This window comes from Pseudomonas sp. AE27, assembly GCF_037113495.1.
Taxonomy (GTDB): Bacteria; Pseudomonadota; Gammaproteobacteria; order Pseudomonadales; family Pseudomonadaceae; genus Aquipseudomonas; species Aquipseudomonas palmensis.
This window is the reverse complement of record NZ_CP146966.1, coordinates 4,988,841-5,100,904: the sequence shown is the minus strand read 5'-3', so window position 1 is coordinate 5,100,904 and position 112,064 is coordinate 4,988,841. Positions and strand designations below refer to the sequence as shown.

107 protein-coding genes, 1 other RNA gene and 1 pseudogene (2 of these 109 cut by a window edge) are annotated in these 112,064 nt (G+C 65.3%); 48 read left to right on the top strand and 61 right to left on the bottom strand.

Annotated elements, in window-relative coordinates:
* The 6 genes in view from V9K84_RS23440 to V9K84_RS23415 are tightly spaced (at most 26 nt apart) and all read left to right on the top strand, a layout consistent with a single transcriptional unit that may run on beyond the window.
* Positions 1–673, top strand: partial view of a homoserine O-acetyltransferase gene (locus V9K84_RS23440; protein WP_043860134.1) — the 3' portion only. 467 nt of this gene lie to the left of the window's left edge; the window shows 673 of its 1,140 coding nt (coding positions 468–1,140); its start codon lies beyond the left edge, outside the window; it ends in the stop codon at positions 671–673.
* Between the two features lie 7 nt (positions 674–680).
* Positions 681–1,301 (top strand): methionine biosynthesis protein MetW, encoded by a 621-nt coding sequence (metW, locus tag V9K84_RS23435; protein WP_043860133.1) that lies wholly within the window; start codon positions 681–683, stop codon positions 1,299–1,301.
* A 26-nt stretch (positions 1,302–1,327) separates the two neighbouring features.
* Entirely contained in the window at positions 1,328–1,762 is a 435-nt protein-coding gene (locus V9K84_RS23430; protein ID WP_043860132.1) for a DUF4426 domain-containing protein, read from the top strand.
* On the top strand, positions 1,759–2,355 hold the full coding sequence (gene rdgB / locus V9K84_RS23425; RefSeq protein WP_043860131.1) for an RdgB/HAM1 family non-canonical purine NTP pyrophosphatase: 597 nt from the start codon (positions 1,759–1,761) through the stop codon (positions 2,353–2,355). Before V9K84_RS23430 ends, rdgB begins: the two co-directional genes overlap by 4 nt.
* Positions 2,352–3,566: a radical SAM family heme chaperone HemW gene (gene hemW, locus V9K84_RS23420; protein ID WP_088514646.1), complete on the top strand. Its 1,215-nt coding sequence runs from the start codon at positions 2,352–2,354 to the stop codon at positions 3,564–3,566. The genes rdgB and hemW overlap by 4 nt, the downstream gene beginning before the upstream one ends.
* Before the next feature lie 9 nt (positions 3,567–3,575).
* Positions 3,576–3,899, top strand: coding sequence for a DUF3392 family protein (locus V9K84_RS23415; protein WP_043860129.1), 324 nt, complete (start codon positions 3,576–3,578; stop codon positions 3,897–3,899).
* A gap of 85 nt (positions 3,900–3,984) precedes the next feature.
* Here the strand turns inward: V9K84_RS23415 and trmB are convergent, their stop codons facing one another.
* From trmB to V9K84_RS23395, 4 genes are all read right to left on the bottom strand, one after another.
* Positions 3,985–4,707, bottom strand: coding sequence for a tRNA (guanosine(46)-N7)-methyltransferase TrmB (trmB, locus tag V9K84_RS23410; RefSeq protein WP_043860128.1), 723 nt, complete (start codon positions 4,705–4,707; stop codon positions 3,985–3,987).
* A gap of 9 nt (positions 4,708–4,716) precedes the next feature.
* Positions 4,717–5,511 (bottom strand): thiazole synthase, encoded by a 795-nt coding sequence (locus tag V9K84_RS23405; RefSeq protein WP_043860127.1) that lies wholly within the window; start codon positions 5,509–5,511, stop codon positions 4,717–4,719.
* A gap of 48 nt (positions 5,512–5,559) precedes the next feature.
* Complete coding sequence (gene thiS / locus V9K84_RS23400) at positions 5,560–5,760, bottom strand: sulfur carrier protein ThiS (RefSeq protein WP_043860147.1); 201 nt, start codon at positions 5,758–5,760, stop codon at positions 5,560–5,562.
* Between the two features lie 101 nt (positions 5,761–5,861).
* Positions 5,862–6,233, bottom strand: coding sequence for a DUF423 domain-containing protein (locus tag V9K84_RS23395; RefSeq protein WP_043860126.1), 372 nt, complete (start codon positions 6,231–6,233; stop codon positions 5,862–5,864).
* A 34-nt stretch (positions 6,234–6,267) separates the two neighbouring features.
* Between V9K84_RS23395 and mtgA the strand changes: the two are divergent.
* Positions 6,268–7,025, top strand: a pseudogene (gene mtgA / locus V9K84_RS23390) (monofunctional biosynthetic peptidoglycan transglycosylase).
* 95 nt (positions 7,026–7,120) lie between these two features.
* Here mtgA and rpoH read toward each other — a convergent pair.
* The 4 genes from rpoH to ftsY all read right to left on the bottom strand — a co-directional run bounded on the left by rpoH (position 7,121) and on the right by ftsY (position 11,243).
* Positions 7,121–7,975 (bottom strand): RNA polymerase sigma factor RpoH, encoded by an 855-nt coding sequence (gene rpoH / locus V9K84_RS23385; RefSeq protein WP_043860124.1) that lies wholly within the window; start codon positions 7,973–7,975, stop codon positions 7,121–7,123.
* A gap of 111 nt (positions 7,976–8,086) precedes the next feature.
* Positions 8,087–9,118, bottom strand: coding sequence for a permease-like cell division protein FtsX (ftsX, locus tag V9K84_RS23380; protein WP_043860123.1), 1,032 nt, complete (start codon positions 9,116–9,118; stop codon positions 8,087–8,089).
* Entirely contained in the window at positions 9,115–9,786 is a 672-nt protein-coding gene (ftsE, locus tag V9K84_RS23375) for a cell division ATP-binding protein FtsE (RefSeq protein ID WP_043860122.1), read from the bottom strand. Before ftsE ends, ftsX begins: the two co-directional genes overlap by 4 nt.
* The gene (gene ftsY / locus V9K84_RS23370; RefSeq protein ID WP_088514645.1) at positions 9,783–11,243 is read right to left on the bottom strand and encodes a signal recognition particle-docking protein FtsY; all 1,461 of its coding nucleotides are present in this window, start codon (positions 11,241–11,243) and stop codon (positions 9,783–9,785) included. The genes ftsE and ftsY overlap by 4 nt, the downstream gene beginning before the upstream one ends.
* Before the next feature lie 229 nt (positions 11,244–11,472).
* On the opposite strand from ftsY, the gene V9K84_RS23365 reads away from it, so the two are divergent.
* The 4 genes from V9K84_RS23365 to V9K84_RS23350 all read left to right on the top strand — a co-directional run bounded on the left by V9K84_RS23365 (position 11,473) and on the right by V9K84_RS23350 (position 16,184).
* Positions 11,473–12,828, top strand: coding sequence for a pitrilysin family protein (locus tag V9K84_RS23365; protein ID WP_054915538.1), 1,356 nt, complete (start codon positions 11,473–11,475; stop codon positions 12,826–12,828).
* A gap of 64 nt (positions 12,829–12,892) precedes the next feature.
* Positions 12,893–14,299, top strand: coding sequence for a pitrilysin family protein (locus V9K84_RS23360; protein WP_338794414.1), 1,407 nt, complete (start codon positions 12,893–12,895; stop codon positions 14,297–14,299).
* Positions 14,299–14,895, top strand: coding sequence for a 16S rRNA (guanine(966)-N(2))-methyltransferase RsmD (gene rsmD / locus V9K84_RS23355; RefSeq protein WP_043859992.1), 597 nt, complete (start codon positions 14,299–14,301; stop codon positions 14,893–14,895). Before V9K84_RS23360 ends, rsmD begins: the two co-directional genes overlap by 1 nt.
* A 293-nt stretch (positions 14,896–15,188) precedes the next feature.
* A complete protein-coding gene (locus tag V9K84_RS23350) occupies positions 15,189–16,184 on the top strand; it encodes a hydrolase (RefSeq protein WP_043859993.1) in 996 nt (331 codons plus the stop codon).
* Here the strand turns inward: V9K84_RS23350 and V9K84_RS23345 are convergent, their stop codons facing one another.
* Both V9K84_RS23345 and V9K84_RS23340 read right to left on the bottom strand, forming a co-directional pair.
* Positions 16,185–17,039 (bottom strand): sulfurtransferase, encoded by an 855-nt coding sequence (locus tag V9K84_RS23345; RefSeq protein WP_058541851.1) that lies wholly within the window; start codon positions 17,037–17,039, stop codon positions 16,185–16,187. It abuts the gene before it with no gap.
* A gap of 36 nt (positions 17,040–17,075) precedes the next feature.
* Positions 17,076–17,741, bottom strand: coding sequence for a TetR/AcrR family transcriptional regulator (locus V9K84_RS23340; RefSeq protein WP_043859994.1), 666 nt, complete (start codon positions 17,739–17,741; stop codon positions 17,076–17,078).
* 124 nt (positions 17,742–17,865) lie between these two features.
* Between V9K84_RS23340 and V9K84_RS23335 the strand changes: the two genes are divergently transcribed.
* From V9K84_RS23335 to V9K84_RS23325, 3 genes are all read left to right on the top strand, one after another.
* Positions 17,866–19,257 (top strand): coniferyl aldehyde dehydrogenase, encoded by a 1,392-nt coding sequence (locus V9K84_RS23335; RefSeq protein ID WP_256582814.1) that lies wholly within the window; start codon positions 17,866–17,868, stop codon positions 19,255–19,257.
* Between the two features lie 178 nt (positions 19,258–19,435).
* Positions 19,436–19,915: a pantetheine-phosphate adenylyltransferase gene (gene coaD, locus V9K84_RS23330; protein WP_043859996.1), complete on the top strand. Its 480-nt coding sequence runs from the start codon at positions 19,436–19,438 to the stop codon at positions 19,913–19,915.
* A gap of 109 nt (positions 19,916–20,024) precedes the next feature.
* A complete protein-coding gene (locus V9K84_RS23325; RefSeq protein ID WP_011531711.1) occupies positions 20,025–20,276 on the top strand; it encodes a YfhL family 4Fe-4S dicluster ferredoxin in 252 nt (83 codons plus the stop codon).
* Between the two features lie 9 nt (positions 20,277–20,285).
* On the opposite strand, the gene mutM is transcribed toward V9K84_RS23325, so the two are convergent.
* A complete protein-coding gene (gene mutM / locus V9K84_RS23320) occupies positions 20,286–21,098 on the bottom strand; it encodes a bifunctional DNA-formamidopyrimidine glycosylase/DNA-(apurinic or apyrimidinic site) lyase (protein WP_088514642.1) in 813 nt (270 codons plus the stop codon).
* A 3-nt stretch (positions 21,099–21,101) separates the two neighbouring features.
* Positions 21,102–21,968, bottom strand: a complete 867-nt coding sequence (locus tag V9K84_RS23315; protein ID WP_043859998.1) for an HDOD domain-containing protein — start codon at positions 21,966–21,968, stop codon at positions 21,102–21,104.
* Positions 21,969–22,105: 137 nt separating this feature from the next.
* Here V9K84_RS23315 and V9K84_RS23310 point away from each other — a divergent pair, with 137 nt between their 5' ends.
* Together V9K84_RS23310 and V9K84_RS23305 are read left to right on the top strand one after the other, a co-directional pair.
* Positions 22,106–22,645, top strand: coding sequence for a type 1 glutamine amidotransferase domain-containing protein (locus tag V9K84_RS23310; protein ID WP_058541779.1), 540 nt, complete (start codon positions 22,106–22,108; stop codon positions 22,643–22,645).
* 76 nt (positions 22,646–22,721) lie between these two features.
* On the top strand, positions 22,722–23,918 hold the full coding sequence (locus V9K84_RS23305; RefSeq protein WP_043860000.1) for a class I SAM-dependent rRNA methyltransferase: 1,197 nt from the start codon (positions 22,722–22,724) through the stop codon (positions 23,916–23,918).
* Positions 23,919–24,011: 93 nt separating this feature from the next.
* Here V9K84_RS23305 and V9K84_RS23300 read toward each other — a convergent pair whose 3' ends face one another.
* Positions 24,012–25,685: a DUF4153 domain-containing protein gene (locus V9K84_RS23300; protein ID WP_088514641.1), complete on the bottom strand. Its 1,674-nt coding sequence runs from the start codon at positions 25,683–25,685 to the stop codon at positions 24,012–24,014.
* A 235-nt stretch (positions 25,686–25,920) separates the two neighbouring features.
* Here V9K84_RS23300 and V9K84_RS23295 point away from each other — a divergent pair, with 235 nt between their 5' ends.
* From V9K84_RS23295 to V9K84_RS23285, 3 genes are all read left to right on the top strand, one after another.
* Positions 25,921–27,285: an APC family permease gene (locus tag V9K84_RS23295; RefSeq protein ID WP_043860002.1), complete on the top strand. Its 1,365-nt coding sequence runs from the start codon at positions 25,921–25,923 to the stop codon at positions 27,283–27,285.
* A 259-nt stretch (positions 27,286–27,544) separates the two neighbouring features.
* A complete protein-coding gene (gene ilvD, locus V9K84_RS23290; RefSeq protein WP_043860003.1) occupies positions 27,545–29,386 on the top strand; it encodes a dihydroxy-acid dehydratase in 1,842 nt (613 codons plus the stop codon).
* 332 nt (positions 29,387–29,718) lie between these two features.
* Entirely contained in the window at positions 29,719–31,110 is a 1,392-nt protein-coding gene (locus tag V9K84_RS23285; protein ID WP_058541775.1) for an L-cystine transporter, read from the top strand.
* Positions 31,111–31,178: 68 nt separating this feature from the next.
* On the opposite strand, the gene V9K84_RS23280 is transcribed toward V9K84_RS23285, so the two are convergent.
* Positions 31,179–31,697: a dihydrofolate reductase gene (locus V9K84_RS23280; RefSeq protein ID WP_043860005.1), complete on the bottom strand. Its 519-nt coding sequence runs from the start codon at positions 31,695–31,697 to the stop codon at positions 31,179–31,181.
* A gap of 76 nt (positions 31,698–31,773) precedes the next feature.
* Between V9K84_RS23280 and V9K84_RS23275 the strand changes: the two genes are divergently transcribed.
* Together V9K84_RS23275 and V9K84_RS23270 are read left to right on the top strand one after the other, a co-directional pair.
* Positions 31,774–33,153, top strand: coding sequence for a DUF2868 domain-containing protein (locus tag V9K84_RS23275; protein WP_088514640.1), 1,380 nt, complete (start codon positions 31,774–31,776; stop codon positions 33,151–33,153).
* Complete coding sequence (locus tag V9K84_RS23270; protein WP_058541772.1) at positions 33,146–34,510, top strand: DUF3482 domain-containing protein; 1,365 nt, start codon at positions 33,146–33,148, stop codon at positions 34,508–34,510. The genes V9K84_RS23275 and V9K84_RS23270 overlap by 8 nt, the downstream gene beginning before the upstream one ends.
* Positions 34,511–34,588: 78 nt before the next feature.
* On the opposite strand, the gene V9K84_RS23265 is transcribed toward V9K84_RS23270, so the two are convergent.
* The 6 genes from V9K84_RS23265 to V9K84_RS23240 all read right to left on the bottom strand — a co-directional run bounded on the left by V9K84_RS23265 (position 34,589) and on the right by V9K84_RS23240 (position 43,011).
* The gene (locus tag V9K84_RS23265) at positions 34,589–35,704 is read right to left on the bottom strand and encodes a TIGR03364 family FAD-dependent oxidoreductase (RefSeq protein ID WP_088514639.1); all 1,116 of its coding nucleotides are present in this window, start codon (positions 35,702–35,704) and stop codon (positions 34,589–34,591) included.
* Positions 35,705–35,811: 107 nt separating this feature from the next.
* Complete coding sequence (locus V9K84_RS23260) at positions 35,812–36,837, bottom strand: putative 2-aminoethylphosphonate ABC transporter substrate-binding protein (RefSeq protein ID WP_054915526.1); 1,026 nt, start codon at positions 36,835–36,837, stop codon at positions 35,812–35,814.
* Positions 36,838–36,876: 39 nt separating this feature from the next.
* On the bottom strand, positions 36,877–38,595 hold the full coding sequence (locus V9K84_RS23255; RefSeq protein WP_088514638.1) for a putative 2-aminoethylphosphonate ABC transporter permease subunit: 1,719 nt from the start codon (positions 38,593–38,595) through the stop codon (positions 36,877–36,879).
* Position 38,596: 1 nt separating this feature from the next.
* Positions 38,597–39,661: a putative 2-aminoethylphosphonate ABC transporter ATP-binding protein gene (locus V9K84_RS23250; RefSeq protein WP_058541770.1), complete on the bottom strand. Its 1,065-nt coding sequence runs from the start codon at positions 39,659–39,661 to the stop codon at positions 38,597–38,599.
* A gap of 180 nt (positions 39,662–39,841) precedes the next feature.
* Entirely contained in the window at positions 39,842–40,711 is an 870-nt protein-coding gene (locus tag V9K84_RS23245) for a LysR family transcriptional regulator (protein WP_043863456.1), read from the bottom strand.
* Between the two features lie 8 nt (positions 40,712–40,719).
* Positions 40,720–43,011: a heavy metal translocating P-type ATPase gene (locus V9K84_RS23240; RefSeq protein ID WP_088514661.1), complete on the bottom strand. Its 2,292-nt coding sequence runs from the start codon at positions 43,009–43,011 to the stop codon at positions 40,720–40,722.
* Positions 43,012–43,095: 84 nt separating this feature from the next.
* Here V9K84_RS23240 and cadR point away from each other — a divergent pair, with 84 nt between their 5' ends.
* The 3 genes from cadR to V9K84_RS23225 all read left to right on the top strand — a co-directional run bounded on the left by cadR (position 43,096) and on the right by V9K84_RS23225 (position 44,506).
* The gene (gene cadR, locus V9K84_RS23235; RefSeq protein WP_043863455.1) at positions 43,096–43,539 is read left to right on the top strand and encodes a Cd(II)/Pb(II)-responsive transcriptional regulator; all 444 of its coding nucleotides are present in this window, start codon (positions 43,096–43,098) and stop codon (positions 43,537–43,539) included.
* A 420-nt stretch (positions 43,540–43,959) separates the two neighbouring features.
* Positions 43,960–44,238 (top strand): hypothetical protein, encoded by a 279-nt coding sequence (locus V9K84_RS23230; protein ID WP_088514637.1) that lies wholly within the window; start codon positions 43,960–43,962, stop codon positions 44,236–44,238.
* Positions 44,231–44,506 carry a DUF3077 domain-containing protein gene (locus V9K84_RS23225; RefSeq protein ID WP_088514636.1) on the top strand — a complete coding sequence of 92 codons (276 nt, stop codon included), beginning with the start codon at positions 44,231–44,233 and terminating at the stop codon, positions 44,504–44,506. Before V9K84_RS23230 ends, V9K84_RS23225 begins: the two co-directional genes overlap by 8 nt.
* Before the next feature lie 131 nt (positions 44,507–44,637).
* Here V9K84_RS23225 and V9K84_RS23220 read toward each other — a convergent pair whose 3' ends face one another.
* From V9K84_RS23220 to V9K84_RS23210, 3 genes are read right to left on the bottom strand one after another with little or no spacing between them, the layout of a single operon-like run.
* A complete protein-coding gene (locus V9K84_RS23220) occupies positions 44,638–45,609 on the bottom strand; it encodes a thymidylate synthase (RefSeq protein ID WP_088514635.1) in 972 nt (323 codons plus the stop codon).
* 48 nt (positions 45,610–45,657) lie between these two features.
* The gene (lgt, locus tag V9K84_RS23215) at positions 45,658–46,470 is read right to left on the bottom strand and encodes a prolipoprotein diacylglyceryl transferase (protein WP_088514634.1); all 813 of its coding nucleotides are present in this window, start codon (positions 46,468–46,470) and stop codon (positions 45,658–45,660) included.
* Between the two features lie 14 nt (positions 46,471–46,484).
* Positions 46,485–47,267, bottom strand: a complete 783-nt coding sequence (locus tag V9K84_RS23210) for a sulfite exporter TauE/SafE family protein (protein ID WP_088514633.1) — start codon at positions 47,265–47,267, stop codon at positions 46,485–46,487.
* A gap of 129 nt (positions 47,268–47,396) precedes the next feature.
* Here V9K84_RS23210 and V9K84_RS23205 point away from each other — a divergent pair, with 129 nt between their 5' ends.
* A complete protein-coding gene (locus V9K84_RS23205) occupies positions 47,397–48,143 on the top strand; it encodes an NRDE family protein (protein ID WP_054915521.1) in 747 nt (248 codons plus the stop codon).
* A gap of 85 nt (positions 48,144–48,228) precedes the next feature.
* Here the strand turns inward: V9K84_RS23205 and ptsP are convergent, their stop codons facing one another.
* Both ptsP and V9K84_RS23195 read right to left on the bottom strand, forming a co-directional pair.
* Positions 48,229–50,508, bottom strand: a complete 2,280-nt coding sequence (ptsP, locus tag V9K84_RS23200; RefSeq protein ID WP_043863450.1) for a phosphoenolpyruvate--protein phosphotransferase — start codon at positions 50,506–50,508, stop codon at positions 48,229–48,231.
* A gap of 22 nt (positions 50,509–50,530) precedes the next feature.
* Positions 50,531–51,010, bottom strand: coding sequence for an RNA pyrophosphohydrolase (locus V9K84_RS23195; protein WP_043863449.1), 480 nt, complete (start codon positions 51,008–51,010; stop codon positions 50,531–50,533).
* A 140-nt stretch (positions 51,011–51,150) separates the two neighbouring features.
* Between V9K84_RS23195 and V9K84_RS23190 the strand changes: the two genes are divergently transcribed.
* Complete coding sequence (locus V9K84_RS23190; protein ID WP_043863448.1) at positions 51,151–51,807, top strand: HAD family hydrolase; 657 nt, start codon at positions 51,151–51,153, stop codon at positions 51,805–51,807.
* Positions 51,808–51,881: 74 nt separating this feature from the next.
* On the opposite strand, the gene V9K84_RS23185 is transcribed toward V9K84_RS23190, so the two are convergent.
* On the bottom strand, positions 51,882–52,310 hold the full coding sequence (locus V9K84_RS23185; protein ID WP_088514632.1) for a DUF2269 family protein: 429 nt from the start codon (positions 52,308–52,310) through the stop codon (positions 51,882–51,884).
* Positions 52,311–52,350: 40 nt separating this feature from the next.
* On the bottom strand, positions 52,351–53,865 hold the full coding sequence (ilvA, locus tag V9K84_RS23180; RefSeq protein ID WP_054915520.1) for a threonine ammonia-lyase, biosynthetic: 1,515 nt from the start codon (positions 53,863–53,865) through the stop codon (positions 52,351–52,353).
* Between the two features lie 136 nt (positions 53,866–54,001).
* Between ilvA and rpiA the strand changes: the two genes are divergently transcribed.
* Positions 54,002–54,673, top strand: coding sequence for a ribose-5-phosphate isomerase RpiA (gene rpiA, locus V9K84_RS23175; protein ID WP_043863445.1), 672 nt, complete (start codon positions 54,002–54,004; stop codon positions 54,671–54,673).
* Between the two features lie 87 nt (positions 54,674–54,760).
* Here the strand turns inward: rpiA and V9K84_RS23170 are convergent, their stop codons facing one another.
* The 4 genes from V9K84_RS23170 to V9K84_RS23155 all read right to left on the bottom strand — a co-directional run bounded on the left by V9K84_RS23170 (position 54,761) and on the right by V9K84_RS23155 (position 58,936).
* A complete protein-coding gene (locus tag V9K84_RS23170; protein WP_088514631.1) occupies positions 54,761–55,663 on the bottom strand; it encodes an SdiA-regulated domain-containing protein in 903 nt (300 codons plus the stop codon).
* A gap of 77 nt (positions 55,664–55,740) precedes the next feature.
* Positions 55,741–56,673: an SdiA-regulated domain-containing protein gene (locus tag V9K84_RS23165; protein WP_088514630.1), complete on the bottom strand. Its 933-nt coding sequence runs from the start codon at positions 56,671–56,673 to the stop codon at positions 55,741–55,743.
* Between the two features lie 161 nt (positions 56,674–56,834).
* Positions 56,835–57,500 carry a fumarylacetoacetate hydrolase family protein gene (locus tag V9K84_RS23160; protein WP_043863442.1) on the bottom strand — a complete coding sequence of 222 codons (666 nt, stop codon included), beginning with the start codon at positions 57,498–57,500 and terminating at the stop codon, positions 56,835–56,837.
* Positions 57,501–57,538: 38 nt separating this feature from the next.
* On the bottom strand, positions 57,539–58,936 hold the full coding sequence (locus tag V9K84_RS23155) for an FAD-binding oxidoreductase (RefSeq protein WP_088514629.1): 1,398 nt from the start codon (positions 58,934–58,936) through the stop codon (positions 57,539–57,541).
* A 172-nt stretch (positions 58,937–59,108) separates the two neighbouring features.
* Between V9K84_RS23155 and serA the strand changes: the two genes are divergently transcribed.
* On the top strand, positions 59,109–60,338 hold the full coding sequence (gene serA, locus V9K84_RS23150) for a phosphoglycerate dehydrogenase (RefSeq protein WP_043863440.1): 1,230 nt from the start codon (positions 59,109–59,111) through the stop codon (positions 60,336–60,338).
* Positions 60,339–60,408: 70 nt separating this feature from the next.
* On the opposite strand, the gene V9K84_RS23145 is transcribed toward serA, so the two are convergent.
* Positions 60,409–60,882: a DUF4399 domain-containing protein gene (locus V9K84_RS23145; RefSeq protein WP_058541763.1), complete on the bottom strand. Its 474-nt coding sequence runs from the start codon at positions 60,880–60,882 to the stop codon at positions 60,409–60,411.
* Positions 60,883–61,111: 229 nt separating this feature from the next.
* Here V9K84_RS23145 and V9K84_RS23140 point away from each other — a divergent pair, with 229 nt between their 5' ends.
* Entirely contained in the window at positions 61,112–61,651 is a 540-nt protein-coding gene (locus tag V9K84_RS23140) for a transporter substrate-binding domain-containing protein (protein ID WP_043863438.1), read from the top strand.
* Here the strand turns inward: V9K84_RS23140 and V9K84_RS23135 are convergent.
* Positions 61,648–62,136 (bottom strand): DUF523 domain-containing protein, encoded by a 489-nt coding sequence (locus V9K84_RS23135; RefSeq protein WP_058541762.1) that lies wholly within the window; start codon positions 62,134–62,136, stop codon positions 61,648–61,650. The genes V9K84_RS23140 and V9K84_RS23135 overlap by 4 nt on opposite strands.
* A gap of 1 nt (position 62,137) precedes the next feature.
* Positions 62,138–62,770, bottom strand: coding sequence for a 2OG-Fe(II) oxygenase (locus V9K84_RS23130; protein ID WP_043863436.1), 633 nt, complete (start codon positions 62,768–62,770; stop codon positions 62,138–62,140).
* A gap of 114 nt (positions 62,771–62,884) precedes the next feature.
* Between V9K84_RS23130 and V9K84_RS23125 the strand changes: the two genes are divergently transcribed.
* Positions 62,885–63,634 carry a DUF2059 domain-containing protein gene (locus V9K84_RS23125; RefSeq protein WP_043863435.1) on the top strand — a complete coding sequence of 250 codons (750 nt, stop codon included), beginning with the start codon at positions 62,885–62,887 and terminating at the stop codon, positions 63,632–63,634.
* Here the strand turns inward: V9K84_RS23125 and V9K84_RS23120 are convergent, their stop codons facing one another.
* On the bottom strand, positions 63,635–64,564 hold the full coding sequence (locus V9K84_RS23120) for an alpha/beta hydrolase (protein ID WP_058541761.1): 930 nt from the start codon (positions 64,562–64,564) through the stop codon (positions 63,635–63,637). It abuts the gene before it with no gap.
* A 163-nt stretch (positions 64,565–64,727) separates the two neighbouring features.
* Between V9K84_RS23120 and V9K84_RS23115 the strand changes: the two genes are divergently transcribed.
* On the top strand, positions 64,728–65,285 hold the full coding sequence (locus V9K84_RS23115) for a DUF6436 domain-containing protein (RefSeq protein WP_088514628.1): 558 nt from the start codon (positions 64,728–64,730) through the stop codon (positions 65,283–65,285).
* Here the strand turns inward: V9K84_RS23115 and V9K84_RS23110 are convergent.
* Complete coding sequence (locus tag V9K84_RS23110) at positions 65,282–65,830, bottom strand: sugar O-acetyltransferase (RefSeq protein ID WP_043863432.1); 549 nt, start codon at positions 65,828–65,830, stop codon at positions 65,282–65,284. The two genes, V9K84_RS23115 and V9K84_RS23110, sit on opposite strands and share 4 nt — an antisense overlap.
* A 100-nt stretch (positions 65,831–65,930) precedes the next feature.
* On the opposite strand from V9K84_RS23110, the gene V9K84_RS23105 reads away from it, so the two are divergent.
* Positions 65,931–68,303, top strand: coding sequence for a penicillin acylase family protein (locus V9K84_RS23105; protein ID WP_088514627.1), 2,373 nt, complete (start codon positions 65,931–65,933; stop codon positions 68,301–68,303).
* 102 nt (positions 68,304–68,405) lie between these two features.
* Here V9K84_RS23105 and V9K84_RS23100 read toward each other — a convergent pair whose 3' ends face one another.
* The 7 genes from V9K84_RS23100 to V9K84_RS23070 form a co-directional block, all read right to left on the bottom strand.
* Entirely contained in the window at positions 68,406–69,299 is an 894-nt protein-coding gene (locus V9K84_RS23100) for an ABC transporter permease subunit (protein ID WP_043863430.1), read from the bottom strand.
* Positions 69,296–70,177, bottom strand: coding sequence for an ABC transporter permease subunit (locus V9K84_RS23095; RefSeq protein WP_173925095.1), 882 nt, complete (start codon positions 70,175–70,177; stop codon positions 69,296–69,298). Before V9K84_RS23095 ends, V9K84_RS23100 begins: the two co-directional genes overlap by 4 nt.
* Before the next feature lie 35 nt (positions 70,178–70,212).
* Positions 70,213–71,355, bottom strand: coding sequence for a polyamine ABC transporter ATP-binding protein (gene potA, locus V9K84_RS23090; RefSeq protein ID WP_043863428.1), 1,143 nt, complete (start codon positions 71,353–71,355; stop codon positions 70,213–70,215).
* Positions 71,356–71,413: 58 nt separating this feature from the next.
* Complete coding sequence (locus V9K84_RS23085) at positions 71,414–72,508, bottom strand: polyamine ABC transporter substrate-binding protein (protein ID WP_043863427.1); 1,095 nt, start codon at positions 72,506–72,508, stop codon at positions 71,414–71,416.
* Positions 72,509–72,672: 164 nt separating this feature from the next.
* The gene (locus V9K84_RS23080) at positions 72,673–73,770 is read right to left on the bottom strand and encodes a polyamine ABC transporter substrate-binding protein (RefSeq protein WP_043863426.1); all 1,098 of its coding nucleotides are present in this window, start codon (positions 73,768–73,770) and stop codon (positions 72,673–72,675) included.
* Positions 73,771–73,939: 169 nt separating this feature from the next.
* On the bottom strand, positions 73,940–75,298 hold the full coding sequence (locus V9K84_RS23075) for an aspartate aminotransferase family protein (protein ID WP_088514626.1): 1,359 nt from the start codon (positions 75,296–75,298) through the stop codon (positions 73,940–73,942).
* A 48-nt stretch (positions 75,299–75,346) separates the two neighbouring features.
* Complete coding sequence (locus tag V9K84_RS23070; RefSeq protein ID WP_043863424.1) at positions 75,347–76,705, bottom strand: glutamine synthetase family protein; 1,359 nt, start codon at positions 76,703–76,705, stop codon at positions 75,347–75,349.
* A gap of 603 nt (positions 76,706–77,308) precedes the next feature.
* Between V9K84_RS23070 and V9K84_RS23065 the strand changes: the two genes are divergently transcribed.
* Complete coding sequence (locus V9K84_RS23065) at positions 77,309–78,685, top strand: glutamine synthetase family protein (RefSeq protein WP_043863423.1); 1,377 nt, start codon at positions 77,309–77,311, stop codon at positions 78,683–78,685.
* A 75-nt stretch (positions 78,686–78,760) separates the two neighbouring features.
* On the opposite strand, the gene argA is transcribed toward V9K84_RS23065, so the two are convergent.
* A complete protein-coding gene (gene argA, locus V9K84_RS23060; protein WP_043863422.1) occupies positions 78,761–80,059 on the bottom strand; it encodes an amino-acid N-acetyltransferase in 1,299 nt (432 codons plus the stop codon).
* 123 nt (positions 80,060–80,182) lie between these two features.
* The gene (gene argE / locus V9K84_RS23055; protein ID WP_043863421.1) at positions 80,183–81,340 is read right to left on the bottom strand and encodes an acetylornithine deacetylase; all 1,158 of its coding nucleotides are present in this window, start codon (positions 81,338–81,340) and stop codon (positions 80,183–80,185) included.
* Positions 81,341–81,460: 120 nt separating this feature from the next.
* On the opposite strand from argE, the gene V9K84_RS23050 reads away from it, so the two are divergent.
* Positions 81,461–82,828 carry a CYTH domain-containing protein gene (locus tag V9K84_RS23050; protein WP_088514624.1) on the top strand — a complete coding sequence of 456 codons (1,368 nt, stop codon included), beginning with the start codon at positions 81,461–81,463 and terminating at the stop codon, positions 82,826–82,828.
* Between the two features lie 3 nt (positions 82,829–82,831).
* Here V9K84_RS23050 and V9K84_RS23045 read toward each other — a convergent pair whose 3' ends face one another.
* On the bottom strand, positions 82,832–83,296 hold the full coding sequence (locus V9K84_RS23045; RefSeq protein WP_043863419.1) for an Lrp/AsnC family transcriptional regulator: 465 nt from the start codon (positions 83,294–83,296) through the stop codon (positions 82,832–82,834).
* Positions 83,297–83,422: 126 nt separating this feature from the next.
* Between V9K84_RS23045 and V9K84_RS23040 the strand changes: the two genes are divergently transcribed.
* From V9K84_RS23040 to V9K84_RS23020, 5 genes are all read left to right on the top strand, one after another.
* Positions 83,423–83,764 (top strand): hypothetical protein, encoded by a 342-nt coding sequence (locus V9K84_RS23040; RefSeq protein WP_043863418.1) that lies wholly within the window; start codon positions 83,423–83,425, stop codon positions 83,762–83,764.
* Positions 83,765–83,853: 89 nt separating this feature from the next.
* Complete coding sequence (locus tag V9K84_RS23035) at positions 83,854–85,596, top strand: GspE/PulE family protein (RefSeq protein WP_054915508.1); 1,743 nt, start codon at positions 83,854–83,856, stop codon at positions 85,594–85,596.
* A gap of 83 nt (positions 85,597–85,679) precedes the next feature.
* Entirely contained in the window at positions 85,680–86,600 is a 921-nt protein-coding gene (locus tag V9K84_RS23030) for an SPFH domain-containing protein (RefSeq protein WP_043863416.1), read from the top strand.
* 2 nt (positions 86,601–86,602) lie between these two features.
* Positions 86,603–87,052 carry an NfeD family protein gene (locus V9K84_RS23025; protein ID WP_054915507.1) on the top strand — a complete coding sequence of 150 codons (450 nt, stop codon included), beginning with the start codon at positions 86,603–86,605 and terminating at the stop codon, positions 87,050–87,052.
* Positions 87,053–87,123: 71 nt separating this feature from the next.
* Complete coding sequence (locus V9K84_RS23020; protein ID WP_043863414.1) at positions 87,124–87,438, top strand: DUF2388 domain-containing protein; 315 nt, start codon at positions 87,124–87,126, stop codon at positions 87,436–87,438.
* A 64-nt stretch (positions 87,439–87,502) separates the two neighbouring features.
* Here V9K84_RS23020 and gcvP read toward each other — a convergent pair whose 3' ends face one another.
* The 9 genes from gcvP to V9K84_RS22975 all read right to left on the bottom strand — a co-directional run bounded on the left by gcvP (position 87,503) and on the right by V9K84_RS22975 (position 99,312).
* Positions 87,503–90,376 carry an aminomethyl-transferring glycine dehydrogenase gene (gene gcvP / locus V9K84_RS23015; RefSeq protein WP_088514623.1) on the bottom strand — a complete coding sequence of 958 codons (2,874 nt, stop codon included), beginning with the start codon at positions 90,374–90,376 and terminating at the stop codon, positions 87,503–87,505.
* Between the two features lie 83 nt (positions 90,377–90,459).
* On the bottom strand, positions 90,460–90,843 hold the full coding sequence (gene gcvH, locus V9K84_RS23010; protein WP_043863412.1) for a glycine cleavage system protein GcvH: 384 nt from the start codon (positions 90,841–90,843) through the stop codon (positions 90,460–90,462).
* Between the two features lie 45 nt (positions 90,844–90,888).
* Positions 90,889–91,971 (bottom strand): glycine cleavage system aminomethyltransferase GcvT, encoded by a 1,083-nt coding sequence (gene gcvT, locus V9K84_RS23005; RefSeq protein WP_043863411.1) that lies wholly within the window; start codon positions 91,969–91,971, stop codon positions 90,889–90,891.
* A 118-nt stretch (positions 91,972–92,089) separates the two neighbouring features.
* Positions 92,090–93,712 (bottom strand): iron ABC transporter permease, encoded by a 1,623-nt coding sequence (locus tag V9K84_RS23000; protein ID WP_058541753.1) that lies wholly within the window; start codon positions 93,710–93,712, stop codon positions 92,090–92,092.
* Positions 93,713–93,842: 130 nt separating this feature from the next.
* Positions 93,843–94,844 carry an extracellular solute-binding protein gene (locus tag V9K84_RS22995; RefSeq protein ID WP_043863409.1) on the bottom strand — a complete coding sequence of 334 codons (1,002 nt, stop codon included), beginning with the start codon at positions 94,842–94,844 and terminating at the stop codon, positions 93,843–93,845.
* Between the two features lie 105 nt (positions 94,845–94,949).
* Positions 94,950–96,167, bottom strand: a complete 1,218-nt coding sequence (locus tag V9K84_RS22990) for a 2-octaprenyl-3-methyl-6-methoxy-1,4-benzoquinol hydroxylase (RefSeq protein ID WP_168186836.1) — start codon at positions 96,165–96,167, stop codon at positions 94,950–94,952.
* Between the two features lie 36 nt (positions 96,168–96,203).
* Entirely contained in the window at positions 96,204–97,400 is a 1,197-nt protein-coding gene (gene ubiH, locus V9K84_RS22985) for a 2-octaprenyl-6-methoxyphenyl hydroxylase (RefSeq protein WP_043863407.1), read from the bottom strand.
* The gene (pepP, locus tag V9K84_RS22980; RefSeq protein WP_088514660.1) at positions 97,397–98,731 is read right to left on the bottom strand and encodes a Xaa-Pro aminopeptidase; all 1,335 of its coding nucleotides are present in this window, start codon (positions 98,729–98,731) and stop codon (positions 97,397–97,399) included. The genes ubiH and pepP overlap by 4 nt, the downstream gene beginning before the upstream one ends.
* Before the next feature lie 26 nt (positions 98,732–98,757).
* The gene (locus V9K84_RS22975; RefSeq protein ID WP_043863406.1) at positions 98,758–99,312 is read right to left on the bottom strand and encodes a YecA family protein; all 555 of its coding nucleotides are present in this window, start codon (positions 99,310–99,312) and stop codon (positions 98,758–98,760) included.
* A 153-nt stretch (positions 99,313–99,465) separates the two neighbouring features.
* Between V9K84_RS22975 and V9K84_RS22970 the strand changes: the two genes are divergently transcribed.
* From V9K84_RS22970 to V9K84_RS22955, 4 genes are all read left to right on the top strand, one after another.
* Complete coding sequence (locus V9K84_RS22970; RefSeq protein ID WP_043863405.1) at positions 99,466–99,675, top strand: TIGR02449 family protein; 210 nt, start codon at positions 99,466–99,468, stop codon at positions 99,673–99,675.
* A complete protein-coding gene (locus V9K84_RS22965; protein WP_043863404.1) occupies positions 99,672–99,989 on the top strand; it encodes a cell division protein ZapA in 318 nt (105 codons plus the stop codon). Before V9K84_RS22970 ends, V9K84_RS22965 begins: the two co-directional genes overlap by 4 nt.
* 19 nt (positions 99,990–100,008) lie before the next feature.
* Positions 100,009–100,186: non-coding RNA, 6S RNA (gene ssrS / locus V9K84_RS22960), on the top strand.
* An 86-nt stretch (positions 100,187–100,272) separates the two neighbouring features.
* The gene (locus V9K84_RS22955; protein ID WP_088514622.1) at positions 100,273–100,878 is read left to right on the top strand and encodes a 5-formyltetrahydrofolate cyclo-ligase; all 606 of its coding nucleotides are present in this window, start codon (positions 100,273–100,275) and stop codon (positions 100,876–100,878) included.
* Between the two features lie 17 nt (positions 100,879–100,895).
* Here the strand turns inward: V9K84_RS22955 and V9K84_RS22950 are convergent, their stop codons facing one another.
* Positions 100,896–101,045, bottom strand: coding sequence for a hypothetical protein (locus V9K84_RS22950; protein ID WP_167400226.1), 150 nt, complete (start codon positions 101,043–101,045; stop codon positions 100,896–100,898).
* A 183-nt stretch (positions 101,046–101,228) separates the two neighbouring features.
* Here V9K84_RS22950 and V9K84_RS22945 point away from each other — a divergent pair, with 183 nt between their 5' ends.
* From V9K84_RS22945 to V9K84_RS22930, 4 genes are all read left to right on the top strand, one after another.
* Positions 101,229–101,678, top strand: coding sequence for an EVE domain-containing protein (locus V9K84_RS22945; RefSeq protein ID WP_088514621.1), 450 nt, complete (start codon positions 101,229–101,231; stop codon positions 101,676–101,678).
* A 101-nt stretch (positions 101,679–101,779) separates the two neighbouring features.
* A complete protein-coding gene (locus tag V9K84_RS22940; RefSeq protein WP_080922916.1) occupies positions 101,780–102,739 on the top strand; it encodes an HlyD family efflux transporter periplasmic adaptor subunit in 960 nt (319 codons plus the stop codon).
* Positions 102,736–105,471, top strand: a complete 2,736-nt coding sequence (gene rbbA / locus V9K84_RS22935; protein ID WP_088514620.1) for a ribosome-associated ATPase/putative transporter RbbA — start codon at positions 102,736–102,738, stop codon at positions 105,469–105,471. The genes V9K84_RS22940 and rbbA overlap by 4 nt, the downstream gene beginning before the upstream one ends.
* A complete protein-coding gene (locus tag V9K84_RS22930) occupies positions 105,471–106,580 on the top strand; it encodes an ABC transporter permease (RefSeq protein ID WP_043863399.1) in 1,110 nt (369 codons plus the stop codon). Before rbbA ends, V9K84_RS22930 begins: the two co-directional genes overlap by 1 nt.
* On the opposite strand, the gene V9K84_RS22925 is transcribed toward V9K84_RS22930, so the two are convergent.
* A complete protein-coding gene (locus V9K84_RS22925) occupies positions 106,581–106,991 on the bottom strand; it encodes a flagellar basal body-associated protein FliL (protein ID WP_054915500.1) in 411 nt (136 codons plus the stop codon).
* Between the two features lie 156 nt (positions 106,992–107,147).
* On the opposite strand from V9K84_RS22925, the gene V9K84_RS22920 reads away from it, so the two are divergent.
* A complete protein-coding gene (locus V9K84_RS22920) occupies positions 107,148–108,125 on the top strand; it encodes an NADPH:quinone oxidoreductase family protein (RefSeq protein ID WP_058541749.1) in 978 nt (325 codons plus the stop codon).
* A 61-nt stretch (positions 108,126–108,186) separates the two neighbouring features.
* Here V9K84_RS22920 and V9K84_RS22915 read toward each other — a convergent pair whose 3' ends face one another.
* The 4 genes from V9K84_RS22915 to ubiD all read right to left on the bottom strand — a co-directional run.
* The gene (locus V9K84_RS22915; protein WP_043863396.1) at positions 108,187–108,717 is read right to left on the bottom strand and encodes a CbrC family protein; all 531 of its coding nucleotides are present in this window, start codon (positions 108,715–108,717) and stop codon (positions 108,187–108,189) included.
* 197 nt (positions 108,718–108,914) lie between these two features.
* On the bottom strand, positions 108,915–109,565 hold the full coding sequence (locus V9K84_RS22910) for a gamma-glutamylcyclotransferase (RefSeq protein WP_043863394.1): 651 nt from the start codon (positions 109,563–109,565) through the stop codon (positions 108,915–108,917).
* Between the two features lie 276 nt (positions 109,566–109,841).
* A complete protein-coding gene (locus tag V9K84_RS22905) occupies positions 109,842–110,810 on the bottom strand; it encodes a CDP-6-deoxy-delta-3,4-glucoseen reductase (protein ID WP_088514619.1) in 969 nt (322 codons plus the stop codon).
* Positions 110,810–112,064, bottom strand: the 3' portion of a protein-coding gene (ubiD, locus tag V9K84_RS22900) for a 4-hydroxy-3-polyprenylbenzoate decarboxylase (RefSeq protein WP_054915496.1). 212 nt of this gene lie beyond the right edge of the window; only the last 1,255 of its 1,467 coding nucleotides appear in the window; the start codon falls outside the window, past its right edge — the gene reads right to left on this strand; it ends in the stop codon at positions 110,810–110,812. The genes V9K84_RS22905 and ubiD overlap by 1 nt, the downstream gene beginning before the upstream one ends.

Here is a 112,064-nt window from a genome sequence, read left to right as displayed (position 1 = left end):
CAGCCTGGGCGGCATGCAGGCGCTGCAATGGACCATCACCTACCCCGACCGCGTGCGCCACTGCCTGGACATCGCCTCGGCACCCAAGCTGTCGGCGCAGAACATCGCCTTCAACGAAGTGGCGCGCCAGGCCATCCTCACCGACCCCGAGTTCCACGGCGGCTCGTTCCAGGCCGAAGGCGTGATCCCCAAGCGCGGGCTGATGCTGGCGCGCATGGTCGGGCACATCACCTACCTGTCGGATGACTCGATGGGCGAGAAATTCGGCCGCGAGCTCAAGAGCGACAAGCTCAACTACGACTTTCACAGCGTCGAGTTCCAGGTCGAGAGCTACCTGCGCTACCAGGGCGAGGAGTTCTCCGGGCGTTTCGATGCCAACACCTACCTGCTGATGACCAAGGCGCTGGACTACTTCGACCCCGCCGCCAGCCACGGCGGCGACCTGGCCGCGACCCTGGCCCACGTCACCGCCGACTACTGCGTGATGTCGTTCACCACCGACTGGCGTTTCTCGCCGGCGCGCTCGCGGGAGATCGTCGATGCGCTGATCGCCGCGCGCAAGAACGTGTGCTACCTGGATATCGACTCGCCGTATGGCCACGATGCCTTCCTGATCCCGACCCCGCGCTACATCACGGGATTCACGAACTACATGAACCGCATCGTCTGCTGAGGACCCCATGAGAGCCGACCTGGAAATCATCCAAGACTGGATCCCCGCCGGCAGCCGGGTACTCGACCTCGGTTGCGGTACTGGCGAGCTGCTCGCCTCGCTGCGTGACACCAAGCAGGTGGCCGGCTACGGCCTGGAAATCGACCCCGACAACATCGCCCAGTGCGTGGCCAAGGGCGTCAACGTCATCGAGCAGGACCTGGACAAGGGCCTGGGCAACTTCGCCAGCAACAGCTTCGACGTGGTGGTCATGACCCAGGCCCTGCAGGCCGTGGAGTACCCCGACCGGATCCTCGACGAAATGCTGCGCGTGGGCCGCCAGTGCATCATCACCTTCCCCAACTTCGGCCACTGGCGCTGCCGCTGGTACCTGGCGACCAAGGGTCGCATGCCAGTGTCGGACTTCATGCCGTATACCTGGTACAACACGCCGAACATCCACTTCTGCACCTTCGAGGATTTCGAGGCGCTGTGCAGCGAACGTCGCGCCCAGGTGCTCGACCGCCTGGCGGTCGACCATATGCACCGGCATGGGTGGGCGAGCAAGCTATGGCCTAATCTTCTAGGGGAGATCGGCATTTACCGTGTCAGCAGCCCGGGCCTGCAGGAACACAAGGTCGCGGTTTGAACAACCCACACTGGAGGAGACAGATCATGGGTCGCTTGTTGAGCTTTTTACTGGTTGCCTGCCTGAGCACGACGGCGCTTGCTGCCGATGCGATCAAGGGCGAGCGCAAGGAAGTCTTCGGTGACACCACGGTGCACTACAGCACCTTCATCTCCACCTTCCTGCAGCCGGACATCGCCAAGGCGGCGCAACTGGTGCGCAGCAAGAACCAGGGCGTGATCAACGTGTCGGTGATCAAGGCCGGCAAGCCGCAGGTGACCCAGGTCAGCGGCAGCGTCAAGGACCTGAGCAGCCGCACGGTGCCGCTCAGCTTCAAGCAGATCACCGAACAGGGCGCGATCTACTACATCGCCCAGTTCCCGGTGGAGCAGCAGGAAACCCGCACCTTCACGATCAATGTTGCAATTGGTGGCAAGACCGAGACCATCAGTTTCAACCAAGAGCTCTTCCCAGGCGAATGATGAACATCCAGCAACTCGTATTGGCCAGCCACAACGCCGGCAAACTCAAGGAACTGCAGGCCATGCTCGGTGACACCGTGCAACTGCGTTCGATTGGCGAATTCAGCAGCGTCGAGCCGGAGGAAACCGGCCTGTCGTTCGTCGAGAACGCCATCCTCAAGGCGCGCAATGCCGCACGTATCTCCGGGCTGCCGGCCCTGGCCGACGACTCGGGCCTGGCAGTGGACTTTCTCGGTGGTGCGCCGGGCATCTACTCGGCGCGCTACGCCGATGGCCAGGGCGACGCGGCGAACAACGCCAAGTTGCTCGAGGTACTCAAGGACGTGCCGGACGCCGAGCGCGGCGCGCAGTTCGTGTGCGTGCTGGCGCTGGTACGCCATGCCGACGACCCGCTGCCGATCCTGTGCGAGGGCCTGTGGCATGGGCGCATCCTGCACCAGGCCAGCGGTGCCCACGGCTTTGGCTACGACCCGCTGTTCTGGGTACCGGAGCGCGACTGCTCCAGCGCCGAGCTGAGCCCCGCCGACAAGAACCAGATCAGCCACCGCGCCCGCGCCATGAGCCTGCTGCGTCAGCGCCTGGGCCTGCAATGACCGACCGCACGCCGGCACAGCCACTGCACCTGGGCGAGGCTGGCTTCAGCTCCAACGCACCACGGGCGGCACTCGCGCAGCTGCCGCCGCTGTCGCTGTACATCCATATCCCGTGGTGCGTGCGCAAATGCCCGTACTGCGACTTCAACTCCCATGCCGCCACCCCGCAGCTGCCGGAAGAAGCCTACGTCGACGCCCTGCTCGCCGACCTCGACCAGGAGCTGGGCGCGGTGTACGGGCGACCGATCAGCTCGATCTTCTTTGGCGGCGGTACCCCGAGCCTGTTCAGCGCCCGTGCGCTGGGCCGCCTGCTGGCGGGCGTGGAGCAACGCATCCCGTTCGCCGCCGACATCGAGATCACCCTGGAGGCCAACCCCGGGACCTTCGAGCAGGAGAAGTTCAAGGCCTACCGGCAACTGGGCATCAATCGCCTGTCGATCGGCGTGCAGAGCTTCCAGCAGGCCAAGCTCCAGGCGCTGGGGCGCATCCACAACGGTGACGAGGCGGTGCGTGCGGCCGGCATGGCGCGTGCGGCGGGGTTCGACAACTTCAACCTGGACCTGATGCACGGCCTGCCCGACCAGTCGCTGGACGATGCGCTGGGCGACCTGCGCCAGGCCATCGCGCTCAACCCTACCCACCTGTCGTGGTACCAGTTGACCCTGGAGCCGAACACGGTGTTCTGGAACCAGCCGCCGCTGCTGCCCGAGGACGACATCCTGTGGGATATCCAGGAGGCCGGGCAGGCGCTGATGGCCGAGCACGGCTACCGCCAGTACGAAGTGTCGGCCTACGCCCAGCCCGGGCGCCCGGCGCGGCACAACCTCAACTACTGGAGCTTTGGCGACTTCATCGGCATCGGCGCCGGTGCCCACGGCAAGCTCAGCCACCCGGACGGGCGCATCGTGCGCACCTGGAAAACCCGGCTGCCCAAGGACTACCTGAACCCGGCCAAGGCGTTCAAGGCGGGCGACAAGCTGCTGGCGGTGGACGAACTGCCGTTCGAGTTCCTGATGAACGCCCTGCGCCTGACCGAGGGCGTGGAGGCCGCGCTGTTCGCGCAGCGTACCGGCCTGCCGCTGGAACGACTGGCGGCGGCGCGCCGTGAGGCCGAACAAAAGGGCCTTTTGCAGGTCGAACCGACGCGGCTGGTGGCGACACCGCGGGGCCAGCTGTTTCTCAACGACCTGCTGCAGTATTTCTTGACCTAAGGATAGCGAATGGACCTGGTACTCGACCTGCTCTCGACCGTCTCCCGCTGGAGCCGCAGTAACCTGTCGGAGATCTCTCTGGCGCTTGTAGGCTGTTTGCTGGTGTTGTTCGGCACCGACATCAAGGGCTGGGTCGAACAGCGCCTGGGTGGGCTGGCAGGTGCGTTGCGCGTGCCGTTCATGGCCCTGCTGGTGCTGATCGGCAGTGGTGCGGCGTTGATCTATGCCACGCCGTGGGTGGTACGCGGGCTGAGCCAGTTCAACAACTATGCACTGGCGCCGGTGCTGCTGGTGGTGCTGGTGTTGCTTGGCGTGGTCGCAGACCGCCGCTAGAAGCATCGCCAGCAAGGCTGGCTCCTACAGGATCTCGCTGAATCTGTAGGAGCCGGCCTTGCCGGCGAATGGCCGTGATGCGGTCTTAAGCCAGCTTCTCGAACTTCAGATCCCACACCCCATGCCCCAGGCGCTCGCCACGGCGTTCGAACTTGGTGATCGGACGCTCGGCAGGGCGAGGTACGCACTTGCCGTCTTCGGCCAGGTTCCTGTACCCCGGCGCGACATTCATCACTTCCAGCATGTACTCGGCGTACGGTTCCCAGTCGGTCGCCATGTGGAACACGCCGCCCACCTTCAGCTTGCTGCGCACCAGCTCGGCAAATTCCGGCTGCACGATGCGACGCTTGTGGTGACGGCTCTTGTGCCACGGGTCCGGGAAGAACAGCATCAGGCGGTCCAGGCTGTTGTCGGCCACGCACTTGTTCAGCACTTCGATGGCATCGCAGTCATACACCCGCAGGTTCTGCAGGCCCTGGGTCAGCACGCCATTGAGCAGCGCGCCCACGCCCGGGCGGTGCACTTCGACACCGATGAAGTCCTGCTCGGGCGCGGCGGCAGCCATCTCCAGCAGGGAATGGCCCATGCCGAAGCCGATCTCCAGGGTGCGCGGCGCCGAACGGCCGAACACCTGGTCGTAATCCACCGGGCTGTCGGCCAGTGGCAGCACGAACAGCGGCGCGCCCTGGTCCAGGCCGCGCTGCTGGCCTTCGGTCATGCGCCCGGCACGCATCACGAAACTCTTGATGCGGCGGTGTTGGCGTTCTTCGCCTTCGGCGGTGATCGGCGATTCTTGCGATTCAGTCATCAGGGGCTCTTACTTGATCAGACCATCCAGCGGCGACGAGGCGCTGGCATAGAGTTTTTTCGGCATGCGGCCGGCCAGGTAGGCCAGGCGGCCTGCCACGATGGCGTGCTTCATGGCTTCGGCCATCATCACCGGTTGTTCGGCATGGGCGATGGCGGAATTCATCAGCACTGCCTCGCAGCCCATTTCCATGGCAATGGTGGCGTCCGACGCGGTACCCACACCGGCATCGACCAGCACCGGCACTTTCGATTCCTCGAGAATGATGCGCAGGTTGTACGGGTTGCAGATGCCCAGGCCCGTACCGATCAGGCCTGCCAGCGGCATGACCGCGATGCAGCCGATTTCGGCCAGCTGACGCGCGATGATCGGGTCGTCGCTGGTGTAGACCATCACGTCGAAACCGTCCTTGACCAGCACTTCGGCGGCCTTGATGGTTTCGATCACGTTGGGGAACAGCGTCTTCTGGTCGGCCAGCACTTCGAGCTTGACCAGGTTGTGCCCGTCGAGCAGTTCGCGGGCCAGGCGGCAGGTGCGCACGGCCTCGACCGCGTCGTAGCAGCCGGCGGTGTTCGGCAGGATGGTGTAGCGGTCCGGTGGCAGCACGTCGAGCAGGTTCGGCTCGCCCGGGTTCTGGCCCAGGTTGGTGCGGCGCACGGCGACGGTGACGATCTCGGCACCCGAGGCCTCGATGGCCAGGCGGGTTTCTTCCATGTCGCGGTACTTGCCGGTACCGACCAGCAGGCGCGACTGGAAGGTACGACCGGCCAGCGTGAAGGGCTTGTCGCTACGAACATTGCTCATCGGTAATCCTCTTGAAGGTTGAGGGACTTGCAGGTGAAGCGCGTGGGCCTAGCCGCCGCCGATGGCGTGAACCACCTCGACCTGGTCGCCTTCGCGCAGGGCGGTGGCGTCGTGCTGGCTGCGCGGCACGATGTCCAGGTTCAGCTCCACCGCTACCCGGCGACCTGCGAGGTCGAGCCGGGTCAGCAGGGCCGCGACGCTTTCGCCGTCGGGCAATTCGAAAGGTTCACCGTTCAGTTGAATGCGCATGCGCACGGCCGCCATTGTTTTTAGGGGCCCGCATTCTAGCCCCTATCCGGGGCTGAACCCAAGGCCAAGCGGCGCCATTCGTCTCGATCCGGACCCGCGGGTCAACCCAGGCGCCAGGCCGCCAGGCCCAGGCACAGCCAGCCGCCAAGGAAGGCCAGGCCGCCAAAAGGGGTGATGATGCCGAGCTTGCCGATGCCACTAAGGGTCAACAGGTACAGGCTACCGGAAAACAGCACGATGCCCAGGCAGAACAGACCACCGGCCCAGGCCGTGAGTCGCCCGGGCAAGTGCGCCCAGAGCACTGCCACGCCCAGCAGGGCCAGGGCGTGCACCAGTTGGTAGGTGACGCCGGTATGGAAGATCGCCAGGTACTCCTGGCTCAGGCGGCCCTTGAGGCCATGGGCGGCGAAGGCACCGAGGGCCACGCCGGTAAAGCCGAAAAAGGCGGCGAGCAACAGAAAGCTGCGAAGCATGCGCAAGACTCCTTGGGGGCACAGGGTCTGTATAATGGCCCGCTCATTCGGTTCGGCCAAGCCATCTCTATGCTTTCATCCCTGATCCGCCGCCTCACCCGCGCCCTGCTCTGGTTCGCCGTTGCCAGCGTGTTGCTGGTGCTGCTGTTTCGCTGGGTACCGCCGCCGGGCACCATGCTGATGGTCGAGCGCAAGGTGGAATCGTGGGTCGACGGCCAGCCCATCGACCTGCAACGGGACTGGCGCCCATGGGGCGAGATTTCCGATGAACTGAAGGTGGCGGTGATTGCCGGCGAGGACCAGAAGTTCGCCGGGCACTGGGGTTTCGACTTCAATGCCATCCAGGCCGCACTGGCACACAACGAGCGTGGCGGCACGCTTCGCGGCGCCAGCACACTGAGTCAGCAGGTGGCCAAGAACCAGTTCCTGTGGGCCGGCCGCAGTTGGCTGCGCAAAGGGCTGGAGGCATGGTTTACCGCACTGATCGAGCTGCTGTGGTCCAAGGAGCGCATTCTGGAGGTGTACCTCAACAGCGCCGAGTGGGATGACGGCGTGTTCGGCGCCCAGGCAGCGGCGCGCCATCACTTCGGTACCGATGCGAGCAAGCTGACGCGCCAGCAGGCCAGCCTTCTGGCGGCGGTGCTGCCCAGCCCGCGCAACTGGAGCGCAAGCCGGCCCAGCAGCTATGTGGCGCGACGGGCGGCGTGGATCCGTCAGCAGATGAGCCAGCTGGGCGGCAGCGGCTACCTGGTGCAACTGGATGAGCCGCGCAAGGCGCCCTGGGCCAACTGAAACAAAGAGGGCCCCTTCGCCGGCAAGGCCGGCTCCTACAGGGATTGTTGTAGGAGCCGGCCTTGCCGGTGAAGGGGCCCTCAGGGTCCCGCAGATCAGGCAGCGATCAGGGCTTTCACCTTGTTCATCGCATTCTTCTCCAGCTGCCGGATACGCTCGGCCGACACGCTGTACTTGGCCGCCAGGTCATGCAGGGTGGCCTTCTCTTCGGCCAGCCAGCGCTGGTACAGGATGTCGCGGCTACGGTCGTCCAGGCCTTGCAGCGCCTCGTGCAGGTTGTTCGAGGAGCTGTCGCTCCAGTCCGCATCCTCCAGCTGACGCGCCGGGTCGTAACGGTGGTCTTCGAGGTAGTTGGCCGGCGACTGGAACGCGCTGTCGTCGTCCGCCTCGCTGGCCGGGTCGAAGGCCATGTCCTGACCGGTCAGGCGGCTTTCCATCTCGCGCACTTCACGCGGCTCCACCCCCAGGCTTTCGGCCACACGATGCACTTCATCGTTGTTCAGCCAGGCCAGACGCTTCTTCTGGCTGCGCAGGTTGAAGAACAGCTTGCGCTGCGCCTTGGTGGTCGCGACCTTGACGATGCGCCAGTTGCGCAGGATGAATTCGTGAATTTCGGCCTTGATCCAGTGCACGGCAAAGGACACCAGACGCACACCCATTTCGGGGTTGAAACGCTTGACCGCTTTCATCAGGCCAACGTTGCCTTCCTGAATCAGGTCGGCCTGGGCCAGCCCGTAGCCCGAATAGCTACGCGCGATATGTACGACAAAACGCAGGTGGGCGAGCACCATCTGCCGAGCCGCCCCCAGATCCTGCTCATAATAGAGACTCTCGGCCAGTTCACGCTCCTGCTCGGGCGTCAGCAATGGAATGCTGTTGACCGTGTGCACATAGGCCTCCAGGTTCGCACCCGGGACCAAGGCATAGGCAGGTTGCAACGAAGTGGTCATACGAAAAAACCTCCGACTCACTGAATTGTGCCATCAGGCACTGCCACCATTGACCGGGAACCGCGAAACAAGTTCCCGAAATACACGATAGTCAATGACGGCTGGAAGACACTATCGCGGTGCAAGCTCACGCAGATGCCGAGCGACCGCAATCCAAGCACCGATATACCCTAACAGCACCGCCCCAAGCAAGAGCGACAGACCATCGGCAGGCGGCACCCCGGCCAGCGAGAAATCGCTGCCGTAAAGACCCGACAGGCCGACGACCGCGTCATCCAGCCAGTTGAGGCCGAACGCCAGTACCCCCCAGGACAGTACGCCTGCCCCCAGGCCATACAGCGCGCCCATGTACAGGAACGGCCGGCGCACGTAGGCATCGGTACCGCCCACCAGCTTGATGACCTCGATTTCGGTACGGCGGTTCTCGATATGCAGGCGAATGGTGTTGCCGATGACCAGCAGCAGCGCCGACACCAGCAGCACGGTCAGGCCGAAGACAAAGCGATCACCCAGCTTGAGGATCGCCGCCAGCCGCTCCACCCACACCAGGTCGAGCTGGGCCAGTTCCACCTTGGGCAGTTCGGCCAGGCGTTGGCGCAGGGCCTCCAGCGCTGGCTTGTCGACTTCGGCCGGGGTCACCACGACCACGCCAGGCAAGGGGTTCTCCGGCAGCTCGCGCAAGGCCTCGCCCAGCCCGGACTGCTGCTGGAACTCGTCGAGGGCCTGTTCACGGCTGACATACTCGGCATCGGCCACCCCCGGCATGCCCTTGATCTGGGTACGCAGGGCTTCGCCTTCGCTCACGCTGGCGTCAAGTTTGAGGTACAGCGAAATCTGCGCTGCACGCTGCCACGAGCCGCCCAGGCGCTCGACATTGCTCAGCAGCAGCGACAACCCCATCGGCAGGCTCAGGGCCACGGCCATCACCAGGCAGGTGAAGAAGCTGCCGATCGGCTGCTTGCCCAGGCGACGCAGGCTGTCGAGCAGGCTGGAGCGATGGCTTTCCAGCCAGGCGTGCAGCAGTGTGCTGAAATCCGGGCCGTCATCGTCATCATCACGGCGCTTTTTCTGTTTCTGAGGGCTTGGCTCGGCTGCCGCAGGGGCCACCCGCTCGGACACCTTGGGACTACGTGTTGCACTCATTGCCCGGCCTCCCCATCGCCGATCAAGCGGCCGCGCTGCAGGGTCAGCATGCGATGGCGCATGCGCGCGATCAGCGCCAGGTCGTGGCTGGCGATCAGCACGCTGGTGCCCAGGCGGTTGATATCTTCGAAAACACCCATGATCTCGGCCGCCAGGCGCGGGTCGAGGTTGCCGGTGGGTTCATCCGCCAGCAACAGGGCCGGGCGGTGCACGATGGCACGCGCAATGCCCACCCGTTGCTGCTGGCCGGTGGACAGGTCGCCGGGGAACAGCTGGGCCTTGTCCGACAGGGCCACACGCTCCAGCGCCGCGTCCACACGCTTGGCCACCTCGACCTTGGACAGGCCCAGGATCTGCAGCGGCAGGGCGACGTTGTTGAACACGGTACGGTCGAACAGCAGTTGGTGGTTCTGGAACACCACGCCGATCTGGCGACGCAGGAACGGGATCTGCGCGTTGCTGATCTGACCAAGGTCCTGGCCGGCCAGCAGCAGCTTGCCGCTGGTCGGACGCTCCATGGCCAGCAGCAGGCGCAGCAAGGTGCTCTTGCCCGCGCCGGAATGGCCGGTGACGAACAGGAACTCGCCCCGACGCACCCGAAAACTCAATTCATGCAGGCCAACGTGACCGTTAGGGTAACGCTTGGCGACCTGTTCGAATCGGATCATGAAGGCTCCCGCTCGGCAAACAAGGCTTGTACGAAGGGCTCGGCTTCGAAGGTGCGCAGGTCATCGATGCCTTCGCCCACACCAATGTAGCGGATAGGCAGGCCGAACTGCTTGGCCAGGGCGAAGATCACCCCGCCCTTGGCGGTGCCGTCGAGCTTGGTCAGCGCCAGGCCGGTGAGCTCCACGCTCTGGTTGAAGTGCTTGGCCTGGTTGATGGCGTTCTGCCCGGTGCCGGCGTCCAGCACCAGCAGCACCTCGTGCGGCGCGTCGGCGTCCAGCTTGCCGATCACGCGGCGAACCTTCTTCAGCTCTTCCATCAGGTTGTCTTTGGTGTGCAGGCGACCGGCGGTGTCGGCGATCAGCACGTCGATGTTGCGCGCCTTGGCCGCCTGCACCGCGTCGAAGATCACCGAAGCGGAGTCGGCGCCGGTGTGCTGGGCGATCACCGGGATCTGGTTGCGCTCGCCCCATACCTGCAGCTGCTCCACCGCGGCAGCACGGAAGGTGTCGCCGGCGGCCAGCATGACCTTCTTGCCTTCGAGCTGGAGCTTTTTCGCCAGCTTGCCGATGGTGGTGGTCTTGCCGGCGCCGTTGACGCCGACCACCAGGATCACGAACGGCTTGTTCGCGGCATGCACCTTCAGCGGCTGTTCGACCGGCTTGAGCAGGTCGGTCAGCTCGCCCTGCAGCGACTTGTACAGGGCATCGGCATCGGCCAGCTGCTTGCGTGCGACCTTCTGGGTCAGGCTCTGCACGATCACCGAGGTGGCCTCGACGCCGACGTCGGCGGTCAGCAGGCGGGTCTCGATCTCTTCGAGCAGGTCGTCGTCGATGACCTTCTTGCCCAGGAACAGGCTGGCCATGCCCTCGCCGATACTGGCGCTGGTCTTGGACAGGCCCTGCTTGAGACGGGCGAAGAAGCCGGCCTTGGTGGTGGTTTCAGGCGCCGACGGGGCGGCCTCGGGAACAGGCAGGGCGACCTCGGTGGCCGCAACAGGTGCGGGCGGCACCACTGCAGGCGGCTCGACCACCGGCTCGGGTGCGCTGTACTGCGGGGCAGGCTCGATCACCGGCTCGGGCGCGCTGTACTGCGGTACAGGCTCGATCACCGGCTCGGGCGCAGCGTACTGCGGGGCAGGCTCGAGGGCTGGGCGCTCGGGAATCGGCGGGGGGACGTGGGGCTCGAGGTCGGCCACCAGCGCCACCGGCTCTTCGGGCACCGGCAGCACCAGGCTGCTGGGGTGATCCTCGACGGCGACGGGCGCGCTCGCGACCGGGGCGGGCTCGACGGCTACCGGCTCAGGCATAGTCGGGGCGATAGGCTCCAGCGCCTCTGGCACTGGGGTTTCGGGCTGTTCGACAACAGGTTGCTGGGGCTTTTTGCGCAGCCAGCCGAACAGGCCTTTCTTTTCACCGGCCGCGGCCGGGGTCTTTTTGTCGTCGTTGGAACCAAACATGGAAGACGGCTATCTCAGGGTAGCGATGCGCCAGTGTGGCGCCTCAAAATTCTTCTAACGCAGAACAGACTATGGTCAAGCCGACTGGTTCATGCGCAACATTTTGTCGGGACGCCTGCAACGCTTGATCTCGACAGGCATGGTCGTCAGGCAACCGGATCAGTATCCTAGCACCTCCTAGCCCGCCGACGCTAAGGCCATGCGGGCAGCCCTACAGGTTGAATCATCAATGAATGCTCTAGCCCGCCGCGCCGCCGGCCTGCTGCTCAGCACAATTGTCATGCCCCTGGTGGCGGTTGCCGCCGACGTCCAGCCCACCCATGAATTCACCCTCGACAACGGCCTCAAGGTCATCGTGCGTGAAGACCATCGCGCCCCGGTGGTGGTATCGCAGGTCTGGTACAAGGTCGGCTCCAGCTACGAGACCCCGGGTCAGACCGGCTTGTCCCATGCCCTGGAACACATGATGTTCAAGGGCAGCAACAAGCTGGGGCCTGGCGAAGCCTCACGCATCCTGCGTGACCTGGGCGCCGAAGAGAACGCCTTCACCAGCGACGACTACACCGCCTACTACCAGGTGCTGGCCCGCGACCGCCTGGGCGTGGCCCTGGAACTGGAAGCCGATCGCATGGGCAGCCTGCGCCTGCCGCCCGAAGAGTTCAGCCGCGAAATCGAGGTCATCAAGGAAGAGCGCCGCCTGCGCGTCGACGATCAGCCCAACTCCAAGGCCATGGAGCTGTTCAGCGCCATGGCCCACCCGGCCAGCGGCTACCACACCCCGACCATCGGCTGGATGGCCGACCTCGAACGCATGAAGGTCGAAGAGCTGCGCCACTGGTACGAAGCCTGGTACGTGCCCAACAACGCCACCCTGGTGGTGGTCGGCGACGTCACCGCCGACGAGGTCAAGGGCCTGGCCCAGCGTTACTTCGGTGCCATCCCCAAGCGCGCCACACCCCCTGCCAAACTGCCGCTGGAACTGGCCGAGCCGGGCCTGCGCCAGCTCACCGTGCATGTGCGCACCCAACTGCCGAGCCTGATCTACGGCTTCAACGTGCCGGGCCTGGCCACCGCCAAGGACCCGCGCAGCGTCCACGCCCTGCGCCTGATCGCGGCCCTGCTCGACGGCGGCTACAGCGCGCGCATGGCCACCCGCCTGGAACGCGGTCAGGAGCTGGTGGCCGGCGCGTCGGCCAGCTACAACCCGTTCACCCGTGGCGACAGCCTGTTCGTGCTCTCCGCGGTGCCCAACACGCAGAAGAAAAAGACCCTGGCCGAGGTCGAAAGCGGCGTCTGGAAGCTGCTCGACGAGCTGAAAACCACCCCGCCAACCGCTGAAGAGCTGGAGCGCGTGCGCGCCCAGGTGATCGCCGGGCTGGTCTACGACCGCGACTCGATCAGCAGCCAGGCCACCACCATCGGCCAACTGGAGACCGTCGGGCTGTCGTGGAAGCTCATCGACAAGGAGCTCGACGAGCTCAAGAGCGTGACCCCGGCCGACATCCAGAATGCCGCCCGCACCTATTTCACCCGCGAACGCCTGAGCGTTGCGCATGTATTGCCCGAGGAGCAGGCGCATGACTGAGCACACCACCCCACGCCACACCCCGAAGGGCCGCGGCGTATTCGGCGCGTTGCTGCTGAGCGCCGTGTGCCTGGCCGGCCCCGCCCATGCCGACACCGCGGCCGCCAAGCCCGGCGCCAACCTGCAATCGCTGGCCGAGCTGGACGGCAAGGCACCGAGCCGACGCAACCTCGACATCAAGACCTGGAACACCGCCGAAGGCGCCAAGGTGCTGTTCGTCGAAGCCCACGAACTGCCGATGTTCGACCTGCGCCTGACCTTCGCCGCCGGCAGCAGCCAGGACGGTAACCTGCCGGGCCTGGCCACCCTGACCAACGCCATGCTCAACGAAGGCGTGGCGGGCAAGGACGTCGGCGCCATCGCCGCCGGCTTCGAAGGCCTGGGCGCGGATTTCGGCAACGGTGCCTACCGCGACATGGCGGTGGCCTCGCTGCGCAGCCTGAGCGCCAAGGACAAGCGCGAGCCGGCCCTGAAGCTGTTCGCCGAAGTGGTGGGCAAGCCGACCTTCCCTGAAGACGCGCTCAAGCGCATCAAGAACCAGATGCTCGCCGGCTTCGAGTACCAGAAGCAGAACCCCGGCAAGCTGGCCAGCATCGAGCTGTTCGAGAAGCTCTACGGCAAGCATCCCTACGGGCACCCCAGCGATGGCGACGCCAGGAGCATCCCGCCGATCACCCTGGACCAGCTGCGCGCTTTCCATGCCAAGGCCTATGCCGCCGGCAACGTGGTGATAGCACTGGTCGGCGACCTCAGCCGCACGGAAGCCGAGGCGATTGCCGCGCAGGTCTCCGCCGCGCTGCCCAAGGGCCCGGCGTTGCCCAAGCTGGCACAACCGAGCGAACCCAAGCCGGGCGTCAACCACATCGACTTCCCGTCCAAGCAGACCCACCTGATGCTGGCCCAGCTGGGCATCGACCGCGCCGACCCGGACTACGCGGCCCTGTCGCTGGGCAACTCGATCCTCGGCGGCGGCGCCTTCGGCACCCGCCTGATGAGCGAAGTGCGCGAAAAGCGCGGCCTGACCTACGGCGTGTACTCGGTGTTCAGCCCGATGCAGGTGCGTGGCCCGTTCATGATCAACCTGCAGACCCGTGCCGAACTCAGCGAAGGCACGCTCAAGCTGGTACAGGACATCCTGCGTGACTACCTCAAGACCGGCCCCACCCAGCAGGAGCTGGACGATGCCAAGCGCGAACTGGCCGGCAGCTTCCCGCTGTCCACCGCCAGCAATGCGAGCATCGTCGGCCAACTGGGGGCCATCGGCTTCTATGACCTGCCGCTGAATTTCCTCGAGGACTTCATGCAGAAGTCCCAGAGTCTCACCGTCGAGCAGGTGCGTGCTGCCCTCAACAAGCACCTGGCCGCCGACAAGATGGTCATCGTGACCGCCGGGCCGAAGGTGGCGCAACAGCCGCTGCCACCGCCCACTGACAAACCCGTCGAGCAGCCGCTTGGCGTACCGGAGCATTAATGGCCAGTCCATCCGCCAAATCCAAGGCCGCCGCCCACGGCGGCCAGGGCCAGTTGCGCATCATCGCCGGCGAGTGGCGCAGCCGCCGCCTGAGCTTTCCTGACGCACCGGGTCTGCGCCCTACCCCCGACCGGGTGCGCGAAACCCTGTTCAACTGGCTGACCGCGCACATCGAGGGCGCCCGCGTGCTGGATGCCTTTGCCGGCAGCGGCGCGCTGTTTCTCGAAGCACTGTCGCGCGGCGCGGCCTCGGCCGTGGCGCTGGACAGCAACCGCGCCGCCATCGAGAACCTCAAGGACAACCTGGAGCTGCTGCGCTGCCCCACCGGGCAGGTGATCCAGACCGACGTGGTGCGCTACCTGCAAGGCGAGCCCAAGGCCCCGTTCGACGTGGTGTTCCTCGACCCGCCCTTCCACCAGGACCTGCTGCCGGCCACCTGTGCACTGCTCGAAGAGCGCCACTGGCTGGCCGAGCACGCGTGGATCTACACCGAAAGCGAAACCGCGCCGTCGACCCTGCAACTGCCGGGCAACTGGCGCCTGCACCGGGAAAAGAAGGCCGGTCAGGTGCACTATGCCTTGTGGGAGCGCGGCTGAACGTCGCCCCGCCTCCAGCAAACTGCAGCCGCCGCCTGAGGTGCTTTGCCTGATCGTGCTCCGGCGCTCCCCAGGCACGGCGCCGATCACCAACCGGCTTGTGCGTGCCGCCTGCACCACCACAGGGCTGCTGACCCTCAGCAGCCCAGCACACCCTTCCACGACCTCAGCCTCGCCAACCGACAGCCCTTGCCCGAAGTGACGCTTGCTGAATATGCTTTGGCGGCAGCAGACCTGCGCTTGCGCACATACACTGATCACAGGGTCTGCCGCCCGCTCAAGAGACCTCGACGATGTCCAGCGCCACCCCACCCCCGTTCAAGCCAGCCACCGGCCTGCGCAACCCCCATGTGCAGACGCTCTGGGGCCCGCTCTGGCGCAAATCGCCACCGCTGGCACATCGGCGCGAGCGCCTGTGGCTGGCCGACGGCGATTTCCTCGACCTGGACTGGCACGGCCCGCTTGCCACCACCACGCCACTGGTGGTGGTACTGCACGGCCTGACCGGCTCGTCGACCTCCCATTACGTCATCGGCCTGCAGCGCGCCCTGGCGGCGCAGGGCTGGGCCAGCGTGGCGGTCAACTGGCGCGGATGCTCGGGCGAGCCGAACCTGTTGCCGCGCAGCTACCACTCCGGCGCCAGCGAAGACCTGGCCGAAGTCATCGCCCACCTGCGCACCCAGCGCCCGCAGGCACCGCTGTACGCGGTGGGTTATTCGCTGGGTGGCAACGTGCTGCTCAAGCACCTGGGGGAAGCGGGTACGGCCAGCCAGCTGCAGGCGGCCGTGGCGGTGTCGGTGCCGTTTCGCCTGGACCAGTGCGCCGATCGCATCGGCCTGGGGTTTTCACGGGTGTACCAGGCGCACTTCATGCGCGCCATGCTGGGCTACGTGAAGGACAAGCAGCGCCACTTCCAGCACCACGGTCACCATGAGGGCCTGGCAACCCTGGACCGCCTCGGCCCGCTGGAAAACCTGCGCACCTTCTGGGATTTCGACGGCCGCGTCACCGCGCCGCTGAACGGCTTCAGCGACGCCCACGACTACTACCAGCGCTCGTCGAGCCGCTACTACCTGGGTGAAAACCGTACGCCCACGCTGATCATCCATGCCCAGGACGATCCGTTCGTGTTCAGCCACAGCCTGCCAGGGGCCGCCGAACTGGCCAGCCAGACCACCCTGGAGCTGCACCGTCATGGCGGTCACGTGGGCTTTGTCGACGGCAGCCTGCGCCAACCCGGCTACTACCTGGAGCGGCGCATTCCACAGTGGCTGGCCAGCGGGGCCTGATCAGTCGCCCTTGGCCACCGGACGCTGCGGGTCGGTGATCCACTCGCTCCACGAACCGGCGTACAGCCGTGCCAGCGGATAACCGGCCAAGGCCAGGGCGAACAGGTTATGGCAGGCCGTCACCCCCGAGCCGCAATAGGCCACCAGCGCCTGCGGCTGGCGCGTACCGAGCAAGGCGGCAAAGCGCTGCTTGAGCTGCTGGGGCGACAGAAAACGACCATCGGGCCCCAGGTTGTCGGTGAAGGCCGCGCAATGCGCACCGGGGATATGCCCGGCCACCGGGTCGATGGGCTCCACCTCGCCGCGAAAACGCGGCAGCGCACGGGCGTCGAGCAGGGTCAGATCGGGCGTGCCCAGGCCATTGGCCAACTCGGCGGCGTCCAGCACCAGGCTCGCATCGGGCTGCCCGCTGAAGCTGCCTTCACGCTTGTCACAGGCATCCAGGCTCAGCGGCAACCCGGCCGCGTGCCAGGCCTTGAGCCCGCCATCGAGGATCGCCACCCCGTCGCGCTTGCCCAGCCATGCCAGCAACCACCAGGCCCGCGCGGCAAAGGCCCCGGGGCCATCGTCGTAGAGCACCACGTCGCTGTCGTTGTCGATGCCCCAGCTGCGCAGCCGTTGGATCAGTTGCTGCGGGTCGGGCAAGGGGTGGCGACCGGTCACGCCCTTGACCACCGGCCCGCTCAGGTCACGCTCCAGGTCGGCGAAGTGCGCGCCGGCGATATGCCCTTCGGCATAGCTGCGCTGGCCATAGTCGACGTCTTCCAGGGCAAAGCGACAATCGAGAATCACCAGCTTCGGAGCGCCCAGGCGCTCTGCCAGTTGCTGGGGTGCGATCAGTTGCGCGAGTGGCATGTCGGTCTCCATATCGATTCAAAGGGGGTGGGCGGCCTACTGTTCCAGTGCCTGGTCCAGCGGCACGTAGAATTCCTTGCACAGCGCATCCACTGCAGGGCGCGCGCTGGCGGTGACGAAACCGAGCTCCAGCACCAGCACCTGGTACACGCCGCGCTTGATCGCCTCTTCGCTCAGGTGCGCGGAGTGCTCGCGGGTGGTGCACAGAAAGCGCACCCAGGAGGTCAGCACGATCCAGGCATTGAGGGTCAGCGATTCGATCTGCACGGTGTCCATGGCCACGATGTCGGCCTCGACGAAACCTCGGTAGATGGCCTGGCCCTGCAGCAGGCAGCGCTGCGAAAAACGTCGGTAGCGCGCAGCCAGGGTCGGGTCGTGGCCGAGCAGGTGTTCGAGGTCGCGGTGCAGGAAGCGGTAGTTCCACATCGCCGACAGCAGCGCCTCGAGGTAGAAGCGCTTGTCCTCGACGGTGGCGGCGCGCCCCTGGGGCGGGCGCAGAAAGCCTTCCACCAGCGCCTCGTACTGGGTGAACAGCACGGCGATGATCGCCTGCTTGTTGGCGAAGTGGTAATAGAGGTTGCCAGGCGAGATTTCCATGTGCGCAGCAATGTGGTTGGTGCTGACACTGCGTTCACCCTGCTGGTTGAACAGCTCGAGGCTGTTCTGCACGATGAGCTCGCGGGTCTTGATGCGCGGTGCCATGGTCAGCTCCAAAGGCATGAGCTTGAAGGAATAGGCTTATCTTACGGCGTATCCGCCACGGGATGTACCACCTGCACAACCGGCGTATATGCTCCAGGCACACTTGCCCTGCCACGGAGCCCGCATGCCCCTCCAGACCCTGTTCGAACAGCAGCGCCGGGCCTTTGCCGGGCTGCCCATGGCGCCGGCGGCGCAGCGCCTGCAGTGGCTTGCCAGCCTGCGCCGGCTGCTGCTGGCGAACCAGTTGGCCCTGGTCGCGGCGATCGACCGCGACTTTGCCGGGCGCAGCGCCGACGAGACCCTGCTGGCCGAACTGATGCCCAGCGTGCAGGGCATTCGCCACGCCGAGCGCCACCTCAAGGGCTGGATGAAGCCGGTGCGGCGCACGGTGGGCCTGGCGTTCCAGCCGGCCAGCGCGCGAGTGCTGTACCAGCCGCTGGGCGTGGTGGGCATCATCGTGCCGTGGAACTACCCGCTGTTTCTGGCCATCGGCCCGCTCACCGCGGCGCTGGCAGCGGGGAACCGGGTGATGCTCAAGCTCAGCGAAGCCACCCCGGCCACCGCGGCACTGCTTCAGCGCCTGCTGGGCGAAGTGTTTTCCGACGACCTGGTCAGCGTGGTGCTGGGCGATGCTGGCGTGGGCGAGGCCTTCTCGCGCCTGCCGTTCGATCACCTGCTGTTCACCGGCGCCACCAGCATCGGCCGCCAGGTGATGGCGGCGGCAGCCACCAACCTGACCCCGGTGACCCTGGAGCTGGGCGGCAAGTCGCCGGCCATCGTGTCGGCCAGTGTACCGCTGGCCCAGGCGGCCGAGCGCATCGCCTTCGGCAAGACCCTCAACGCCGGGCAGACCTGCGTTGCCCCGGACTACGCGCTGGTCCCGCGCGAGCGCCTGGAGGGCTTCGTGCAGGCCTATCGCGAGGCAGTGCTGCGGTTTTATCCACAGGTGCGAAACAACCCGGACTACAGCGCGATCATCAATGTGCGCCACCTGGCGCGCTTGGAAGGCTATTTGCGCGATGCCCGCGACAAGGGCGCCAGCGTGCTCGACCTGTACCTCGGCGAAGCCCGCGAAGGTCGGCGCCTGCCGCCGCAGGTGCTGCTGCAGGTCGATGACAGCATGCAGGTGATGCAGGACGAGATCTTCGGCCCGCTGCTGCCGGTGGTGCCCTATGACAGCCTGGCCGAGGCGCTGGCCTATGTGAACCAGCGCCCGCGCCCGCTGGCGCTGTACTACTTCGGCCACGACCGTGCCGAGCAGCGGCGGGTGCTGGAGCAGACCCATTCCGGCGGCGTGTGCCTGAACGACACCCTGCTGCACGTGGCCCAGGACGACCTGCCGTTTGGCGGGGTCGGGCCGTCGGGGATGGGCAACTACCACGGGCACGAGGGCTTCAAGACCTTCAGTCATGCCCGGGCGGTGTTCGCCAAGTCGCGGGTGAATGCGGCGCGGCTGATCTATCCGCCGTATGGGAAGGCGCTGCAGCGGTGGGTCTATCGTCTGTTCATTCGCTGACGTTGCAGCGACCCCATCGCGGGTCGATACTTTCAAGGCACCAGACACTCGGCCTGCAGCGGGTGACAAGCATTATCACGCCTGTCTATAGTGCCTTGAGCCGGCGATGGCGACTTGGCCGACCGCAGCTGCTGCGATACCATCCGACTCCCAAACGCACTCCTGCCAGGACGACGCGATGAACCGAGTGTTGTACCCAGGTACATTCGACCCTATTACCAAAGGCCATGGCGATCTGGTCGAGCGGGCCTCCCGGCTGTTCGACGAGGTGATCATCGCGGTCGCCGCCAGCCCCAAGAAGAACCCGCTGTTCCCCCTGGAACAACGGGTAGAGCTGGCGCGTGAGGTCACCAAGCACCTGCCCAACGTGCAGGTCATCGGCTTCTCCACGCTGCTGGCGCATTTCGCCAAGGAGCAGCAGGCCAATGTGTTCCTGCGCGGCCTGCGCGCGGTTTCGGACTTCGAGTACGAGTTCCAGCTGGCGAACATGAACCGGCAACTGGCGCCCGACGTCGAAAGCCTGTTCCTGACGCCGTCCGAGCGCTATTCGTTCATATCCTCGACCCTGGTGCGCGAAATCGCGGCGCTGGGCGGCGATATCACCAAGTTCGTGCACCCGGTAGTGGCTGACGCCCTCACCGAGCGCTTCAAGAAGTAGCCGCGCCCGCATCGAAAACCGCGCCCGCGTGCACTGCGGGCGTTAATGCGGCACAATTGTGCCCATTGGTTTTCATATGCCCGGGCCTGACGCCCCGGCCGGAGTCCCCATGTCCCTGATCATCACCGACGATTGCATCAATTGCGACGTCTGCGAACCCGAGTGCCCGAACGCCGCCATCTCCCAGGGCGAAGAGATCTACGTGATCGACCCCAACCTGTGCACCCAGTGCGTTGGCCATTACGACGAACCGCAGTGCCAGCAGGTCTGCCCGGTCGACTGCATCCCGCTGGATGAAGCGCACCCGGAAACCGAAGACGAGCTGATGGCCAAGTACCGCAGGATCACCGGCAAGGCCTGATACAGGCCGCTAGGTCTGGCAGCGCGGGCAGAACACGCTGGCGCGCTGGCCCAGGGTCACGTTGCGCAGCACCGTGCCACACACCTTGCACGGTTCTTCCCCGCGCCCGTACACGAACAGTTCCTGCTGGAAGTAGCCCGGCTGGCCGTCGCCGCCGATGAAGTCGCGCAGGGTGGTGCCGCCACGCTCGATGGCGGCGGCCAGGATGCGCTTGATCTCGATGGCCAGGCGCAGGTAGCGCGCCCGCGAAATGCCCCCGGCCGGGCGCCGCGGGTCGATGCCCGCCGCGAACAGCGCCTCGGTCGCATAGATGTTGCCCACCCCCACCACCACCGCGTTGTCCATGATGAACGGCTTGACCGCCATCGAGCGCCCGCGCGACAGCTGTAACAGCCGCTCGCCATCGAACAGGTCGGTCAGCGGCTCCGGGCCCAGGCGCAGCAGCAGCTCGTGCTGCAACGGGTCGGGGGCCCAGAGCATCGCGCCAAACCGGCGCGGGTCGGTGTAGCGCAGCGCCAGCCCCGACTCCAGCTCGATGTCCACATGCTCGTGCTTGGCCGCCGGCAGGCCGATCTCCACCAGCCGCAGGTTGCCCGACATGCCCAGGTGGCTGATCAGCGTGCCCACCTCGGCGTTGAGCAGCAGGTACTTGGCACGCCGTTCCACCGACACGAAGCGCTGCCCCGACAGGCGTACGTCGAGGTCTTCGGGTATCGGCCAGCGCAGGCGCCGCTCACGCACCACCACACGGCTGACACGCTGCCCTTCAAGGTACGGCGCAATGCCGCGGCGGGTGGTCTCGACTTCAGGTAGCTCGGGCATGGGTCAGTGCGCACCCATTTCGCGGATGGTCTGCTTGAGGTTCTCGAAGTCGTACTCCGACAGGCCCACGTAGTCGAGCACCAGGTGCCCGACGGTGTTCCATTCGTGGTCCACGCTCTGGTTGCCCAGCACCCGGTACGAGCTGCAGATGTGCTCGGCCATCTTCAGAATGGCCAGCAGGTTCTTGAGCTGGGTGTTGCGCGCCGAGTCGTCGCTGAACACCGCCAGGGCATTGTGGTGGTTGGCGATGGCGGCACTCACGTGCTCGGGCAGGCGCCACGACTTGGCCGTGTAGTAGCCGACCACGGCGTGGTTGGTGTTGAACGTGCGGTTCTCGGTGTCGACCACGCGCTTGTCGGGGCCGGCCTCGGCGTAGGCCTGCTCCAGGGTATGCATGTAGTCGGGGAAGCGCTTGTGCATCAGCGGCACGCCGCAATCGTGGAACAGCCCCAAGGCATAGGCTTCGTCCACCGCCTGCGAGCCGATGCGCTTGGCCAGGGTCAGGCAGGTCATGGCCACGTCCTGGGCGGTATCCCAGAAGCGGTTGAGGGTGACGATGGTGTCGTCGCTCATCTCGCCCTTGATCGACTGCGCGTTGATCAGGTTGATGATCGAGCGGCTGCCCAGCAGGTTCACCGCGCGCTGGATCGAGGCGATCTTGTTGGTCAGCCCGTAATACGGCGAATTGACCAGCTTGAGCAGTGCGCCGGAAAGGCCCGGGTCCTGGGAGATCAGCTTGGCGATGGTCTCCAGGTCCGGGTCGGGCATGTACTGCTCGAACTGCAGGTCGACCATGATCTGCGGCTGGGGCGGTACGCTGATGCCCTGCAGGGCTTGCTGGATCTGTTCGGCGGTAAGTTCCTGGGACATAGATACACACTCGGGGCTGAAGGGCGATTCTAACCCTGCAGGCGGGCCGGGAAACACCCGTTGATGGATTCAGAAGGAACTTTGCCTGCCCCGGGGCTGCCTGCTTACTACAGGTTCAACTCAACAGGAGCACGCAGATGACGACCCAACTGAACGGCAAGCGCGTGGCCATGCTGGTCACCGACGGCTTCGAGCAGGTAGAACTCACCGGGCCCAAGCAGGCCCTCGAGCAAAGCGGCGTGCGCGTCGACATCCTCTCGGCCAAACCGGGCACGGTCAAGGGCTGGAACCATGACAAGCCCGCCGACGACTTCAATGTGGACAACACCTTCGACAAGGCCGACGTCGCGGTCTACGACGCCATCGTGCTGCCCGGCGGCGTGCAGAACTCCGACACCATACGCATCGACCCCGGCGCCCAGAAGCTGGTCAAGGCCCACGACGCCAGCGGCAAGCCCCTGGCGGTGATCTGCCATGGCGCCTGGCTGCTGGTGTCGAGCCAGTTGGTCAAGGGCCGCAAGATGACCAGCTACAAGACCGTGCGCGACGACATCACCAATGCCGGCGGGCAGTGGCAGGATCAGGCCGTGGTCATCGACCGCAACCTGATCAGCAGCCGCCAGCCCGACGATATTCCCGCCTTCAACACCCAGCTGCTGCGCGCTTTGGGCGCCTGATCGGCTATTTGTCGCCGGCCGAGCCGCGTGCCCGGCCGACGCGCTATACTCCCGCTCTTTTTTCCGGAGCGACGTCATGTCCCTGCCCAGCCTTCGCCTCAAAGCCAACGCCGACCGCCGCCTGCGCGCCGGCCATCTGTGGGTGTACAGCAACGAAATCGACGTCGCCGCGACCCCGCTGCATGGCTTCAAGGCCGGCGACCAGGCGGTGCTCGAAGGTGCCGGCGGCAAGCCGCTGGGCATCGTCGCCATGAGCCCCAACAACCTGATCTGCGCGCGCCTGCTGTCGCGCGACGCCAAGCTGGCCCTGGACAAGTCGCTGCTGGTGCACCGCATCAACGTGGCCCTGTCGCTGCGCGAGCGCCTGTTCGACAAGCCGTTCTACCGCCTGGTGTACGGCGATTCGGACCTGCTGCCGGGCCTGGTGGTCGACCGTTTCGGCGACATCCTGGTGGTACAGCTGGCCTCGGCCACCATGGAACAGCACAAGGACGACGTGATCGCCGCCCTGGTGCAGGTGCTCAAACCCACCGGCATCCTGTTCAAGAACGACTCGGCGGCGCGTGATGCCGAAGGCCTGAACCGCTACGTCGAAACCGTGTTCGGCCTGGTGCCGGAGTGGGTGGCGCTGGAAGAGAACGGCGTGAAATTCGAAGCGCCGGTGATGGAAGGCCAGAAGACCGGCTGGTTCTACGACCACCGCATGAACCGCGCACGCCTGGCACCCTACGTCAAAGGCAAGCGCGTGCTCGACCTGTTCAGCTACATCGGTGGCTGGGGCGTGCAGGCCGGTGCGTTCGGCGCCAGCGAAGTGTTCTGTGTGGATGCCTCGGGCTTTGCCCTGGATGGCGTGGAGCGCAATGCGGCGCTCAACGGCATTGCCGAGAAGGTCACCTGCGTGGAAGGCGATGTGTTCGAGGCGCTGCGCGAGCTCAAGGCCGCTGAAGAGCGTTTCGACGTGATCGTGGCCGACCCGCCCGCGTTCATCAAGCGCAAGAAGGACCTGAAGAACGGCGAAGGCGCCTACCGCCGCCTGAACGAGCAGGCCATGCGCCTGCTGAGCAAGGACGGCATTCTGGTCAGCGCCTCGTGCTCGATGCACCTGCCCGAAGACGACCTGCAGAACATCCTGCTGACCAGCGCCCGCCACCTGGACCGCAACATGCAGCTGCTCGAACGCGGCGGCCAGGGCCCGGACCACCCGGTGCACCCGGCGATCCCGGAAACGCGCTACATCAAGAGCATCACCTGCCGGCTGCTGCCCAACAGCTGATTGCGCGGAATGAAAATCCCGGCCAGGTGCCGGGATTTTTTTTGCCTGTAACGGCCTTTCGCCGGCAAGGCCGGCTCCTGCAGGCAGGTGCACTCAATCGCGCTGCGGGTAAGGCATCATTCCCAGTTCTCGCCCGTCGATCACCAGGGTCTTGTAGCGCGGTTTCGCCAGCTTGAGCGTGCCCGCCCGAATCTGCTCGATCAGTGCGCGCCCCGTGCCGATCCCGTCCACCCGCGCATAATCACGCCAGAAGCCCTCGTGACGCGCATACACGAACGCCGACGTCGAGTACTCGTGCTTGGGCACCACCAGCACTTCGTTGACCCCATCGTCATCCAGGTCCACCTGCCAGGCAGCACACCCCGAGCTGCCGCATTGGCTCTCGATCAGGGTCAGGTTGAGCATCTGCGCACTGTCCTCCGGCGCAGGCCCGATCCATTCCAGCTTGGGTCCGTACTCACGCGGCGACATGCTCACCGGTTCGGCCTCCAGCAGTCGATCGGCCAGCAGCTCGCGGCTTGGCGCATCCAGGATCTGCCCCTCCTTGACCAGGCGCGACAACCGCTCGAACTGCTCGATCCCCGGCTTGCCGAGCCGGTAGCGCAATGCGCGCGCATCGAACGCATCCGCCGAGGTGCGCCCGCTCAACAGCCGCTCCATCTGGTTGGCGGCACTGTAGGTCAACGGGTTGAGCACCGGCGTGAACACCAGCATCAGCACCACGAAACTCAGCAGCGCGATCAACGGGTTGCTGCGCCGCAAGCTGCCCAGCCACACCGCCTGGCGCGGGCGAATGGCCCACAGCGCGGCCAGGCTGTGCACCAGCGCGATGCCGATCAGCAGCATCGCCAGAAAGCGCTGCGGGGTCAGGCCGTACTGGTCGATGCGCAGCCAGCTCGAATAGCACGCCAGCGCCGTCAGCAGCGGCAGGCACACAAGGCTGGCGTTCACCAGCAGCTTCAGGGGCCTGGCATAACCGGCATCGTGCTCGCCGTCCTGGAACACGCCGTTGAGCAGAAACAGCGTACTGCCCACCAGGCACAGCAGGATGCTGGTGGAGTAACCGGTGTTGAAGATCGGCGCGACCCCGGTCACCGCCAGCGCCAGAGTGAACACCACCGCAATCAGCGAACACAGCGGCAGCAGGTAGCGGCACACGGTGAGCAGCACATTGCGCAGCAGGCCGATGGCCTTGTCGTTCTGGCGCCCCATGCGGATGCCCAGCGAGAAGAAGATCGGCAGGCACACGCAGATGAATTCGAGCGAGGCGAAGATATCGCTGAGCACCGGCGCGCCCAGAATCGTGAACAGCCGCCCGCACAGCCACAGCAGCATCCAGAACGCCAGGGCCACCAGCAGCGCCAGCAGCACGATGAAGGCATTGTTCCAGGCGTGCTGGTACAGGTCCTGATAGCGCAGGCGATTGCCGTCGCGGGTCGGCCAACTGAGGATGAACGCCGCGCCGATATAGGCCAGCACCAGCGAGGCCGGTATCCAGCGCATCCATAGCCAGCCGTCGGCCGATTGCGCATACAGCCAGGCGGACACGCTGGCCATCAGCAACGCCAGGCCGGCCACCAGCAGCCAGGTGCCGCGCTGACGCACCGCGCCGCCCAGCAGTTGCAGATTGATGCCGCCCACCAGGGCCAGCGTGGCGCAGAACACCGCGAGCACAGGGTTGCGGTAATGGATGAAGGTGAGCAGCAGCGCCCCCTGTACCAGGGCGATGGCGAGGTAATACAGCACGGAGCGGTTGAGCACGGGCATTCCAAGTCCTTTTGCGAGGGGTGATGCACAAGGCGCGCAGTCTAGGGCCAGGCGACCCCGCACGGCTAGAGCATGTCGACTTCATTGCAGCGCCGCACAGACCTCATGCAGCCATGCACATATATCGATAAAAATCCAGGCCAATAATCCATAAGGGCAAATTTTTCATTGATCCAGGCGACATAAGCAGATAAAAATCGACTCAATCAAAATAAAAACAATGCAGGTTCGACCCATGTCCTCTATCGACCGCTCTCATCCTGGCACTTCAGATACCGCTCGACTGCGCCGCGTGCTGGGGCTGCCCGCCCTGGTGTTCTTCGGCCTGGTGTACATGGTGCCGCTGACCATCTTCACCACCTACGGCATCGTCACCGAACTCACCGGTGGCCGCACCGCAGGCGCCTACCTGGTGACCCTGCTGGCCATGCTGTTCACCGCGACGTCCTACAGCTTCATGGTCAAACGCTTCCCGGTGGCGGGCTCGGCCTACTCCTATACCCACCTGGCGTTCGGCCCCAACATCGGATTTCTGGCCGGCTGGTCGCTGCTGCTCGACTACCTGTTCATCCCGATGATCAACTACCTGCTGATCGGGCTGTTCCTCAACATCGCCTTCCCGGCACTGCCGGTGTGGGGCATCATCGTCGCCGCCATCGCCCTGGTGACCGTGCTCAACGTGATCGGCATCCATTCGGTGGCCAAGGCCAGCAACCTGATCGTGGGCGCGCAGATCATCTTCATCGGCGTGTTCGCCGCGCTGTCGATCAAGAGCCTGCACGGCGCGCCTATCGACCTGCTGTCGCCCCTGCTCGGTGACGGCACCCGGCCCGGGTTCAGCCACCTGATGACCGGGGCAGCGGTACTGTGCCTGTCCTTCCTGGGCTTCGACGCGGTATCGACCCTTGCCGAGGAAACCCGCGACCCGCAACGCGATGTGCCGCGCGCCATCCTGCTCACCACCCTGGGCGCCGGGCTGCTGTTCACCGTGCTGGCCTACATCAGCCAGCTGGTACTGCCGGGCAGCCACTTCGCCAACGTCGATGCGGCAGCCAATGAAGTGATGTTCAAGGCCGGCGGGCAGTTCCTCGCCAACTTCTTCACCGCGGCCTTCGTGGCCGGCAGCCTGGGTTCGGCACTGGCCTCGCAGGCTGCGGTGTCGCGCATCCTGTACACCATGGGCCGCGACCAGGTGCTGCCACGGCGCTGGTTCGGGCGCCTTTCGCCACGCTTCGGCACCCCGGTGTTCGCCACCCTGGTGGTATCGGTGTTCTCCCTGCTGGCACTGGTGATCGACCTGACCACCCTGGCCTCGCTGATCAGCTTTGGCGCGCTGGTGGCGTTCTCGGCGGTGAACCTGGCGGTGGTGCGCACGCACCTGGTCGATCAAGCCTGCCACCGCAACCTCTCGGGGCTGCTGCGTTACGGCGTGGTGCCGCTGGTGGGCATGAGCCTCACACTGTGGCTGTGGACCAGCCTGTCGGCACTGACCCTGACCATCGGCATGACCTGGTTCACCCTCGGCCTGGTGTATCTGGGCGTGCTGACCGGCGGCTTTCGCAAGCGCGTGAAGCTGGTGCACTTCTCCGAGGCCGGCTGAACGCCATGGCGGTTGGGCGGCCCGCGCGCAGCGAAAACGCCCAACCGCCCAATGCGCCATTCCTTCCCGCCGCCAGCGGTGTAGAATCGGCCTATTCATCGCCAGTCATCCCCGGCGGGTTTATGAGCTCTGGTCGAGCCCTCGGCGATCCCGTGGTGTTTTCGGCCTCATCCGTACCAGCGGCCACCTGCCTTCGGTGCAAAGGACAAGAGAAGCTCACTCCCCTTTTTGTTACCTGATTAGCCGCCAGGAGTGCTTCATGCCTGATTACCGCTCGAAAACGTCCACCCACGGTCGCAACATGGCCGGCGCACGCGCCCTGTGGCGCGCTACCGGCATGAAAGATGCCGACTTCAAGAAGCCGATCATCGCCATCGCCAACTCCTTCACCCAGTTCGTCCCGGGCCACGTGCACCTGAAGGACCTGGGCCAGCTGGTGGCCCGCGAGATCGAGCGCGCCGGTGGCGTGGCCAAGGAATTCAACACCATCGCCGTGGATGACGGCATCGCCATGGGCCACGACGGCATGCTGTACTCGCTGCCCAGTCGCGAGATCATCGCCGACTCGGTCGAGTACATGGTCAACGCCCACTGCGCCGACGCCATCGTGTGCATCTCCAACTGCGACAAGATCACCCCCGGCATGCTGATGGCCGCCCTGCGCCTGAACATCCCGGTGATCTTCGTGTCCGGCGGCCCGATGGAAGCCGGCAAGACCAAGCTGGCCAGCCACGGCCTGGACCTGGTCGACGCCATGGTGATCGCCGCCGACAGCTCGGCCAGTGACGAAAAGGTCGCCGAATACGAGCGCAGCGCCTGCCCTACCTGCGGTTCGTGCTCCGGCATGTTCACCGCCAACTCCATGAACTGCCTGACCGAAGCCCTGGGCCTGGCCCTGCCGGGCAACGGTTCGACCCTGGCCACCCACAGCGACCGCGAAGAGCTGTTCCTCAAGGCCGGCCGCACCATCGTCGAACTGTGCCAGCGCTACTACGGCGAGAACGACGAGTCGGTACTGCCGCGCAACATCGCCAACTTCAAGGCGTTCGAGAACGCCATGATGCTCGACATCGCCATGGGCGGCTCGACCAACACCATCCTGCACCTGCTGGCCGCCGCCCAGGAAGCCGAGATCGACTTCGACCTGCGCGACATCGACCGGTTGTCGCGCAGCGTGCCGCAGCTGTGCAAGGTGGCGCCGAACATCCAGAAGTACCACATGGAAGACGTGCACCGCGCCGGCGGCATCTTCAGCATCCTCGGTTCGCTGGCCCGTGGCGGCCTGCTGCACACCGACCTGCCGACCGTGCACAGCCGCAGCATGGAAGAAGCCATCGCCAAGTGGGACATCACCCAGACCGACGACGAAGCGGTGCACCACTTCTTCAAGGCCGGCCCGGCCGGCATCCCGACCCAGACCGCGTTCAGCCAGTCGACCCGTTGGGAAACCCTGGATGACGACCGCGAGAACGGCTGCATCCGCAGCTTTGAGCACGCCTACTCCAAGGAAGGCGGCCTGGCCGTGCTGTACGGCAACATCGCGCTGGATGGCTGCGTGGTGAAGACCGCAGGCGTCGACGAGTCGATCCATGTGTTCGAAGGCAACGCCAAGATCTTCGAAAGCCAGGACAGCGCGGTACGCGGCATTCTGGCCGACGAAGTGCAGGCCGGCGACATCGTGATCATCCGCTACGAGGGGCCAAAAGGCGGCCCGGGCATGCAGGAGATGCTGTACCCGACCTCTTACCTGAAGTCCAAGGGCCTGGGCAAAGCCTGTGCGCTGCTGACCGACGGGCGCTTCTCGGGCGGCACCTCGGGCCTGTCCATCGGCCATGCTTCGCCGGAAGCGGCAGCAGGCGGCGCGATTGGCCTGGTGCGCGACGGCGACAAGGTGCTGATCGACATTCCCAACCGTTCGATCAACCTGCTGGTCAGCGATGAAGAGCTGGCGGCGCGGCGTGTCGAGCAGGACAAGAAGGGCTGGAAGCCGGTCGAGCAGCGTCCGCGCAAGGTGACCACCGCACTCAAGGCCTACGCCCTGCTCGCCACCAGTGCCGACAAGGGCGCGGTGCGCAACAAGGCCATGCTGGACGGTCTGTAAGGTCTGGCAAAATAAAGAACCGGCGCCCAGGCGCCGGTTTTTTTTGCCTGCGGTGCGGTGTTCGCCGGCAACGCCGGCTCCTACAGACGCCGTGGCCCCGTAGGAGCCGGCGTTGCCGGCGAAGAGGCCGGTACAGAGAGCGGCAACATCTGCCCCTTACACCCTAGCCCCGCATCTGTTTTCGTCCGTCTTTGCTTGCCGAGGAATATGGTTATTCCAAAACCATCTATCTAAATTCCATTTAGATCTAATTTCGTTGTTTTTCAGGCTGTTAGCATTTCTGTTCGCAATCGCGCACAGACGCGACGCCCCGCCCTTTGTCTGGAGCTTCAATGAACCTGCCGCTGTTTCTCAACCTGCTGGTGTTCGCAGCCTTGCTGCTGGGCCTGGCGCAAACCAGCAAGACCTCCTGGAGCCTGGCCAAGAAAGTGCTGGTCGGCCTGATCGTCGGCGTGCTGTTCGGCAGTGCCCTGCATGCCATCTACGGTGCCGGCAGCCCGGTCCTGAAAAGCACCATCAGTTGGCTCGACCTGGTCGGCAACGGCTATGTGGGCCTGCTGCAGATGATCGTCATGCCGCTGATCTTCGTCTCGATCCTCAGCGCCGTGGCACGCCTGCACAACGCCTCGTCGCTGGGCAAGATCAGTTTCCTGACCATCGGCACCCTGCTGTTCACCACGGCCATCGCCGCGTTGATCGGCATCGGCCTGACCAACCTGTTCGGCCTCAGCGCCGAAGGCCTGGTGGCCGGCGTGCAGGAAACCGCGCGCATGCAGACCATCCAGAGTGACTACGCGGGCAAGGTCGCCGACCTCAACATCCCGCAACTGCTGCTGTCGTTCATCCCCACCAACCCGGTGGGCGACCTGGCCCGGGCCAAGCCGACCTCGATCATCAGCGTGGTGATCTTCGCCGCGTTCCTCGGTGTGGCCGCCTTGCAACTGCTCAAGGACGACGCCGACAAGGGCAACCGTGCGCTGGTGGCCATCGACACCCTGCAGGCCTGGGTGATGCGCCTGGTACGCCTGGTGATGAAGCTCACCCCGTATGGCGTGCTGGCGCTGATGACCAAGGTGGTGGCCAGCTCGAACCTGGACGACATTCTCAAGCTGGGCAGTTTCGTGGTGGTGTCGTACATCGGCCTGGGCCTGATGTTCGTGGTGCACGGTGTGCTGCTGGGCCTGGGCGGGGTCAACCCGCTGCGGTTTTTCCGCAAGGTATGGCCGGTGCTGACCTTTGCCTTCACCAGCCGCTCCAGTGCGGCGAGCATTCCGCTGAGCATCGAGGCGCAAACCCGTCGCCTGGGCATCCCTCAGGCGATTGCCAGCTTTGCCGCCTCGTTCGGCGCGACCATCGGCCAGAACGGTTGCGCAGGCCTGTACCCGGCGATGCTGGCGGTGATGGTGGCCCCGGCGGTGGGCATCGACCCGCTCGACCCGCTGTGGATCGCCACGCTGGTGGCCATCGTGACCCTGAGTTCGGCCGGGGTGGCCGGGGTGGGTGGCGGTGCGACCTTCGCCGCGCTGATCGTGCTGCCGGCGATGGGCCTGCCGGTGGAGCTGGTGGCGCTGCTGATCTCGGTCGAGCCGCTGATCGACATGGGCCGCACGGCACTGAACGTGAGTGGTGCAATGGTGGCCGGTACCCTGACCAGCCAGGCCATGGGGCAGACCGACAAGGTGCTGCTGGAGGCCGATGAGCATGCGCAGTTGACGCATAGCTGAAGGCCCCTTCGCCAGCAAGGCCGGCTCCTACAGCAATCGTGTAGGAGCCGGCCTTGCCGGCGAATGCATCAACGCCGCTCCCACACCTCGAAGTGATAAGCCGGCTTGTCCCCTTCAGCCGCATTGGCCTGGGTCGATTTCATCGCCCACTGCTGCGCATCCACTTCAGGGAACCACGCATCCCCCACCGGGCTGAGCTCGACCCGCGTCAGGTACAGGCGATCCGCCAGCCCGCGTTCCAACGCCTGACCGTACAGCTGCGCACCGCCGATCAGCATCAGCTCGTTCACACCGTGCTCCAGCGCCCACTGCTCGGCCCGCACGATGGCCTCATCCAGCGAACCGAACACCTCGGCGCCCTCCAGCACCAGGCCCGGCTGACGGCTGACCACCAGGTTCAGACGCCCCGGTAACGGGCGCCCCAGCGAATCCCAGGTCTTGCGACCCATGATGATCGGCTTGCCCAACGTGGTGGCCTTGAAATACTTGAAATCCCCCGGCAAATGCCAGGGCATGCTGTTGTCGATGCCGATGACGCGGTTCTCGGCGAGGGCCGCGATCAGGCTGAGAGGCAGTGATGTTTTCATGCCCGCGAGGATAGCAAAGCCCGCTGGCCGATGCGTGGGTTATGCTTTGGGCAGTTTTGATCAATGGAAGCTGGGTGTGACTGGACTGACTGACCTGGACAAACGCTGGCTCACCGAAGCCGTGCGCCTGCGTGAAGAACATGCCGGCGCGCTGGAAGACCAGGAAGCCAACCGCCGTGCGCGCCAGCAAGGCGGCGACCTGGCTGCACGCATCGAACACCGCGCCCTGTGGCTGGCCGAACGCGACGGCCTGCGCGCCGCGCTGGGGCGCTGGAAAGCCGGGGCGCGCCTGGCGCTGCTGGCCCTGCTGCTGCTCGCCGTGCTCAGCGGCGCCGGCCTGGCCTTCGCCGGGCTGGGCGACGGCCAGCGCCCGGTCAACGTGTTCTGGGCGCTGGGCAGCCTGCTGGGGCTTAACCTGCTGATGCTGCTGAGCTGGGCTCTGGGCTTTGCCCTGGCCGGCGACCATGGCGCCAGCCTGGGGCGGCTGTGGCTATGGCTGAGCGAAAAGTTCGCCCGCGATGCCAAGGCCGCGCACCTGGCCCCGGCCCTGCTGGTGCTGCTGCAACGCCAGCGCCTCAACCGCTGGCTGCTCGGCCTGCTGGTGCACGGCCTGTGGCTGCTGGCGCTGGCCAGCGCCCTGGTGGTGATGTTGATGCTGCTGGCCACCCGGCGTTATGGCTTTGTGTGGGAAACCACCATCCTCGACCCCGACACCTTTGTCGGCCTGACCCAGGCCCTCGGCACCCTGCCCGCGCTGCTGGGTTTCAGCGTGCCGGACGCGGCCATGATCCGCGCCAGCGGCGCCAGCCAACCGGCGCTGGAGCTGGCACGCCAGTCGTGGGCCGGCTGGATGCTCGGCGTGCTGGTGGTGTACGGCCTGCTGCCGCGGCTGGTGCTCGCGGCCCTGTGCCTGTGGCGCTGGCACAGCGGGCGCCGGCGCCTGGGCCTGGACCTCAACCTGCCCGGCTACAGCGCCCTGCGCGACGTGCTGATGCCCAGCAGCGAACGCCTGGGGGTCAACGACCCTGCCCCGCAGGCCTTGCCCGAAATCACCCGCAGCGAAGGCGACGCACCGGCCGAGGGCGCCTTGCTGGTGGGCCTGGAGCTCGACGACCAGCGCCCCTGGCCGCCCGCCCTGCCAGCCTCGGTGACCAACGCCGGTATCCTCGACAGCCGCGAATCACGCAACAGGCTGCTCGAACAGCTGAGCCGCTTCCCGCCCGCGCGCCTGGCCATCGCCTGCGACCCGCGCCGCTCGCCCGACCGGGGCAGCCTGGCGCTGCTGGCCGAGCTTGCGCGCAGCGCCGGGGCCACGCGCATCTGGCTGTTGCAGGCGCCACCCGGCCAGGCACTGGACGCCGACCGCCTGGGCGACTGGCACCAGGCGCTGGAGCAACTGGGCCTGGCGTACGCCGACAGTGCCCCCCTCAACTGGCTGGAGCATGGCCATGACTAAGCCGTTGAAACTGGCCGTGGTCGGCCACACCAACGTCGGCAAGACCTCGCTGCTGCGCACGCTCACCCGCGACGTGGGTTTCGGCGAAGTCTCGCACCGCCCCAGCACCACCCGTCATGTGGAAGGCGCACGGCTGTCGGTGGAGGGCGAGCCGCTGCTGGAGCTGTACGACACCCCGGGCCTGGAGGATGCCATCGCGCTGCTCGATTACCTGGAGCGTCTCGATCGGCCCGGTGAGCGGCTGGACGGCCCGGCGCGGGTCGAGCGTTTTCTGCAAGGCAACGAGGCGCGCCAGCGCTTCGAGCAGGAGGCCAAGGTGTTGCGCCAGCTGCTGGCCAGTGATGCCGGGCTGTACGTGATCGACGCCCGCGAGCCGGTGCTGGCCAAGTACCGCGATGAACTGGAAGTGCTGGCCGGTTGCGGCAAACCGCTGCTGCCGGTGCTCAACTTCGTGGCCAGCAACGAGCATCGCGAGCCGGACTGGCGCGAGGCCCTGGCACGCCTGGGGCTGCACGCACTGGTGCGCTTCGACAGCGTGGCCCCGCCGCAGGATGGCGAGCAGCGCCTGTACGAAAGCCTGGCCTTGCTGCTGGAGAATGCGCGCCCGGCCTTGCAGCGCCTTATCGATGACCAGCAGGCCCAGCGTGTGGCACGCCAGCACAGCGCCAAGCGCCTGATTGCCGAACTGCTGCTCGATTGCGCGGCGTGCCGGCGTAGCGTGATCGCCAGGCCGGAGGCCGAGGCAGCGGCGATCAGCGAGCTGCATCAGGTGATTCGCCAGCGTGAACAACGCTGCGTCGAGGCGCTGCTCAAGCTGTATGCGTTTCGCAAGGACGACGCCAACACCGGCGAGCTACCGCTGCTGGACGGGCGCTGGGGCGATGACCTGTTCAACCCCGAGACCCTGAAATTGCTGGGCGTGCGCCTGGGCAGCGGGGTTGCCGCGGGCGCCGCGGCCGGTGCCGGGGTCGACCTGCTGGTCGGCGGCATTACCCTGGGGGCGGCCGCACTGGCCGGGGCGATTGCCGGGGGTGCGCTGCAGACGGCACGCAGTTACGGTTCGCGGCTGATGGGCAAGCTGAAGGGCCAGCATGAACTGACGGTGGACGACGGGGTGCTGCGTTTGCTGGCGTTGCGTCAGCGTCAGTTGCTGGCGGCGCTGGAGGGGCGCGGGCATGCGGCGACAGCTCGCATCAAGCTGACGTTGCCCAGCGACAAGGGCTGGCGCGAGGGCAAGTTGCCGGAGGCGCTGAGCAAGGCGCGGGCGCACCCGCAGTGGTCGTCGATGAACCCAGGGGCCAAGCTCGGGCAGGCGGAGCGGCAGGAGCAGATCGACAGTCTTGTGCAGGAGCTTTAGGGCCTCTTCGCCGGCAAGGCCGGCTCCTACAGGTGCCGTGTGGTTCTGTAGGAGCCGGCCTTGCCGGCGAAAGCGGTCTCAGATCAGACGTGCAACATGCCCCTCCGCCAACGCCGGCCCAACGCTCATCCCCACCCCGCTGTGCATCAGCGCCGCACTCACCCCCGGCGCTACCGCCAGCAGCGAAAACGGCCCCGGCCCACCCGAGCCGTACACCCCCTGCCAGCGCTCCAGCACCTCGATGCGCCCACCCAGCGTCTGCTCGGCCAGCTCGATCATCCAGTTGTCCACCTGCTCGGCATTGAACGGCGACGCATCACTGCCGTAGGCATGCGAATCGCCGATGATCAGCTCGCCATGGGGCGTCGGGCTGATCAACAGGTGAATGCCGTTTTCCAGCAGGTGCGGGCTGCCGGCCTGTACCTCGGCGCGCAGGGCCTGCGCCTGCGGCAGGTCGGCATACGCCCCGTAATGCAGGCAGCTCAACCCGGTCAGCAGCGAATGCTTCAGGTCCAGGCCGAAGCATGGCCGGGCGCGCAGCATCTGCAGGCGACATACCTGCGGCTGTAACTGCGCCATCGGCTCGGCGAGCAGCGTCTGGTAGTCGTGCCCGCTGCACACCACGATGTGCTCGCCGCTGAAGCGACCGGCGGTGGTGGTCAGAAACCCCGGCTCCACCTCGCGCACCAGCGTGGAAAAGTGGAACTCGACGCCCAGTTGCTCGCGCAGGTAGTTGACCAGCGCAGGGATGGCCTCGCGCGAGTACACCTGCTGATCGTCCAGCCCACGCAGGGCGGCGCGATGATGGCGGAACTGGCCGTCGTACAGCGCATCGAGCGCGGCGCCCTGCAGCAGTTCGACCGGGTAGCCGTGCTCGAGTGCACGCCCGTTGCAGAAGGCTTCGAGCAGGTCTTGCTCCAGCGCGGTGCGGGCCAGCAACAGCGAGCCGTTGCGCTTGAGCGCAAAGCCGGCGTGCTCGGCCCAGTGGGCCCAGATGCCGCGGCTGGCCTTGGCCAGTTCGAGCATCTGGCCGGGTGGCTGGCCGCTGACCAGGGCCTGGCCGAAGTTGCGAATGGAGGCGCCCAGCGGGGTGGCGCTGCGTTCGAACACCTTGACCCGCAGGCCGCGCCGGGCTGCGGCGTAGGCGTGGGACAGGCCGAGGATGCCGGCGCCGACGATGAGAAAGTCTGACATGGGGGTTCCCTTGAGATGGTGGTGCGACTTTCGCCGGCAAGGCCGGCTCCTACAGACGGCGCAGACCTGTAGGAGCCGGCCTTGCCGGCGAAGGGAGCGAAGCGGATTTACTGCTGCGCCACCTTCTCCGACTTGCCGTCATAGCGCTTGCGCCACTCGGCCAGAATGCTGTCGCGGTTCTTCGATGCCCAGCCGAAGTCGTTCTTGATCAGACGCTGCTCGTAATCGGCCGGCAACTCGGTCTGCGGCTTGGCAATGCCCGGCTGCGCCAGCACCGCGAAGTTCTCCTTGTACAGCTCCATCGCCGCCGGGCTCGCCGAGAAGTCGGCCAGGCGCTTGGCCGCGGCTTCATGCTGACTGCCCTTGATCAGCGCAGTGGCCTCGATCTCCCAGCCCAGGCCTTCCTTGGGCAGCACGATATCCAGCGGCGCGCCCTGGCGCTTGAGCTGCACAGCCGGGTACTCGAACGAGATGCCGATCGGGAACTCTCCCGCCGCCGCCAGCTTGCACGGCTTGGAACCGGAGTGCACGTACTGGCCGATGTTCTGGTGCAGCTCGTCCATGTACTGCCAGCCCTGCTTCTCGCCGAAGGTCTGCAGCCATGCGCTCACATCCAGAAAACCGGTGCCGGACGAGGCCGGGTTGGGCATCACGATCTTGCCCTTGTACTCGGGCTTGGTCAGGTCCTGCCAGCTCACCGGCTTGCTCAGCCCCTGCTTCTCGGCCTCGATGGTGTTGAAGCAGATGGTCGCCGCCCACACGTCCATGCCCACCCACGCCGGCGGGTTGGCCGCATCGCGGTAGTTGGCGCCGATCTTGTCCAGGTCCTTGGGGGCATAGGTCTGCAGCATGCCCTGCTGGTCGAGGATCGCCAGGCTCGACGCCGCCAGGCCCCACACCGCGTCGGCCTGCGGGCGATCCTTCTCGGCCAGCAGCTTGGCGGTGATGATGCCGGTGGAGTCACGCACCCACTTGATCTCGATATCCGGGTTGGCCTTTTCGAAGGCCTGCTTGTAGGTCTTGAGCTGTTCGGCCTCCAGCGCGGTGTACACGGTGAGCTGGGTGTCGGCGGCCTGGGCCTGCACGGTCACGGCAGCGAGCACGGCAGCGGCAAGAGCAAGTGGCTTGAACATGGTGCGGTTCCTTTGAGCAGTACAGGGTTGGAAGAGCAATCAGTGGCCCGGCGCGCGCTGGCGCCAGGCCTGGGAGCGTTTGAGCAGGCCACGCGAGGCCCACGCCAGCAGCAGTGACACGCCGGCGCTGGTCAGCAGGATCAGGGTGGACATGGCGGCGGCGCCGCCGACGTTGCCGGCATCGTCCATGTTCAGTACCGCTACCGCGGCCAGGATGGTGTCGGGGCTGTAGAGGAAGATGGCCGCCGACACGGTGGTCATCGCCGAGACGAACAGGTAGCGGATGATGTCCAGCAGCGCTGGCAGGCAGATCGGCACGGTAACCCGCGCAAAGTGGCGGTACAGCGGGGCCTTGAGCGACAGCGCGGCGGCCTCGAACTCGCTGTCGAGCTGGCGCAGTGCAGTGGTGGCGGTCATCTGCGCGGTGGTCAGGTAGTGCGCGATGGTGCACACCACCAGCAGCGTCATGCTGCCGTAGAACACATGCAGCGGGTTGCCCGGCAGGTTGAAGAAGAACACGTAGCCCAACCCCAGCACCAACCCGGGTACGGCCATCGGCACGAAGCTGAGCAGGCGCAGCAGCAGGTTGAGACGGCCTCTGGTCTTCTCCATCAGGTAGGCGCCGCTGAAGATCACCGCGCTGCCGATCAGGGCGGTGCCCAGCGCCATGGTGATGCTGTTGCGGTAGGCCAGCCAGCCGCCGCCGGCGGTGTCGTCGAACTGGTAGTGCTTGAGCGACAGCGACAGGTTGTAGGGCCAGAACTTGACCAGCGAGGAGTACACCGCCATGCCCACCACCAGCAGCAGAATGACGCACACCAGCAGCACGATGGCCAGGAAGCACGCATCACGCCGGCGGCTGGGGGCCGGCTCGAACACCTGGGCGCGACCGCTCATGGCATCGCCCTGGCGCCGGCGCAGCCAGGCATCCACCGCAAAGCTGAGCAGCGCCGGCACCAGCAGCACCATGCCGATCAGTGCACCACGGCCGAACTGCTGCTGGCCCACCACCGCCTTGTAGGCTTCCAGCGCCAGCACCTGGTAGTCGCCACCCACTACTACCGGCACGCCGAAGTCGGTGATGGTGAGGGTGAACACCAGGCAGAACGCGGCGAACACGGCCTGGCGCGTGGCCGGCCAGGTGATGCTGGTGAACGCGCGGCGTGGCCCGGCGCCCATGCTGGAGGCCGCATCGAACAACCGTGCATCGGCCAGCGACAGTGCCGAGAGCAGGATCATCAGCGCATGCGGGAAGGTGTAGATGGCCTCGCCCAGCACGATGCCCCAGAAGCCATAGATATTGTCGCTGAGCAGCCCGCGCAGCAGGCCCTGGTTACCGAACAGGTACACCAGCGCGATGGCCGGCAGCATCGAAGGCGCCAGCAGCGGCAGCAGCGAGATCCCGCGCCATATGCGCTTGCCCGGAATCAGCGTGCGTTGCAGCGCATAGGCGAACAGGTAGGCGGTGGGCACCACGATGGCCGCCACGCTCAGCGCGACGGTGAGGCTGTTGCCCAGCAGCCAGTGGAAGTTGGCGCTGGCGAACAGTTCGCGGGCCGCGACCAGCCCGCCGCCCTGCCCGGCATCGCTGCTGAAGCCGCGCCAGAAGATCGCCAGCAACGGCAGCAGCACCGCGACGGTCAGCAGCACCAGCAACAGCCATTTGCCGCCGGTCACGAACAGGCGATCACCCAGCGCGACGCCGCCGGTGGTCTTGGCCTTCGCAGGTGCGATCGGCAGGCTCATCGGCGCGCCCATGTCAGGCAAACACCTGCAGGCTGCGCGGCGGCAAGGCCACCCAGATATCCTGCGAGCCCAGGCGCGGCATCGACTCGGGCGCCACCTCGGCGGTGAGTGCGTGGCCGGGCAGTTGGTTGAACTCGAAACTCATGCGGCAGCGATTGCCAAGGAAGGTGATTTCCCGCACGCGGGCCGGGAACAGGTTTTCTTCATGCACCGGCGGGTTGACGCTGATCGCCTCGGGGCGGCAGAACAACCGGCCACTGTTGGCCGCGCCCGCACCAGGGGCCAGGCGCAGGTTCATGTCACCCACCTGGGCATGGCTGTCGCTGCGCTGCTGGAATGGCAGCCAGTTGCCCTGGCCGACGAACTCGGCCACGAACGGCGTTGCCGGCTTGTCGTAGATGGCCTGCGGGGTGTCGTACTGTTCGACCTGGCCGTTGTTCATCACCGCGATGCGGTCGGCCATGAGCATGGCCTCGTCCTGGTTGTGGGTGACCATCAGGGTGGTGATGCCAAGTTGGCGTTGCAACTGACGCAGCTCGCTGCACAGGTGGTCGCGCACGCGGGCATCGAGGGCCGACATGGGTTCGTCGAGCAGCAGCAAGGAGGGTGCCGGAGCGAGTGCGCGGGCCAGGGCCACACGTTGTTGCTGGCCGCCGGAGAGCTGGCCGGGGTACTTCTTCTCGCTGCCGCGCAGGCCGACCAGGTCGAGCATGTCGGCCACGCGCTGACGGGATTCGTCGCGGCTGCTGGCGGTCAGGCCGTAGGCGATGTTGGCTTCGACGGTGAGGTTGGGGAACAGCGCGTAGGACTGGAACAGAATGCCGTAGTCGCGGGCCTGGGGCGGCAGCTCGGAAATGTCGCGGTCACCGATGTAGAGGGTGCCGCGGTCCTGGCGTTCGAGCCCGGCGATGCAGCGCAGCAGGGTGGTCTTGCCGCAGCCGGAGGGGCCGAGCAGGCACACCAGTTCGCCGGCGGCGATGTCCAGGGACACGTCGTGCAGCGCGGTGAAGGCGCCGAAGCGTTTGTGGATGCCGCGCACTTTCATCTGTGCGCCGGGGGTTGCGAGTGCGTTGTTCATGCCGGGACCTCACTGAACGAGTGAGGGCCATGCTAGGCGGGCAATGCGAAGGTTCTGTGGCGGTGGGGCAAAAGCGGGTGATAGTGGTATAGGCAGATTTTGTAGGGCTGCTGCGCAGCCCATCGCGGGTCAAGCCCGCTCCCACAACGATCTTGTGGGAGCGGGCTTGACCCGCGATGGCTATGGACCAGACGCCGATACTTCCTGGGCCAGGCCGAGAAAGGCAGCAGGCAACCGCGCCTGGCGGCGTTCCTTGAGGCAGTACAGGTACTCATGCATCACCGGCGCACCCTCCAGCGCCAGCACCTTAAGCTCCGGGTTATGCGGCACCTCGTGGCGGGCGATGATGCTGATGCCGATGTTGCGCAGCACCGCCTCGCGGATCGATTCGCGGCTGCCGATCTCCAGCAGCGAGCCCACCTTAACCCCCGCCTCGTCGAGCATCTGCTCGGTGAGCCGGCGCGTGGTCGAGCCCTGTTCGCGCATCAGCAGGCAATGCCCGCCCAGCGCACTCAGCGGCACCGCCTCACGCGAGGCCAGGGGGTGGTTGCGGTGCACTGCCACCACCAGCGGGTCGACGCCCAGCACCCGCCGCACCAGGCGCGCATCCTCCACCAGCTGTGACGAGGCGGCCATGTCCACGCGGTAATCCTCCAGCCACTCCAGCACCTGCTGCGAGTTGCCGATCTCCACCGACAGCTCCACCTGCGGCAGGCGCTCGCGGAAGATCTTCACCAGGTCGAGAATGTAGTACGGCGCCGTGGCCGCAATGCGCAGGCCACCCTGCCCCTGGCCGCTGTTGCGCAGGAAGAACTCGATATCCGACTCCTGCTGCATCAGCGCCTTGACCATCGGCATCAGCCGCGTGCCGTCGTCGCTCAGGGTCAGGCGGCGACCGCCGCGAAAGAACAGCTCGACCCCGTACTGGGCCTCCAGGTTGCGGATCTGCGTGGTCACCGTCGGCTGGCTGAGCCCGAGTTTCTTCGCCGCCAGGGTAATGCTGCCCAGGCGGGCCACCATGTAGAACGCCTTCAACTCGGAACTCAACATACCGCCTCTTACTTTCTGAGCAGGCGCAAGCCGTTGAATACCACCAGCAAGCTCACGCCCATGTCGGCGAACACCGCCATCCACAAGGTCGCCATGCCGGTGAAGGTGATCGCCAGGAAGATCGCCTTGATGCCCAGGGCCAGAACGATGTTCTGCACCAGGATCGCCGCGCTTTGCCGCGAGAGCCTGACGAACGCCGGGATTTTGCGCAAGTCGTCATCCATCAGTGCCACGTCTGCGGTTTCGATGGCGGTGTCGGTACCGGCCGCCGCCATGGCAAACCCGATCTCGGCCCGCGCCAGCGCCGGGGCATCGTTGATGCCGTCGCCGACCATGCCGACCCGATGGCCCTGGGCGTACAGGTCTTCGATGGCCTTGAGCTTGTCGGCCGGCAGCAGGTTGCCGCGAGCCTCATCGATGCCCACCTGCGCGGCGATGGCCTCGGCGGTGTGCGGATTGTCGCCGGTGAGCATGACGGTCTTGATACCCAGTGCATGCAACTGCGCAATCGCCTCGCGGCTGCTTTCCTTGACCGTATCGGCCACGGCGAACAGCGCCAGCGGGCCGGAGGCGTCGAGCAGCAGCACCACGGTCTTGCCCTGGCGCTCCAGCTCATCGAGCTGGGCTTCCAGTTCGGGCGAGCACAGGCCCAGTTCCTCGACCAGGCGATGGTTGCCCAGGTGGTACAGCACGCCGTCGATCCTGCCGCCCACGCCACGGCCCATCAGGGCCTGGAACTCGCTGACCTCGGCCAGCGGCTGATCGCCGTACTGCTGTGCGATGGCCATCGACACCGGGTGATCGGAACGAGCGCCCAGGCTCGCGGCGATGTGCTGGGCGCGGCCTTCGAAGCGCGCATCGAGCACGTGGTAGTCGGTTTGCACCGGTTTGCCGTGGGTGATGGTGCCGGTCTTGTCCAGCGCCAGGAAGCTGAGCTTGCGCCCGCCCTCCAGGTACACGCCGCCCTTGATCAGGATGCCCTTGCGCGCTGCGGCGGCCAGGCCGCTGACGATGGTCACCGGGGTCGAGATCACCAGCGCGCACGGGCACGCCACCACCAGCAGCACCAGCGCACGGTAGATCCAGTCGAACCACAGGCCGCCGAAGAACAGCGGTGCCACCACGGCCACCGCCAGTGCCAGCACGAACACCACCGGGGTGTAGATGCGCGAGAACTGGTCGACGAAGCGCTGGGTCGGGGCACGGGCGCCCTGGGCTTGCTCCACGGCCTTGATGATGCGGGCCAGGGTCGACTGGCCGGCGGCGGCGGTCACGCGGTACTCCAGCGCACCGGACTGGTTGATGGTGCCGGCGAACACCTTGTCGCCGGGGCCCTTCTCCACCGGCAGGCTTTCGCCGGTGATCGGCGCCTGGTCGATGCTGGACTGGCCTTGCAGCACTTCGCCGTCCAGGCCGATACGTTCGCCTGGGCGCACGCGCACGGTGGCGCCAAGGGCCACCTGGCGCACGTCGACCTCCTGCCATTGGCCGTCGGCCTGGCGCACGGTGGCCAGGTCCGGGGCCAGTTGCATCAGGCCGCCGATGGCGTTGCGTGCACGGTCCAGCGAGCGCGCCTCGATCAGTTCGGCCAGGGTGAACAGCACCATCACCATGGCCGCTTCCGGCCATTGGCCGATCAGCACGGCGCCGGTCACGGCGATGCTCATCAGTGCGTTGATGTTCAGGTTGCGGTTCTTCAGGGCAATCCAGCCCTTCTTGTAGGTGCCCAGGCCGCAGCCGAGGATGGCCGCCAGCGCCAGCAGGGCCACGGCCCATTCCGGGGCGGCATTGGTGAAGTGGACGATCTCGGCGGCGAGTGCGGCGACACCGGACAGCGCCAGCGGCCACCAGGCTTTCTTCGGCGCAGCCCCTGCGTCGCTGCCGGCCTCGCCCGCATCGTCGAGCGGTTCGGCGTGCATGCCCAGCGAGGTGATCGCCTGCTCGATGCCGCGGGTGTCGGGGTGGGTATGCGTGACGCCGAGGATACGGTTGATCAGGTTGAATTCCAGCTGCTCGACGCCGTCGAGCTTGCCCAGCTTGTTCTGGATCAGGGTCTGCTCGGTCGGGCAGTCCATGGCCTCGATCCGGAAGCGGCTCAGCCGCGCATCGCTGCTGGTGGTTTCACGCAGCTGCACCAGGGCCGGTGCGGCGGCGCCGGAGCAGCAGCTGCCGTGGGCAGGCGCGGCAGGCGCGGGGCTGGCGTGGTCGTGGTCCGCGTGGTCGTGGGCATGATCGTGGCTATGTTCATGCTTGTGATCATGCGCGTGGCCGACGTGGTCGGGGCTGACAGGCTGGTTCATGTGGTTCATCCCTAAAGGTCCTGTTGCCAAGTGAACACCCTGTAGCCACTATAGGGTCAAGCAACCAACCGAGGTATTTTGCAGATGAAGATCGGAGAGCTGGCCAGGGCCACCGACTGCCCGGTGGAAACCATTCGCTACTACGAGCGTGAAAGCCTCTTGCCAGAGCCTGCGCGCAGCGAGGGCAACTACCGGCTGTATACCCAGGCGCACGTGGAGCGGCTGACCTTCATCCGCAACTGCCGCACGTTGGACATGACCCTGGAAGAGATCCGCAGCCTGCTGCGCCTGCGCGACAGCCCGGAGGACCAGTGTGAAAGCGTGAATGCGCTGATCGACGAGCATATCCAGCACGTGAAGGCGCGCATCGACGGGTTGGTGGCATTGCAGGGGCAGTTGCTGGAGTTGCGCCAGCATTGCCGGGCGCAGGAAACGCAGTGCTCGATCCTGCAGCATCTGGAGGTGAACGGTGCGGTGACAGCCCCGGAGGCGGAGCATTCGCATGTGGGGCGCAGCCATGGGCATTGACTGAGGGCCCTTTCGCCAGCAAGGCTGGCTCCTACAGGGGATCGCGGTGATCCTTGTAGGAGCCAGCCTTGCTGGCGAAGCGGTATGGCGCGCTTACACGGCCATCCTTCATCTGCGATCACATGGGTCAAAAAATTTCCAGTCTAAATGCTTTCAGAACTATCCTACGCAAGCTGCCACCCTTTCTCCGTTGCTGAGAAGGCACATCAAGGCTAGTTTTCCCTAGTCGTCGATTTGGCGACCGGGTGTGAGAGCCCGTCCTTGACCTGATGGCAGCTTTGTCATGGCAGCTGTGCGCGGGCAGACTTTGGTCTGGCCGGGTTCCTAGGTCTCCGGTCTCTCACCCCGCGTACGGCTGCCACCCTACATCCTGTGAGAGGGATTGGGCGGTAGCTCCTGAGTGAACCTAGGAGTTACGCCATGAAAAAGATCGTCCCCGACCCGCCTGTTCTACCCCCATTCACCAGCCCCTACTTCTCCATCCACAGCGACCTCGTTACCGCTGACTCCCTTGCCTTCGCTAGCGAATTGATGCGCGGCATCCATGAAACCACCAATGAATTCTGTAAAACCCACGCCAATGATCCAAGCCACAGTATGCTGCTGAGTGTGCTGCATTCGGCCGAGATGGCTAAAGCGTTGGTAGAGCATGCACTAGCCAACCTGCTAACTCTGGAACGAGGATTTCTGCATGAGTAACGGCCCGCAAGCTGGCACAGGCGAGACGATAGGTGCCGCGACGTTCATTCGAAGCCAAAACCCACCTACAGAACTCTTCCGAATCGTCCCCGGCATCCCCTGCGATTCCGCACTGGAGCAGGCTTCGATCATGCTCGGCTGCGTGCACAAGCTCATTCTGAAGGGTGTGATGGATGACGATGGCGCAGCGGTGTGGGCAGCTTATTACCTCAGCGGGTTCGCCAAGGCGCTGATCGATGATGCGGAGTTGGGGATGAAGCAGGCGTAACGGCGCATTGTGCGCCAAGGCTACAAACTGGACGTTAATTGACAGCCCTTTCGCCAGCAAGGCTGGCTCCTACAGGGGATCGCGGTGATCCTTGTAGGAGCCAGCCTTGCTGGCGAAGCGGTATGGCGCGCTTAGACCGCCATCGGCGCCGTCATCGGCGCATGGTGCTCGTAGCCTTCCAGGCTGAAGTCGCTCGGCTCGATCTTCTCCAGCCACTCAGGCTCGTACACACCCGTTTTGGCATACTCCGGCACGCGGTCGGAGATCACCAGCCTGGGCGCCGCCAGCGGCTCGCGCTTGAGCTGTTCGGTGAGCATATCCAGGTGGTTTTCGTACACGTGCGCATCACCAATGAAGTAGGTGAACCAACGCGGCGTGTAGCCGGTCAGGCGGCCCACCAGCGACAGCAGCGCGGCGCCTTCGGTGAGGTTGAACGGCGTGCCCAGGCCCAGGTCGTTGGAGCGGATGTAGAGGGTCAGGGAAATCTCCTTGGTCTCCACGTTCGGGTGAAACTGATACAGCAGATGGCACGGCGGCAACGCCATCTCGTCCAGCTGCGCACAGTTCCAGCCATGGAACAGGATGCGGCGGCTGCCCGGGTCGTTGTGGATGGTGTCGATGCACTGGCGAATCTGGTCGATGGCCTTGTACAGCACCACGAACGCCTCGCCCTCTTCTTCTGCCTCGGCAATCTTCACGAAGCCATTGCTCTGCGCCAGCTCGATGGCCGCCGGGTTGCTCAGCGGGATGCGCTTGTAGGCCGGCCACTGGCGCCATTGCACGCCGTAGATCTCGCCCAGGTCGTCATGCCCCTGGCGGAACGGGTTGGCCAGCCACTGGGCGTTCTCGTTGGCGTTCTGGTCCCAGACCTTGCAGCCCAGTTCACGGAATTCGCCGGCGTTCTTCACGCCACGCAGAAAGCCCACCATTTCGCCGATCGCCGACTTGAACGCCAGGCGGCGGGTGGTGATGGCCGGGAAACCCTTCTGCAGGTCGAAACGCAGCATGGCGCCCGGCAGGCTGATGGTGCGCACGCCGGTACGGTTGCCCTGCAGGGTGCCGTTCTCGATCACATCACGCACCAGCTCTAGATATTGCTTCATGTCTTACCTGTCTCGATACCGGCAGGGGCCAGGCCCCTGCCGGGAAAATTAAAGCGCGGCGCCCTTGGCACTCGGCGCGCGGCGGTAGGCCAGCCAGATCAGCGCGATACCGGCGACGATCATCGGCACGCACAGCACCTGACCCATGGTCAGCCAGCCGAAGGCCAGGTAACCCAGCTGCGCATCCGGCACCCGCACGAACTCGACGATGAAGCGGAAGATGCCGTAGAACAGCGCGAACATCCCGGAAACCGCCATGGTCGGGCGCGGTTTGCGCGAGTACAGCCACAGAATCAGGAATAGTGCCACACCTTCCAGGGCGAACTGGTACAGCTGCGACGGGTGACGCGGCAATTGCGCCGGGTCGCTGAACGGCGGGAACACCATGGCCCACGGCACGTCGGTGGCCTTGCCCCACAGCTCGGCGTTGATGAAGTTGCCGATGCGCCCGGCACCCAGGCCGATCGGCACCAGCGGCGCAACGAAGTCCATCAGCTCGAAGAACGACTTGTTGTTGCGCTTGCCGAACCACAGCGCCGCCAGCATCACGCCGATGAAGCCGCCATGGAACGACATGCCGCCCTTCCACACCTCGAAGATCAGCGTCGGGTTGGCCAGGTACGCGCTCAGGTCATAGAACAGCACGTAGCCCAGGCGCCCGCCGACGATCACGCCCATGGACAGCCAGAACACCAGGTCGGAGAGTTTCTCGCGGCTCCAGGTGGGGTCGAAGCGGTGCAGCCGGCGCGACGCCAGCAGCCACGCGCCGCCGATGCCGATCAGGTACATCAGGCCGTACCAGTGGATTTTCAGCGGCCCGATGGCCAGTGCCACGGGATCGATCTGCGGGTAAGGCAGCATGGTGACTCCTCTCGTTAAAGCAAAAAGCTCAGGCCTACACAGAACAGCAGTGCGGCGAACAGCCGCTTGAGCAGGCGTGGCGACAGTTTATGCGCCAGGCGCGCACCGAAACGGGCAAAGAACATGCTGGTCAGGGCAATCCCGAGCAGCGCCGGCAAATACACGAAGCCCAGGCTGTTGGGCGGCAGGTGCGCCTCGTCCCAGCCCAGCACGATGAAACTCAGGGCACTGGCCACCGCAATCGGAAAACCACAGGCCGAGGACGTGGCCACCGCCTGCTGCATGGGCAGGCTGCGCCAGGTCAGGAAGGGCACGGTGAGCGAGCCGCCGCCGATGCCGAAGATCGCCGAGGCCCAGCCCACCACTCCGCCGGCGGCGGTCAGGCCAAGCTTGCCGGGTACGCCGCGGCTGGCCTTGGGCTTGAGGTCCAGGGCCATCTGCACGGCCACCACCAGGGCGAACACGCCGATGATCTTCTGCAGGTGCGGGCCCTGAATCAGCGAGGCGGTCTTGGCCCCTACCCCGGCGCCGAGCAGGATGCCCACGGTCATCCACACGAAGATCGGCCACTGCACCGCGCCACGGCGGTGGTGCTCGAGGATGGCGTTGACCGAGGTGAAGACAATGGTCGCCAGCGACGTGCCGACTGCCAGGTGGGTCAGCACCGAGGCGTCGAAGCCCTGCAGGGTGAAGCTCAGTACCAGCACCGGCACGATGATGATGCCGCCGCCCACGCCGAACAGCCCGGCCAGTACACCTGCACAGGCGCCCAGCACCAGATAGATCACAAATTCCATTGTCGACCCCCAAAATCAGTTCGGCATGGTAACGGAAGGTGGGCCTGTGGCTCTAGTGAAGACACGTTTAGTCGATGGATAGCGAACGCCAGTGTGGGTAGAGTGGCTGAAAACACTGGGAGCGAACCTATGTGTCTGATTGCTTTTGCATGGCGCCCGGGGCATGCCCGGCCGCTGATCGTCGCGGCCAACCGTGACGAGTTCTATGCCCGCCCCAGCCAGGCGCTGGGGGCGTGGGAGGATGCGCCGGGGGTGTATGCCGGACGTGACCTGGAGGCTGGCGGCAGCTGGCTGGGGGTCGGACCGGGCGGGCGCTTTGCGGCGCTGACCAATATTCGGGACCCGCAGCAGGCGCAGGGTGCGCGCTCGCGCGGCGAGCTGGTGGCGGGATTTCTGCGCGGCGAGCTGGGGGTGGAGGCTTACCTGGACCATGTGGCCAGCCGCAGCAGCCAGTATTCGGGATTCAACCTGCTGGTAGGGGACGCCGGGCAGCTGGGGTACCTCAATGCGCAGGAGGCGGCGCCGGTGCTGCTGGGCGAGGGGGTGTACGGCTTGTCGAATGCCGGGCTGGATACGCCGTGGCCGAAACTGCTGAAGATGCGGGCTGCGCTCGAAGACCAGCTGCAGGACCCGCGACCACAGCGGCTGCTGGCGTTGCTGGGGGATGAGCAGCAGGCCGAAGAGGCCGAGCTGCCGCAGACCGGTGTGGGGCTGGCGACCGAGCGGTTGCTGTCGAGCGTGTTCATTGCCAGCCAGAACTACGGGACGCGGGCGAGTACGGTGTTGATTGTCGAGGCGGATGGAAGCAGGTTGATGGTGGAGCGCAGCTTCGGGCCGTTTGGAGGGCAGTTGGGCGAGGTCACCTTGCAGGTTTGACGCCTTCGCCGGCAAGGCCGGCTCCTACATCGACCTCCTGTAGGAGCCGGCCTTGCCGGCGAAGGGCCGCGAAGCGGCCCCGGCTTCACAGGGTCTTGGAAGCCCCAGGATTGATCATCCGCGACAACCCCAGGTTCTTCAGGGCCAGTTGCAGCGAGCTGTGGATAACCTGCGGGTTATCGATACCCATAGCTTGCTCCAGCAATTCCCTGGATTTGCTCATGCTGATCTGACGCAGCATCCATTTCACTTTCGGCAGGTTGGTGGCGTTCATCGACAGGCTGTCGAAGCCCATGGCCATCAGCAGCACCGCCGCTGCCGGGTCGCCAGCCATCTCGCCACAGATGCTCACCGGCTTGCCCTCGGCATGCGCCGCGGTCACCACGTGCTGCAAGGCCTGCAGCACCGCAGGGTGCAGGTAGTCGTAGAGGTCGGCCACCCGCGGGTTGTTGCGGTCGACCGCCAGCAGGTACTGGGTCAGGTCGTTGGACCCCACCGACAGGAAGTCGACCATGCGCGCCAGCTCGCGGGTCTGGTAGACCGCCGCCGGAATCTCGATCATGACCCCCACCGGCGGCATCGGCACGTCGGTGCCTTCGTCGCGCACCTCGCCCCAGGCGCGGTGGATCAGGTGCAATGCCTCTTCCAGTTCGTGTATCCCGGAGATCATCGGCAGCAGAATGCGCAGGTTGTTCAGGCCTTCGCTGGCCTTGAGCATGGCGCGGGTCTGCACCAGGAAGATCTCCGGGTGGTCCAGCGTCACGCGGATACCGCGCCAACCCAGGAACGGGTTGTCCTCCTTGATCGGAAAGTACGACAGCGCCTTGTCACCCCCGATGTCCAGGCTGCGCATGGTCACCGGCAACGGGTGGAAGGCCGCCAGCTGCTCGCGATAGATCGCCAGCTGCTCCTTTTCGCTGGGGAAGCGCTGGTTGATCATGAACGGCACTTCGGTACGGTATAGCCCCACCCCTTCGGCGCCGCGCTGCTGCGCCCGCGCCACGTCGGCCAGCAGCCCGGTGTTGACCCACAGCGGCATGCGGTAGCCATCGAGCGTCTCGCACGGCAGTTCGCGCAGGGCGTCCAGGCCCTGGGCCAGCTGGCGCTCCTCCTCGACCACTTCGGTGTAGTGCTTGCGCAGCACTTCGCTGGGGTTGGTGTAGACGTCGCCCTTGTAGCCGTCGACGATCATCTGGATGCCGTCGACCTTCGAATACGGCAGGTCGACCAGGCCCATCACCGTGGGGATGCCCATGGCACGCGCCAGGATCGCGACGTGGGAGTTGCCCGAGCCGAGTACCGACACCAGCCCCACCAGCTTGCCTTCGGGTACTTCGCCGAGCATGGCCGGGGTCAGCTCTTCGCTGATCAGGATGGTGTTGTCGGGGTACACCAGGGTCAGCTGGCGGGCTTCCTGCAGGTAGGCCAGCAGGCGCCGGCCGAGGTCTTTGACATCGGAGGCGCGCTCGCGCAGGTAGGCGTCGTCCATCAGCTCGAAGCGGTTGACGTGCTCGCCCACCACCTGGCGCAAGGCGCCCTGGGCCCACTGGCCGGTCTTGATGACCTCCACCACCTCGCCGCCCAGGGCGACGTCTTCGAGCATCATCAGGTACACGTCGAACAGCGCACGCTCTTCGGGGCGCAGCTGGGTGGCGAGCTTGGCCGAGAGGTTGCGCATGTCGCTGCGCACGCCTTCGAGGGCGTTGTTGAACAGTTTGAGTTCGGCGTCGATGTCGGTGACGGTCTTGTCCGGCACCACGTCCAGGTCGGCCGGCGGCAGCATCACCACCGCCGTGCCCACCGCCGCGCCAGGCGAGCCGGGCACGCCGACGAACTTGGCTTCCTGGATACCCTTGCCCTGGCGCCCCAGGCCGCGAATCGAGCCGGTGGCCTCGGCATGGGCGATAACCCCGGCCAGCTGCGCACTCATGGTGACCAGGAAGGCTTCTTCGCCCTCGTCGAACTGGCGACGTTCCTTCTGCTGGATGACCAGCACGCCCACCACTCGGCGGTGGTGGATGATGGGTGCACCGAGGAAGGAGGCAAAGCGCTCTTCGCCGGTTTCGGCAAAGTAGCGATAACGCGGGTGATCGGCGGCGTTTTCCAGGTTCAGCGGTTCTTCGCGGGTACCCACCAGGCCCACCAGGCCTTCGTTGGGGGCCATGCTGACCTTGCCGATGGAGCGCTTGTTCAGGCCCTCGGTGGCCATCAGCACGAAGCGGTTGCTCTCCGGGTCGAGCAGGTAGACGGAACACACCTGGCTGCCCATGGCTTCTTTGACGCGTAACACAATGATCCCCAACGCCGTCTTGAGATCCTTGGCGGAGTTAACTTCCTGGACGATCTTGCGCAGCGTATTGAGCATGGCTCGGGGTCGAACTCCGTCGTCAGTCGCGCGCCAGCAGGCGCGGGGCAAGCTCTTTGAGAGCGCGGCGGTAAACCTCGCGCTTGAATGTCACCACCTGGCCCAACGGATACCAATAGCTGACCCAGCGCCACCCATCGAATTCCGGTTTACCGGTCAAATCCATCCGCACCCGCTGCTCGTTGGACACCAGGCGCAGGAGGAACCATTTCTGTTTCTGGCCGATGCACAGCGGTTGGCTGTGGGTACGCACCAGGCGTTGGGGTAAACGATAACGCAACCAGCCACGGGTGCAGGCAAGAATTTCAACATCCTGCCGCTCCAGGCCCACTTCTTCATTCAGCTCGCGGTACAGGGCGTCTTCCGGCGTTTCCTCGGGGTTGATCCCGCCTTGTGGAAACTGCCAGGCATCCTGGTTGATCCGTCGAGCCCATAGCACCTGCCCGAGATCATTGGTCAGAATGATCCCGACATTGGGGCGAAAACCATCGGGGTCGATCACGGCAGCAACCTCGCAAACGCATGTCGCCGCATTGTTCCACAAAGCTTGCAACGCCAGCAACGCGCCGCTCCACCTTATGTGCATAGCAGATAAAAGTCCGTATTCTGTGGGCCTTTTCAGATGTTATGCGAGTGACTTCGATGCGCCTGGCTTTATTCGATCTGGACAACACGCTTCTGGGTGGCGACAGCGACCACGCCTGGGGCGATTACCTGTGCGAACGCGGGATTCTCGACCCCATCGCCTACAAGAACCGCAACGATGCGTTCTACCAGGACTACCTGGCCGGCAAGCTGGACCAGGGCGCGTACCTTGAATTCACCCTGGAGATCCTGGCCAGGACCGAAATGGCGCAACTCGACGAATGGCACCGCGACTTCATGCGCGACTGCGTCGAGCCTATCATCCTGCCCCAGGCCCTGGCGCTGCTGCAAAAGCACCGTGACGCGGGCGACAAGCTGGTGATCATCACCGCCACCAACCGCTTCATCACCGGCCCGATTGCCCAGCGCCTGGGCGTGGAGACCCTGCTGGCCACCGAGTGCGAGATGGTCGACGGTCGCTACAGCGGGCGCAGCATCGACGTGCCGTGCTTCCGTGAAGGCAAGGTGACGCGCCTGAACCGCTGGCTCGAAGAGAATGGCTTGAACCTGGACGACAGCTACTTCTATAGCGACTCGATCAACGACCTGCCGCTGCTGGAGCAGGTGGCCAACCCGGTGGCGGTGAACCCGGACCCGACCCTGCGTGCCGAAGCCGAGAAACGCGGCTGGCCGGTGATCAGCCTGCGCGATTGAGGTGTGACCATTCGCCGGCAAGGCCGGCTCCTACAGCGCAACGGGTGTAGGAGCCGGCCTTGCTGGCGAAGGCATCAGACGGGTTTTGCACCCATCAGCCCGGCAATCGCGATGAAGCACACGGCGCAGAACACCGCCAGGCCCAGCGTCACCTTCGGGTTGCCTGCGCCCGGCGCCGTGCGCAGCCGGTTAAGGCGCACACTCAGCCAGAACCAGCAGAACGCCCCCACCGTATAGATCAGGCTGGAGCCCAGCACCCAGGTCTGCCCCAATGGCCAGCCGATCAGGTGCACCAGCCACCAGCCACTGAACGGCATGCTCACCAGGCATACGCCCATCAGCAACCATACGAACAGCAAAGGCCGCTGCAACAGGCGCGTGTGCGCAGTCACGTCACCCTTGCATCGTGCCAGCCAGACCCACAGCGCCAGGCCCAGGGCACTGCCCAGCAGCACGACCGTGGCCAGTACGTGGGCGATTTTCAGGCTTGTCAGCAATTCCATGTCTTCTTATTCCTCAGGCGTTGCCCAACAGCGTAGCCGTTCAGCCCAGAAACAGCCGGTACGCCGGGTTGTCGGTTTCATCCCAGTACGGGTAGCCGATCTTGGCCAGTGCCGCCGGCACCAGGTGGCGCTCATCATCCGGCACCTGCAGCCCGGCCACCACGCGACCATCGGCCGCGCCATGGTTGCGGTAGTGGAACATCGAGATGTTCCAGCGCCCCCCCAGCTTGTTGAGGAAGTTGAACAGCGCCCCCGGCCGCTCCGGGAACTCGAAGCGCAGCACCAGCTCGTCGCTGACCCGCGCAGCGTGCCCGCCCACCATGTGGCGGATGTGCAGCTTGGCCAGCTCGTTGTCGGTCAGGTCCAGTACCGGGAAACCCTGCGCGGTCAGGCTGTGCAGCAGGGCACTGCGCGGGTCGGTGTCGGGGTGGGTCTGCACCCCGACAAAGATGTGCGCCTCGCCGTCGGCGTGGTAGCGGTAGTTGAATTCGGTGATCTGGCGCTTGCCGATGGCCTCGCAGAACGCCTTGAAGCTGCCCGGCTGTTCGGGGATGGTCACTGCGATGATCGCCTCGCGGCCCTCGCCCAGTTCGGCGCGCTCGGCCACATGGCGCAGGCGGTCGAAGTTCACGTTGGCACCGGAGTCGATGGCCACCAGGGTCTGCCCGGTCACACCTCGCAGCTCAACGTACTTCTTGATGCCAGCAACGCCCAGCGCGCCGGCAGGTTCGGTGATCGAGCGGGTATCGTCGTAGATGTCCTTGATGGCCGCGCAGATCTCGTCGGTGCTGACGGTGATCACCTCGTCCACATGATCCTTGCAGATGTCGAAGGTGTGCTGGCCGATCTGCGCCACCGCCACGCCATCGGCGAACAGGCCCACCTGCGGCAGCACCACGCGCTCGCCGGCGGCCATGGCGGCCTGCAGGCAGTTGGAGTCGTCCGGCTCGACACCGATCACCTTGATCTCGGGGCGCAGGTATTTGACGTAGGCGGCAATGCCGGCGATCAGGCCGCCGCCGCCCACCGGCACGAAGATCGCGTCCAGCGGCCCGGGGTGCTGGCGCAGGATCTCCATGGCCACGGTGCCCTGCCCGGCGATGGTGTGCGGGTCGTCATAGGGGTGGATATAGACGAAGCCCTTTTCGTCCACCAGCTTGAGCGAGTAGGCCAGCGCCTCGGGGAACGAATCGCCATGCAGCACCACCTTGGCGCCCCGCGAGCGCACGCCTTCGACCTTGATCTCGGGGGTGGTCTTGGGCATCACGATGGTGGCCTTGATCCCCAGTTCACGGGCGGCCAGCGCCAGGCCCTGGGCATGGTTGCCGGCCGAGGCGGTGACCACGCCCCGCGCCAGTTCCTCGGCGCTCAATTGCGCCAGCTTGTTGTAGGCGCCGCGGATCTTGAACGAGAACACCGGCTGCAGGTCTTCGCGCTTGAGCAGCACGTGGTTGCCCAGGCGCTTGCTGAGCTGGCCGGCCGGTTGCAGCGGGGTTTCGACGGCGACGTCATAGACGCGCGAGGTGAGGATCTTCTTGACGTACTGTTCGAGCATCGGGAACGCATCACTGGGCAGCTGGGCGGGGCCTCGGAGTCTACCGCAGCGCCCGGTCGGGCGACCACAGCCAGTCTGTGGTTTTAGCCGCTATACTACGCGCCCTCACGATACCCCTGCCCGCTCCGGAGCCCGCATGACCCAGGACCAACTCAAACAGGCTGTCGCCCAGGCCGCTGTCGATTTCATTCTGCCCAAGCTCGATGACAAGAGCATCGTCGGCGTCGGCACCGGTTCGACCGCCAACTGCTTCATCGACGCCCTGGCGCTGCACAAGGGTGCGTTCGATGGTGCGGTCGCCAGCTCCGAGGCCACGGCTGCACGCCTGAAGGGCCACGGCATTCCGGTGTACGAGCTGAACACGGTCAGCGACCTGGAGTTCTATGTGGACGGTGCCGACGAGAGCGACGAGCGCCTGAACCTGATCAAGGGCGGTGGCGCAGCCCTGACCCGCGAGAAGATCGTCGCGGCCGTGGCCAAGACCTTCATCTGCATTGCCGACGCGAGCAAGCTGGTGCCTGTACTGGGCGCCTTCCCGCTGCCGGTCGAGGTGATCCCGATGGCGCGCAGCCATGTGGCACGTCAGCTGGTGAAACTGGGCGGCGACCCGGTGTACCGCGAAGGCGTGGTGACCGACAACGGCAACATCATCCTGGACGTGTTCAACCTGCAGATCACCAACCCGGTGGAGCTGGAAACCCAGATCAACGCGATCGTGGGCGTGGTGACCAACGGCCTGTTCGCGGCGCGCCCGGCGGACCTGCTGCTGCTGGGGACCGCGGACGGCGTGAAGACCCTGACCAGGTAAGCTTGCGGGGCGGCCTCATCGCGGGCCAAGCCCGCTCCCACAGGTTCGGTGTGATCTTGTGGGAGCGGGCTTGACCCGCGATACAGCCTACTCGGTCTTCTTGAATACGTAGAACAGGTTCGGCTCGCTCACCACATACAGCGTCCCGGCATCGTCCAGCGCAATCCCCTCGGCCTGCGGCACGCTCGCCTTCAACCCGGCAGACCCCTTGCGCAGCGACAGGCTGCTGATCGGCTTGCCCTTCACGTCCAGCTCCAGCACCAGTTGCGATTCGTCCGACAGGGCCAGCAGATGCCCGCTGCGCTCGTCGAACTGCAAGCTCGACAGGTCTCTCACGAACAACCGCGAATCACGCTTGCGGTCCTGCACCACGTGCACCGCATAGGGCTGCTCCGGATTGTCATGGGGAAACCCGTGCACCTCGTAGATCAGCATCGGGTCGCGCTCCTTGGCCACGAACAGGCGCTTGCCGCCCGAGTCGTAGGCCAGCCCCTCGAAACCCTTGTTGCCGTTCAGGCCGATGCCCAGGGTAAGCTGCTCGGCATCCTTGGCATCCAGAAACGCGGTATCGGGCGCCACATGCACCCGGATCAGGCGCTGCTCGCGCTCGTCGGTGATCACGAAACTGCCCGGCCCCACATACTCCACCGCCTCGGGGTCGCCGAAACCGGTCAGGGGGATGCGCCGCACGATGCGCCCCTCAAGCGATAGCTCGATCAGTTCGGGGTTCTTGTTGGTGACCGTGTACAGGCTGTTGCGGTCCGGGTCGAAGGTCAGCGCCGAAATATCCGCCTGCAGCCCCTCGACCGGGCGTGCCTCGACCACCACCTGGTAGCGGCTCAGCCCCATGCCCTGCTCGGCCGGCTGCCACCAGGCCTTGAGGTCGAACCAGGCACGCTCGAACACGCGGTGCTGCTGCCCCGCCACGCCCAGGGCGGCAAGGGCCAGCAGACTGAAAACAAGAAAGACCAGGGGCAGGTAACGACGCATTCGGGAAGACTCGGCAGGGTTCGGGCGTCATCTAACCATAGCCAACTGAATCGAAGCTTAATGCCACTATGCGGGAGTCACTGCTTGCGAAAGCGGTAGAACAGGTTCGGCTCACTGACGATGTACAGGGTGCCCTGGTCGTCCATGGCCACGCCCTCGGCGCGAGGGATGCGCTTTTTCAGACCGTTGAAACCGCCGAGCAGGGTCATGAAGCTGACCTGCTCGCCCCGCTCGTCCAGCTCCAGCAGCATGTTCGAGTCGGCCGACAGCACCAGCATGTGCCCGGTACGGGGGTCGATCCCCAGCGCCGAGAGGTTGCGCAGGTCCAGCTCGTCACTGGGCAGCGGCTGCTTGTCGCCGGTCAGCGGCGAACGGCCGTCGGTGCGCCAGGTGAACAGCCGCGGCGGACGCTCCTCGCCCAGCACGAGGCGCTGGTTGCGCGGGTCCCAGGCAATCGCCTCGAAGGCCTTGTTCTGATTGGCCGAAGGGCCCAGGTCGTATTGCGTGAAATCCTTGATGTTCAATGCCTGGGTGCTGTCGTCCAGGCTGACGATGGTCATGGTGTGATCACGCTCGTCGACAATGGCCAACCGCCCGTCCGCCAGCACCGCAACCCCCTCGGGGTTGTTCCAGCCGTGAAGTGGCAGCTTGCGCAGCACATCGCCGTCCAGGGTCAGCTCTACCAGGAACGGGTTCTTGCCCATGACGGCGAACAGGGTCTTGCGCTGGGGGTCATAGGCCAGGTCGGAGGCCTCATCGTCCTCCATGCCCGGCAGCACCTTGGCGTCGATATCGACCGTATAGCCCGGCAGCCAGATACTGGCCTGCTGTTCGCTCACCGACTCGAAACGCTCCTGCAGCCACAGCAGGCCACGGTCGTCCCAGTGCATGGCGATGGCCACGCCATAGCCGATCACCGCAGCCGTCACCAGCCAGGTAGACCAGCGCAACAGGAGACGACGCTTGCGCACAGGAGGGAGCGAACCGCTGGAAGGATAAGGTGTGGCCATCAGGTATTCCCGTTGTTTTTTTAGCCTGGCACGCAACACGCAGGCACGTTCACAAGGTTGATTCGCGGGGATTATCCGGATCATTTGTGAAAAAAACGGCAACGCCCGATCAAAGGCCGGGGAAAAGGTGGCAGTCGGCTATCGACTGCCACCGGGGCAGGTCAGCGAACGCTGCCCTCGAAACGGCTCACACCAGGCAGTTCCAGCACCAGCTCATCGCCAGCGCTCAGCGGCCCGACGCCGGCCGGCGTACCGGTAAGAATCACGTCACCCGCCTGCAGCGCGAACTGCGAGGCCATGTGCTGGATCATCGGCACGATCGGGTTGAGCATCAGCGCGCTGTTGCCGTCCTGGCGCACCTCGCCGTTGATGCTCAGGCGAATGCCGATATCGGCCAGGTCTTCGAATGTGCTGCCAACCACGAAGGGCGTCAGCACGCAGGCGCCGTCGAAGCACTTGGCGCGCTCCCAGGGCAGGCCCTTTTCCTTGAGCTGCGCCTGCAGGTCACGCAGGGTCAGGTCCAGTGCCGGGGCGAAGCCGGAGATGGCGTCGAGCACTTCTTCTTCGGTAGGCGCCGGCGACAGCGACTTGCCCAGCAGCACCGCGATTTCCGCCTCGTAGTGCACCGAGCCACGCTCGGCCGGGATCTTGAACCCGCCTTCCAGCGATACCACGCAACTGCCCGGTTTGATGAACAGCAGCGGCTCGGTCGGAATCGGGTTGTCCAGCTCTTTGGCGTGCTCGGCGTAGTTACGACCGATGCACACCACCTTGCCCACCGGCAGATGAGTACGCGTGCCGTCTACATACTGGTGCTGATAGTTCATTGCCGACTCCTGGAACGATGTTATTGGCGCTGCTGGGTTCACTCGACGGCGAAGATCTTGCCCGGGTTCATGATCCCGTTGGGGTCGAACACCGCCTTCACTGCCTTCATGTACTCGATCTCGACCGGCGAACGGCTGTAGGTCAGGTAGTCACGTTTAGTCATGCCCACGCCGTGTTCGGCCGAAATCGAGCCGTTGTATTTCTCTACCGTCTCGAACACCTGCTTGTTGACCACCGCGCAACGGGAGAAGAACTCGTCCTTGCTCATGTCGTCGGGCTTGAGGATGTTCAGGTGCAGGTTGCCGTCGCCGATGTGGCCGTACCACACCACCTCGAAGTCGGGGTAGCGTTCGGCGACGATCGCGTCGATATCCTTGAGGAACGCCGGCACCTTGGACACGGTTACCGAAATGTCGTTCTTGTACGGGGTCCAGTGCGAGATGGTCTCGGAGATGTACTCGCGCAGCTTCCACAGGTTCTGCAGTTGCTGCTGGCTCTGGCTCATCACGCCATCCAGTACCCAGCCCTGCTCGACGCAGTGCTCGAAGGTGGCCAGGGCTTCGTTGGCCACTTCCTCGGTGCTGGCTTCGAATTCCAGCAGCGCGTAGAACGGGCAATTGGTCTCGAACGGCGCAGGCACGTCACCGCGGCCCAGCACCTTGGCCAGGGCCTTGTCGGAGAGAAATTCGAAGGCGGTCAGGTCGAGCTTGCCACGGAAGGCGTGCAGCACCGGCATGATGGAGTCGAAATCAGGCGTGCCCAGCACCATCGCGGTGAGGTTGTTGGGTGCCCGGTCCAGGCGCATGGTGGCCTCGACCACGAAGCCCAGGGTACCTTCGGCGCCGATGAACAGCTGGCGCAGGTCGTAGCCGGTGGCGTTCTTGATCAGGTCCTTGTTCAGCTCGAGCAGGTCGCCCTTGCCGGTCACGACCTTGAGGCCAGCTACCCAGTTGCGGGTCATGCCGTAGCGAATCACCTTGATACCGCCGGCATTGGTGCCGATATTGCCGCCAATCTGGCTGGAACCTGCCGACGCGAAGTCGACCGGGTAGTACAGGCCCTTGTCCTCGGCAAAATTCTGCAGCTGCTCGGTGATCACGCCAGGCTGGCACACCACGCTGCGGTCGAATTCATTGAAGTCGAGAATCTGGTTCATGTAGTCGAACGCCACCACCACTTCGCCATTGGCAGCTACTGCGGCAGCCGACAGGCCGGTGCGCCCGCCCGACGGCACCAGGGCGACCTGGCGCTGGTTGGCCCAGCGCACGATGGCCTGAACCTGTTCGGTGCTCTTGGGGAACACGATGGCCAGGGGGGCTGGAGCAAAATGCTTGGTCCAGTCCTTGCCGTACGCATCAAGTGAAGCAGCGTCGGTCAGGACCTTTCCAGGCTCAACCAGGGTCATCAGCTCATCCAACAGCGCACGATCGGTCATCTACAGAACTCTCGAACAATTCATGGTCACCCTGAGCACGTTTCACGTGCCAGGGATGGGCGTAAACAGGGGTGCCTATGCTAGCATACGCACCCCCGCAGATCGTGCCGAAAGCCGATGCTGCGAGCGCTTCTTTCCCTGCCATTTTTCTCCGGGACACAGGTTTACGCAGATGAGCAAGACTTCTCTCGATAAGAGCAAGATCAAGTTCCTTCTCCTCGAAGGCGTCCACCAATCCGCCGTGGACGTCCTCAAGGCCGCCGGGTACAGCAACATCGAATACCTCACCGGCTCCCTGCCGGATGCGCAACTGAAGGAAAAGATCGCCGATGCCCACTTCATCGGCATTCGCTCTCGCACCCAGCTGACCGAAGAGGTCTTCGACTGCGCCAAGAAACTGGTCGCTGTCGGCTGTTTCTGCATCGGCACCAACCAGGTCGACCTGGACGCCGCTCGCGAGCGCGGCATCGCCGTGTTCAACGCGCCTTACTCCAACACCCGTTCGGTTGCCGAGCTGGTACTGGCCGAAGCGATCCTGCTGCTGCGCGGCATCCCCGAGAAGAACGCTTCCTGCCACCGTGGCGGCTGGATCAAGAGCGCGGCCAACTCCTTCGAGATCCGTGGCAAGAAGCTGGGCATCGTCGGCTACGGCTCGATCGGCACCCAGCTGTCGGTACTGGCCGAAAGCCTGGGCATGCAGGTGTTCTTCTTCGACCCGCTGACCAAACTGCCGCTGGGCAACGCGACCCAGGTCGCCAGCCTGCACGAGCTGCTGGGCCTGGCCGACATCGTCTCGCTGCACGTTCCTGAGCTGCCATCCACCCAGTGGATGATCGGCGAGAAGGAAATCCGCGCGATGAAAAAGGGCGCGATCCTGATCAACGCCGCCCGTGGCACCGTGGTCGAGCTGGACCACCTGGCCGCCGCGATCAAGGACAAGCACCTGATCGGCGCCGCCATCGACGTGTTCCCGGTAGAGCCGCGCTCCAACGACGAGCAGTTCGAAAGCCCGCTGCGTGGCCTGGACAACGTGATCCTGACCCCGCACATCGGTGGTTCCACCGCCGAGGCCCAGGCCAACATCGGCCTGGAAGTGGCCGAGAAGCTGGTCAAGTACAGCGACAACGGTACCTCCGTGTCGTCGGTCAACTTCCCTGAAGTGGCCCTGCCGGCGCACCCGGGCAAGCACCGCCTGCTGCACATCCACCAGAACATTCCGGGCGTGCTCAGCGAGATCAACAAGGTGTTCGCGGAAAACTCGATCAACATCTCCGGTCAGTTCCTGCAGACCAACGAGAAGGTCGGCTACGTGGTGATCGACGTCGATGCCGAGTACTCGGACCTGGCGCAAGAGAAGCTGCAGCACATCAACGGCACCATCCGTTCGCGCGTGCTGTTCTAAACGCTTCGCCGGCAGCACCGATACAAATGAAAAAGGCGACCCTCGGGTCGCCTTTTTTCATGCCCGCGTTTTACTTCACGGTCACGGTGATCTTCTTCGATTCCACGCTTGGCTTGAACGGCACGTGGAACTTGTCGCCCAGCACCAGTTGCAGGGTGTGCTTGCCAGGGGTCAGGGTCAGCTGGGTTTCGGTCTGCGCCTTGCCAAAGTGCAGTACCTGCGGGCCGGCGGGCAGCGGCTGGCCGTTTTCCGGCATCAGGCTGGTGGGCAGCACCTGGTCGGCAGCCGGCGCCTTGTCGACGTCCACCAGCAGGTGATGATGGCCGCTATGCGGGGTGGCGTCGCCGGCCGGCTTGAGTTCCATGCCTTCGATGCCAAACTTGACGGTGAAGGTCTTGTCGACGGTGGCGCCATCGGCCGGGGAAACGATGAATACCTTGGCATCCTTGGGTGGTGCCTGGCTCACCAGGCCTTCGGCGGCGGCCAGCGCGGACACGCCCATCAACAAACCAGCGACGGCAGCACGCGAAAATAGGCTTTTCATTCACTTCTCCTGTGATTTACTTCGGTAACCCTTACCCCTGAATACCAGGGCAACGGTTCATTACGATAGATCAATTGCGCCAAGGCAAGCTTTAAAAAACGCCACGGAAAAATCTTCCCTGGCATCTAACATCCTCGGCCAAGTGCGGTCCTAGACACTGTTCGACCGCGACACACACAAAAAGTCGCGGCGACCGGACTCACTGCCAAAGACCAGGAAAGGGGCTTAGATGCGTTTGACTATTGGGGTACTGCTCACGGCCCTGCTGACCCCGTTGGCCCATGCCGAGCTGATCGACGAGGTCAACGATCGAAATGAACTGCGTATCGCGATCAGCGCCGATTCCTCGACCAATATCCGCAAGCAAGGCCAGTGGACCGGCTTCGAGATCGGGTTGGGCCAGGCGTTGGCCAAGGAGCTGGATGTAGGGGTGGAGTTCGTGCCCGTCGACCATGACGAGTTGCTGGACGGTGTGGAAAGCGGCCGTTACGACATCGCCCTGGACCAGATCACCGCCAGCCCCGAGCTCAAGCAGCGCCTGGGTGTCAGCGAACCCTATACCGACGGCGACGACGACAAACGCTATGTGATGCCCTTCCAGAAGGACAACCCGGCCTTCGAGAAAGCCTTGAACGCCGCCCTGCAGCGCATCAAGGACAACGGGCGCATGACCGAGCTGGCGCAGCAGGCGGCGCGGCCCGCTGTCGAGCCCCAGGCCCAGACCCACACCGAGGCGGCGGATGCTGCCGTGGACACCGACGCACCTTAGGCGTCGAGGGCATCCAGGGCCTGCACGGCCGCGTCCAGCTCCAGTTCGCTGAACACCTGCACCCCGGCCCGGCGCAACAGCGCCGTGGTCACGCCCTCACCTTCCACCCTGGTGCCGCTGAACGTACCGTCATAGGTCAGCCGGTTGCCACAGGACGGGCTGCCCGACTTGAGCACGGCCACCCTTATGGCGTGGCGCCGCACCAGTGCCAGCGCCAGGTGCGCGCCCTGCACGAACGGCGCGGTCACGTCCTCGCCGGCTACCGTCACCACCCGGGCCTGGCCCTCCAGCACCGCACTGCCCTGCCCACCGGGAATTTCCGCAGGTGGCCGCGGGGTCGGCAGACCGCCGGCGACCTCGGGGCACAACGGCACCACGCGACCCTCCCGCTGCCAGCCCTGGAGCACATCCGGATGCCCGCTGGCGCGACCGTCATAGCGCACCGGCTGCCCCAGCAGGCAGGCGCTGACCAGTACCTTATGCATGCTAGAAGGGCTCGTTGCCGCGCCGACGGAACCAGCCGGTGAGCGACAACCGCTCGCGGTTGGCCGGCAGCACTTCGTGGGGGATCTCGCCGGAGAGGAACACCACCAGGCAACCGCCGGTCGGCTGCACATCGTGTTCCACATTGTCCTTGAGGGTCATGCGCAACTGCCCGCCATGTTCGGGCAGCCAGTCTTCGTTGAGGTAGATCACCGCCGAGACCATGCGCCGGTCGTCGTCGCGAAAGCGGTCCAGGTGCTTGCGGTAGAAGCCGCCGGGCGGGTACAGGGCGAAGTGGCACTCGAAGTCTTCCAGGCCCAGGAACAGGCCGCGGTTCATCGCTTCGCGCAGGCCGTCCATCAACCCCAGGTACTGGTCGCAGGCGTCCGAGTCACCGGGTTCGAGCCACTGGATATGGTCGTTGCGAATACCTTCGCGTACTTCCTGCGCGGGCCCTCGCCCGACCCCCGCAGGGGCCAGTTCGCCTTCGGCGGCGCGGCGGCGGCACTCGGCCGCCAGTGCCCGCGTCAGCGGGGCCGGCAGGAACAGGTCGTGCTGCGACCAGCCACGGGTGGCCAGGTCGTCGACGATGCGCGACAGCAAGGGGTGATCTAGGGATATCTGCATGCCGCGCATAGTATCGAGCCGCCAGCAAAACCGACAGCGCCACTTGGCCGAGAGTGTGCATTGGCGTCTCGACAAAGCCCCGCTGGGCCACGGACAATAGCGGCCTGCCGACAGGAGTCCTGAATGCGCCGTTTGTTTTTTCTGCTGTTGATGATCTGCACCACGCCTGTCCTGGCAGATACCCACGACCAACTGTACAAGGTTGCCGGGTGGCCGGAGCAGCGCGCCCACTTCACCGATGCCCTCGATGCCGCCCAGCAGCGCTATCGCAGCAGCCTGCCGCCTGCAGTCTTCCAGGCCCTGGTGAACAACAGCAACCAGCGTTTCGAACCCACCGCCGTCGACCGCCGCGCCGAAGCCCAGTTGCGCGCCAACCTCAGCGACCCCAAGCCTGCGCTGGCGTTTTTTCAATCCCCCCTGGGGCGCAAGATCGTGGCGGCCGAGCTGCTGGCCACCCGCCGTGACCAGTTGGCCAAGAATGCCAAGGGCCTGCCCAAGATCGAGGCCAGCGACAGCCGCCTGCTGATCATCGGCCACCTGGCCCAGGCCCTGCCGGCCCGCGAGGCCGGTGCCGAGGTCAGCCTGGCGATTGCCGGGGTGGCGGCCGACAGCCTGAGCCAGATGATCCCCGGCCTGCTCGGTGGCAGCCAGGCCCAGGGCCTGCTCGACGGGCAGCGCCAGCGCCTGATGCAGCAGATCGAGGCCGACCTGAACAACACCCTGCTGTATGTGTATCGCGGGCTGTCGGATGCCGAACTCGATGCCTTTGCAAGCTTTGCCGAATCGCCCGAAGGCAAGGCGTACTATGCCGCCGCCCTGGCCGCAATCCGGGCTGGCCTGGCGGTCGGTCAGAGCACCTCGGACCTGCAGTGATCAGCCCAGGCGCTGGCCGATGAAGGCAAAGTAGTCTCGGCGTATTGCCGGCAGTTCGTTGACCAGGTGGTGGCGGGCTTCGGGCATCAGCAGAATCTGCGGTTCGGCGAACTTGGCCTTGAGCACCTCAAGGTTGTACGGCCAGTCCACAGTCATGTCGGCCTGCCCCTGCACGATCAGCGGCTGGCGCGGGCTGCATGGCGCCACCTCGATACGTTTGACCCACGCCATCAGCGCCCCGACCCAGGCAGTGGGCAGGCGCCGCGGCTGCAGCGGGTCGGCCTGCAGGAACGGCAAAAAGGTCGGGTCGTTGCTGTTCTCGCTGAAGCGCCGCTCGATGCCGGTGACGAAGTGGCGCAGCACCTGATAGCTGAATTTTGACCAGCGCCACGCACGCGGGCGTACCAGCGGCGCCAGCAGGATCACCTGGCCCTGGGCCGGGCTGTGCGCGCCGTGGTGCAGCAGGTGGTCGACCAGGATGGCGCCGCCGGTGCTCTGCCCGCACAGGTGCCAGGGTTGCGGCAGGTTCAGCGCCTGGCCCTGCTCGAACAGCGCCTGCAGCACGTCCTGATACACCGCAAAGTCATCGATGCTGGCGCGCTCGCCGCTGGACAGCCCATGACCCGGCAGGTCGCAGGCGATGACCGCGAACTGCCGGGCCAGAGCCCATTCGATGGCGTGGCGGTAGAGGCCCATGTGGTCGTAGAAACCGTGCAGCAATACCAGCGTCGCCACAGGCGCGGCGGGCAGCCAGACCTGGGCGACCAGCTCGAAGCCTGCGGTGTCGAAACGCCCCAGCCAGCTGTCGACGCCGGGGATGTCCAGGCTGTAGAAATGCCGGTACGCCTGCGCCTGGGTCGACAACGGCTGACGCGCGGCCAGCGGTTGCAGGCTGGCACGCAGGGAGTCGGGCTGGAATGACGCGGGCATGGAAGTTACCAACAACGGGGCAAAGGATTGACCTGTGATATTCATCTGTTGCGAACGGCGTGGCAAGCTGGGGGACTTTTTTGTTGCCTGTGCCGTCCCCTCGCCCGTAAGCGCCGGCCTTGCCGGCGAAAAGATACACCCCTTTCCAGAATTGGTACCCCCGATGCCCCGCCACCTGCTCACCGGCCTCACCCTGCTCCTCTGCGCCGCCGGCCTGTGGTGGGCCTACGGCAGCTTCCAGGGCCGCTACCTGCGCCCCTTCGACAACCACACCGCACTGTTCGCCGGCGACACTCTGCGCCTGCCGGAAGACATCGCCGGCCCCGGCCCCGTCCGCCTGGTGCACTTCTGGGACCCGGCCTGCCCCTGCAACGTCGGCAACCAGCAGCACCTGGCCGAGCTGACCGAGCACTTCGCCGCCCAGGGCGTGGAGTTCTACGTGGTGCAAAAGCCCGGTACCCACGGCCAACTGCCCGCCACCCTCGGCGCGCTCAAGCCACTGGCCGATCTGCCCGGCGCCGAGCACCTGCCGGCAAGCCCTGCGGTAGCGATCTGGGACCGCAACGGCCAGCTCGCCTACTTCGGCCCCTACAGCGAGGGTGCCACGTGCAATTCGAGCAACAGCTTCATCGAGCCCATTCTGCTGGCCCTCACCCAGGGCCGCAGCGTGAACGCCACCCACACCCTGGCGGTGGGCTGCTATTGCCCCTGGGCCGGCTAGCGTACCCGTGCCGGATTGCCCATCGCTGTCGCCCCCGCCGGCACATCGCGGGTCACCACTGCGCCCGCGCCGATGATCGCATCATCACCAATGCTCACCCCTGGCAGAATCAGCGCACCGGCACCGATCCACACGTTGCTGCCGATGTTCACCGGGCGCCCGCTCTCCAGCCCCGAACGGCGGATGGCCGGATCGCGCGGATGGTCGGCGGTGAGGATCTGCACACCGGGGCCGATCTGGCAGTCATCGCCGATGTGCACCTGCACCACGTCGAGGATCACGCAGTTGAAGTTGACGAACACGTTGGCGCCCAGCGTGATGTTGTAGCCGTAGTCGCAATGAAACGGCGGCCGGATCACCGCGCCTGCCCCCACCTTGGCGAAGTGCTCGACCAGCAGGGCATGACGCTGCTCGTTGAGCAGTTCGGGGGAATGGTTGTAGCGGTACATCCAGTGCTTGTTGGCGATCTGCTCGGCCTGCAGCTCGGGACAGCCGGCATGATAGAGCTGGCCGGCGAGCATTTTCTGCTTTTCACTGAGGTTCATCGGACCGTGGCTTCCTGGGATGGGTTAAGTTGCAGGGTCTATCCTGTGCCGAACATCTGACCGGCCAGGGCAAGGAACGATCCTCGCACAAGGAGCCCCGATGAAACGCAGCCTTACCCTTCTTGCGGTGCTCATCGCCGCCGTCGCCGGCGGCGGCTACTGGTATGCCCACAGCAAGTTGCCGCAACGCACCGGCGAAGTCACCGTGGCCGGCCTGCAGGCGCCGGTGAGCGTGCGCTACGACCAGCGCGGCGTACCGCACATCCAGGCGCAGAACGAAACCGACCTGTACCGCGCACTGGGCTACGTGCACGCCCAGGACCGCCTGTTCCAGATGGAAATCACCCGGCGCCTGGCCAATGGCGAACTGGCCGAGGTACTGGGCCCCAAGCTGGTGGAGACCGACACCCTGTTTCGCAGCCTGCGCATTGCCGAGCAGGCGCGCAGCATGGTCGCCCGCCAGGACAGGCAATCCCCGGCCTGGCTGGCCCTGCAAGCCTACCTGGAGGGCGTGAACGCCTGGCAGGACTCGCACCCCAGGCCCGTGGAGTTCGATGTGCTGGGCATCACACCGCGCCCGTTCACCGCCGAGGACACCCTGAGCATCGCAGGGTTCATGGCCTACAGCTTCGCCGCCGCGTTTCGTACCGAGCCGCTGCTGACCTACGTGCGCGATCACCTGGGCAAGTACTACCTCAGCGACTTCGACCTGGGTTGGGACCCCGAAGGCGCGGTGCAGACCCCGCCACACCTGGCTGCCGCCGACTGGCGCAGGCTGGGCCGCATCGCCCAGGTCAGCCACCAGGCGCTGGGCGATGCGGGCCTGCCGCAATTCGAGGGCAGCAACGCCTGGGCTGTCAGCGGCAGGCTCACCGCCAGTGGCAAGCCGCTGCTGGCGGGTGACCCGCATATTCGCTTCTCGGTGCCGTCGGTGTGGTACGAGGCCGAACTGTCGGCGCCGGGCTTTCACCTGTACGGCTACCACCAGGCGCTGAACCCGTTCGCCTCGCTGGGACACAACCGCGAGTTCGGCTGGAGCCTGACCATGTTCCAGAACGACGACCTCGACCTGATCGCCGAGCAGGTCAACCCGGACAATCCCGAACAGGTGAAGATCCACGGCCAGTGGCACGACCTCACCTCCACCCAGCAGCAGGTCCGGATCAAGGGGGAAGACCCGCTCACCCTCACCCTGCGCCGCTCGCCGCACGGGCCGATCATCAACCCCGCCGTCAGTGGGCATGAAAACGGCACGCCGATCGCTATGTGGTGGGCATTCCTGGAAACCGAGAACCCGATCCTGGAGGCCTTCTACGACATCAACCGCGCCAACACCCTGGACAGGATGCGTGCGGCCGCCGCCAAGATCCACGCCCCCGGCCTCAACCTGGTATGGGCCAACGCACAGGGCGACATCGGCTGGTGGGCGGCAGCGCAGTTGCCGATCCGCCCGGACGGGGTGAACCCGGCGTTCATTCTCGACGGCAGCACGGCCCAGGCCGACAAGCTCGGCTTCTACCCGTTCAGCGCCAACCCGCAGCAGGAGAACCCCGCCGCGGGCTACATCGTCTCGGCCAACTTCCAGCCGGTGTCGCCCACCGGCATGGTCATCCCCGGCTACTACAACCCGCCGGACCGCGGCCGCCAGCTCAACAACAACCTGGCCTCGCCCGGCGTGAAGTGGGACCTGCACAACAGCCAGGCGTTGCAGCTGGACACGGCCACCGCCTATGGCCCGCACCTGCTCACACCGCTGCTGTCGGTACTGCGCCAGGTGGTCACCGACGTACACGAGCGCGAGCTGGTCGAGCAACTGGCCGCGTGGCGCGGCGACTACCCGGTGGAATCGACCAGCGCCACGCTGTTCAACCAGCTGCTGTACGAATTCGCCCGCGCCGCCACCCATGACGAGCTCGGTGACGAATGGTTCGAGACGCTGCTGTCGACGCGCATGGTGGATACCTTGCTGCCGCGCCTGGCCGCGGACGTGGATTCGCAGTGGTGGGCGCGCAAGGGCAGCAACGCGCACAGTGACCGCGAAACGGTGGTCAAGCTGGCCTGGGACAACACCCTGGCGCACCTGCGCACCACCCTGGGCAAGGACCCGGCGAACTGGCAGTGGGGCAAGGCGCACACCTTGACCCACGGGCACCCGCTGGGTGCGCAGAAGCCGCTGAACCTGCTGTTCAACGTGGGGCCATTCGCGGCGCCGGGCGCGCATGAGGTACCGAACAACCTGTCGTCCAGAATCGGCCCGGCACCGTGGCCGGTGACCTACGGGCCATCGACGCGGCGCGTGATCGATTTCGCCGATGCAGGGACGGCGCTGAGCATCAACCCGCTCGGGCAGAGCGGCGTGGTGTTCGACAGGCACTATGCCGATCAGGCGCAGGACTATATCGACGGCAGGTATCAGCGGGCGCTGATGGGGTTGGCGGGGGAGACCGAGGGAACGTTGCGGCTGGTGCCCTAGGGCTGCTGTGCAGCCCATCGCGGGTCACGCCCGCTCCCACAGGGGTCTGCGGTGTTCGCAAAACCTGTGGGAGCGGGCGTGACCCGCGATGACTTTTTCAGATCAGGCCGAGACCTGCGCCGCAGTGGCGCGGCGCACGTCCGGCTGCTTCCACGAATCCGCGGCGCTTTCTTCGATGGCTTGCTGGATCGCGCGCTTGCGGCGCTCTTCGGCACGGCGGCTGAAGTACCAGACCATGAAGGTCACCAGCGACACGCTGAGCAGGATCAGGCTGGCCACCGCGTTGATCTCCGGCTTCACGCCCAGGCGCACCGCCGAGAACACTTCCATCGGCAAGGTGGTCGAACCCGGCCCGGACACGAAGCTGGCCAGCACCAGGTCGTCCAGCGACAGTGCGAACGACATCATGCCGCCCGCCGCCAGCGACGGCGCGATCATCGGGATGGTGATCAGGAAGAACACCTTCCACGGCCGCGCGCCCAGGTCCATGGCCGCCTCTTCGATGGACAGGTCCAGCTCGCGCAGGCGAGCCGACACCACCACCGCCACATAGGCGGCGCAGAACGTGGTGTGAGCGATCCAGATGGTGACGATGCCGCGCTCCTGCGGCCAACCGATCATCTGCGCCATGGCCACGAACAGCAGCAACAGCGAAAGACCGGTGATCACCTCAGGCATTACCAGCGGTGCGGTGACCAGGCCACCGAACAGCGTGCGCCCCTTGAAGCGGGTCACGCGGGTCAGTACGAACGCCGCCAGGGTACCCAGCGCCACCGCGGCCACCGCGGTGTAGCAGGCAATCTCCAGCGAGCGCATCACCGAGCCCATCAGCTGGGTGTTGTCGAGCAGGCCCACATACCACTTCACCGACCAGCCCCCCCATACCGTCACCAGCTTGGAGGCGTTGAACGAGTAGATCACCAGGATCAGCATGGGCAGGTAGATGAACAGCAGGCCTACCACCAACATCAGTTTGGAGAAACTGAAACGCTTCATGCCCTGCCCTCCATCTCTTTGGCCTGGCTGCGGTTGAACAGCAGGATGGGCACGATCAGGATTGCCAGCATCACCACCGCCAGGGCGGATGCCACCGGCCAGTCACGGTTGTTGAAGAATTCCTGCCACAGCACCTTGCCGATCATCAGGGTTTCCGGGCCGCCCAGCAGCTCGGGGATCACGAACTCGCCCACCACCGGGATGAACACCAGCATGCAGCCGGCCACGATGCCGTTCTTGGACAGCGGCACGGTGATTTTCCAGAAGCTGTTGAAGGTGCTCGAACCCAGGTCGGACGCCGCTTCCAGCAGGCTCTGGTCGTGTTTGACCAGGTTGGCGTAGAGCGGCAGGATCATGAACGGCAGGTACGAATAGACCACGCCGATATACACCGCCAGGTTGGTGTTGAGGATCTGCAGCGGCTGATCGATCAGCCCCAGCCACATCAGGAAGGCATTGAGCAGCCCGTTGTTGCTGAGGATGCCCATCCACGCATACACGCGGATCAGGATCGCCGTCCAGGTCGGCATCATGATCAGCAGCAGCAACACGGTCTGCATTTCCTTGCGCGCGTTGGCGATGGCATAGGCCATCGGGTAGCCGATCGCCAGGCACAGGATCGTGCTGATCAGGGCCATCTTCAACGAGCCCAGGTAGGCCGCGATGTACAGCTCGTCCTCGGTCAACAGGCCATAGTTGGCCAGGTTGAGTACCAGCTGCACCTTGTCTTCGAGGTAGGTGAAGATCTCGGTGTACGGCGGGATCGCCACGTCGGCTTCGGCAAAGCTGATCTTCAGCACGATGAAGAACGGCAGCATGAAGAACAGGAACAGCCACAGGAACGGCACCCCGATCACCAGGTGACGCCCTTCGGGTATCAATCGCTGAAACGCTCGCTTGAGCTTGCGCGCTGTCATGACCGCAGGACCACGCCGCTGTCGTCTTCCCACCACACGTAGACCTGGTCATCCCAGGTCGGCCGGGTGCCCTGGCGCTCGGCGTTGGCGACGAACGACTGCACGATCTTGCCGCCTGGCAGCTCCACGTAGAACACCGAATGGCCACCCAGGTAGGCGATGTCGTGCACCTTGCCATGGGACCAGTTGAACTCGAAGCTCGGCTGCTCGGTGGTCACCAGCAGTTTTTCCGGACGCAGCGCATAGGTGATGCGCTTGTCTTCGACCGAGGTGGTCACACCGTGGCCCACGTAGATCTTGCGCTCGAGCTCGGGGCTGGCGATCAGCGCGTGGCCCTCGGCGTCCTCGACCACTTCGCCTTCGAACAGGTTGACGTTGCCGATGAACTCGCACACCAGGCGGCTGGTGGGGGTTTCGTAGATATCGATGGGGCTGCCGATCTGGGCAATCCAGCCCAGGTGCATGATCGCGATGCGCTGGGCCATGGTCATGGCCTCTTCCTGGTCGTGGGTCACCATCACGCAGGTCACGCCCACGCGCTCGATGATCTCCACCAGCTCCAGCTGCATCTGCGAACGCAGTTTCTTGTCCAGCGCGCCCATCGGCTCATCGAGCAGCAGCAGCTTGGGCCGCTTGGCCAGCGAACGGGCCAGGGCCACACGCTGGCGCTGGCCACCGGAGAGCTGGTGCGGCTTGCGCTTGGCGTACTGGGTCATGTGCACCAGCTTGAGCATCTCGGCCACCCGCGCCTCGATCTCGTCCTTGCTCATGCGGTCCTGCTTGAGGCCGAAGGCGATGTTGTCGGCCACGCTCATGTGCGGGAACAGCGCGTAGGACTGGAACATCATGTTGATCGGCCGCTCGTAGGGCGGCATATCGGTGATGTCCACGCCATCGAGGAAGATCCGCCCTTCGGTCGGGCGCTCGAACCCTGCCAGCATGCGCAGCAAGGTGGACTTGCCCGAGCCGGAGCCACCGAGCAGCGCGAAGATCTCGCCCTTCTTGATCTCCAGGGACACATCGTCCACCGCTACGGTTTCGTCGAACTTCTTTGTAACCCGGTCGATCTTGACCAGCACCTGTTTAGGTTGCTGATCGCCTTCTAGGGCTTTCTTATAGGCACCGGAGGCAACTGCCATGTGTGAAACTCCCAACAAGATTTTGGTGCCCGCCCCTGCCGTGACGGGCCCTGGATAGTTACTTGCCCGACTTGATCTTGGTCCAGCTTCGGGTCATCAAACGTTGCACTTTGGGGGGTAACTCTGAGTTGACGTACAGCTTGTCCAGCACCTCTTGCGGTGGGTAAACCGCTGCGTCGGTTCGCACGCTCTGGTCCATGAGTTCGCCAGCCTTGGGGTTCGGGTTGGCGTAACCGACGTAATCGCTGACCTGGGCGATGACCTCAGGCTTGAGCAGATAGTTGATGAAGGCGTGGGCCTCTTTGACGTTCTTGGCGTCCTTGGGAATCGCCAGCATGTCGAACCAGAGGTTGCCGCCTTCCTTGGGGATCGCGTAGGCGATTTCCACGCCCTTGCCCGCCTCTTCGGCGCGGGACTTGGCCTGGAACACGTCGCCGGAGAAGCCGGCGGCCACGCAGATGTCGCCGTTGGCCAGGTCCGAGATGTACTTGGACGAGTGGAAGTAGGTCACGTAGGGCCGTATGGCCAGCAGCTTCTTCTCGGCGTCGGCGTAGTCCTTGGGGTTGGTGCTGTTGGGGTCGCGGCCCATGTAGTTGAGCACCGCCGGCAGCATCTCGTCGGCCGAGTCGAGGAACGCCACGCCGCACTTGGAGAGCTTCTTGATGTTTTCCGGCTCGAACAGCACGGCCCATGAATCGATGGTGTCGGTGCCCAGCGCGGCCTTGACCTTCTCGACGTTGTAGCCGATGCCATTGGTGCCCCACAGGTAGGGGACCGCGTACTGGTTGCCCGGGTCGTTCTTCTCCAGGCGCTTCATCAGGGCCGGGTCGAGATTGGAATAGTTGGGCAGCAGCGTCTTGTCGAGCTTCTGGAACGCGCCCGCCTTGATCTGCTTGCCGAGGAAATGGTTGGACGGCACCACCACGTCATAGCCGGTGCGACCGGCCAGCAGCTTGCCTTCCAGGGTTTCGTTGGAATCGAAGACGTCCTGCACCGGCTTGATGCCGGTCTCCTTTTCGAAGTCCGCAAGGGTGGTCTGGCCGATGTAGTCCGACCAGTTGTAGATATGCACCGTGGGCGCCGCCTGGACACTGATCGCCAGCGTCAGGCTCGCTGTGGCCAGGACGGCCTTGCGAAAATGTGAAGTAGACAAGTGGGAGGTCCTCTACAAAAGTGCCCGAGTCGTTTGGCAGATACGCCTGCGGTACCGGCAAACCGGCGCGCAACTTACCTTCGATACACCCATCGAGCAAAAAGAATTTGCCCTCGAGCCCCGTTCAGGCACTGTTTTTCAGTGCCTGACGGGAAAAACCGGATTTATTTGCCCGATTTGATCTTGGTCCAGCTGCGGGTGATCAGGCGCAGGGTGCCTGCATCCAGGTCGCTGATCGCGTACAGGTGCTTCTTCACTTCATCCGACGGGTAGATGCTCGGGTCGCCGGAGATGTCCTTGTCCACCAGAGCGGTGGCTGCCTTGTTGCCGTTCGGGAAGCGCACGGCGTTGGTGATCTCGGCCATGACTTCCGGCTGCATCAGGAAGTCCATGAACTTGTAGGCTGCTTCGACATTGGTGGCGTCCTTGGGAATCGCGACCATGTCATAGAAGGTGCCGGCGCCTTCTTTCGGAATGCTGTAGGCCAGCTTGACCTTGTCGCCCGCTTCGTGGGCACGGGCCTTGGACTGCTCCAGGTCACCCGAGTAACCCACGGCCACGCAGATGTTGCCGTTGGCCAGGTCCGAGATGTACTTGGAGGAATGGAAGTACGCCACCGATGGGCGAATGCTCAGGAACAGGTCTTCGGCGGCCTTCAGGTCTGCCTTGTCCTTGCTGTTGGTCGGCTTGCCCAGGTAATGCAGGGCCGCCGGGATCATTTCGGTCGGTGCGTCGAGGAAACTCACGCCGCAGCTCTTGAGCTTGGCGATGTTTTCCGGCTTGAACACCACGTCCCACGAGTCGATCTTGTCGACGCCCAGCGCGGCCTTGACCTTCTCGGGGTTGTAGCCGATGCCGATGCTGCCCCACATGTACGGGAAGGCATGCTTGTTGCCCTGGTCACTGGCATCGCCCACGGCCTTGAGCAGGTCTTCGTCGAGGTTCTTCCAGTTCGGCAGCTTGGACTTGTCCAGCTCCTGGTACACACCGGCCTTGATCTGCTTGGCCAGGAAGTTGTTGGACGGTACCACCACGTCGTAGCCCGACTTGCCGGCCAGCAGCTTGGCTTCCAGGGTTTCGTTGCTGTCGAACACGTCGTAGACCACCTTGATGCCCGACTGCTTCTCGAACTTGGCGATGGTGTCCGGCGCAATGTAGTCGGACCAGTTGTAGACGTGCAGCACCTTGTCGTCCGCCTGAACAGCACCGGCCATCAACCCCGCGAGGGTAGCGGCCAACAGCGTCTTGCCCATTTTCTTCATGCGTAATGCTCCAGAATTTTTTATAGAAACCATCTGTTCAGCGACCGACTCGTTCGGCGCAAGCGCTGGGCGACTGAAACAGTCGCTAGTCTGGCAAGATCCACGGCGCGGTTTCAACCAGAGTGCGCCGCAGATCGCCATTCAACCCAAGGCTGAGCCTAGCACCTGCTCACTTCAACGCTTCGAGCGTCAGGTCCAGGCATTTGCGTGCCTTTTCCACCAGCTCGTCGATCTCCTCGCAGGTGATGACCAGCGGCGGCGCGATGATCATGGTGTCGCCCACGGCGCGCATGATCAGCCCGTTGTCGAAGCAGAACTGGCGGCAGATCATGCCTACGCCCTTGCCCTCGTAACGGGTGCGGGTCGTCTTGTCCTTGACCAGTTCGATCGCGCCGAGCATGCCCAGGCCACGGACCTCGCCCACCAGCGGATGATCGTTCAGCTCACGCAGACATTTCTGCAAATACGGTGCCGTTTCTGCCTGAACGCGCTCGATGATTTTCTCGTCGCGCAGGATCCGCAGGTTTTCCAGGGCCACTGCTGCTGCCACCGGGTGGCCGCTATAGGTGAAGCCGTGGTTGAAGTCGCCGCCTTCACTGAGCACGGCCGCCACTTCGTCCCGCACGATCACGCCGCCCATGGGGATGTAGCCCGAAGTCAGGCCCTTGGCGATGGTCATCAGGTCGGGCTTGAGGCCGTAGTAGTCGGTACCGAACCACTGGCCGGTACGACCGAAACCGCAGATCACCTCATCGGCAATGAACAGGATTTCGTACTTGGCGAGGATTTCCTTGATCTTCGGCCAGTAGGTTTCTGGTGGGATGATAACCCCGCCAGCACCCTGGATCGGCTCGGCGATAAAGGCGGCCACGTTGTCTTCGCCGACCTCGAGGATCTTCTTCTCCAGTTGCTCGGCGGCCCATACGCCGAACGCGTCCGGGGTCATGTCACCGCCTTCGCCGAACCAGTACGGCTGCGCAATATGCACGATGCCCGGCAGCGTACCGCCCTGCTCGTGCATGCCGCTCATGCCGCCCAGGGCAGCGCCGGCCACGGTGGAGCCGTGATAGCCGTTGACCCGACCGATGATCACCTGCTTCTGCGGCTTGCCCTTGAGCGCCCAGTAATGGCGGACCATGCGCAGGTTGGTGTCATTGCCTTCGGAGCCGGAGCCGGTGAAGAACACATGGCTCATGCCCGCAGGGGCCACCTCGGTGATCGCCCGGGCCAGCTCCAGCGCCGGCGGGTGGGCGGTCTGGAAGAACAGGTTGTAGTACGGCAGCTCGCGCATCTGGCTGGCTGCCGCCTCGGCCAGTTCTTCACGGCCGTAGCCGACGGCCACGCACCACAGCCCGGCCATGCCGTCGAGGATCTTGTTGCCCTCGCTGTCCCACAGGTGCACGCCCTTGGCCTTGGTGATGATCCGCGGGCCTTTTTCCTTCAGCTGCTTGTAGTCGCTGAACGGCGCCAGGTGATGATCACGACTCAGGTCTTGCCACTCGCGGGTTTGCGGGTTCTTGACGCTCATGTGCTTCTCCGATGACTGACGGCCGCGCTCCTGCGGCCCCGGGGTTTATCAGACCGCGAACAGCAGGAACTCGCGTTCCCAGGAGCTGATCACGCGTTTGAAATTTTCATGCTCGGCGCGTTTGGTGGCGACGTAGCCTGCGATGAATTTCTTGCCCAGGTACGGCTCCAGCGCGCTGCAGTTCTCCATGCGTTCAAGGGCGTCCTCGATGGTCAGCGGCAGGCGCAGGTTGCGCCGCTCGTAACCGCGACCCTTGACCGGCGCGCTGGGGTTGATGCCTTCGACCATGCCGATGTAGCCGCACAACAGGCTGGCGGCAATCGCCAGGTAAGGGTTGGCGTCGGCGCCGGGCAGGCGGTTTTCCACACGCCGGTTCTGCGGGCCGGCATCCGGCACGCGCAGGCCCACGGTGCGGTTCTCCTCGCCCCACTCCACGTTCACCGGCGCCGAGGTGTCGGGCAGGAAGCGGCGGAACGAGTTGACGTTGGGGGCAAACAGCGGCAGCACCGACGGGATGAACTTCTGCAGGCCACCGACGTGGTGCAGGAACAGCTGGCTCATGCTGCCGTCTTCGTTGGAGAAGATGTTCTTGCCGGTGTTCACGTCGATGATGCTCTGGTGCAGGTGCATCGCACTGCCCGGCTCGCCGGTCATGGGCTTGGCCATGAAGGTGGCGGCGACGTTGTGCTTGAGCGCGGCCTCGCGCATGGTGCGCTTGAACACCAGGATCTGGTCGGCCAGCGACAGCGCGTTGCCGTGACGGAAGTTGATTTCCATCTGCGCGGTGCCGTCCTCGTGGATCAGCGTGTCCAGGTCCAGGTGCTGCAGTTCGCACCAGTCGTAGACGTCCTCGAACAGCGGGTCGAATTCGTTGGCGGCCTCGATGGAGAACGACTGGCGACCGGTCTCGGGGCGACCCGAGCGGCCGATGGGCGGCTGCAGCGGGAAGTCCGGGTCCTCGCAGCGCTTGGTCAGGTAGAACTCCATCTCCGGCGCCACGATCGGCTGCCAGCCTTTGTCGGCGTAGAGCTTCAATACCTTCTTGAGCACGTTGCGCGGCGACAGCTCGACCGGGTTGCCCTGCTTGTCGTAGGTGTCGTGGATCACCTGCGCGGTGGGCTCGATGGCCCATGGCACCAGGAATACCGCGTTCTCGTCGGGGCGGCAGATCATGTCGATGTCGGCCGGATCGAGCAGCTCGTAATAGATGTCATCGTCGACGTAGTCGCCGGTCACCGTCTGCAACAGCACACTTTCGGGCAGGCGCATGCCCTTTTCGGCAATGAACTTGTTGGTGGGGGAGATCTTGCCGCGCGTGATACCGGTGAGGTCGCTGATCAGACACTCGACTTCGGTGATCTTGTGCTCTTTCAACCAATCGGTGAGCTGGTCGAGGTTGTTACTCATAAATACCTCAGGAGGTAAATGTCTGGACTGACGTCAGGACGCCCAGGCTGGGCCGTCCTGCTCATTCTGGATGCCGCACGACGCTAAAGCAAAGCACCTGCCACGGGGCGAACGCGCAGGGCAGTACCCGCTGGGCCGCCTGGCCGGCTATAGTGGTGGCAGTCGATTACAGAAGAGGGTGCGATACCGGGCATGCAGCCCAGGCCGTCAATTATTGCGGCCAGATGGCGGTGCACGGCCACGCGGTATCTGCCGTGGGTGCGGCGGGCGTGCAGACCGATCCGCGCGGTGCGGCCGGTGACGCCGATTGTCGGCTGGCGAGACATGTAACCCCCGGTATTATTGCTGTTATGGGTTGCAACCGAGCTTAGCCTTGTTCATTTTTTTACACAACACCCCTGTAAAAAATAGAATACGGCCCGCTCAAAGTCGCTGTCTCGCTACCAAAGCAGGCCTTGTCGACGCCCTCATTTGCAGCAAAAATGCCGCTTCAGCGCCGTTTTAGGGCATGATGGGGCTGGCTTGACTTCAGCAGGGCTTTCGCGTTGACTGAACCTGCAAGCCCCCATTGATTGATATTTTTAACAACAAAGGTGTTGCATCATGTCGGTACCCCCGCGTGCCGTTCAGCTTAACGAAGCGAACGCGTTCCTTAAGGAACATCCTGAGGTTCTCTACGTTGACCTTCTGATTGCAGATATGAATGGTGTGGTGCGTGGCAAGCGCATCGAACGCACGAGCCTGCACAAGGTTTACGAGAAAGGCATCAACCTGCCGGCCTCCCTCTTCGCCCTGGACATCAACGGTTCCACCGTCGAAAGCACCGGCCTGGGCCTGGACATCGGCGATGCCGACCGTATCTGCTATCCCATCCCCGGCACCCTCTCCAACGAGCCCTGGCAGAAGCGCCCTACCGCGCAGCTGCTGATGACCATGCACGAACTCGAGGGCGAGCCGTTCTTCGCCGACCCGCGTGAAGTGCTGCGCCAGGTGGTGAGCAAGTTCGACGACCTGGGCCTGACCATCTGCGCCGCGTTCGAGCTGGAGTTCTACCTGATCGACCAGGAGAACGTGAACGGCCGTCCGCAGCCGCCGCGCTCGCCGATCTCGGGCAAGCGTCCGATCTCCACCCAGGTGTACCTGATCGACGACCTCGACGAGTACGTCGACTGCCTGCAGGACATTCTGGAAGGTGCCAAGGAACAAGGCATCCCGGCTGATGCCATCGTCAAGGAAAGTGCCCCGGCGCAGTTCGAAGTGAACCTGCACCACGTGGCCGACCCGATCAAGGCCTGCGACTACGCGGTACTGCTCAAGCGTCTGATCAAGAACATCGCCTACGACCATGAGATGGACACCACCTTCATGGCCAAGCCGTACCCTGGCCAGGCGGGCAATGGTCTGCACGTGCATATCTCGGTGCTGGACAAGGATGGCAAGAACATCTTTACCAGCGAGGATCCCGAGCAGAACGCCGCATTGCGTCACGCGATCGGCGGTGTGCTCGAGACCCTGCCGGCGTCGATGGCGTTCCTGTGCCCGAACGTCAACTCGTACCGCCGTTTTGGTGCCCAGTTCTACGTGCCCAACTCCCCGACCTGGGGCCTGGACAACCGTACCGTGGCCTTGCGCGTACCGACCGGCACGCCGGACGCCGTGCGCCTGGAGCACCGTGTGGCCGGTGCCGACGCCAACCCGTACCTGCTGATGGCAGCCGTACTGGCGGGCGTGCACCACGGTCTGACCAACAAGGTCGAACCGGGCCCGGCGATGGTGGGCAACTCCTACGAGCAGAACGAGCAGAGCCTGCCGAACAACCTGCGTGATGCACTGCGCGAGCTGGACGACAGCGAGATCATGGCCAAGTACATCGATCCGAAGTACATCGATATCTTCGTGGCCTGCAAGGAAAGCGAGCTGGAGGAGTTCGAACACTCCATCTCCGACCTTGAGTACAACTGGTACCTGCACACCGTGTAAGGTCCATTCGCCGGCAAGGCCGGCTCCTACAGGGTCGATGTGACCGTGTAGGAGCCGGCCTCGCCGGCGAAGCCCTTAAAGCGCCTTCTCGAAGATCTTCGAATTGCGCTGGTAGTTGTACAGCGAAGCCCGCGCCGCAGGCAGCCGCTCCACCTCGCTGGGCACGAAGCCGCGTTCGCGGAACCAGTGCGCCGTGCGCGTCGTCAGCACGAACAAGGTCTTCAAGCCCATCTCCCGCGCACGCGTCTCGATGCGCTCCAGCAACTCGTCGCCACGCCCGCCATGCCGGTATTCCGGGTTCACCGCCAGGCACGCCAACTCGCCCGCCTCCGAATCGGCGATCGGGTACAGCGCCGCGCAGGCAATGATCATCCCCTCGCGCTCCACCACACTGAACTGCTCGATCTCGCGCTCCAGCACCTCGCGCGAACGGCGCACCAGGATGCCCTGCTCTTCCAGCGGGCTGATCAGGTCCAGCAGGCCGCCGACATCCTCGATGGCCGCCTCGCGCACCTTCTCGAACTGTTCCTGGGCCACCAGCGTGCCGCCACCGTCACGGGTGAACAGCTCGGTGAGCAGCGCACCGTCCTCGGCATAGCTGACGATGTGGCTGCGCGCCACACCGCCACGGCAGGCTTCGGCGGCCGCGTCCAGCAACTCGCCCTGATAGTCCGAGCCCAGGCGCTGCAGATGCGCCGGCACCTGCTGCGGGCGCAGCTCACGCACCAGCCTGCCGCTCTCATCCATCAGCCCGCGCTCGGCGCCGAACAGCAGCAGCTTGTCGGCCCCCAGCTCGATGGCCGCACGGGTGGCGACGTCTTCGCAGGCCAGGTTGAAGATCTCGCCGGTGGGCGAATAGCCCAGCGGCGACAGCAGCACGATGGAGCGCTCGTCGAGCAGGCGATTGATGCCCTTGCGATCGACCCGGCGCACCTCGCCGGTGTGGTGATAATCGACGCCTTCGAGCACGCCGATGGGGCGCGCCGTGACCAGGTTGCCGGCGGCCACGCGCAGGCGCGAACCCTGCATCGGCGACGCGGCCATGTCCATCGACAGGCGCGCCTCGATGGCGATGCGCAGGTGGCCGACCGCGTCGATCACGCATTCCAGGGTGGCCGCATCGGTGATGCGCAGGCCGTGATGGTAGTGCGCGCTCAGGCCGCGGGCGGCCAGGCGGCTTTCGATCTGCGGGCGCGAACCGTGCACCAGCACCAGGCGCACGCCCAGGCTGTGCAGCAGCACCAGGTCGTGGACGATATTGCCGAAGTTGGGGTGCTCGACCCCGTCACCGGGCAGCATGACCACGAAGGTGCAGTCGCGGTGGGCATTGATGTAAGGCGAAGCATGACGCAGCCAATTGACGTATTCGGGCATAACCAGAGCCTGTAGAAACCTGTGGAAAAAGGACAAGAACGGAAAAGCACACAGCGCTCGAAGGGTTATCGTCGCAACAGGTCTGGCGTCACGCGCATTCTCCTTGGGTAAAAACGGTTGAAATCAGCGGGCAATTACCGGGTTGAGGCAATAATGCCCGATCAACTCACGCAATAGACGCACGGTAGGCTCCAGGCGTGACATTTCGAGGTACTCGCCCGGCTGGTGGGCACAGCTGATGTCGCCGGGGCCCAGCACCAGGGTTTCGCAGCCCAGACGTTGAAGATAAGGCGCCTCGGTACCAAAGGCCACCGCCTCGGCCGTATGCCCGGTAAGACGCTCGGCCACGCGCACCAGTTCGGCGTCGGCGGCCTGCTCGAACGGCGGCACCTCGGGAAACAGCGGCGCGTAGTCGATCTTCACCTGGTGCTGTTCGGCCAGCGGCGCCAGCTTGCTGCGGATCGCCGCACGCAGCACTTCCGGGTCCATCCCCGGCAGTGGGCGCAGGTCGAATTCCAGGGCGCACTGCCCGCAGATACGGTTGGGGTTGTCGCCACCGTGGATGCAGCCGAAGTTCATGGTCGGCTGCGGCACGCTGAACTGGGCGTTGCTGTACTGCTGCTGCCATTGCCGGCGCAGGCCCATCAGCTCGCCCATCACCGCATGCATCGCCTCCGAGGCGCTGTGGCCCAGGCTCGGGTCGGACGAATGACCGCTGCGCCCGAGGATATCGATGCGCTCCATCATCACCCCCTTGTGCAGGCGGATCGGGCGCAGCCCGGTCGGCTCGCCGATCACCGCAGCACGGCCCAGCGGGCGGCCGGCGTCGGCCAGGGCGCGGGCGCCGGACATCGAACTTTCCTCGTCGCAGGTGGCCAGAATCAGTAGCGGCTGCCTGAACGGCTGCTCGAGCAGCGGGCGTACCGCCTCGATCACCAGGGCGAAGAAGCCCTTCATGTCGCAACTGCCAAGGCCCACCCAGCGCCCGTCAACCTCGGTCAGCTTGAGCGGATCGGTCTGCCACAGCTGCGGGTCATAGGGCACCGTGTCGCTGTGCCCGGCCAGCACCAGGCCACCGGGGCCGCTGCCGTAGCTGGCCAGCAGGTTGAACTTGCCCGGCGTCACCTCCTGCAGCTCGCAGGCAAAACCCAGGTCACCCAGCCAGGTGGCCAGCAGGTCGATCACCGCGCGGTTGGACTGGTCCAGGCTCGGCTGGGTGCAACTGACCGACGGCGTGGCGATCAGGGCGGCGAACTGGTCTTTGAGCGGCGGCAAAGGCATGCGCATTCTCCTCGGTACGAGGCCCATCATAGGGCTATCGGGCACCTGGAATAAACCGTCAGCGGCCGACTCCTGTACACTGCACGGCCAAGACGCACCCAGTCATCGAGCCTGCCAGCAATGAACAAAGAAACCGAACTCAAACTGCGGGTCAGCCGCGAGACCCTCGCTGCCCTGCGCGAACACCCGTTGCTGAAGAAGCGCAACAAGTCCGGCTGGCAGCAGCGCGAGCTGCTCAATCAATATTTCGATACCCCAGAACGCGACCTGGCCGCGGCCAAGGTGGCCCTGCGCCTGCGCCGTGACGGCGACGTGGTGATCCAGACCCTCAAGGCCCGTGGCCACAGCACCGCCGGGCTGTCGATACGCAACGAGCACGAATGGCAACTGCCCAAGGCCAAGCTCGACCTCAAGAAGCTCGACGAGCAGGTATGGCCGGCCGAACTGGCCGACCTGGACAAGAAAACCATCAAGCCGCTGTTCAGCACCGACTTCACCCGCGAGTACGCCGAAATCGCCTGGGGCCGTGGCAAGGCCAAGGTGGTCATCGAGGCTGCGCTGGACCTGGGCCATGTAGTGGCCGGCAAGCAGAAGGAAGCCATCTGCGAGCTGGAGCTGGAACTGCGTGAAGGCGATCCGGCCGCACTGCTGGAGCTGGCCGCCGAGCTGGCCGCCAGCCTGCCGCTGATGCCGTGCGACATCAGCAAGGCCGAACGCGGCTACCGCCTGCTCGACCCCTCGAGCTTCGCCGTGAGCCTGCCGCCTGCTGAACTGAACGCCGAGATGCCGCTGGACGATGCCTTCGCGGCACTGGCCTGGCACCTGCTGGGCAGCAGCCAGCGCCTGGCCGAGCAGTACCTGTTCAACGGACACTGGCGCCTGCTGCAGGACTGGGTCCAGAGCCTGGCCGAACTGCGCGCCCTGCTCGGCAGCCTGGGCCAGGCCGCGCCACGCCCGACCACCAGCGCCCTGCGTGCCAGCCTCGACGCCCTGCTCGAGGACTGGCGCCCGCTGGTGCTGGCCGGCAACGACGACGAAGACGTGCGCCGCGCGGCGCCCGAGCAGTTCGTCGAAGAACTGCTCGACACCCGCTGGGGCCAGTTCTCGCTGGACACCTCGCGCTGGCTACTGGCCCGTGGCTGGACCGTCGAGCGCAACAAGCGTGGCGACCGCCAGGGCGCTGCGCAACTGGGCAACTGGCTCAAGGTGCTGCTGTCGGACGAAGCCAACGCGCTGCAACTGCCGCTGTACCACCGCCAGCCTGAAGACCTGGCCGAACAGCTGCCGCGCATCGAGCGCCTGCTGGCCTGGCTGCACCATGCCCGCCAGGTGCTGGAAAGCCCCGACCTGGACCGCCTGTTCGGCGAGCTGAACAAGCTGCACGAACTGGCCAGCCTGCCAATCAGCGACGACGTGCTCGAAGCCCGTGTGCATCAGGCCATGGCGGTGTTCCAGAGCCGCGGCTGGAAGCACCTGCTGCGCAAGTGACGGCTACACCGGCAAGCTGGTCGTGGACTTGATTTCGGACAAGGCCACGATCGAGTTGACCTCCTGGATCCCCGGCACCATCGACAGCTTTTCGAAGAAGAACCGTTCGTAGGCTTCGATGTCCGGGGTGACGATGCGCAGCAGGAAGTCCACTGCGCCCATCAGCACATAGCATTCCAGCACCTCGGGAAACTCGCGGATCGCCTCGGTGAATTCGGCGAAGTTGGTCCGCCCGTGGGCGTTGAGTTTGACCTCGGCGAAAATCTGCGTGTTCAGGCCGATCTTCTTGCGATCGAGCAGGGTCACCTGCCCGCGAATCACCCCCTCCTCCTTGAGCCGCTGGATCCGCCGCCAGCACGGCGACTGCGACAGGCCGACCCGTTCGGCAATCTGTGCGCTGGACAGCGACGCATCCTCCTGCAGCAGAGCCAGGATACGTCGATCGTAGGCGTCCAGTTGGCTTTGCATGTTTTATCCCCTCAAGGCGCCATTAATGAATCGATCAATGCGCAGATTACGCAGATCGCTCGATCATAGAGAAAAAATACCCGGCTGAAGATGTAAAAATTCCTCCATCGAAACCGGAGATTTCCCATGAGCGCCCACGAACGGCTGGACAGCCCCGTCACCCCGCTGCGCAGCGATGTCTGGGCCGCCAATGCTGCGCACAGCAGCGTGCGCTACAGCCTGCAGGTGGAAGCCGAGCCGGACAGCCTGTGCCGCGTGCTCAACCTGTTTGCCCTGCAGTTCCTCACCCCGCACCAGGTACAGATGCAGCAGCAGGACGACCTGTTGAACCTGGAGATCGGCGTAGCCGGCCTGAGCTGGCACCGCGCCGAACTGATTGCACAGAAAATGCGTAACCTGATCTGTGTCGCCCAGGTCAGCGTCGAACCCCTGGCGGCCTCGCGCATGCCGTTGCAGCAGGCACGCTGAACAGAAAAATCCGGCAACCCTTGCGACAGGCCCTATGGTCCGCTGGCAGCTAGCCTTGGCTGGCCGCCCGACCTTCGCAAGGAAGCCCCATGCCTGCCACGCCGCCCGATCGCTGGCTCGACCTCGACACCCTGCTCGCCGAACTGCTCGCCCAGCAACGCATCAGCCCCGCCTGTGCGCGCCCCTGGCCGCAGGCTGCCAATGAACCCACACATCCGCTGGAGCGCATCGCCCGACGCGGCCTGAACGACCTGCAACGCCCCGGCCATACCCTGGACCTCGATGCCCTGGGCGAATGGCTGGGCCGCCAGGCCGGCCAGCGCCATGTGCGCATCGACCCCCTGGCACTGCAGGCAGCCAGCCTCGGCGGGCTGATGTCGGCCGCATTCGCGCGGCGTCACCAGATTCTGGCCATCGCGGTGGATGCCCACACGGTGACCGTCGCCAGCGCCCAGCCCTACGTACGCAGCTGGGAGCGCGACCTTGGGCAGGTGCTGCAACGCAGGGTGCAGCGGGTGCTGGCCAGCCCGGTGCAGATCCGTGAGCTGAGCCAGGCGGTGTTTCGCCTGGCCCACTCGGTCAGTGGTGCCAGCCAGCAGGCCGTGCCCGGGCCCGAAGGCGCCAGCCTCGAGGCACTGCTCGACCTGGGCAACAGCGCAGGCGACGTCGATGCCAACGAGACGCACATCGTCGGCATCGTCGACTGGCTGTTGCAGTACGCCTTCGAGCAGCGCGCCAGCGATATCCACATCGAGCCGCGCCGCGACCAGGGCCACCTGCGCCTGCGCATCGACGGCCTGCTGCACCCGGCCTACCAGTTCCCGCCGGCAGTGACCCTGGCGGTGGTCAGCCGGCTCAAGAGCCTGGGGCGCATGAACGTCGCGGAAAAGCGCCGCCCGCAGGATGGCCGCATCAAGGCCCGCTCGGCCGCCGGCGCCGAGGTCGAGCTGCGCCTGGCCACCCTGCCCACCGCGTTCGGCGAGAAACTGGTACTGCGTATCTTCGACCCGCACCTGCTGCACCAGGACTTCACCCAGCTGGGCCTGGACGGCGAGGCGCTGCAGCACTGGCAGGCGATGCTGCGCCAGCCCCACGGCATCATCCTGGTGACCGGGCCGACCGGCTCGGGCAAGACCAGCACCCTGTACGCCACCCTCAAGCAACTGGCCACGCCACAGGTCAACCTGTGCACCCTCGAAGACCCGATCGAACAGCTCGAGCCGGCCTTCAACCAGATGCAGGTGCAGCCCGGCATCGACCTGGGCTTTGCCAACGGTGTGCGTGCGCTGCTGCGCCAGGACCCGGACATCATCATGATCGGCGAGATCCGCGATGCCGACACCGCGCAGGTGGCGATCCAGGCCGCGCTCACCGGCCACCTGGTGCTCTCGACCCTGCACACCAACGATGCCTGCGGCGCCGTCGGGCGCCTGCTGGAACTGGGCATCGCGCCGTACCTGATCCGTGCCACGCTGGTCGGCGTGCTGGCCCAGCGCCTGGTGCGCACGCTGTGCCCGGCGTGCAAGGTGGCGCAGCCGCTCGACATGGCGCACTGGCGCGAACTCGACCCGCAGGCGCCGCTGCCCACCGCTACCTGCCAGGCTGAAGGCTGCCGCGATTGCCGGTACACCGGCTACCGGGGCCGCACCGGCCTGTTCGAGCTGTTGCCTGTGAGCCCACGCCTGCGCGAGCAGCTGTCGGGCGACGTCGACCTGGCAAACCTGCGCCGCCAGGCCCGGGCCGAGGGGCTGGGCAGCCTGCGCACCAGCGGCGCGCAAAAAGTCGCCGCAGGGCTGACTACACTGACAGAAGTGATTCGCGTTACTGCATGAAATGAAATGATCCGGCGCTGGCCTGCACAGCTGACCACATGCCAAGCTTGCGCACTTTCAGTCCTGCTGACCAAGGAAACGTCATGCAAATCGGAATGGTAATGCTGTTATTCGTGGGCCTGGCCCTGGCGCTGGTGTTCATGGGGTTCAAGGTGGTGCCGCAGGGTTTCCAGTGGACCGTGGAACGCTTTGGCCGCTACACCACCACCCTCAAGCCGGGCCTCAACATCATCGTGCCGGTGATGGACCGCATCGGGCGCAAGATCAACATGATGGAAAGCGTGCTGGACATCCCGCCGCAGGAAGTCATCACCGCCGACAACGCCACCGTGCAGATCGATGCGGTGTGCTTCTTCCAGGTGGTCAACACGGCGCAGGCCGCCTACGAGGTCAACAACCTCGAGCACGCCACCCGCAACCTGCTGCAGACCAACATCCGTACCGTGCTCGGCTCCATGGAACTGGACGCCATGCTCAGCCAGCGCGACGCCATCAACGAGCGCCTGCTGCGCACCGTGGATGAAGCCACCGCACCGTGGGGCATCAAGATCACCCGTATCGAGATCAAGGACATCAGCCCGCCGGCCGACCTGATGGCCGCCATGTCCGGGCAGATGAAGGCCGAGCGGGTCAAGCGTGCGCAGATCCTCGAAGCCGAGGGCCTGCGGGCCGCTGCCATCCTCACCGCCGAAGGCAAGAAACAGGCGCAGATCCTCGAGGCCGAGGGTGAGCGTCAGGCGGCATTCCTGGAGTCGGAGGCCCGCGAGCGCCAGGCCGAAGCCGAAGCCCGCGCCACCCAGGTGGTGTCCGAGGCCATCGCCAACGGCAACGTGCAGGCCATCAACTACTTCGTGGCGCAGAAATACGTCGACGCGCTGGGCAAGCTGGCCTCGGCCAACAACAGCAAGGTGGTGCTGATGCCGCTGGAGGCCAGCCAGGTGATCGGCGCCGTCGGCGGCATCGGCGAAATCGTGCGGGCCACCTTCGACGGCAAGAAGGGCTGAGCATGTGGGACTACCTGCAACACCTGTCGTTCTGGGACTGGCTGGCGCTCGGTACGCTGCTGCTGATCCTGGAGGTGTTCGGCGCCGGCGGCTACCTGCTGTGGATCGGGGTGGCGGCGGCGGGCGTGGGCGTGATCACCTTCGTCGTCCCGCAGCTGCCGTGGACCTTGCAGTTCCTGCTGTTCGGCCTGCTGTCGGTATTCACCGCAGTGTTCTGGTGGCACCGTCAGCGCAGCAATGCCAGCCCCAGCGATGCGCCGGGGCTGAACATGCGCGGCCAGGAACTGATCGGCCGGACCTTCGTGGTGCAGGAGGCCATCGTGGGCGGTCGCGGCAAGATCAAGGTCGGCGACGGGGTGTGGATGGTCCGCGGGCCGGACCTGCCGGTGGGCACCCCGGTGCAAGTGCTGTCGCAGGACGGCGCGATACTGCAGGTTGGCCCCGCACCGTAGGCCCTGGGGAACTTGCCTGGGGAAATCACGATCCAACGCACCATAATAGCCCCCACACTGGAGTAAGCCCCATGCGCGTCAAACTTGCGGTTGCCACCCTTGCCTTGTTGTCGCTGCCGGTTGGCTCGGCGATGGCTGATGGCTTCTGGCGTGATGTGATTTCGTCCGGTGCCACCACCGGCTCCACCTACCTGACCTTCAAGGACCACAAGCTGGTGGTGGCGGCGCAGGAAGATGCCAGCAGCTATGTGGCCAGCAACGGCCAGATCAGCGGGCCGTATCTTGAGGCTGCCATGCAGCGTGTGCGTGCCGAGCAGCCAGGGCTGCAGGTCAGCGACATGGAGCTGGCCAATGCGATCCTGGCGCAGAATGCCGTGACCGAGTAATCGCCTCGCCGGCAATGCCGGCTCCTACAGGAGCCAGCCTTGTCGGCCCACGAGGCCCTGGACCTCAGCGATAATCCTCCACCGGCACACACGCACAGAACAGGTTGCGGTCCCCGTACACGTTGTCCACCCGGTTCACCGCCGGCCAGTACTTGTGCAGCCGCGCATGGTGGCTCGGCGCAACACCCTGCTCGATCGAGTAAGGTCGTTCCCACACCCCCAGCACATCCGCCAAGGTATGCGGCGCCCGCTTGAGCGGGTTGTCCTCGGCTGGCCAGTTGCCGTTCTGCACCTCTGCAATCTCGGCCCGAATCTTCAGCATCGCCTCCACGAAGCGGTCCAGCTCGGCCTTGGACTCGCTCTCGGTCGGCTCCACCATCAAGGTGCCCGGCACCGGGAACGACATGGTCGGCGCATGGAACCCGTAGTCCATCAGGCGCTTGGCCACATCCTCTTCGGTGATGGCGGTCAGCGCCTTCAAGGGCCGCAGGTCGAGGATGCACTCATGCGCCACCCGCCCATTGCGCCCGCGGTACAGCACCGGGAACGCCCCGCCCAACTGCTGGGCCAGATAGTTGGCCGACAGGATCGCCACCTCGCTGGCATCGGCCAGTTGCGGCCCCATCATGGCGATGTACATCCAGCTGATCGGCAGGATGCTCGCACTGCCCCAGGGCGCCGCACTGACCGCGGTGTTCTGCGGGTCGGGCCCGGGCACCGGCACCACCGGATGGCTGGCCACGAACGGTGCCAGGTGTGCACGCACGCCGATCGGGCCCATGCCCGGCCCGCCACCGCCATGGGGAATGCAGAAGGTCTTGTGCAGGTTCATGTGCGATACATCGGCACCGATGTCCGCCGGCCGCGCCAACCCGACCTGGGCATTGAGGTTGGCGCCATCCATGTACACCTGGCCACCGTGGCTGTGGATAACTTCGCAGATCTCACTGATGCCTTCCTCGTACACGCCGTGGGTCGACGGGTAGGTGGCCATCAGGCAGGCCAGGCGCTCACCTGCCGCCTCGGCCTTGGCCTTGAGGTCGGCCAGGTCGACGTTGCCCGCCACATCGCATTCCACGATCACCACCTGCATGCCGGCCATCTGCGCAGACGCCGGGTTGGTGCCGTGCGCCGAGGCCGGGATCAGGCAGATATCGCGCTGGCCCTGCTGGCGGCTGCGGTGGTACTTGCTGATCGCCAGCAGCCCCGCGTATTCACCCTGGGCACCGGAGTTGGGTTGCATGCAGATGGCATCGAAACCGGTGATCGCGCACAGCCAGCGCTCCAGCTCGTCGATCATCGCGGTATAGCCCTGGGCCTGGGTGAGCGGCGCGAACGGGTGCAGGTTGGCGAAGGCCGGCCAGGTGATGGGGATCATCTCGCTGCTGGCGTTGAGCTTCATGGTGCACGAGCCCAGCGGGATCATCGACTGGTTGAGGGCCAGGTCCTTGTTCTCCAGCTGCTTGAGGTAACGCAGCATCTCGGTTTCGCTGTGGTGCAGGTTGAACACCGGGTGCGTCAGAAACGCCGACTGGCGCTGCAAGGCGTCGGGGATGCCGCTGTACTGCGCCTGGGCATCCAGCTCGGCCACGCTCAGCCCATGGTCGGCGCCCAGGAAGATGCCGAACAGGCGCAGCACCGTGGCCTCGTCACAGGTTTCATCCAGGCTTACGCCCAGGTGCCCGCGGCCCAGGATGCGCAGGTTGATCTGCGCGGCCTCGGCGCTCTGGATGATCGCGGTCTGGCTGCCGCCGACGTCCAGGGTCAGGGTGTCGAAGAAGTGCTCGTTCAAGCGCTTGAGCCCCTTGGCTTGCAGGCCGGCAGCCAGGATCACCGTGAGCCGGTGCACCCGCTGGGCGATGCGCCTGAGCCCTTCGGGCCCGTGGTACACGGCATAGAACCCGGCGATGTTGGCCAGCAGCACCTGCGCGGTGCAGATGTTGGAGTTGGCCTTCTCGCGGCGGATGTGCTGTTCGCGGGTCTGCAGGGCCATGCGCAGCGCCAGGTTGCCGCGCGCGTCCTTGGAAACGCCGATGATGCGCCCTGGCATGGCGCGCTTGAAGTCGTCGCGGCAGGCAAAGTAGGCCGCGTGCGGGCCGCCGTAGCCCATGGGCACGCCAAAGCGCTGGGTCGAGCCGAGCACCACGTCGGCGCCCTGCTCGCCCGGCGGGGTCAAAAGCACCAGGCTCAGCAGGTCGGCGACGACGCAGGCCAGCGCCTGCTGGGCATGCAGCTGCTCGATGGCCGGGCGCAGGTCGTGCACCCCGCCGTGGGTGTTGGGGTATTGCAGCAGCGCGCCGAACACCCGGTGCTTGTCCAGGTTGTCCAGCCCATCGACGATCAGCTCGAAGCCGAAGCCCTCGGCGCGGGTCTGCAATACGGACAGGGTCTGCGGGTGGCAATGTTCATCGACGAAGAACGCATTGCTGCGCGACTTGGCCATGCGCCGTGCCAGAGCCATGGCTTCGGCAGCGGCCGTCGCTTCGTCGAGCAGCGAGGCATTGGCCAGGTCCAGCCCGGTCAGGTCGATGACCATCTGCTGGTAATTGAGCAGCGCCTCCAGGCGACCCTGGGCGATCTCCGGCTGATACGGCGTATAGGCGGTGTACCAGCCGGGGTTCTCCAGCACGTTGCGCAGGATCACCGTGGGCGTCAGGGTAGCGTGGTACCCCATGCCGATCAGGCTGGTCCACACCTGGTTCTGCTCGGCGTAACCGCGCAGTTTTGCCAGGGCGGCCTGTTCATCAAGCGCCGGGGGCAGTTCCAGCGGGCGGTTCAGGCGAATGCCCGGCGGGACGGTCTGCTCGATCAGTTCACTGCGACTGCTCAGGCCCAGGGCCTGCAACATCGCCTGCTGCTCGGCCGCATCCGGGCCAAGATGACGACGCAGGAACGGGTTGGGATCGTGCAGTTGGCTCAGGGACGGCGACTGGGACATAGCGGCTCTCTCTTCCAAGACCAAGCCTCGAGGGGTCGAGGCTTATTGAGTCTAGGAAGGGATTGCCGTTCGTGCGGGAAAAACTACTCGCCGATGGCGGCCTTGTAGCCGGCAGCGTCCAGCAACTGCTCCAGCTCTGCCGGGTTGGACGGCTTGAGCTTGAAGATCCAGCTGGCGTAAGGATCGTTGTTCAGGTTCTCAGGGCTGTCGCTGAGGTCTTCGTTGACCGCGATCACTTCGCCGCTGACCGGCGCGTAGATATCCGAAGCGGCTTTCACCGACTCCACCACCCCGGCGGCGTCCTTGGCCGCGAACACCTTGCCGACCTCGGCCAGTTCGACGAATACCACGTCGCCCAGGGCTTCCTGGGCGTGGTCGCTGATGCCCACGGTGACGGTACCGTCGGCTTCCAGCCTGGCCCACTCGTGGCTCTCGGCAAAACGCAGGTCGGCGGGGATATTGCTCATAGTGTCTTTCCTCAACAGGTCAGCGGTCGGCCCGCCGGAATGAATTCAGATCAGGATCTTGCCCTGGCGCACGAAGGTCGGCTTGACCACCCGTACCGGGTACCACTTGCCGCGAATTTCCACCTCGGCGCGGTCGGCGGTAGCCACCGGCACGCGGGCCAGGGCAATCGCCTTGCTCAGCGTAGGAGAGAAACTACCACTGGTGATCTCCCCTTCGCCAATCTGTGCGATTCGCACCACCTGATGCGCACGCAGTACACCGCGTTCCTCGAGCACCAGGCCGACCAGTTTCAGCTGCACGCCTGCGGCCTGTTCGGCCTCCAGCGCACGGCGTCCGATGAAGTCGCGGTCGGCCGGTTCCAGGGCGATGTTGTGGGCCAGGTTGGAGGTCAGTGGCGAGTGTGCCTCGTCGATGTCCTGTCCGTACAGCGTCATGCCCGCTTCCAGGCGCAAGGTATCGCGCGCGCCCAGCCCGCTGGGGGCAATACCGGCGCCGACCAGGTCGTTGAAGAACGCCGGGGCCTGCTCTGCCGGCAGGGTGATCTCCAGGCCGTCTTCGCCGGTGTAGCCGGTACGCGAGATGAACCAGTCCCCACTGCTGCGGCCTTCGAAGGGGGCCAGTTCACGAATCAGCGCCGCACGGTCACTGCTCACCAGTTCGGCCAGCTTGTCCCGCGCATGCGGGCCCTGCACAGCGAAGATCGACAGTTCGGGACGCTCGCGCACCTGCACGTCGTAGTCGCCGATATGGGCCTGCAGCCAGGCCAGGTCCTTGTCGCGGGTGGCGGCGTTGGCCACCAGGCGGTAGCCGTCGTCGGTGCGGTAGACCAGCAGGTCGTCGATCACACCGCCCTGTTCGTTGAGCAGGGTGCTGTACAGGGCCTTGCCGTGGGCATTCGGGCTGGCCACATCGTTGGCCAGCAACCAGCGCAGCCAGGGCGTGGCCTGGGCGCCGTGCACATCGATCACGGTGAGGTGCGAGACATCGAAGACCCCGCAGTCGCGGCGCACCTGGTGGTGCTCCTCGACTTGCGAGCCGTAATGCAGGGGCATGTCCCAACCGCCAAAATCGACCATCTTGGCGCCAAGCGCCAGGTGCAGGTCATAAAGAGGCGTACGCTGTCCCATGGGTTTCTCCTTCCGGGCGTGGCGAGGCTGCGGCTGAGGGCAGCGTTTCAGCTACCCGGTGCTGATCGGCCGCAGCGAATGCCGCGCATTGTAGCCGCAAGGGCGCAGCCTTACACCCTCAGTGACTCTGACCCGGGTGACGCGCCGAACGCCTTATCAAACCGATGACCGGCAGCAGCCCCACCAGCACCAGCGTCAACGCCGGCAGCGAGGCACGCGACCACTCGCCCTCGCTGGTCATCTCGAATACCCGCACCGCCAGGGTGTCCCAACCGAACGGGCGCATCAGCAGGGTGGCGGGCATCTCCTTGAGCACATCGACGAACACCAGCAGCGCCGCGCTCAGCGCACCCGGCACCAGCAGCGGGAGATACACCTTGAAAAACAATCGCGGGCCGCTGACCCCGAGGCTGCGCGAGGCCTCCGGCAGCGAGGGCCGGATGCGCCCCAGGCTGTTTTCCAAGGGGCCGTAGGCCACGGCAATGAAGCGCACCAGATAGGCCAGCAGCAGTGCCGCCAGGCTGCCCATCAGCAGCGGCCGGCCGGCACCGCCAAGCCAGCTCGAAAGCGGCACCACCAGCTGGTTGTCGAGGTAACTGAAGGCCAGCATGATTGACACCGCCAATACCGAGCCGGGCAAGGCGTAGCCCAGGTTGGCCAGGCTGACCCCGGCGCGCACCACGCGGGTGGGGGCCTGGCGTCGGGCAAACGCCAGCAGCAGTGCCACCGCCACGGTGATCAGCGCAGCCATGGCGCCCAGGTACAGGGTATGCAGGATGAGCGCGCCATAGCGCTCGTCGAGGTCGAAACGCCCGCGCTGCCAGAACCACACCAGCAACTGCAGCACCGGGATAACGAACGCGCAGGCAAACACCAGCAGGCACCAGCTGCTGGCAGCCAGCGCCTTGACCCCGCGCAGGTGGTACAGCGCCGCCACCCGGGGCCGCTCGTTGCTGCTGCGTACCGCACCGCGGGCCCGGCGCTCGCCGTACAGCACCAGCATGACGGCCAGCAGCAACAGGCTGGCGAGCTGGGCGGCGCTGGAGAGGCTGAAGAAGCCGTACCAGGTCTTGTAGATGGCGGTGGTGAAGGTGTCGAAGTTGAACACGGCCACCGCGCCGAAGTCGGCCAGGGTTTCCATCAGCGCCAGCGCCACGCCCGCGCCGATCGCCGGCCGCGCCATGGGCAGGGCCACGCGCCAGAAGGCTTGCAGCGGCGATTGCCCGAGCACCCGCGCCGCTTCCATCAGGCCCTTGCCCTGGGCCAGGAAGGCGGTACGTGCCAGCAGGTAGACATAGGGGTAGAACACCAGCACCAGCACGATGATCACCCCGCCGGTGGAGCGCACGCGCGGCAGGCGCATGGGGCCGAACCATTCGCGCAGCAGGGTTTGCACCGGGCCGGAGAAGTCCAGCAAACCGACGAAGACGAACGCCAGCACATAGGCGGGGATGGCGAAAGGCAGCATCAATGCCCAGTCGAGCCAGCGTCGGCCGGGGAATTCGCACAGGCTGGTGAGCCAGGCCAGGCTCACGCCCAGCACGGTGACGCCGACGCCCACGCCGAGGATCAAGGTCAGGGTGTTGCCCAACAGGCGGCTCATCTGGGTGTCGAGCAGGTGCGACCAGATCTGCAGGTCGATGCTCTGCCACGACAGCACCAGCACGCTCAGCGGCAGCAGCACCAGCGCGCAGACGGTGAAGACCAGGGGGTACCAGCGGCGTTGGGCGGGGTGGGCCAAGGGGGAGATCTCTAGCGAATGTGAGATTCGCCGGCAACGCCGGCTCCTACAGGGGTCGCGCATTACCTGTAGGAGCCGGCATTGCCGGCGAAGGGGCCCTGGAGGGCCCCGCAAGGATAAGGTCTTGCGCTCAGTTCCAGCCAGCCCGATCCATCAGGCGAATCGCTTCAGCCTGACGCTTGCCCGCCACTTCCACCGGCAGGCTGTCGGCCTTGAACTTGCCCCACGCCGCCACTTCTGCCGAAGGTTCCACCTTGGGGTTGGCCGGGAACTCCTGGTTCACATCGGCGAAGATCTTCTGCGCCTGCGGCCCGGTCATCCACTCCACCAGCTTGATCGCGGCCTCCTTGTGCGGCGCGTGCCGGGTCAAGCCGATGCCCGACAGGTTGACGTGCACGCCACGGTCGGCCTGGTTGGGCCAGAACAGCTTGATCGGCAGCTGCGGCTGCTCCTTGTGCAGGCGGCCATAGTAGTAGGTATTGACGATGCCCACGTCGCACTGCCCGGCCTCGATGGCCTTGAGCACTGCCACGTCATCCGAGAACACGTCGGTGGACAGGTTGTTCACCCAGCCCTTGAGGATCTCTTCGGTCTTCTCGGCGCCGTGGGTTTCGATCAGGGTCGCGGTCAGCGACTGGTTGTAGACCTTCTTGGCGGTACGCAGGCACAAGCGCCCTTCCCATTCCTTGCCGGCCAGCGCCTCGTAGGTGCTCAGCTCCTCGGGCTTGACCCGGTCGGTGGCGTAGGCAATGGTCCGTGCGCGCAGGCTCAGGCCGGTCCAGTCATGGGACGAAGCGCGATACTGCGGGGGAATGTTGGCGTCGATCACGGCCGACTTGATCGGCTGCAGGATACCCATCTGCTCGGCCTGCCAGAGGTTGCCGGCATCCACGGTCAGCAGCAGGTCGGCGGTGGCGTTGCTGCCCTCGGCCTTGATGCGCTGCATCAACGGCGCTTCCTTGTCGGTGATGAACTTGACCTTGACCCCGGTTTCCTTGGTGTAGGCATCGAATACCGGCTTGATCAGCTCGTCGATGCGCGAGGAATACACCACCACCTCGTCCGCCGCCTGTGCGGTACCGCCCAGCAGGGTGAGCGCCAGGGCGGCGAGTAGATGCTTGCGTGGCAACATGAAGGCGGTCCTCGGAATGCGGGAGAGGCGCAAATGGTAGTGAATGCCATTTGCCTTCTCAACCGAACTGCCAAGGGAGGAGTTACCAGATGTTGCGGTGCCGCCTCAGGCCCGTGCCAGCTCCGGCAGGTCGCCGCTCAGCCCCAGCGCCTGGCGCACGAACAGCGCCTTGGCCTCCGGCAGTTGCTCCACCCACTTCAGGCCACTGTTGCGCAGCCAGCGCAGCGGCAGCGGGTCGGCCTGGAACAGGCGCTCGAAGCCCTCCATTGCGGCCATCAAGGCCAGGTTGTGCGGCATGCGCCGTCGTTCGTAGCGGCTCAGCACGCGCACGTCGGCCAGGCGCTCGCCGCGCTCATGGGCATGCTGCAGCACTTCGGCCAGCACCGCCGCGTCCAGAAAGCCAAGGTTCACGCCCTGCCCGGCCAGCGGGTGAATGGTATGTGCCGCATCGCCGATCAACGCCAGGCCCTCGGCCACGTAGCGCTTGGCATGGCGCTGGCGCAGCGGTACGCACAGCCGTGGGTCGGCCGCCAGCACCGTGCCCAGGCGGCCCTCGAAGGCCCGCTCCAGCTCGGCGCAGAAGGCTTCGTCCGGCAGGGCCATGAGGCGCTCGGCCTGCGCAGGCGTGGTCGACCACACGATGGAGCACCAGTGCTGCTGGCCGTCGCGCAGCAGTGGCAGAAACGCCAGCGGGCCGTCATCGGTGAAGCGCTGCCAGGCTGTGGCCTGGTGCGGCTCGGCACAGTGCACGCTGGTCACGATGGCGTGGTGCAGGTAGTCCCACTCACGGGTTTGGCAGCCGGTCAGGCGGCGCACCGCCGAGTTGGCGCCGTCAGCCGCAATCACCAGCGGCGCGCGCAGGGTGCGGCCATCGGCCAGGGTCAGCAGCCAGTCGTCGCCACTGCGGCGCATCTGCTCCAGGCGGGCGTTGGCCAGCAGGCCGATCTCGCTGTCGTGCAGGCGCTGCAGCAGACCGTCCTGCACCACGCGGTTCTCGACGATGTGGCCGAGCACCTCGGCGTGCACGCTGGCGGCCGAAAAGTGGATCTGCCCGGTGCCGCTGCCGTCCCACACGTGCATGTCCGAATACGGGCTCAGGCGCCGCTCGCGGATGTGCTGCCAGGCGCCCACGCGCTCGAGGATGCGCTGGCTGGCCATCGACAGCGCGCTGACTCGCGGCTCGAAGGGCGCCTGTGCATCGAACGGCTTGACCGTCAGGGGGCTGCCGTCGAGCAGCAGGATGTCCAGGCCACTGTGCTGCAAGGCCAGGGCCAGGGCGCTACCGACCATTCCGGCACCGACAATCAACAGATCTGCGCGCATTTCCATGCTTTCAAGCCCGATAAAGAGAAGAAGGGGTCATTGGCCAGGCTGGTCCGGGCGTGTACCCAGGCCCATGGCCTGGCGGGCGAACCAGCGCTTGGCCGGGGGCAGCAGGTCCAGGCCCAGCAGGCCCAGGTTGCGCCCGGTGGCGAGCAACGGCTGGCCGCTGCCGAACAACCGCGTGACCTTGTCGGAGAAGCCCACGGTCATGTCCTGGTCCAGGCGCTGGCGCTCGCGATAGGCCTGCAGGGTCGCCAGGTCGCCTGGTACTTCGGGCCCGGCCAGCAGACCGTCAGCCAGCGACTGCACGTCGCGCAGCGACAGGTTGAAACCCTGCCCGGCAATCGGGTGCAGGCTGTGCGCGGCGTTGCCCAGCACCACCAGGTGCGAGCGCACCTGCTCCTGGGCCTCTACCAGCGACAGCGGGTAGAGGTGACGCGCGCCCACCTGGCGCAAGGTGCCCAGACGGTAGCCGAACACGCCTTGCAGCTCGGCCAGGAAGGCTCGTTCGTCGATCTCGGCCAGCCGTCTGGCATCCATTCCGGCACGGGTCCAGACCAGCGCGCAGCGGTTTTCCGGCAGCGGCAGCAAGGCCATCGGGCCGTCATCGGTGAAGCGTTCGAACGCCTGCCCGCAATGGGCCTCGCTCGGGGTGATGTTGGCGATCAGCGCACTCTGGTTGTACGGACGCTGGCTGACGTGGATGCCCAACTGCTCGCGCAGCCCGGAACGCCCGCCGTCGGCCAGTACCGCCAGGTCGCAGTCCACCGTGGTGTCGTCATCCAGTGTCAGGCGGTAGCCGTCGGCCAGCGGCTGCATCGCGCTGACCTGCGCCGGGCAGCGCCAAGTCACCACCTCGGCATCCAGCCCCTGCCACAGGCACTGGCCGAGCCAGGCGTTCTCGACCACGTAGCCGAGTGCCGGCACGCCTTCTTCCAGGGCGTCCAGGCGGGTGGCGCCAAAGCGGCCACGGTCGGACACCTGGATCTGGCGGATCGGTTCGGCGCGGCGGCTGATCGGCTGCCACAGGCCCAGACGCTCGTAGATCTGCCGGGTGCCGTAGGAAAGCGCCGAGGAACGTGCGTCGTAACTGGGCTGGAAGCTGTCGCCGGGGGCGAACGGCTCGATCAGCAGGATCTTCCAGCCACGCGCCCTGGCCCCGGCCTGCAGGGCCAGCGCCAGGCTGGCACCGACCAGGCCGCCACCGATGATGGCAAGGTTGACCCGGCTCATGCGGCGTGGCTGCGTGCAGCCGCCATCAATGCTTCGATTTCGGCCACCGTGCGCGGTACGCCGGAGGTCAGGATTTCACAGCCCTGCTTGGTCACCACTACGTCGTCCTCGATTCGTACGCCGATACCGCGCCACTTCTTCGCGACGCTCTGGTTGTCGGCAGCAATGTAGATGCCCGGCTCCACCGTCAGGGCCATGCCCGGCTCCAGCACGCGCCACTGGTCGGCGACCTTGTACTCGCCGACGTCGTGCACATCCAGCCCCAGCCAGTGACCGGCGCGGTGCATGTAGAAGGCCCGATGGGCCTCGGCCTCGATCAGCGCCGGCACGTCGCCCTTGAGCAGCCCCAGCTCCACCAGCCCTTCGGTGATCACCTGCACGGTGGCCTCGTGGGCATGGTTCCAGTGCTTGCCCGGTGCAATCGCGGCAAAGGCTGCAGCCTGGGCCTTGAGCACCAGCTCGTAGATCGCTTTCTGCTCCGGCGAGAAGCGCCCGCTGACCGGGAAGGTGCGGGTGATGTCGCTGGCGTAGCAGTCGATCTCGCACCCGGCGTCGATCAGTACCAGGTCGCCGTCCTTGAGCAGGGCGTCGTTCTGCTGGTAATGCAGGATGCAGGCGTTGCGACCCGATGCCACGATCGAGCCGTAGGCCGGCATCTTCGCCCCGCCCTTGCGGAACTCGTAGTCCAGCTCGGCCTCCAGGCTGTATTCGTGCAACCCGGCGCGGCAGGCCTGCATGGCCCGCACATGGGCGCGTGCCGAAATCGCCGCGGCCTCGCGCATCACCTTCACTTCCGTGGCCGATTTATACAGGCGCATGTCGTGCAGCAGATGATCCAGCGCAACGAACTCGTTCGGTGGCTGGGCGCCGAGGTTGGCCTTGGAGCGGATCACGTTGATCCACTCCATCAGGTGGCGGTCGAATTCGGGGTGGCTGCCCATGGCCGAGTACACCCGGTCGCGGCCTTCGATCAGGCCCGGCAGGATGTCGTCGATGTCGGTGATGGGGAACGCATCGTCCGCGCCGTATTCGCGTATCGCGCCTTCCTGGCCGGCGCGCAGGCCGTCCCACAGCTCGCGCTCGGGGTTGCGCTCGCGGCAGAACAGCACGTACTCACCGTGCTCGCGGCCGGGGATCAGCGCAATCACCGCCTCGGGCTCCGGGAAGCCGCTGAGGTACTGGAAGTCGCTGTCCTGGCGGTACACATGCTCCACGTCGCGGTTGCGAATGGCCACCGCGGCCGCGGGCAGGATGGCGATGCTGTTGGGTTCCATCTGCGCCATCAGCACCTTGCGACGACGGGCATACTCCGCTTTGGGGATATGGGCTATTGGCACGAGGAACCCCTGTTCGGCATTTAGTGCAAGGAAGGCTTGGGCGCAGGCGCCTGTGGCTTGGCCAGCTCGGAGAACAGCAGCATCGGTGCGACGCGCAGGTACTCCATCACTTCCATATAGTCGCTTTCGCCGTCTTCGGATTCTTCCAGTGCATCCTGGACCTGGGAAATGGCGTCCAGGTCACCCAGCACTTCCTTGGCTTCGGCACTCAGGCTCAGGCCTGCCGAGTTGAGGCCGAAGCCGTACAGGAAGCCTTTGCACCACTCGCCCAGGGCGATGGCACGCTCGGTCAGCGGGGCATCGTCGGTGGGCAGCAACAGCACGACGGTGACTTCTTCACCGGTGAGTTCGCCCTTGACCATCTCCTGCAGGCCGATCAAAGCGTTACGAACATTGTCTACAGGATCGACTTCCAGCAGGTGGGCCGCATCGGCCAACCAGCCGTCGGCATCGAAGCCGGCGCCGGCGCAGCTGCGCCCGAGCAACAAGCCGTGAAGCTCGGCAGGCGAAACAGGGTGACCGTTGCTGGTGAGCAAGGTGGCAAAAGCGGTGTATGGCGAATTCGTAATGGGCATGGGCAGCTAGGCGCCAGACGGCGCAATGACTAGAATGAAGGCCTTGTATCCTAGCACCGGCAGGCGCGCCAAGACCATCGACGCCGCCAATTCGGGGCATGCCGGAACTTAATGAGCGGGTAAGACCCGTCTGACAAAAGCGAGTGGCACGTCATGCCAGAGAACGACCTGCAAGCGCTGATGGGCCGATTCGAGCTGTTGATCGAACGTGTCGAGCAACTAAAGCGGCAAAATGCACTCCTATTAGCTCAGGAAAAATCCTGGCGCGAGGAGCGCGCCCACCTCATCGAAAAAAACGAGATCGCCCGGCGTAAGGTCGAATCGATGATTTCGCGGCTCAAGGCCCTGGAGCAAGACTCATGAGTTCAAGCAATAGCGTCACCGTTCAGATCCTCGACAAGGAGTATTCGATCATCTGCCCGCCGGAAGAGCGCAGCAACCTGGTCAGCGCAGCGCGCTACCTGGACAGCAAGATGCGCGAGATCCGCAGCAGCGGCAAGGTGATCGGCGCCGACCGTATCGCGGTGATGGCGGCGCTGAACATCACCCACGACCTGCTGCACAATCAGGAGCGCCCGCAGGCGCCCACCGGCGGTGCCACCCGTGAACAGGTGCGCGACCTGCTCGAACGTGTCGATCAGGCATTGGCCGACGACGCGGGTTCAAAACCGGCCTGAGTTTCGGGTATACTCCGACCACTCCCTGGAGTGCTTGCCAGTCGGTCATGTCCCTGAGCCGATACGCACAACCACGGGGGTTGCACGTGGGGCCGGTGTGCATGTCCGCTTGACGGAAAGCCTTAACGCCTCCTGTAATCTCCACCTTGAACTTTCGGGTTCAAGGGCTACACCGACAGCGGTTCGTCGGGGAGCCTGAATTCTCCAGCCTGCGCCCACCCAGCGGCGCACGCACATGCACTGCCACCCCTGCGTGGCAGTCGCCCCAGGGACCGCCCGTGCCATGACCGACACCGCGCCGCTTACCCGCCCCCAACTTCGTCGTCTGCTCCGTGATGCCCGCCGTGCCCTCAGCCCGGCCGAACAGCGCCGTGCCGCGCGCGGTCTGTACCGGCAAATGGCGCAGCACCCGCTGTTTCGTCGTGCCCGGCACATTGCCCTGTACCTGCCCAACGACAGCGAGATCGACCCGCGCCTGCTGCTGCGCGAAGCTCAACGTCGAGGCAAGCATACCTACCTGCCGGTGCTGCACGCCTGGCCCAGAACCCGCATGGCCTTCCAGCGCTTCGAGCACGGTGAAAAACTGCGCCCCAACCGCTTCCGCATCCCCGAACCACGCATCAATCTCACACGCCAGCGACCCACCTGGGCACTGGACCTGATCCTGCTGCCGCTGGTGGGTTTCGACGAGACGGGTGGGCGACTGGGCATGGGCGGCGGGTTCTATGACCGCAGCCTGGCGTATCAGGGGCGGCGCAAGGCCTGGAAGAAACCCCTGCTGCTGGGGCTGGCGCACGAATGCCAGAAAGTGGAACGACTGGCCCAGGCCAATTGGGACGTGCCGCTGCAGGGCACGGTATCGGACAGGGGGTGGTACCTGGCACCCTGAAACGGGCGCCGCAAGGCTCAACGCTTGACGGGGGTCGGGGCGGCCGGCATCTCGTAGGCGGCTGTTTCGAGTTTCTGTTCCCACAGGCTTTGTGCATAGCCGGTGGTGACCACACCCAGGCCAAACAGAAAAACGAGCACCCAGAGCAAATCCGGTTTGCGATTCATCGATTGCCCCCCTCAGGCAAACTCATCACGATGACAGCAACGGTTTTTATTATGCCGTGCAGCAGCGTCAAGCTTAAAATGCGCGCATTCTCCGACAACCTGGTGCCACACGCAAACGTTGACGCCAACCGGCTGTCGGTTTCATGCAACAGGTTATTTCAAACTTTGTCTGGAGCGTCAACGATGGCCTACTGGCTGATGAAATCCGAGCCCGACGAGCTCTCGATCGAAGACCTCGCCCGCCTCGGCCAGGCGCGCTGGGACGGGGTGCGCAACTACCAGGCGCGCAACTTCATGCGCGCCATGGCGGTGGGCGACCTGTTCTTCTTCTACCACTCCAGCTGCCCCGAGCCCGGCATCGCCGGTATTGCCCGCATCACCACCGCCGCCTACCCCGACCCCACCGCACTGGACCCCGAGAGCCACTACTTCGACGCCAAGGCCAGCGCCGAGAAGAACCCGTGGAGCGCAGTGGACGTGGAGCATGTGGAAACCATGCGCAAGGTGCTGGGCCTTGGCTACCTCAAGCAACAGGCGGCACTGGCCGAACTGCCACTGGTACAGAAGGGCAGCCGCCTGTCGGTGATGCCGGTGACGGACGAACAATGGGCCGCGGTGCTCGCACTACGTTAATTTCGCGTAAGATGCCCACTCGTTTGATACGTATCAACCCGCCACGGTAGGCAAAACGTCAGACTCTGACGTCAAACGCAGCAGGATGCAGGTGCATGTCGATGAGCCAACACACCCCCAAACTCTTTGCCGGCGCGCTGATTGCGCTGCTGGTGGCAGCCGGCGGCCTGGGCTACTGGAAGTCCATGCACGACCGTCTGCCCGAAGGCCTGAGCATGGGCAACGGTCGCCTTGAGGCCACCGAGGTGCAGATCGCCACCAAAGTGCCGGGGCGCCTGGCCGAAGTGCTGGCCGACGAGGGCGACGTGGTGCACAAGGGCCAACTGCTGGCGCGCATCGACACCCGCACCATGGAGGCCCAGCGCAACCAGGCCGAAGCCGAAGTGCTGCGTGCCCGCGAGAACTACGCGGCCGCCCAGGCCACCGTGCAGCTGCGCCAGAGCGAACAGCTGCTGGCCAGCCAGGAACTCAAGCGCGTGCGCGAACTGTTCCAGCGCAAGTACTCCAGCCAGCAATTGCTCGACCAGCAGCAGGCCCGCTACGACACCAGCAATTCAGCCGTGGTGGCAGCGCGAGCGCAACTCGCGGCAATCAAGGCCGCCATCGGTGCCGCCGAGGCCCAGGTGGCCCAGCTCACCAGCGAAATCGACGACAGCAGCCTGCGCGCGCCCATCGATGGCGTGATCCAGCTGCGCCTGGCCGAACCGGGCGAAGTGCTCGGGGCCGGCGGGCGCGTACTGCTGCTGATCGACCCCAGCGACCAGTACATGAACCTCTATCTGCCCGCCTCCACCACCGGCAAACTGACCGTGGGCGACCAGGCACGCATCGTGCTCGATGCCCTGCCCGACCGCGCGCTGCCGGCCAAGATCAGCTTCGTGGCAGCCAAGGCGCAGTTCACCCCCAAGCAGGTGGAAACCCGTGACGAGCGCCAGAAGCTGGTGTTTCGCGTCAAGCTGCGCCTGACCGAGCCCAGCGCGGTGCCCCAGGCCAAGCCGGGCATGCCCGGCGCCGGCTATGTGCGTAGCGCCCCCGTGGACTGGCCGGCCAACCTGCAATGACGGCCCTGGCGCTGCAGGCGCGTGGCATCAGCCACCGCTACGGCTCCCTCGAGGCCCTGCAGGACATCTGCTTTGAACTGCCGGCAGGCACCCGCTGCGGCCTGATCGGCCCGGACGGTGCGGGCAAGTCGAGCCTGCTGGGGCTGATTGCCGGGGTCAAGAAGCTGCAACAGGGCGAGTTGCAGGTGCTGGACGGCTCGATCCGCCAGCGCCGCCATCGCAACAGCCTGTACCCGCGCATCGCCTTCATGCCCCAGGGCCTGGGCGGCAACCTGTACCCCGAGCTGTCGATCAGCGAGAACATCCGCTTCTTCGCCACGCTGTTCGGCCTGAGCCGCACCGAGTGCGACACGCGCATGCACGCGCTGCTGCTGGCCACCGACCTGGAACGCTTTGCCGAGCGCCCGGCAGGCAAGCTCTCCGGGGGCATGAAGCAGAAACTCGGGCTGTGCTGCGCACTGATTCACGAGCCCGACCTGCTGATTCTCGACGAGCCCACCACCGGCGTCGACCCGCTGTCGCGCCGGCGCTTCTGGGAGCTGGTGGAGCAGGTGCGCGGCGAGCGTCCGCAACTGACCCTGCTGGTGGCCACCGCCTACATGGAAGAGGCCGAACAGTTCGAGCACTGTCTGATGCTCGACCGTGGTCGCCTGATCGCCCAGGGGCTGAGCCGCGAGCTGGCCGGCGCCACCGCCAGCGGCAAGCTGGACGACGCCTTCACCTGCTACCAGAGCCAGCAGCAGGATGACCGCAGCCGCACCCAGGCGCCGCTGGTGATCCCGCCACGCCCGGCCGACGACGGCGACATCGCCATCGAGGCCCATGAACTGACCCTGCGCTTCGGCGACTTCACCGCAGTGAACAAGGTCAGCTTCGCCATCGGCCGTGGCGAGATCTTCGGTTTCCTGGGCTCCAACGGCTGTGGCAAGACCACCACCATGAAGGTGCTCACCGGCCTGATGCCGGCCAGCGAAGGCAGCGCCACCCTGCTCGGCCGCCCGGTCGACGCCAAGGACCTGGCCACGCGCAAGCGCGTCGGCTTCATGTCGCAGAGCTTTTCGCTGTATGGCGAACTGAGCGTGCGTCAGAACCTCGAGCTGCACGCGCGCCTGTTCGACCTGAACAAGGCCGACAGCACCCCGCGCATCGCCGAACTGATCGAGCGCTTCGACCTGGGCGACATTGCCGACCAGCAGTCCGGCGCCCTGCCGCTGGGCCTGCGCCAGCGCCTGTCGCTGGCCGTGGCGGTGCTGCACCGGCCTGAAGTACTGATCCTCGACGAACCCACCTCCGGCGTCGACCCGGCCGCACGCGACGACTTCTGGCGCCTGCTGATCGAGCTGTCCCGCGAGCAGGGCGTGACCATCTTCCTGTCCACCCACTTCATGAACGAGGCGCTGCGCTGCGATCGCATCTCGCTGATGCATGCTGGCCGTGTGCTGGCCTGCGATACCCCGGCCGCGCTGCAACAGCAGTTCGGCGGCCAGACCCTGGAAGACGCCTTCGTCACCTGCCTGGAACAGGCGCAGAACAGCAGCCCGGCGCCGACCGAGGCCCAACCGGTGAGCACCACCGCCGAGGCCGCCAGCCCGCCACCCCGCAGCGGCTTCAGCTTCGTGCGGCTGTTCGCGGTAGCCACCCGCGAAGGCAAGGAGCTGCTGCGCGACAAGGTGCGCCTGGCCTTCGCCCTGCTCGGTGCGCTGTTCATGATGGTGATCTTCGGCTATGGCATTTCGCTGGACGTGGAGAACCTGGCATTCGCGGTCTACGACCAGGACCAGAGCCCGCAAAGCCGTCTGTACCTGGAAGCGTTTCGCGGCTCGCGCTACTTCGCCGAACAGGCGCCGATCCGCGACGCCGCGCAACTGCACAAGCGCCTGCAACGCTCGGAAATCAAGCTGGCGCTGGAGATCCCCCCCGGCTTTGGCCGCGACCTGAATGCCGGGCGCCAGCCGGTGGTGGCGGCCTGGCTCGATGGCGGCATGCCGTTTCGCGCCGAAACCAGCCGCAACTATGTGGAGGCCGTGCACCAGGCCAACCTCGAACAGCTCGCCGCGCTGAGCAGCCGCGCACAGCCAGGCCTGGCAGCGGTAAAGCTTGAAACCCGCTTTCGCTACAACCAGGACGTGATCAGCGTGAACGCCATCGGCCCCGGGGTGATGGCGCTGATCCTGGCATTCATTCCCGCGATGCTCACGGCACTGGGCATCGTGCGTGAAAAAGAGCTGGGCTCGATCACCAACTTCTACGCCACGCCGCTCACGCGCCTGGAGTTCCTGCTCGGCAAGCAGGCCCCGTACCTGCTGGTGAGCCTGGTCAACCTGGCGTTGCTGGTGGCGATGAACCGCTGGCTGTTCGGCGTGCCCTTCAAGGGCAGCGCGCTGGCCCTGGCCTGCGGCGGGGTGCTGTACCTGCTGGCCACCACCAGCCTGGGGCTGCTGATCTCGGCATTCACCCGCACCCAGATCGCGGCGATCCTGGGCACCATGATCATCACCAGCCTGCCGACCATCCAGTTCTCCGGGCTGATCGTGCCGCGCTCTTCTCTCGATGGCGCGGCAGCACTGATGGGTCAGCTGTTCCCGGCCGGCTACTTCCTCGACATTGCCGTCGGCACCTTCACCAAGGCCCTGGACCTGCGCGAACTATGGCCGCAGTGCCTGGCCCTGTTCGGGTTCTTCGCCGGCTTCACCGGGCTGAGCCTGATCATGCTGAAAAAGCAGGAGGTCTGATGCAGCGCCTGGCCCATATCTACCGCCTCGGTCTCAAGGAGCTGACCAGCCTGCGCCACGACAGCGTGCTGCTGCTGTTTCTGCTGTATGCCTTCAGCGTGGCCATCTACATGCCCGCCGCCGGTTCGGTGATCGGCGTGCACAACGCCAGCGTGGCCATCGTCGACGAAGACCACAGCCTGGTCTCGCGCAAGCTGGGCGAGGCGCTGCAACCGCCGGAGTTCCAGCCGGCGGTGACGCTGCCCTACGACCAGCTCGACCAGGCCATGGACAGCGGCCAGTACACCTTCGTAATCAATATCCCGGTGAACTTCCAGAGCGACCTGCTGGCCGGGCGCACCCCGGAACTGCAGGTGAACGTCGACGCCACCGCCATGAGCCAGGCGTTCATGGGCGCCGGCTACATCGGGCGGATCTTCGAACGCGAGCTGCTCGACTACGCCAAGCAGGCCGTGCAGAGCCCGGCGCTGCTGAGCCCACGGGCGCTGTTCAACCCCAACCTGGAGGGCGGCTGGTTTCTGGCGGTGATCCAGATCGTCAACAACATCACCATCCTGGCCATCGTGCTGACCGGCACTGCGCTGCTGCGCGAACGCGAGCACGGCACCCTCGACCACCTGCTGGTACTGCCACTGACGGCACTGGAAATCATGCTGGCCAAGATCGGCAGCAACGCGCTGGTGGTGGTGCTGTGCACCTGGGTGTCGCTGGAGGTGGTGGTCAAGGGGGCATTGGGAGTGCCGCTGGCCGGCTCCATGGGGTTGTTCCTGGGCGTGACCGCGCTGTACCTGTTCGCCAGCACCGCGCTGGGGATCTTCCTCGCCACACTGGCGCGCTCGACCCCGCAGTTCGGCTTGCTGGCGATCCCGGTGATCATCCCGATGCTGTTGCTGTCGGGCGGCAGCACGCCGCTGGACAGCATGCCGCAATGGCTGCAGTGGGTGATGCAGCTGTCACCCTCCACCCACTTCGTCAGCCTGGGTGCCGCGATCCTGTTCCGCGACGCCGACGCATCGGTGGTGTGGCCGGACCTGCTGGCGCTGGCGGCGATCGGCCTGGCGTTCTTTGCGATCGCCCTGGCACGCTTTCGCCGCAGCCTGGCTTCGTGACTACTGCACGATCAGGTTGTTGAACAGCAGGTCGGCCACAACCGGCCGGCCTTCTTCGCCGTTGAGCACCTGCTGCACCTGCTTGAGGGCTTCCTGGCGAAGGTGTTCCTTGGCCTCGACGTTGCTCATGCCGTCCAGGCTCTGCTGGGTGAACAGGGCCACCAGCTGGTTGCGGATCAGCGGTTCGTGGTGCTTGACCGCGGCCGCATCCACATCGTTGTCCACGCGCAACGCCACATCGGCCTTGTACACGCGCAGCTTGGGGCCGCCATCAAGGGCATAGTTGCCCACCAGTGGCGGGGTCAGGGAGATGTACGACACCTTCGGCGCGCCCTCTCCGTCCTTGGCTTCTTCGGCCATGGCCGCCGCTGGCAGCATCAGGGCCAGTACCATCAAGATCCACGCTTTCACCAATTCGCTCCTCAAACAGTTGGCGCCAGCATACCCAGCGCCTTCGCCAAACCCAAGCCCGGGCTTATGCCGGCTTATCAGGCCGGGGCATGCTCGTTGACCCGACACCCTGCCCACCTACACTTATCGGCCACCACCCGCAAAGGAATAGCCCTGATGAAAGCCGTGTTGTGCAAAGCCCATGGTCCGGCCAGCGACCTGGTCCTCGAAGAGGTCGCCAGCCCCGTGCCCAAACGCAATGAAGTGCTGGTGCAGGTGCATGCGGCGGGGGTCAACTTCCCCGACACCCTGATCATCCAGGGCAAGTACCAGTTCCAGCCGCCACTGCCGTTCTCGCCGGGTGGCGAAGCAGCAGGGGTAGTGCTGGAGGTGGGCGAAAAGGCCGGGCCGTTGCAGGTGGGCGACCGGGTGATGGCGCTGACCGGCTGGGGCAGCTTTGCCGAGCAGATCGCGGTGCCGGGCTACAACGTGATGCCGATCCCGGCGCACATGGACTTCGCCACGGCTGCCGCATTCGGCATGACCTACGGCACCTCGATGTACGCGCTCACCCAGCGCGGGCAGTTGCAAGCCGGGGAAACCCTGCTGGTGCTGGGCGCGTCGGGCGGGGTCGGGCTGGCAGCGGTGGAGATCGGCAAGGCCCTGGGCGCGCGGGTGATCGCAGCGGCCAGCAGCGCCGACAAGCTGGCCGTTGCCAAGGCTGCCGGTGCCGACGAGCTGATCAACTACAGCGAAAGCGGCCTCAAGGAGGAAATCAAGCGCCTGACCGGTGGCCAGGGCGTGGACGTGGTTTTCGACCCGGTGGGCGGCGAGCTGTTCGAGCAGGCGGTGCGCGGGCTGGCGTGGAACGGACGGATGCTGGTGGTGGGGTTCGCCAGCGGGCAGATCCCGCAGTTGGCGGTGAACCTGACGCTGCTCAAGGGCGCGGCGGTGCTGGGGGTGTTCTGGGGTGCGTTCGCGCAGCGCCAGCCGGCGGATAACGCCGCGAACTTCAAGCAGCTGTTTGCGTGGCATGCCGAGGGCAAGCTGAAACCGCTGGTGTCGCAGACCTACCCACTGGCCGATGCCGGGGCTGCAATCGAGCAGTTGGCGGGGCGCAAGGCGGTGGGCAAGCTGGTGGTGTCTGTGCGATAGCCAAGCCCGCTCCCGCGCTGCCCTGTGGGAGCGGATTTGACCCGCGATAGAGGCGTGAACGTCAGCTCATGTCCCAGGCCAGCAGCACCTGCTTGCACCCACGGCACACGAACTTGTAGAACCCGGTATCCCCGCCCGGCGCATACCCCACCGCGGCCCACGACCAGTCCTCCACGGTCATGCCGTTGTACTCGGCCCAGTGCTCCCGGGTCGCCGGCGTGGCCTCACTGATGTCCTCGGCGCTGGCGTCCCCGTGGAACTCGCAGGCGTCACCGCAATGGTGCATCCACTGGCTGTCCTGCCATGTGGGATAGCCCGGCGTGCGATAGGCGATCTCGTCGAGCACCTCAGGCTTTATGCCCGCCTCCCCCATCGCATACACATCATGGAAACTGCCGTCGTAGCGCCTGGCCGCCGAACCATCGGCGATGCACCACGGGCAGATATCGCCCTCGAGTGTGTGCGCGGTGTACAGCGTGCCGTCATACAGGTAACCACGCGCCTGCCCGCAGCACACGCAAGCCTCGCTGCTGGCCACGATGTAATGAACCTTGCCGGGGTAATAGGTAAAGACCGGAAGTGGTGTTGTCATGGCATTCCTTCTCACAGCTGCTTGAGCGCAAGGTCACGCAGTTGCTGCGGCCAGGCGTCGATGAACATCAGGTCGGGCTGTCCGGCGCAGCGCCGCTCGATAGACGGCAGCGCTGCCTCGAACGCCTGCTGCGCCTGCTTGAACTGCAGCAGGGTGGGCGATGCGGGTGAATAAGGGGCGCGATGGTACCGCAGGCTTCACGCCTTGTCCGCCGAATGACAACGCTTGAAGCGTGCCTCCAGGTTGCGGTCGGGCATGGCATGGGTGCGCAGCGCCGAAAGGGTCTGCTCGACATAGTCGCGGGTGGTGCCGTAGCGACCCTTGGCGCTGGCCAGGATATGGCTGAGCAAGGTGTCGGGCAGGTTGCCGGCATAGCACGGCAAGTGCCGCTCCAGCACGAAGCCCAGTGCCTGCACCTTGCTGCCGTCCTCGAGGCGGCAGTTGAGCCAGTGCGGACGGTACGCCGGGTACGGCATCTCGCGCTGCCACAGCGCCAGCAATGAATCCTCCAGGCGCTCTTCGGGCAGCCGATAGGCAAAGCCGCTGCACGAGCCACCACGGTCCAGACCGAACACCAGCCCCGGGCACTCCGGAGTGCCGCGGTGCTCGTGGGACCACAGGTACAGGCCGCGATGATAGCCATGCACGCGTGCGCGCCGGCGCTCGGCCGCGCTGCATTCCGGTCGCCAGATCAGCGAGCCATAGGCAAACAGCCAGACCGGGCCGCCCTGATGGCGGGACATGGTGTGATCAACCGATTGTCGAAGTTGCTCGTGGGTCAGTTGCTGACCGAAGTCGAGCACCGGAGGGTACGCCAAACTCGAGGGTGCAGTTTCAATTGCCGACATGATCGCCGCCAGAATTCCTCGTGAACTACTGAAGTGGCCCACTGTAAAGTCATTGCACTAACAATACATCGACCGTACGGCAGATGGCCGCTCGAATACAAGCCCCCGTTGCAAACAAAGCCCCCAGCACCGGGGCTTTCAGGCCTGCTGTTTCAAGTGTAGTAATAGTTTTTGGCGGTGCTTGCAATAATTAACGCGGCCAGCACTTATAACCAACGAGGCACAATCGGGTTATTTGAATCGGCGCGTTATTGCAACGCGCCGTTATTACCTAAGTTAGCCGCGCGGGGCATAAGCGAATACATCGGCGCGCATCTGGTGTGCGTCCATGCCAGCGTCCACCAGGGCATCGAGGGTGGCGTAGATCATGGTGGGCGAGCCACTGGCATACACGTGCACGCCCGCAAGGTCGGCAATGTCTTCGCACACGGCTTCGTGCAGCAGCCCGCAGCGCCCCTCCCAGCCGCACAGGTCGCTCACCACTTTGTGCAGGAACAGGTTGGGCAGCGTTGACCACTCGTCCCAGTGCTCGATCTGATAGAAGTCTTCCGGGCGGCGCACTCCCCAGTACAGGTGCACCGGGTGCTTGAAGCCGCTGGCCCGGCAATGTTCGATCAGGCTGTGCATCTGCGCCATGCCGGTACCGGCAGCAATCAGTACCAGCGGCCCGTCCGGCAGTTCGGCCAGGTGCGTGTCGCCAAACGGCAGCTCCACCCGCGCCATGCGGTTGCGCTGCAACTGTGCGATCAGTTCCAGTGCACTGCTCTCGCGGGCCAGCACGTGCAGCTCCAGGTCACGCCCGCTGTGTGGCGCCGAGGCCAGCGAGAACGCGGCCTTGTCGCCAGCTTCGCGCTCGATCATCAGGTACTGCCCGGCATGGTAGCGCGGCGGCTTGCCGGCCGGCGCGCGCAGACGCACGCGCCACACGTCGCCGCCCACCTCGACACATTCGCTCAACTGGCAGGCCAGCTTGCGCACCGGCAGCTCGCCCAGGGCCAACACGCCATCCCACAGCAACACGCAATCCTCCAGCGGCTCGGCGATGCAGGTGTACAGCTCGCCATGGTCCTTCACCTCGCCATCCTGGCGCACACGGCCTTCCACCAGCAGTGCCGCGCACACATGGCAATTGCCATTGCGGCAGCTCTGCGGGCAGTCATAGCCCAGACGACGGGCCCCATCCAGTATGCGCTCACCAGGGTTCAGTGCCAGCACCGCCCCGGAGGGCTGCAAGGTAACCTGCATCAGTCTATTCCCAACTGTGTCCACAGCTCATCGATGCGTCGGGTGACGGCCTCGTCCTTGACGATGACACGCCCCCACTCGCGGGTGGTTTCGCCCGGCCACTTGTGGGTGGCATCCAGGCCCATCTTCGAGCCCAGGCCGGAAACCGGCGAGGCGAAGTCCAGGTAGTCGATCGGTGTGTTGTCGATCATCACGGTATCGCGCTTGGGGTCCATGCGCGTGGTGATGGCCCAGATCACGTCGTTCCAGTCCCGCGCGTTGATGTCGTCGTCGGTGACGATCACGAACTTGGTGTACATGAACTGGCGCAGGAACGACCACACCCCCAGCATCACGCGCTTGGCGTGCCCTGGGTACTGTTTTTTCATGGTGACCACCGCCATGCGGTACGAGCAGCCTTCAGGAGGCAGGTAGAAGTCGGTGATCTCGGGGAACTGCTTCTGCAGGATCGGCACGAACACTTCGTTCAGCGCCACGCCCAGAATCGCCGGCTCGTCAGGCGGACGCCCGGTGTAGGTGCTGTGATAGATCGGCTTGGTGCGGTGGGTGATGCGCTCCACGGTGAACACCGGAAAGCTGTCGACCTCGTTGTAGTAGCCGGTGTGATCGCCATACGGGCCTTCGGGCGCCATCTCGCCGGGGTGGATCACGCCTTCGAGGATGATCTCGGCGGTGGCGGGCACCTGCAGGTCATTGCCGCGGCACTTGACCAGCTCGGTACGGTTGCCGCGCAGCAGGCCGGCGAAGGCGTACTCGGACAGGCTGTCGGGCACCGGGGTCACCGCGCCGAGGATGGTCGCCGGGTCGGCGCCCAGTGCCACGGCCACCGGGAACGGCTGGCCAGGGTGCTTCTCGCACCACTCGCGATAGTCCAGCGCGCCGCCACGGTGGCTCAGCCAGCGCATGATGACCTTGTTGCGGGCGATGACCTGCTGGCGATAGATACCCAGGTTCTGGCGGTCCTTGTTCGGACCTCGGGTCACGGTCAGGCCCCAGGTGATCAGCGGCGCCACGTCGCCCGGCCAGCAGTGCTGGATCGGCAGCGCGCCAAGATCGACGTCGTCCCCCTCGATCACCACGTCGTGGCAGGGCGCATCCTTGACCACCTTGGGCGCCATCGAGATGACCTTCTTGAAGATCGGCAGCTTCGACCAGGCGTCCTTCAGCCCCTTGGGCGGCTCGGGCTCCTTGAGGAAGGCCAGCAGCTTGCCGATCTCGCGCAGTTCGCTGACCGACTCGGCGCCCATGCCCATG

Bases quoted from the DNA above. Each gene is read 5' to 3' on its own strand.
- V9K84_RS23100 (WP_043863430.1), bottom strand. From the start codon at position 69,299: ATGAAGCGTTTCAGTTTCTCCAAACTGATGTTGGTGGTAGGCCTGCTG.
- ptsP (WP_043863450.1), bottom strand. From the start codon at position 50,508: ATGCTCAATACGCTGCGCAAGATCGTCCAGGAAGTTAACTCCGCCAAG.
- rpoH (WP_043860124.1), bottom strand. From the start codon at position 7,975: ATGACCACTTCGTTGCAACCTGCCTATGCCTTGGTCCCGGGTGCGAAC.
- V9K84_RS23415 (WP_043860129.1), top strand. From the start codon at position 3,576: ATGGACCTGGTACTCGACCTGCTCTCGACCGTCTCCCGCTGGAGCCGC.
- V9K84_RS22970 (WP_043863405.1), top strand. From the start codon at position 99,466: ATGCCAGAGAACGACCTGCAAGCGCTGATGGGCCGATTCGAGCTGTTG.
- V9K84_RS23045 (WP_043863419.1), bottom strand. From the start codon at position 83,296: ATGCAAAGCCAACTGGACGCCTACGATCGACGTATCCTGGCTCTGCTG.
- thiS (WP_043860147.1), bottom strand. From the start codon at position 5,760: ATGCGCATTCAACTGAACGGTGAACCTTTCGAATTGCCCGACGGCGAA.
- V9K84_RS23160 (WP_043863442.1), bottom strand. From the start codon at position 57,500: ATGAACTATCAGCACCAGTATGTAGACGGCACGCGTACTCATCTGCCG.
- serA (WP_043863440.1), top strand. From the start codon at position 59,109: ATGAGCAAGACTTCTCTCGATAAGAGCAAGATCAAGTTCCTTCTCCTC.
- V9K84_RS23110 (WP_043863432.1), bottom strand. From the start codon at position 65,830: ATGAACCTCAGTGAAAAGCAGAAAATGCTCGCCGGCCAGCTCTATCAT.
- ilvD (WP_043860003.1), top strand. From the start codon at position 27,545: ATGCCTGATTACCGCTCGAAAACGTCCACCCACGGTCGCAACATGGCC.
- V9K84_RS22995 (WP_043863409.1), bottom strand. From the start codon at position 94,844: ATGTTGCCACGCAAGCATCTACTCGCCGCCCTGGCGCTCACCCTGCTG.
- potA (WP_043863428.1), bottom strand. From the start codon at position 71,355: ATGGCAGTTGCCTCCGGTGCCTATAAGAAAGCCCTAGAAGGCGATCAG.
- cadR (WP_043863455.1), top strand. From the start codon at position 43,096: ATGAAGATCGGAGAGCTGGCCAGGGCCACCGACTGCCCGGTGGAAACC.
- V9K84_RS22915 (WP_043863396.1), bottom strand. From the start codon at position 108,717: ATGACAACACCACTTCCGGTCTTTACCTATTACCCCGGCAAGGTTCAT.
- V9K84_RS23315 (WP_043859998.1), bottom strand. From the start codon at position 21,968: ATGTCCCAGGAACTTACCGCCGAACAGATCCAGCAAGCCCTGCAGGGC.
- ftsX (WP_043860123.1), bottom strand. From the start codon at position 9,118: ATGAGTGCAACACGTAGTCCCAAGGTGTCCGAGCGGGTGGCCCCTGCG.
- V9K84_RS23405 (WP_043860127.1), bottom strand. From the start codon at position 5,511: ATGAGCAATGTTCGTAGCGACAAGCCCTTCACGCTGGCCGGTCGTACC.
- V9K84_RS23125 (WP_043863435.1), top strand. From the start codon at position 62,885: ATGCGCCGTTTGTTTTTTCTGCTGTTGATGATCTGCACCACGCCTGTC.
- V9K84_RS23345 (WP_058541851.1), bottom strand. From the start codon at position 17,039: ATGCCACTCGCGCAACTGATCGCACCCCAGCAACTGGCAGAGCGCCTG.
- V9K84_RS23335 (WP_256582814.1), top strand. From the start codon at position 17,866: ATGCCCCTCCAGACCCTGTTCGAACAGCAGCGCCGGGCCTTTGCCGGG.
- V9K84_RS23365 (WP_054915538.1), top strand. From the start codon at position 11,473: ATGAATGCTCTAGCCCGCCGCGCCGCCGGCCTGCTGCTCAGCACAATT.
- V9K84_RS22940 (WP_080922916.1), top strand. From the start codon at position 101,780: ATGAGCCAACACACCCCCAAACTCTTTGCCGGCGCGCTGATTGCGCTG.
- V9K84_RS23065 (WP_043863423.1), top strand. From the start codon at position 77,309: ATGTCGGTACCCCCGCGTGCCGTTCAGCTTAACGAAGCGAACGCGTTC.
- V9K84_RS23255 (WP_088514638.1), bottom strand. From the start codon at position 38,595: ATGGGCGCGCCGATGAGCCTGCCGATCGCACCTGCGAAGGCCAAGACC.
- V9K84_RS23220 (WP_088514635.1), bottom strand. From the start codon at position 45,609: ATGAAGCAATATCTAGAGCTGGTGCGTGATGTGATCGAGAACGGCACC.
- V9K84_RS22990 (WP_168186836.1), bottom strand. From the start codon at position 96,167: ATGCGCGCAGATCTGTTGATTGTCGGTGCCGGAATGGTCGGTAGCGCC.
- V9K84_RS23075 (WP_088514626.1), bottom strand. From the start codon at position 75,298: ATGAGCGTCAAGAACCCGCAAACCCGCGAGTGGCAAGACCTGAGTCGT.
- rdgB (WP_043860131.1), top strand. From the start codon at position 1,759: ATGATGAACATCCAGCAACTCGTATTGGCCAGCCACAACGCCGGCAAA.
- rsmD (WP_043859992.1), top strand. From the start codon at position 14,299: ATGGCCAGTCCATCCGCCAAATCCAAGGCCGCCGCCCACGGCGGCCAG.
- V9K84_RS23350 (WP_043859993.1), top strand. From the start codon at position 15,189: ATGTCCAGCGCCACCCCACCCCCGTTCAAGCCAGCCACCGGCCTGCGC.
- hemW (WP_088514646.1), top strand. From the start codon at position 2,352: ATGACCGACCGCACGCCGGCACAGCCACTGCACCTGGGCGAGGCTGGC.
- V9K84_RS23305 (WP_043860000.1), top strand. From the start codon at position 22,722: ATGTCCCTGCCCAGCCTTCGCCTCAAAGCCAACGCCGACCGCCGCCTG.
- V9K84_RS23155 (WP_088514629.1), bottom strand. From the start codon at position 58,936: ATGACCGATCGTGCGCTGTTGGATGAGCTGATGACCCTGGTTGAGCCT.
- V9K84_RS23225 (WP_088514636.1), top strand. From the start codon at position 44,231: ATGAGTAACGGCCCGCAAGCTGGCACAGGCGAGACGATAGGTGCCGCG.
- V9K84_RS22905 (WP_088514619.1), bottom strand. From the start codon at position 110,810: ATGCAGGTTACCTTGCAGCCCTCCGGGGCGGTGCTGGCACTGAACCCT.
- V9K84_RS22945 (WP_088514621.1), top strand. From the start codon at position 101,229: ATGGCCTACTGGCTGATGAAATCCGAGCCCGACGAGCTCTCGATCGAA.
- V9K84_RS23245 (WP_043863456.1), bottom strand. From the start codon at position 40,711: ATGTTGAGTTCCGAGTTGAAGGCGTTCTACATGGTGGCCCGCCTGGGC.
- V9K84_RS23430 (WP_043860132.1), top strand. From the start codon at position 1,328: ATGGGTCGCTTGTTGAGCTTTTTACTGGTTGCCTGCCTGAGCACGACG.
- V9K84_RS23070 (WP_043863424.1), bottom strand. From the start codon at position 76,705: ATGAGTAACAACCTCGACCAGCTCACCGATTGGTTGAAAGAGCACAAG.
- V9K84_RS23340 (WP_043859994.1), bottom strand. From the start codon at position 17,741: ATGGCACCGCGCATCAAGACCCGCGAGCTCATCGTGCAGAACAGCCTC.
- V9K84_RS23140 (WP_043863438.1), top strand. From the start codon at position 61,112: ATGCGTTTGACTATTGGGGTACTGCTCACGGCCCTGCTGACCCCGTTG.
- gcvP (WP_088514623.1), bottom strand. From the start codon at position 90,376: ATGTCCCAGTCGCCGTCCCTGAGCCAACTGCACGATCCCAACCCGTTC.
- V9K84_RS23325 (WP_011531711.1), top strand. From the start codon at position 20,025: ATGTCCCTGATCATCACCGACGATTGCATCAATTGCGACGTCTGCGAA.
- ubiH (WP_043863407.1), bottom strand. From the start codon at position 97,400: ATGAGCCGGGTCAACCTTGCCATCATCGGTGGCGGCCTGGTCGGTGCC.
- rpiA (WP_043863445.1), top strand. From the start codon at position 54,002: ATGACCCAGGACCAACTCAAACAGGCTGTCGCCCAGGCCGCTGTCGAT.
- V9K84_RS23250 (WP_058541770.1), bottom strand. From the start codon at position 39,661: ATGAACAACGCACTCGCAACCCCCGGCGCACAGATGAAAGTGCGCGGC.
- V9K84_RS23020 (WP_043863414.1), top strand. From the start codon at position 87,124: ATGCGCGTCAAACTTGCGGTTGCCACCCTTGCCTTGTTGTCGCTGCCG.
- V9K84_RS23300 (WP_088514641.1), bottom strand. From the start codon at position 25,685: ATGCCCGTGCTCAACCGCTCCGTGCTGTATTACCTCGCCATCGCCCTG.
- V9K84_RS22910 (WP_043863394.1), bottom strand. From the start codon at position 109,565: ATGTCGGCAATTGAAACTGCACCCTCGAGTTTGGCGTACCCTCCGGTG.
- V9K84_RS23120 (WP_058541761.1), bottom strand. From the start codon at position 64,564: ATGCCCGCGTCATTCCAGCCCGACTCCCTGCGTGCCAGCCTGCAACCG.
- V9K84_RS23145 (WP_058541763.1), bottom strand. From the start codon at position 60,882: ATGAAAAGCCTATTTTCGCGTGCTGCCGTCGCTGGTTTGTTGATGGGC.
- V9K84_RS23310 (WP_058541779.1), top strand. From the start codon at position 22,106: ATGACGACCCAACTGAACGGCAAGCGCGTGGCCATGCTGGTCACCGAC.
- trmB (WP_043860128.1), bottom strand. From the start codon at position 4,707: ATGACTGAATCGCAAGAATCGCCGATCACCGCCGAAGGCGAAGAACGC.
- V9K84_RS23080 (WP_043863426.1), bottom strand. From the start codon at position 73,770: ATGAAGAAAATGGGCAAGACGCTGTTGGCCGCTACCCTCGCGGGGTTG.
- V9K84_RS22965 (WP_043863404.1), top strand. From the start codon at position 99,672: ATGAGTTCAAGCAATAGCGTCACCGTTCAGATCCTCGACAAGGAGTAT.
- V9K84_RS23265 (WP_088514639.1), bottom strand. From the start codon at position 35,704: ATGTCAGACTTTCTCATCGTCGGCGCCGGCATCCTCGGCCTGTCCCAC.
- V9K84_RS22920 (WP_058541749.1), top strand. From the start codon at position 107,148: ATGAAAGCCGTGTTGTGCAAAGCCCATGGTCCGGCCAGCGACCTGGTC.
- V9K84_RS23295 (WP_043860002.1), top strand. From the start codon at position 25,921: ATGTCCTCTATCGACCGCTCTCATCCTGGCACTTCAGATACCGCTCGA.
- coaD (WP_043859996.1), top strand. From the start codon at position 19,436: ATGAACCGAGTGTTGTACCCAGGTACATTCGACCCTATTACCAAAGGC.
- V9K84_RS23230 (WP_088514637.1), top strand. From the start codon at position 43,960: ATGAAAAAGATCGTCCCCGACCCGCCTGTTCTACCCCCATTCACCAGC.
- V9K84_RS23135 (WP_058541762.1), bottom strand. From the start codon at position 62,136: ATGCATAAGGTACTGGTCAGCGCCTGCCTGCTGGGGCAGCCGGTGCGC.
- V9K84_RS23260 (WP_054915526.1), bottom strand. From the start codon at position 36,837: ATGTTCAAGCCACTTGCTCTTGCCGCTGCCGTGCTCGCTGCCGTGACC.
- V9K84_RS23115 (WP_088514628.1), top strand. From the start codon at position 64,728: ATGCCCCGCCACCTGCTCACCGGCCTCACCCTGCTCCTCTGCGCCGCC.
- V9K84_RS22955 (WP_088514622.1), top strand. From the start codon at position 100,273: ATGACCGACACCGCGCCGCTTACCCGCCCCCAACTTCGTCGTCTGCTC.
- ftsE (WP_043860122.1), bottom strand. From the start codon at position 9,786: ATGATCCGATTCGAACAGGTCGCCAAGCGTTACCCTAACGGTCACGTT.
- V9K84_RS23270 (WP_058541772.1), top strand. From the start codon at position 33,146: ATGACTAAGCCGTTGAAACTGGCCGTGGTCGGCCACACCAACGTCGGC.
- gcvH (WP_043863412.1), bottom strand. From the start codon at position 90,843: ATGAGCAATATCCCCGCCGACCTGCGTTTTGCCGAGAGCCACGAGTGG.
- V9K84_RS23105 (WP_088514627.1), top strand. From the start codon at position 65,931: ATGAAACGCAGCCTTACCCTTCTTGCGGTGCTCATCGCCGCCGTCGCC.
- V9K84_RS23285 (WP_058541775.1), top strand. From the start codon at position 29,719: ATGAACCTGCCGCTGTTTCTCAACCTGCTGGTGTTCGCAGCCTTGCTG.
- V9K84_RS23165 (WP_088514630.1), bottom strand. From the start codon at position 56,673: ATGGCCACACCTTATCCTTCCAGCGGTTCGCTCCCTCCTGTGCGCAAG.
- ilvA (WP_054915520.1), bottom strand. From the start codon at position 53,865: ATGCTCGAACAGTACGTCAAGAAGATCCTCACCTCGCGCGTCTATGAC.
- metW (WP_043860133.1), top strand. From the start codon at position 681: ATGAGAGCCGACCTGGAAATCATCCAAGACTGGATCCCCGCCGGCAGC.
- argA (WP_043863422.1), bottom strand. From the start codon at position 80,059: ATGCCCGAATACGTCAATTGGCTGCGTCATGCTTCGCCTTACATCAAT.
- V9K84_RS23130 (WP_043863436.1), bottom strand. From the start codon at position 62,770: ATGCGCGGCATGCAGATATCCCTAGATCACCCCTTGCTGTCGCGCATC.
- argE (WP_043863421.1), bottom strand. From the start codon at position 81,340: ATGCCTTTGCCGCCGCTCAAAGACCAGTTCGCCGCCCTGATCGCCACG.
- V9K84_RS22930 (WP_043863399.1), top strand. From the start codon at position 105,471: ATGCAGCGCCTGGCCCATATCTACCGCCTCGGTCTCAAGGAGCTGACC.
- lgt (WP_088514634.1), bottom strand. From the start codon at position 46,470: ATGCTGCCTTACCCGCAGATCGATCCCGTGGCACTGGCCATCGGGCCG.
- V9K84_RS23240 (WP_088514661.1), bottom strand. From the start codon at position 43,011: ATGAACCAGCCTGTCAGCCCCGACCACGTCGGCCACGCGCATGATCAC.
- V9K84_RS23185 (WP_088514632.1), bottom strand. From the start codon at position 52,310: ATGGAATTGCTGACAAGCCTGAAAATCGCCCACGTACTGGCCACGGTC.
- V9K84_RS23280 (WP_043860005.1), bottom strand. From the start codon at position 31,697: ATGAAAACATCACTGCCTCTCAGCCTGATCGCGGCCCTCGCCGAGAAC.
- V9K84_RS23205 (WP_054915521.1), top strand. From the start codon at position 47,397: ATGTGTCTGATTGCTTTTGCATGGCGCCCGGGGCATGCCCGGCCGCTG.
- gcvT (WP_043863411.1), bottom strand. From the start codon at position 91,971: ATGGGACAGCGTACGCCTCTTTATGACCTGCACCTGGCGCTTGGCGCC.
- V9K84_RS23035 (WP_054915508.1), top strand. From the start codon at position 83,854: ATGCCTGCCACGCCGCCCGATCGCTGGCTCGACCTCGACACCCTGCTC.
- V9K84_RS22950 (WP_167400226.1), bottom strand. From the start codon at position 101,045: ATGAATCGCAAACCGGATTTGCTCTGGGTGCTCGTTTTTCTGTTTGGC.
- V9K84_RS23050 (WP_088514624.1), top strand. From the start codon at position 81,461: ATGAACAAAGAAACCGAACTCAAACTGCGGGTCAGCCGCGAGACCCTC.
- V9K84_RS23040 (WP_043863418.1), top strand. From the start codon at position 83,423: ATGAGCGCCCACGAACGGCTGGACAGCCCCGTCACCCCGCTGCGCAGC.
- rbbA (WP_088514620.1), top strand. From the start codon at position 102,736: ATGACGGCCCTGGCGCTGCAGGCGCGTGGCATCAGCCACCGCTACGGC.
- ftsY (WP_088514645.1), bottom strand. From the start codon at position 11,243: ATGTTTGGTTCCAACGACGACAAAAAGACCCCGGCCGCGGCCGGTGAA.
- V9K84_RS23025 (WP_054915507.1), top strand. From the start codon at position 86,603: ATGTGGGACTACCTGCAACACCTGTCGTTCTGGGACTGGCTGGCGCTC.
- V9K84_RS23170 (WP_088514631.1), bottom strand. From the start codon at position 55,663: ATGCGTCGTTACCTGCCCCTGGTCTTTCTTGTTTTCAGTCTGCTGGCC.
- mutM (WP_088514642.1), bottom strand. From the start codon at position 21,098: ATGCCCGAGCTACCTGAAGTCGAGACCACCCGCCGCGGCATTGCGCCG.
- V9K84_RS23210 (WP_088514633.1), bottom strand. From the start codon at position 47,267: ATGGAATTTGTGATCTATCTGGTGCTGGGCGCCTGTGCAGGTGTACTG.
- V9K84_RS23395 (WP_043860126.1), bottom strand. From the start codon at position 6,233: ATGCTTCGCAGCTTTCTGTTGCTCGCCGCCTTTTTCGGCTTTACCGGC.
- V9K84_RS23030 (WP_043863416.1), top strand. From the start codon at position 85,680: ATGCAAATCGGAATGGTAATGCTGTTATTCGTGGGCCTGGCCCTGGCG.
- V9K84_RS22975 (WP_043863406.1), bottom strand. From the start codon at position 99,312: ATGCCCATTACGAATTCGCCATACACCGCTTTTGCCACCTTGCTCACC.
- V9K84_RS23190 (WP_043863448.1), top strand. From the start codon at position 51,151: ATGCGCCTGGCTTTATTCGATCTGGACAACACGCTTCTGGGTGGCGAC.